The sequence below is a fragment of the Colwellia sp. SU-HH01217 genome, from assembly GCF_057543495.1.
Genome location: NZ_BAAJLX010000003.1, coordinates 57,672 through 173,014, shown reverse-complemented (window position 1 = coordinate 173,014; position 115,343 = coordinate 57,672). Strand labels below are relative to the sequence as shown.

Genomic DNA, 115,343 nt, shown 5'->3' with positions numbered 1-115,343 from the left:
ATTCTAACCCGGTAGTGTCTTCGCCAGTATAACTTGGCGCACGTGAATTAATTGCATTAGCAATAGCAATCATGTTGGCTTCTGAGTAAATTTGCGTCGCATCAGCGCCACTAATGTTATAGATAGGGCTAACATTTTGTGGATGTGTAAGCGCAATACGCTCTACGAGTGCGGTTCCATTTAAACCAATAAAACGTGTTGCATCGGTTGGGAAACCATCGTCTGGTATATCGTTAGATGAACCACCACCCGTTGTTGGAAACAATGATGTGTCAGTAGCCACTAAAAAGCTAACTTCATCAGCATTACTTTGACCAGCGTCTAGATTGACATATAACCAACCTTGATCAGCAGTAAAAGTAACAGATTGATCTGTGCCTGCATTAGTTGAGGCGAATTGATAGTTACTACTATTTGCCCAAGTTTCTTGACTTGTATACAGTGCTAATTCACCAGAACCACCACCTGTCGACATAGTTATTTCTGTATTGTCAGTAGGGACGAAAATGTAATATGAAGACGAACCTGAAATGCTTACACACTCAACTTGGTTAAATGTTAGTTCTTGTTCAATAATCGTATCACTACCACACATCCCAGGATTAGCTGGTAGGGTAGGGACATTAGCATTATCGCCAGAACCATCATCACCGTTACCATCATCTCCTGTATCAGTGCTTACTTTGAAGCTTACTTCATTATTAAGACCAAAAACACTAATGTATAAACGGCCAGCATCAGCGGTTACATTTAGTGTTTTATTCGTACCGTCACTTACAGCAGAAGCAATATTGTCACTTCTTGTTGCCCAATTGCCAGTATTAACATAAATATCTGCTTGGCCTGAACCATTTTTAGTTTCGATCAACAATGGTGTATTGTCATTTTCAATATCAATATAATAATATTGTCCATTGCCTGAAATACACTCTTGTGATTCTAATGTTAACGTATAGCCGGAGAGGGTGTTTGCTCCGCACATCGTTGGTGTTGTGGTGTCACCACCTGTATCAGAGCCACTATCACCGCCGTCGTTATTAACGCCTGTAACGTCTAATGTTACACCTTGATGGATTCCAAAAATACTGACATATAAACGACCCGCATTAGCGGTAACCGATAATGTTTCTTCGGTTCCTGTATTGTTAGTTCTTTGGGTGTAGTTAGCATTTGTCGCCCAAGATGTAGTATCGACAAATATATCAGCTTCCCCAGTGCCACCTGATGTTTGGATGTCGAGTGAAGTATTATCATTTTCAACATCAACATAAAAATATAAACCATTACCTGAAATGCATTCAGTTTGATTTACGGTTAGTTCACCTGTTGTAGTGGTGGTGCTACCACAATCACTCGCGCTCGCATTACCAGATGCTAAAGCACCAAGTACAGCGACTACCGAGAGTAATTTCTTACTGACAATGTGTGTCATAGTAAATTCCCATGTTTTTGGGTTAGCCTATGCAATGACTATCCTCATTTATTATTTTGACTGCTTTTTGAGTGTACTCTTTAGCAGAGAATTAACTCTCTACTTGCCAGAAAAGCACTAGCGTTGCATTTATTAGGCAATAACTTCTGCCCTTACTTTGTTTAAACAGATTCTGCCTAACAAAGCTTAATTTTTATTGTTGGTTCGCTCTCTGTTTTAATTAATAAAACTAGAAATACTTCGTAACAATTTGTATGCAATATATTATAAATAATATCCATTGTATATATCTTGACCTTGCTTATTAACTAAAAATTAACAACCCATTAAGAGTAGAAATAGAAGTGGTTAAATAAAAATTAATTATTTTAGATAGATAAAGAAAATAATTTGAGAAAATAAAACTTAAATTAATTAAAGTTTTTTTTGATGGCAGCTTCAGATAAAAGCCAAAGTTAGACTAATTCGATATTTAATAATAAAACAGAAAGAAAAGGGAACTGAGAGTCATATGATTAAAAAGTGGTTCAATATTAACTTTTATCCAGACTTAGCTGTCTTCCTAAGATTAACAGCTACTGTGTCTACTTTTTAACACTCTAGGATTTGATTTATCAAAAATTTGGTGAGATTTATGATAATTACAAACTCCTCAATATTTGGTTTCATTTAAGGAGTTTGTATCATCGAAGACTATCTTATGGGTATTGTGCTTTTAGTTGCTCTATGACATTACTAGGGACAATTTTTGACAGTTTTGAAAGGCAATTTTTACCTTTAGCAGATTGATGCCTAAGTTGCATGTCACAAAGTGCATACAAATGTTGTGGGTTGCTACTTATGTTATAGGCTTGAAAAAGTGCACGATAAGCAAGTTTAGGCGATTCCAGTTCTAAACTTAAACCGTACACATAGAAATAGTGACTATTTTGTGGAGCTAATTCTGTTGCTTTACCTAAGAATTGCGAAGCTTTTGGTTTATCTTTGGCTCTAATATAGGTTAGACCAAGGTTATAGGGAAGTTCAGCATCTGCTGGATTCGCGTTTATACCTCGCATTAAAGTTGCAATTTCTTTCTTGGTTTCACCAAGTTGACGGTATACACGACTTAAATTTAAGTAACTTGGTGTAAAGTAGGGCTCTATTTCAATACCTTGATTAAACGTAGTAATTGCTTGTTCATACTGACCTTGGTAAACATGAAGAATGGCCAAATTAGCATGAGCAAAACTACGATCACTATTAAAATTTTGCGATTCAATGTATTCATTCAATGCAGGTGTTAACTTCCCTTGTTGCTCTGGCGTTAAATTTCCCCATAAAGCGGCTAAAGTAAAAGCTGCATTTATTCTAACCATTAATACTTTATCGCTTAATAACGGTTTGAGTATACGCCACTTGTGTGGAGCTGATAAATTTTCAGCACCTTCAATTGCGCCTAGACGAATATTTTCATTAGCATTTTTAACAGCTCTAGCAATCGATATAGTTGTATTTGTATTCGCTACATTTGCCATTTTTGATAATGCAGAGGCACGAATAATTGGAGCATAACTACTTGTTTGAGCAATACGTGATAGTTCATTAGCGACGTCCTGTAATTGCTGCTCATTGAGTGATAAGTTACTTGCTGAAAACACAGGTGCAAAATCTTTTTCTGCCTTAACTGTTGAGTCAGGAAACCATGTGTTAACGTGTTTAGCGCTCCATTGACTATTTTTATCTTCATGACAGCTTAAACAAGTATCTGGGGTGCCTAATTGCTTTGCTAAGTCGGGTCGAGGTATATGAAAACCGTGATCTCGTCTGTCATCAATTTCCATATAAGTCGTTTCTGGCATATGACAATTAACACATTGGGCGCCTGTAGAGTTGTTAGGATGTTTATGATGTTGTTCTACCGCATAGTTACTTGCTTGATGGCACTGCAGACATAAGCTTTTAATGGGGAGTTTTAATTTAGCTGAATGAGGATTATGGCAATCGCTGCAAACGACGCCATTTTGATGCATTTTGGATTGCAAAAATGAACCATAAACAAAGTCTTCGTTATTAACTTGTCCATCAGGGTGATAGTTCGTGGTAGAAATAAGGTCGAGCATATAACGCTCACCAAAAGCGTTGTTACTAACATGATCATTATCGCTTATTTGTGTTCTCCTACTATGGCACTGGGCACAAACCAATACTTGTTGGCTGCTTTTTATTTCTTGAGGAGATAAAGTATTTGGTCTTTCATTTTTGTGGACCCACTGTGATACAGCAGGGGTTAGATTGCGATTAAAGCCCAAGTTTGTATTAGGTAATTGGGTTTTAGTCCAAGATATATGTTCACTAGCTGGGCCATGACAACTTTCACAAGCAACATTAATTTCGCTAAAACTTGTCTTATAACTATTGTTTTTTAAGTCAAAATTTTTCATAACATTGGTTGAATGGCAATCGGCGCACATATAATTCCAATTTTGACCGGTATTGGTCCAGAAAAACTCTTGGTACGGTGCTGTCATGTCGGGGTACAGATTAAACCAACGATTACCGCCTTTTGCTTTTGAACGTGAATCCCATGCAAATGGAATAAGTTGGACTCTTCCATCATCAAACTCCACCATGTATTGCTGTAGGGGTTGGTAACCAAAGGTGTACTTTATTTGATAATCATGAAATTTACCATCGGGTCCTTTAATATTAACCCAATACTGTGAGCCTTTTTTATAAAAACGATTGGTCTCTTTATTACTGATGAATTTCACGTCATCAAAGTTACCGAGTACAGAAGTCTTATCGGCATGCTTCATCGACATGTCATGATGAGAACCACGCCATTCGCTCACTTCTTTTTGATGACAAGACTGACAAGCTTTCGCTCCAACAAACTCTGCGGACGAAGATTGAGAATAACTGATAGGGGCGACAAATATAGAACAAAGTAAAAAGCTCAATGATATAAATAGGTAAGTTTTAATTTTGAATTCCAGTTGAATAAGCAAGGAGTTAATCTGCAACAAACTTTATCAAAAATAAAGTCGAAACAACAATGTTCCGGCTTTTATTTATTAAATTTATTTACCTTCAAGTTTCTCTAAGAAGTTCTGTAGGTTACATCAACCGACTTGTACTTAACTGAGTTAACTCAGTGGATAATCTTTATTGGTTTTTAAATAAACATTTCCAGCATAAACATAAGACGCATTATCAATTGCTTAACCGTCATAGGTGTCGGAATATTCGTCTGAACAAGAGCACCAAATAATCCCGATATTTCATCAATGGTTATCTTAAAAGAATCCTGCTAGAATGCGTGAAAATTAAGTATGGGGCTTAATTTTCCCGCTTGTTATGAACATTATTTACATAAAATTCAGTTGTGCAAAGGGATTGTAACGCATTGATTTCATGCATTAAAATTTGGAATGTATACTGTTTTTATGAAAACTCTTAATTCAAATCAAAACTTACTCTCTACATTTAAGTTAAATCGTTTATTCAAAAATATTCAGTTAGCCTCTGTAGCGAGTTTACTCTTTTCTGGTGCTATTTGGGCAAATGAAACGTGTAATGATGCTAATTGCGAAGACGATTTAACGTCTATTTACCGCAATGATATTACTAACTCCATCTGGGAAAACCACACTGTAGAGAAGCAATTTTATGATTCTCCTTACCAAGTTTCATTATTTTCACCTCAACACGGTGAAGACAGCCAGCGTTTATGGTCTCAAACAAAGTCAGTGTTTGGTTATGGTTTTGGTGTTATTGGCTTACTTTACGTTTTACCCGAAAGTTTTACGAACTGGGATAAAGAAAGCGATGACTTTATTAAATGGGGCGAGAATGTAAAAGCGGGTCCTTTATGGGATCGTGACAATATTCCAGTTAACTGGATTGGTCATCCTTATTTTGGCGGCGCTTATTATCAAGTCGCTCGAAAGTCTGGTTACCGTCAATGGGATGCTTTTGTTTATAGCTTTTTAATGTCAACTTTCTATTGGGAATATGGTATTGAAGCGCTTGCTGAAATTCCTTCAGTTCAAGATTTAGTGATTACTCCTGTGTTAGGTTGGGCATGGGGTGAATGGGCTTTTAATCAAGAACAAGAAATTCGGAAAGAAGGGGGGCAAGTGTGGGGTTCTGACTTTCTTGGCAGTACGGCGTTAATTGCTCTAGATCCTATTGATAGTTTAGGGCGAGGAATTAATAACTTATTTGGTCATGAAATTGTAAGAGCAGGAACCGGTTATATATCAATGCAAGATGTTGCTATTAATGGTGGAGAAGAAACCGAATCTTATGTCAAATTAAGTGTTTCTTATACGCTAGGAAGCGGCAAACGTTATTCGAGTGCAAAGGCACCTAGCTATTATAAAAATACCGGGGATCCGATTGATTACGGTATTATTGGTTTATCTACTGGTGTAGGTTATGTTGATCTAGATCCTAGTTGGCATATTGAGAATGGTCAAACAACGGAATTTTCTTTGGGCATGTATTTTTCACGGTCATTTTCAACTCGCTTAAGTTATTCAAAAGCAAGGCTGACTGACTTAAATACACATAATGAAATTAATTACGAAAATTACAGTTTAAATGCTCAATATTATTTCAACGCTAAAGAAAATTTACGCCCTTATGTTACGACTGGTTTTGGTGAAATGTTGCGTGAAAAAGATAATGAAAAAAAGGTGTTTCAAGTCAATTTAGGTGCAGGTCTTCATTATAAAATAACAAATAATATCGCTGTACAATCAGATATTCGTCACTATTATAGCTCACGAGCTAAAACTTCAGAAAACGCTATCGCATTAAATATTGTTTATCGTCTTGGTAAAGGCGAATGGTATTAATATGGGTTATGTATCATTAGTTAAGTAATTATCGTCATAATATTTGGAATTGAATATGCGCCGCAATCATTACTCTGATCAAAAAGTTGATAAATTTAACTGGCAAGTGTTAAAAATAATATGGCCTTACTTACTTGAATTTAAAGTACGAATTGGTTTTGCTCTCGCTTGTTTAATTTTAACAAAAGTGGCTAGTGTCTATCTTCCTTTTATCTTAAAAGACATTGTTGATCGCCTTGATACTCAAACAGAAAATCAAATTTATTTAGTACCCTTTGGTTTAGTTGCAGCTTATGGTTTAGTACGATTAACCATTGTGATATTTGCTGAAATAAGGGATACCTTGTTTGGGCGTGTTACAGAGCGTGCAATTAGGCGAATTGGTTTACAAGTTTTTCGCCACCTCCATCACTTAGATTTAGATTTTCATTTAAATAGACAAACTGGTGGCTTATCTCGGGATATTGATAGAGGTAATTCCGGCGTTAATTTTTTAATGCGTTTTATGGTATTTAATATTGTGCCTACGCTTTTGGAAATATTAATGGTGATCACCATATTGTTTGTCAATTATGGTTTCTGGTTTGCGTTTATCACCTTAATGTCGATTGTTTGTTATGTAAGTTACTCCGTTTACGCAACAGAGTGGCGAACCGGTTATATTCGTGCTGCTAATAAAGCTGATTCGACAAGTAACACACGAGCAATAGACAGTTTATTAAACTACGAAACGGTTAAATACTTTACTAATGAAGCGTATGAAGCCCAAGCTTATGATAAAAATCTAGCGTCGTGGGAAAAAGCTAAGACACAAAACCGTTTATCGTTATTTGCCCTAAATGGTGGGCAGGCACTGATAATCTCTGTATCGATGACTAGTATGTTAGCTTTAGCTGCCTATCAAGTTACTCATCAGCAAATGACTCTGGGAGATTTTGTCTTAATTAATGCCTTTATGATGCAACTTTTTATCCCATTGAATTTTTTAGGTTTTGTTTATCGTGAAATTAAAGGATCGCTAGCGAATATCGAAAATATGTTTGGTTTATTAGATAAAAAAGCCAAAGTTGAAGATACCCCTGGTGCCAAAGAATTAGCTATTAGCCATGGAGAAATAGCATTTAGCAATATTTCTTTTTCTTATCATCATGATCGGCCAATCATTAAAAATTTATCTTTTAATATACACGCCAAACAAAAAGTAGCGGTAGTAGGTGAAAGTGGTTCGGGTAAGTCGACACTGGTTAAATTATTATTTAGATTTTACGATGTCAACGACGGACAAATTTTAATTGATGGTCAACCTATTAAAGAAGTGACACAACATTCATTAAGAAAACACATAGGGATTGTGCCACAAGATACTGTGCTTTTTAATGATACACTTTTTGCTAATGTACATTACGGTAATCCAAATGCTAGTCAGGAAGAAGTCTATAAGGCAATAGAGTTAGCGCATTTATCTCATTTTATTGACTCTTTACCCGATGGTGTTAAAACACAAGTTGGAGAGCGTGGTTTAAAGCTTTCTGGCGGCGAAAAGCAACGTGTTGCTATTGCTAGAACTATTCTTAAGGATCCTGCTGTACTGGTTTTTGATGAGGCGACTTCATCTTTAGATAGCCATTCCGAGCAAGCTATTTTAAAAGCTATAAAAGAAGTTTCTAAGCACCGAACAAGCTTAGTTATTGCTCATCGGTTATCGACCATAATAGATGCGGATCATATTATTGTGATGAAAAATGGTGAAGTAGTTGAAGAGGGTAATCATCAACAGTTGCTTAATCAAAATGGTCATTATAAGAAAATGTGGTATCTACAACAGTAATACAATCGACATTGTAAATATAAATGTTAAGTTAATTTTATATACATAAAAGGCGAGATTCATGGCAAATGAAATAATTCAAACCAAGCAATGGTTAGAGCAAATTATTATTGGATTAAACTTTTGCCCGTTTGCTAAAAAAGAATTTGTTAACGACACTATTGATTATCATTTATCGGCGAAAGTTAAAATTGAACATGCCCTTGAGGAACTCATTAGTCAATGTGAGCAGCTAGTGAAAAACGATAAGATTGAAACTTGTTTAATTATTTATAAGGATGGTTTTAAAAGCTTCGAAAAGTATTTAGACCTTGTTGCCTATGCAGAAGAGTTATTGATTGACTCTGGTTATGAGGGCATTTTTCAGTTAGCTAGTTTCCACCCAGATTACTATTTTGATGGGGAAGATTATGATGATGTAGCTAATTTTACTAACCGATCACCATATCCTGTTCTGCACATTATTCGAGAAGAAAGTATGGCGCGGGTATTAAGTGTTTATAACCGACCAGAAGATATTCCTGATAATAATATTGCTCTTGCTCGTCAAAAGGGTAGTGATTTTTTTACTCAAATACTTCGAAAAATTAAAGACTAATTAATACTAACTATTACATTATTTGACATCTATTGTTGCCGGGATTTTGTACACTTTTTATTACTAAGCGTATGAAGAGTACTTCCCCAAATAATATGAGGTTAAATTATGAGCATAAGTTATCACGGTAAAAGGTATTACTTTGACTCTTTTGACAAATTATGGTGTTTTTACAGTCGTTTATTAAAATCTAAACACATGCAAAAATAGTCTGTCTTGATTTTTTATTCCTATAAAATAATTTATATCGGCTTAGCCAGTTAAGGATAAGTATTTTTGAACTGACTCAGTCTGATAGGTATAATGCTCTGATTATGTAATCTATTGAGATTATGATTTAAAAGAAGGGTTTTATTTTCGTGGAAAAGAAATCAGTTATACAAGTTGGTGGCAATATTGAGCGTGCGGTTAAAGGTGATTTCACCATTGATAGCCAAGCCATTTTAAAAGAAGCTTGGCAAAAAACGTTACAGTCTCGTTTATCTATAAACTTAGGTTTATTATTTATTCTGTCAATAGGAAGCATTGTTTCGTTTGTGGTGAGTGATAATTTAGGCGGAATTGAAGCTGTATTAGCTGATCCAAAATCAAGTATGATCCTCAATGTAATTGTCACCTTATTTATTTGGCCATTTTTAGCGGGTGTTGAAATGATGGGGGTGTTTCATGCTGTCGGCATGAAAACTCAGCCTAAGTTGGTGTTTTCATTTCTAAAAAGAGGAAGTTGGGTGGCACTTTGTGCTTTATTGTCTTCATTGTTTATCAGTATTGGCATACAGTTGTTTATTCTTCCCGGTATTTTTTTAGCCGTCGGTTTGTCGTTAGTTATTCCTTTAGTAGTTGAGAAAAAACTTTCACCGATTAAAGCGATCGTTTTATCAGTTCAATCACTACGCTTTAATTGGTTTAAAATTTTTTCAGTGTATGTAACACTTTTTTCAGCCTTAATAATCAGCTTACTACCTCTATTGTTTCTAGCGCAAACAAGTTTATCTGTTATTGGCGGCGTCATATTCTTTTTCAGCTTATCTTATCTCGCTCCACTTTATTATAATGCTAAAGGTGTTTTATATCGTGAGATCTTTGGTTTACAAATAATTGCTATTGATGGTGCTAATTTACCGCCATCGTCAAAAGCTGATGACACTTTTTCGGCTTAATAAACAAGGACTGTAATGCAAAAAAAACTATTTATAACGATTGTTTTAATCGCTTTAATTATAGGCTTAATCGCTCCATTTACTTTTCAAAAAATCGTGCAGGGAGATATACCAGTTGATGAAAAAACGTCAAAGGTAGTAAAAGCGCCTGTTGTTATCGAAAAGCCACTACATTCTGTAGAACTACCTAAGTTTTCGAAAATTGGTAATGTTAAACAAAAGAAACGCCAGTTTTTTAACTTTATCAGGCCATCAATTACTCATGAAAATCAATTAGTGTTATCTGCCAGAGGCCAAATAAAGACCTGGAGAGAGAAAGTAAGCCTTGAAGAGCCTTTATCTGAACAAGAACAAATGGATTTAGCGGCTTTAGTTAAACGCTACAAAGTGAATAAGCAATTTTCTTTATTACAACAATTAGATGAGTTACTTGTAAGAGTTGATATAGTTCCTGCTCCTTTAATTTTAGTGCAAGCGGCGAATGAATCAGCTTGGGGCACATCTAGATTTGCTAGAATTGGTTTAAATTTCTTTGGTATTTGGTGTTACCGAGAAGGTTGCGGTATGGTGCCTAATGGTCGTAATGAAGGGGCAAAACATGAAGTGGCAGCTTTTGACAGTGTCAATGAAGCCGTTAATCGCTATCTTTATAATATTAATACCAATAATGCTTATAGTGTATTTAGAGCAATTAGAACGCAATTAAGAGAGCAAGGGCAACCATTACAGGCAGAAGTACTGGCAACAGGGTTACTACCATATTCTGAGCGTGGTACCGATTACGTGTTAGAAATTTCTGAAATGTTAAGACATAATCAAGCGTACTTTGTAAAAAGTAAGCCTTAAACGATCCTTATTTGTACTTATGAGAGAAATTGGGTTTAAAGAATCAAATTTGTAAAAGTTCAGTCAGCAAGTGCATCACACATTAAATTTAATTGGGTTATCACTCATTAGCTGGCTGAATAATTTGCTGTAAGTTATCTACTTCACTTCAATAAAGTCTAATTGGTTTTCTTTTAACTTAGGATGAGTTTCAAGGGGTGTGTTGAATGATTCCTGATCAAAAGCAGTATCCCCTCCATCAATCATTTCATTGGTTATACCGTTAGCTGAATCAATATTTTTAAAATCAAATAATTGATTATCGCATAAATGTGAAGGTACTACGTTCCGAATAGCGGTAAACATAGATTCTATCCGACCAGGGAATTGATGTTGCCATTCATTTAGCATTTGCTTGATATTTTGTCTTTGTAAGTTAGGTTGCGAACCACATAAATTACAAGGAATAATTGGGAAGTGCTTTAAGGCAGCATATTGCACAAGTTCGGCTTCTTTACAAAAAGCTAATGGGCGAATAACGATGTGCTCACCATTATCCGAAACAAGCTTCGCAGGCATTGATTTGAGTTTGCCACCGTAGAACATATTCAACATTAAAGTTTCTATCATGTCATCACGGTGATGGCCTAAGGCAACTTTTGTTGCACCAATCTCTGTTGCCGCTTTATATAAGATCGCGCGACGTAATCTTGAACATAAACTACAAGTTGTTTTGCCATCTTCAATTTTATCTTTAACAATGGAGTAAGTGTTTTCTTCAACAATTTTAAATTCTACACCTTTTTGGCTTAGATATTCAGGCAAAACATGTTCAGGGAACCCTGGTTGTTTTTGATCTAAGTTAACAGCAACTATATCAAAGTTTATCGGAGCGGATTTTTTTAATAAAAGTAAAATTTCCAGTAACGCGTAACTATCTTTGCCGCCAGATAAACAGACCATAATTTTATCGCCATCTTCCACCATGTTATATTCAGCAATGGCTTGACCAACGTTACGTCGTAATTTTTTCTCTAATTTTTGTAATTGCGTTTGTTCAATTGATGAAAGCGGTTTTATTTGATTGGTCATGTTATTTACTTCGTTGTTTACTGAGTATTACTGAATGATTAACGAGACAATGTTCGTTTATAAGGTTTAATCGAGCGCATTATACCTTTAGAGTTTATCAAAGCGAAGTGCTTGCGTTAATTTGTGTGCATTATTGAAGAAATAAGGTAATGAGATATTTATATAAAAAAGAGAGTGACAAATAAAAACCGTGATTATTGTTTTTATTTGTCACGTTATTTTATTAGCTATTTTTCAAAAGGTGAAACATAACCTTCTGGTTTTAAGGCAAGAACATCACATTTTAATCTGTCAATGACATGTTCAGCGGTGTTACCGATTAATGCGGCTGAGATACCTGTACGCCCAATAGTGCCTAATACAACAAGTTCAGCATCCAATTGCTCTGATACAGATTCTATAACAGTTTCAGGTAAACCTTCTTGAACAAATGTGTGTTCTTTAGCGATATTATATTTTTTTGCATGTTCATCCATGGATTGTTGATGATGCTGCAGCATAGACTCGTTATATTCACTGGCATCAAATTCGGGGATTTCAATAGCAATATTAACAGGAGTGCCTGGGTAAGAATTAACTAAATGTACATTACCGTTAAGAATTTTAGCTATTCGGCGAGCAGTTGTTGTAATAATATTATTGAGAGACTGGTGCTCTTCTTCATCACTTCCCATATTAAGGGCAGCGACAATATTGCCATTTTCTGGCCAACTATGATCTTTAACTAATAATACTGGGCATGGACATTTACGTAATATATGCCAATCTGTTGGTGTAAAAATAACAGATTTAAGTTTGTCGTGTTGATGGGTGCCTTTGATTACCATATCATGTTTTTTAGCAATAACTTCTTCAATAATGGCTTCAAAAGGGCGGTTATGCCAAATAACCTTGTATTGAATATTAATACCTTGATGTGGCATATTTTTCGCTAAATCAGCTAGCCACTGTTCTCTATCCTTAATAACAGATTGACGCATAGCTTCACGCTCTTCACTAGAAAGCATTGTTGTCATTTCATATGAAAAATCAAAAATACTTAAAAAGGCGGTTAAAGTTGATTGCGTTTTACTGGCTAATTCAATTGCTCTTTTTAATGCCTTTTGATCGTCTGTTGTAGGGTCAATCACAACAAGAATATTTTGAAAATGGTCCATAATATGCCTCTTAAGGTTTTATCGATAAAGATATTATGCCGCAAGAAAATTGATTTTTAATTGTTTAAAATCAATTTATTGTGACTTAACTTCTTTATAGATTAGCATAGTACGAATTGGAGTGTTTGAGAAGTGCTTACTCAGCAACAGATTATGCTGAGTTTGTTTATTAAAGCTTAAGGGGTTAAAAACTGGCGGTATCGTCTAACTTTTTTGCATCTAAAATTTTAATTAATTTACCGTCAACATGAATAATTTGATTTTTATGGAAACGATTTAATAAGCGGCTAATAGTTTCTACAGTTAAGCCAATGTAATTGCCAATATCACTACGAGTCATCGTTAATCTAAATTCTTTTGAAGATAGCCCTCGAGCATGATAACGAGCACTTAATGCTGAAATAAAAGTAGCAACACGCTGTTCTGCATTTTTACGGTTGAGTAGTGTTAACATCTCTTGATCGGTGCGTATCTCATTGCTCATTAAACGTAATACCTGCTTCTTTAACTTCGGCATTGTATTAGATAATTCATCAAGATTTTCATAAGGAATTTCACATACCATAGCTGTTTCAAGTGCTTGAGCGAAACTTGGATGTTCATTGCTAGCAATGGCGTCAAAACCAAGTAAGTCACCGGCTAAATGAAAACCTGTAATTTGCTCTTCACCTTCGGCATTAACAGTATATGTTTTGAATGTACCTGAACGAATAGCAAATAAAGAGTTCATTTCTTGACCGTCATGGAAAAGCTTGTCACCTTTATGGATCGGGCGCTTACGATCGATAATATTATCTAAGGACGTGAGTTCTTGATCATTTAATGAAAATGGTAAGCATAATTCGCTAATACTGCAATTTTGGCAATGAATATGATTTTGATCTGGAGAGTGCTTTTGATGCATAACTTGATATATCCCTAAATTAATCCCTAAGGAGAACAACTATATGGGATTTTATTAGAACATGAGTTGGTATGCAACCACTATAGAGTATAAGCCATAGACTATAATCGCCAAAGCCATCGTTTTTCTAAACATGACATTTTTTAATATTGTTTTAATACTTAGAAGCCCATAAGACATGGTGATTAAGGCTGGGAGTGTACCTAAGCCAAAACTTGCCATTATCATAGCGCCTGATACGGCGCTACCACTGGCTAATGACCAAGTTAAAGTAGAATAAACTAACCCACAAGGTAGCCATCCCCAAATAACGCCTAAGCCTAATGCTTTACTTGGGCTGTCTACGGGGATTACTTTCTTACTCAGTGGTGAGATAAATTGCCATAATGTTTTGCCAATACTTTCTATTCTGCCCAAAATCATTAACCATTGTCCTAGGTATAAGCCAAGAAATACTAAAAAAACACCTGCAACTAATCGTAAGCCGGCAAGGGGCACACCAATGTTTTTGGCAGCCAACGAACCTGTATAACCTATTATAGCGCCTAACAACGCGTATGAGCTAATACGGCCAAGGTTATAACAAAGTACTAATATTAATTTTGAATAAACATTTTTTTTTGCTGATGCGCTTTTAAGCAAGTTATGTTGTAAACGACGATTTTGGCTTTGGTTTGTGACTATTTCATTTGGAAAGCTTGATGAGTTTTGAGCAATAGCAGATGTTAGCATGCTTGTAACTCCACCACACATACCTAAACAATGTCCTGCACTTAATAGGCCAATAACGAACGCTGAAAAAAGATCAATTTCCATTTTCTGGTGTTTTCTCTTTTGATGCCTGCATCGTTGAACTTTCAGAAGAGCTTGACTCAGAAGGTGACTGAGGATCAGTTGTTAGCGACTGGTTATTAGCTTTTTCAGGCTTGTCGTCATCAAATAAAATGCTCATTCCTTGTTTTTCTAAATCATTGAACTGATTATTTTTTACTGCCCAGAAAAAAATATAAATTCCAAGCGCAGTCAACAAAATAGCAACAGGAATTAAAACGTAGATAATACTCATATTTATAATGACTCTGTGTTTGTTAAATTGTTTAAGTGTTTTTTTTCAGTAAACGCAATGAATTAGTGATAACAATTAGTGAGCTTGCTGACATGCCAATTACTGCCATATAAGGTGTAATATACCCCGACATAGCTAATGGTAATACTATGGCATTGTAACCAAAAGCCCAACAATAATTTTGAATGATAATTCGTCGATTTTTATTAGCTACTTTGGCTAGCGTAGCTAACGAACTTAATTGGTTATTTAATAAAATAACATCAGCGCCATTTTTAGCAATATCTGTACCATTACCCATAGCAATAGAAACATGAGCTGCACCAAATACAGGAGCGTCGTTTACACCATCGCCTACCATTACCACGTTATGGTGCTGTTTGGAGTTAGCTACTGTTGTAGTAGACTTGGTTAATAAGCCTTGGAGCTTTTTAATATGATTAACTTTATCGTTAGCGCTTAATCCACTATACACATTATCGAGTGGCAATAATGTGGCAATTTTACGACAACCAGCTTCGTTATCGCCCGATAACATTACAGATTTTATCTTTGCCTTTGTAAACTGATTCAATAGGGTGACTGCATCATCTCTTAATTTATCTTCAAGATAAAAAACAGCAACTAGCTCATTATTGTGCGTTGAAGAAGATCCTGATTCTTCATTTGTTAAAGTAGAACACACCAGTACACATTGCGCATCTAAATACTGCTTTTCTAAGTCGTGATTTGATAAAAGCCATGAAGGCTTACCAATGGTATATTTTTTGTTATTGAAAGTACCAGAAATACCTTTTCCTGGATGCACGATAATATTCGATGCGTTTAAAGTAAAATCCCTATAACATTTAAAGGCTTTAGCTAAAGGGTGTTCTGAATGACTTTCAAGTGCTGCAGCTAAGGATAAAATATCATTTTTGTTATGACCATCTAATAATATAGTTTTAGCGATAACAAACTCACCTGTAGTTAAGGTACCTGTTTTATCAAAGGCATAGCAAGTTGCTTTGGGCATTGTTTCCATAACATGACTTGACTTGATCATAATACCATCACGGTTTAGCCGTGTTGTTGAGCAAGTTAAAGCGGTTGGCGTTGCTAAAGATAAAGCACAAGGGCAGGTAACAACGAGAACAGATAGTGTAATCCAAAAAGCTTCTTCTGGAAGATGTTGTTGCCAATAGATAGCAGTAGCAATGGCGCAAACTAAAATTAATGCGACAAAATACTGCGCTATTTTATCGGATAACAGCGCTAATTTGGGCTTGTGCGCTTGAGATGCTTCACTTAAGCGTATGAGCTGACTTAAAAATGAATGACCAGCAGGGTGCGTTACCTGGATAACTAAATTGCTATCTCCATTTATGGTGCCAGCAAATACTTTATCACCAACAGATTTGGTTATTGGCAACTGTTCACCAGAAAGCATCGCTTCATTTAACTGGCTTTTACCTGTTTGAATTACGCCATCTGCAGGGACGATTTCTCCTGCTTTAATTAAAACTAAATCGCCCATTACTAATTTTTTAGCTGCTATAAAGCTTTCTTTATTCTTTACAAGTTTAGTTGCCGTCATCGGCATTAGTTTTAACAGGTTGGCGGAGACTTCTGCGGCACGTGATCTTGCTCTAAATTCTAGAAATTTGCCAATTAACAAAAGAAAAGTGAACATAGAGACAGACTCAAAATACACTTCTCCTTGTTGACTGATTGTCGCCCAAACACTGGCACTAAATGCAAGTGAAATAGCGATAGCAACAGGAACATCCATTGATAATTTGCGTGCTTTTAATGAACGAATTGCGCCTTGGTAAAATGGAAATGCGCCATAGCTGACGATAGGTAAGGTTAACGCTAAGCTCGCCCAACGTAAGTAAACTATTGTATGCTCAGCCATGCCTGAAAACGCACCGAAATATAAACCAGCAGCTATCATCATCACTTGCATCATTAAAATGCCGGATATCCCTAAACGTTTGATAAAGCTTTTAGCTTGTCGTTGGTTGTTTTCTTCAGATTGACTCGCTTTAAAAGGGAAGGCTTGATAACCAATATGTTCAATTTGGTTAATAATGTCACTTAAATGGATAACGTCGTCATGCCACCTAATTGTGGCACGTTGTGTAGTGGCATTAACAGTGATAGATAATACACCGGCCACTTTTTCCAACTGCATTTCAATAAGCCATGCACAAGCAGAGCAACTAATCCCTTCAATACTTAATATGGTTTCTTTGTAATGATCTGTTTTATAGGTAAATTCATCCTGAAGGCTTTCATCATCAAGTAACTGGTTGCGCTGAAGCTGCTCTGGAATAATCGTTGAGCCTTTATGAGCAGGTTCAGTTCTAAAACGGTAATAGTCAGTTAAATTATTGTCAATAATAGTATTGGCAACTGCTTCACAACCTATACAGCACATTGGTTGTGATTGATTATTGATGATTACCGCTATATTTATGCCTGCAGGGATGGATTCCCCGCAATGAAAGCAATTCTCAGACATGAATTAATTCGCTTGTTTTAAATCAGGCAGCACTTCAATAAATTTAGATTGGGGAAAATATAAGGTGTTTTGAATTTTCCAATGATCTTCAAAAGGACTAATGGTAACGCGCCATTTTCCATCAAGTTGCTTAATGTCTTCTTGAGTTTCAGTATCGTTGATATCAGAAAAGTCGTGACGAAAATAGCCAGAGCCATCGGGAGTTAAAGCTAAATAAAAATCTTTAAAGTCTTGGGTTGGGTGGTAAAAATTAACATTTAAAAGCGGGAAGCTTTTTTCAATGCCTGTAGGCTTGATAACCAATTTATCATTAGCGTATTGTAATTCAAATTTAATACCAAGCTTTTGTGCTAATTTTACTTTAGCTAATTGGACATTAATTGCTTTGCCTTCTTTATAATATTCACCAACAACGAGGGGATCAGGCTCATGATTAGCAATTATATAGGTAGCAATGCCAGCGACTACAGCAGTAAAGGGAAGAATAAATACTAACCAAGCCCACGGCTCTTTGTACCAAGGTGTTATCATGTTGTTTGTCTTTTTCAGTAACGCTAAATTATGGCAATATTGTACTGCTTTTACCTCGTCAATTCTAACACTTAATATAATTTTACTTATTTAATCATAGGACTTTAAAGGGGTACAAATATAGGGGGGTTATGAAGTAATTCAAAAAAGCCAATAGTGTTATTGGCTTTTATACGAGATGAGTGTTGTTATTTTCCACCGTTTGCAATTATTTCTCTGGCCATCGCATCAGCAACTTCACCTGTTGGCTTATTTTGCGCTTTTGCTGTTTCAAATACATGTAAAAGTGTTTGATAAATTTCTTTAACTTTTGCCGTTGAGGTGTCAATGCAGTAATCATTTTCGAAAGAAACATTGATAATTCCTCCTGCATTAATGACATAATCAGGCGCATATAACACGTCTAAATCTTGCAAGCGTTTATCAAGGCTTGTGTTAGCTAATTGGTTATTCGCACAACCAGCGATGATTTTTGCTTTTATACGGTTAATGGTATCGTCATTAACTGTTGCACCGAGCGCACAAGGAGCATATATGTCGGCGTTTTGGTCATATATTTCTTCTAAACCAACAACTTTAGCGCCAAATTCGCTAGCCGCCTTATCTAAAGTGCTAGGATTGATATCCGTGACTATAAGTTGTGCGCCAGCATCATGTAAGTGTCGACATAGTGCGTAGCCAACGCTACCTAAGCCTTGAACAGCTACCGTTAACCCTGTTAAATTATCGATATTAAATTTAAATTTTACAGCGGCTTTAATACCTAAAAATGTACCTAACGCTGTAAATGGAGCAGGGTTACCGCTTTTTCCTTCAGTGCCTGTTACAAAAGGTGTTACCGTATTAGCAATAGCAATATCATCGGTGGTAATGTTGACATCTTCTGCACTTAAATAACGACCATTAATGTTATTTAAGGCCTTGCCAAATGCTTTAAATAACGCAGGAGACTTAAGTTTTTTTGCATCTCCGATGATCACTGATTTACCACCACCCATGGTTAATCCTGCCATGGCGTTTTTATAGGTCATGCCTTTTGATAAACGAAGAACATCGATGAGAGCATCTTCATCGCTTGCATAATCCCACATTCTACACCCTCCAACAGCCGCACCTAACTTTGTGCTGTGAATGGCGATTATCGCTTTTAAGCCTGATGCTTCGTCACTACAAAAAACCACTTGCTCGTGGTTGTCAAAATCTACTAAATCAAAAAGGGCCACGTTATTTTCTCCGTGAAAAAGATGGATGACTATTTCTAGTTTATACTCTAGTTATGTATCGATGCGCACATTACCACCTCACTTATTATCAAGCTACAAAAGCGAAAAATAGCGTCGATTCAAACTGTGAAGTAAAGCGTACATAAATAACGATGAATTTAGGAGGAACAATGTCGGTGGTTTCGCAACAAGCGTGGAAAAAAGCACAGTACTTAATCGCCTTAGAATATTTAGAGAATAAAGGCTATATCATTGAGGATGTTTTAATTAGTGAGAACAAATATTTAATGCCGCTATTCTCTTTATGGAAACTAACATTAGCTAATAAGTCGGCACTTTGGGTGGTCGGTGGAGATTTACCTTTTGATCATGCTAATGCTGAAGTTGCGTTAAAAGCTAGAGACGCTGTTCGTCATTTTTCATTAAAATGGCAATTACAGGCAGAGAATTTATTAGCGGCAAGGGTAGAAAAACAAAATAAATTAGCTCATCGTTTAAATAGTCAAGCCAAAATACTCTTTCAAATGTTTAATGATGAGACACTTTGGTAAAGCAGATAATGAAATCGTTATTAATGACTTAAATAACATTTAGAGAGGCTACTATTGTCTATTGCGTTTTCAACTAAACATGCCATTCGTTGCCTAGGCATACCAGCTTCCATAAAAACAGAACCAACAGTGCTGAAGTCTTGTTTAGTAAAATAATCCACAGTATCTAAAGGGCTGTGAATATATACTTCATTTAAATCAAGCTCTTTCGCAATTTTAAATAGGTTATGCAATACGACTTTATCTATATTGTCATCTCTAAATGGCATTAAAACCGCAATTCGACTAATTTCACCTGTAGATAAAATACGTCCAGTGGCTATAGGCTCTTGGCTAATATCATCACAAATTAATATATGAAAAGCAGTTCGATCATTGTTATCGAACTCAATTTTTCTTGGAATACGCCATTCACAAATAAATACTTTTTCTCTTACTTTTTTTAACAGGGGAGCAGCTTGCTCCCACTCAACCCGACTGATACTGTATGACATTCTAATGCAACCGTTACTCTATGAACCAAAACCCCTTATTTAAAACACTAGTTAACAACTGTCTATTTTTCAAACAATTGGTGAAACTTTTTGCTTGATTTGTTGTCATTGAGTAGCCTTTTGCCAAAACTCTTCCTAATTCTTTAGTGTTTTCATTGAGTTGGAAAGATTCACCACTTATAAATAAAGTTTGCGTATTTTCACCAATAATTAACGCTTTTATGCCTGATACCGGGGTAAACAAGTTATCTTCTTCGGCTAAAATATCGTCTAATTGATCATCAAGAATAGGATTAACTGGAATTAATAATTCTAAAGGGTGGTGAGCTTGCGTTAAAAATGCCCCAATAAACTGGTTAAACAAAGCCTCGTTTTCAAGTGCACCATGCATAAAGCTTTTTAAGTTATCAATATCGTTAACCGATAGCATTTCAGGCGTTTGTGTTACTTTTCTTTTAATATCATCAAAGCGTGCTGTAGCGCTATCATCATCAAGTAACTTATCGGCAAATCCAGAAAATAGTTCTTGATTGTTAGGTGCTTGAAAACCAATGGAAAAGTTAAGTGAATTGTCGATTGCTACGCCGTTATGTGGATGATTAGGAGGAATATAAAGTAAATCTCCAGGCTCAGTCACTTCATTTATAACAGGTGTAAAGTCTGATACTTGTTTTAAATCGGGGTGGGGCAATAGCTCGGTTAAACTTGGATCTGGTGCACCAACTTGCCAATGACGTTTTCCCATGCCTTGAATAATAAATACATCATATTGATCTAGATGCGCGCCAACACCACCATCAGGCGTAGAAAAACTGACCATAACATCATCAACTCGCCAGTTGGGAACAAATTTAAAATTGTCTAACAATGATTGGCTCTGAGGAGAAAAATTATTTACCGCCTGTACAAGTAGTGTCCAACCTGACTCTCCAAATTGATCAAAACTTTCAAAAGGTCCGTGATTAACTTGCCACTTGTATTGATCACCTTCAAATTTTTTAGTGATAATTCTTGATTGAATTTCTTGCTCCATTGCTAAACCCGCTAACTCATCAGCAGAAATAGTATCTTGGAAGTTATTAAATGCTCCTTTAATAATTAAAGGTTTTTTCTGCCAGTATTCGTTCAGGAATTTTTCAGGGGTTAAGTCTCCCCAATGCAAGGTGTTCATAATTATCGTCCTAAAAGTTATATGCTTAAAGAGAAAAAAGAAGGCCGTAGCCTCCTTTTTAATTTAATTTCATTATGAGTAAATAATGGCTTATTTTAGTTCATCAATGAAAGCAACAGCTCGGCCAATGTAACTGGCAGGTGTTAATAAACAAAGTTCAGCTTTAACGCTGTCAGGTAATTCAAGCGTCATAATAAAGTCGCGCATAGATTCACCATTAACACGTTTACCACGTGTAAGCTCTTTTAATTTTTCATAGGGTTTTTCAATACCGTAACGACGCATTACCGTTTGAACTGGCTCAGCTAGAACCTCCCAGTTGTTGTCCAACTCATTTAATAAGTTATCAGCATTTACTTCTAATTTGCTGATCCCTTTTAAGGTTGCTTGATAAGCAATTAACCCATGTGCGAAACCCACACCTAAATTACGTAATACCGTTGAATCGGTTAAGTCACGCTGCCAGCGAGAAATAGGTAACTTCTGTGCTAAATGAGTAAATAACGCATTAGCAATACCTAAGTTTCCTTCTGAGTTTTCAAAATCGATAGGGTTAACTTTATGCGGCATTGTTGATGAACCTATTTCACCCGCAATAGTCTTTTGCTTGAAATGCCCCATGGCAATGTAACCCCATACATCGCGATCAAAATCGATTAAGATCGTGTTAAAACGAGCAATGGCATCAAACAGCTCTGCAATATAGTCATGCGGTTCAATTTGCGTGGTAAATGCATTCCAAGTTAAATCGAGTGAAGTAACAAATTCATCAGCAAATTCATGCCAATTAACTTCTGGGTAAGCAGATATGTGGGCGTTATAATTTCCTACCGCGCCATTAATTTTTCCTAATATTTCAACATTAGCAATTTGCTCACGTTGGCGTTGAAGACGAATGTAAACATTGGCCATTTCTTTACCAAGTGTACTTGGTGAAGCAGGTTGACCATGCGTACGACACATCATTGGAATTGCTTTGTATTCAACAGCAAGGGCTTTGATTGCTGCTAATATTTTATCAATTTCAGGTAATAAAACGGTTTCACGACACTCTTTGAGCATTAAGCCGTGAGAAAGGTTATTAATATCTTCAGAAGTACAAGCAAAGTGAATAAATTCAGTAATAGCATGAAGTTCTGAGTTGTTTGCAATTTTTTCTTTTAAAAAATATTCAACGGCTTTCACATCATGATTAGTTGTTGCTTCAATATCTTTAATTTTTTGAGCGTCAGCTTCACAAAAATCGTTAACAATAGCGTTAAGTAACGCATTGGCTTCATCACTAAATGCAGGCACTTCATTAATTGCTGCTGTTGAAGCAAGCTTTTGTAACCAACGTACTTCAACCGTTACACGGTATTTAATTAAACCAAATTCACTAAAAATAGGGCGTAATGATTTTACTTTGCTGCCATAACGACCGTCTACTGGTGAAATTGCACTTAATGCTGAAAGTTCCATAGTTATTCCTGAGTCAAAATATTATTAAAGATTAAAGATTAAAGTTATTTACTAAATGTTGTCTGATCATTTTATTATCAAGCGAATGATCAATGTATGTCTTTAAGCATTTGCTGCGCGCATGCCACTATTTTTGCGCGACCAAATAGAATTTTACGTCGTTGACCACCAACTTGGCGCCATAATACCGAGGCACGTACTCCTGCGAGTAGTAATGATCTTATTTTATGCTGATTGATGGTTTGCTTGAGTATACTAGGCTCTCCAGCTACTTGAATTCGTGCACCAATTGGGCTAACAATATCACTGTATATACTGGCGAAACTCGCGAGTAAAGTATCACTTGTAATATCATAATGCTCTAATTGTCTATTGGTTTGTTCAATGCGCTCACCCAATGCATTAAGCAGTTTCGGTTTTTTATTTAATTGGCGCTCTAAATTTAACAAACTAACAATGTATCGAGTAAATTCGGGATCTTTTTGCTGAGACTTCCCACCTAAATGGGTAATGAGTAACTCTAAACCCATTTTGATATTCGTTAATTGCCCACCATAAACTTCTAAACTATTTTTAGGAGAGGTAATGGTGATACTACGTAATAAAATAGTTAAATCATGCTCATCTATTTGTCCAGTACGCGAAAGGGTTTGAACTAAGTGAGCCACTTGACAAACTACGGCAAAAGTTAACGTTTGTTCTTTAAGCATTAATACAATTTTCTCAATCTATGGGTTTAAGGTAGCGTCATATAATGAGCGCTATTTCGTATTTATCGAATTAACGTATTGATTATACCGCCGCCTAAACAAACATCGCCTTGGTAAAACACTACTGATTGACCAGGCGTTACAGAGCTTTGTTGTTCGTTGAATAATATCTCATATTCATCATTTAACGAACCTTCGCTGTTTGGCTCGTTCAATGTTAATGGGGTTACAGTGCAAGCAACATCTTGTTGACGATAACGTGTTTTTACCGTGCAAACTAAAGGTTGAGTTAACGCTTTGCGATCAACCCAATGTAATTGGTTTGCCATTAAACCTTTTGAAAATAGGCGAGGGTGATTATGTCCTTGACCAACAATAAGTACATTACGTATTAAATCTTTTTCAACAACATACCATGGTGCTTCTCCTGCATTTGCAAGCCCACCAATTTTCAACCCTTTTCTTTGACCTAACGTGTGATACATCAAGCCATCATGCTGGCCAATTGCCTCACCTTCTGTTGATTCGATAACACCGGGCTGAGCAGGTAAATATTGACCTAAAAAATCTTTGAATTTTCGTTCTCCGATAAAACAAATACCGGTACTGTCTTTTTTGTTATGTGTAATTAAACCCGCTTTTTCAGCAATCGCTCTTACTGCCGGCTTTTCAATATTACCAACCGGAAATAAGGTATGCGCTAGCTGTTTTTCATTTAAAGTATAAAGAAAGTAGCTTTGATCTTTATTTGAATCTAAACCACGGATCATCGTCCAATGTGATTGATTGTCTGTTGATGTACGAAAATCTCTTTGTACGTAATGTCCTGTCGCAATGTAATCAGCACCTAAATCTTCACAAGCAAACTCTAAAAAAGCTTTAAATTTAATTTCTTTATTACACATAATATCGGGATTAGGAGTACGACCTGCTTTATATTCTGCAAGGAAGTATTCAAATACATTATCCCAGTACTCAGTAGCAAAATTAATGGTATGCAACTTGATACCAAGCTTGTCACATATTGCTTGAGCGTCTTCCAAGTCCTGTGCTGCGGCACAATACTCGTCGGTATCGTCTTCTTCCCAGTTTTTCATAAACAAACCTTCTACTTGATAACCTTGCTCGATTAATAGATAGGCAGATACAGAAGAGTCAACGCCGCCTGACATACCTACTATAACTTTGGTATCAGCGGGAGATTTCGCAATATTTTCTATGCTGTCGGTATTTAATAATGTTGTAGAGTCTGTTGTCATCTTGCTTGTTATATGTACATGTTAACTGTAAAAAAGGCGCGAAATTATAGCATGAGCAATAATTAGGTAATAGATTAAAAATCAGTTTTTATTTCTTTTAACGCATTATTTTTTTCTATTTTATATCAATTTGCTTATATTGCCCGGAATCTATGTCGTTGATTGTCCATTCGCCAATGCTATAGCGTATTAATCTTAATGTTGGAAAACCAATATTTGCTGTCATGCGTCTAACTTGACGATTGCGACCTTCATTGATCGTGATAGATAACCAAGTAGTAGGAATATTAGCTCGCTCTCTTATAGGTGGTGTGCGTTGCCAAACTTTTGGCTCAGGCATAATGCTAACTTTTGCCGGTAACGTTAACCCATCTTTAAGGACAACACCCGAGCGCAATTTGGCAATGTCCGCTTCACAGGGTTGCCCCTCAACTTGAACCCAATAAGTTTTATCTGTTTTGTGTTTTGGACTTGCAAGTTTATCTTGTAATTTTCCATCATTAGTTAATAACAAGAGGCCTTCGCTATCTTTGTCTAATCTTCCAGCAGCATAAACCTCTTTTATCGGGATAAAATCTTGCAGGGTTTGCCTATTTTGATCATCAGTAAACTGGCATAAAACATCAAAAGGTTTATTGAATAAGACAACTTTTCTTTCTTTTATAACTGGTTGGACCTTTTTCCTGTATTTTGCGTTACGTCGCGTATTTACTTTGTTTTGGTTAAGTGTCACGTTAACTTACCTTATATAAATCGATAACTGTTTGAGCTTGGCTCTGTCAATACTTGATAAATTCCGCTATTATGCGCGCGAAAAATTAAATATTTCTGATTATAAGTGAATATTAATAGCATATATATGAATATTAATTCACTTGTTTAGGCTAACCTTAAGTAGGAAACTCAATGAGCACTGATTCATCAAAAATTATCTATACCATTACCGACGAAGCGCCTGCTTTAGCTACGCACTCATTATTACCCATCATCCAAGCTTATACTGCATCTTCTGGGATTAATGTAGAAACTCGCGATATCTCTTTAGCAGGGCGAATTATTGCTAATTTTCCTAAATATTTGACTAAAGAGCAACGTATAGATGATGCGTTAGCTGAATTAGGTGTTTTAGCAACTCAACCCGATGCTAATATTATTAAATTACCTAACATTAGTGCGTCAGTTCCACAGCTTCACGCTGCTATTAAAGAATTACAGGCAAAAGGATACGAGTTACCGAACTATCCTGAAGAACCACAAAATGATGCTGAGCAATCAATTAAGTACACTTACGATAAAATTAAAGGTAGTGCAGTAAACCCTGTATTACGTGAAGGTAATTCAGACCGTCGCGCGCCAGCATCAGTTAAAAACTACGTAAGAAGTAACCCTCATTCAATGGGTGAATGGTCTTCAACGTCTAAATCTCATGTTGCTAGTATGCCAAATGGTGATTTCTACTCAAGTGAGCAATCGACTACTTTAGCAAAAGCCACCACAGTAAAAATTCAATTTACTGGCGAAGATGGTTCAAGCAAAGTATTAAAAGAGCATTTAGACATTTTAGCTGATGAAGTTATCGATGCATCTGTGATGAGTAAAGCAGCACTTGTTGACTTTTATCAACAAGAAATCAATAAAGCGAAAGAAGAAGATGTTTTATTGTCTTTGCATTTAAAAGCAACAATGATGAAAGTATCTGATCCGGTTATCTTTGGTTATGCAGTTAAAGTCTATTACAAAGAAGTGTTTGATAAATACGCGGAAACATTCTCTCAGTTAGGAGTTGATGCGGATAATGGTATCGGTGATGTTTACGCTAAGATCCAACGTTTACCACAAGACAAAAAAGAAGCTATTGAAGCTGATTTAGCTGCCGTTTATGCTAGCCGTCCAGCATTAGCTATGGTTGATTCTGATAAAGGAATTACCAATTTACATGTACCAAGTGATGTGATTGTTGATGCTTCAATGCCAGCGACATTACGCTCTTCAGGCATGATGTGGGGACCAGATGGCAAGTTAAAAGATACCAAAGCTATGATCCCAGATCGTTGTTATGCTGGTGTTTTTCAAGCGGTTGTTGATTTTTGTAAAGAAAATGGTGCTTTCGATCCAACGACAATGGGTACCGTTCCAAATGTTGGCTTAATGGCTCAAAAAGCGGAAGAATATGGCTCTCACGATAAAACGTTTGTGATGAGTGGTAAAGGTTCTGTTGCTGTGATTGATGCTGACGGTAACATTTTGTTAGAACATAATGTTGAGCAAGGTGATATTTGGAGAATGTGTCAAGTTAAAGATGCACCTATTCAAGACTGGGTTAAATTAGCCGTTTCTCGTGCTCGTGCAACGAATGTTCCTGCAATTTTCTGGTTAGACAGTAATCGTGCACACGATCGTCAAATTATCGAGAAAGTGAACAAATATTTGCCTAACCACGATACTAATGGTTTAGATATTCAAATTTTAAGCCCTGTTGAAGCATGTAAAGTGTCATTAGCACGTATTGCTAAAGGTGAAGATACAATATCAGTTACTGGTAATGTTTTACGTGACTACTTAACTGATTTATTCCCAATTTTAGAACTAGGTACTAGTGCAAAAATGTTGTCTATCGTACCATTAATGAATGGTGGCGGCTTATTTGAAACAGGGGCAGGTGGCTCAGCACCTAAACATGTTCAACAGTTTGAAAAAGAAAACCATTTACGTTGGGATTCATTAGGTGAATTTTTAGCACTTGCTGCTTCATTAGAGCACTTAAGTGTTACAACAGGTAATGTTAAAGCACAAATATTAGCGGACACATTAGATGCTGCTACAGGTACATTTCTAGAAAATAACAAGTCGCCTTCTCGTAAAGTGGGTGAACTAGATAATCGCGGTAGTCATTTTTATCTGGCTCTTTATTGGGCTCAAGCCTTAGCTGAGCAATCAAAAGACGAAGAGTTAAAGATGAACTTCTTTGCGATTGCTAAAGCACTATCTAAGCATGAAGATAAAATTGTAGCTGAGCTTAATAATGCTCAAGGTGTTGCTGCTGAAGTGTCAGGTTATTATATGCCAGATGATTCGCTTGCATCTCAATTTATGCGTCCTAGCAACACATTTAACTTTATCTTAGATATTTTATTGTAAGTAAAGCTTATGTAAACAATTAATATCTCTGTTAATTATTTACACCTAAAGAGATAAGGCTAAGTTGTGAAACTTAGCCTTTTTTTTAAAAAAATTGTTTATTAATCGTTTACAGACTCTGGTAAATGTTTAATAAAGCAGTACTCATATATTTCAATCTATACCTTGCCTGAAAGCCTTTACACCATGCTAAGTGGAAATAAACTTATTGGAAGTTGTTAATCTCTAGTGTTTTTTTTATAAACATCATTTATATTGTTAATAGTCACTATCACTTTAAAGTGATTAGTGTATTTGCTCTTTATGTTTTATTTTGTGTTATAAATCTGTTGTAAAATAACTATTTGCTAGGAGATGCATATGTCAACGAAGGTTTCTGTTCCAAGTAAAGGCCAAAAAATCACTTGTGAAAATGGCAAGTTATCTGTTCCTAATAACCCGATTATTCCATATATCGAAGGTGATGGTATCGGGATCGATGTGACTCCTGAAATGATCAAGGTCGTTAATGCGGCAGTAAAAAAATCGTATGGTGATACGAAATCTATTGAGTGGCTAGAAGTTTATGCTGGTGAAAAAGCTACTCAAGTATACGATTCAGAAACATGGTTACCTGATGAAACACTAGAGATGTTCAAGGAATACAAAGTTGGCATTAAAGGCCCACTAACGACTCCTGTTGGAGGCGGAATGCGCTCTTTAAATGTTGCGCTAAGACAAATACTTGATTTATACGTTTGCCAACGTCCAGTTCAATGGTTTACTGGTGTTCCAAGTCCGGTGAAGAATCCCGGTGCAGTTGATATGGTAATTTTCCGTGAAAACTCTGAAGATATTTATGCAGGTATTGAATACCAAGCAGGCACAGAGTCAGCCCAAAAAGTTATTAACTTTTTAACCCAAGAGATGGGTGTAACTAAAATTAGGTTTACTGAAAACTGTGGTATTGGTGTTAAACCTGTATCCAAAGAAGGTACGCAACGTTTAGTGCGCAAAGCTATTCAGTATGCTATCGATAATAACCGCGATTCTGTAACCTTAGTCCATAAAGGAAACATAATGAAGTTTACTGAAGGGGCTTTTAAGGATTGGGGTTATGAACTTGCTCGTGATGAGTTTGGCGCTGACTTACTAAATGGTGGCCCTTGGTGTTCAATAAAGAACCCTAATACCGGTAAAGAAATCATAATCAAAGATGTTATTGCCGATGCCATGTTGCAGCAAATTTTATTAAGACCGGCTGAATATAGTGTTATCGCAACGTTAAATTTAAATGGTGACTATTTATCAGATGCATTAGCAGCACAAGTTGGTGGTATTGGTATTGCTCCTGGTGCAAACTTAAATGATGATTTAGCTATTTTTGAAGCAACTCATGGCACAGCACCTAAATATGCAGGCCAAAATAAAGTTAATCCTGGTTCGGTTATTTTATCTGCTGAAATGATGTTACGTCATATGGGATGGACAGAAGCAGCTGATTTAATGTTAAAAGGGATGTCAGGTGCTATCGGTGCTAAAACAGTAACCTATGATTTTGAAAGGTTAATGGATGATGCTACATTAGTCACTTGTTCTGAATTTGGTGATTGTATTATTGATCATATGTAGCAGTTCGCTATTTTTCTAAATAAAACAATAAAAAAACACAGCGAAATTGCTGTGTTTTTTAATTTTAAGGAGAAATTATTTAAAAATTAATCGCCTAATTCATCTTCAGTAGGTTTAATACTCTCTGCATGATGTCCCTTGGGTCCTTCACTTAGCTCATAATTGACATCTTGTCCGGCTTTTAACGTTCGATAACCTTCCATTTGAATCGTTGAGTAGTGAGCGAAAATATCTTCACCACCACTTTCAGGACGAATAAAGCCAAAACCTTTTGCGTTATTAAACCATTTAACTGTACCGTGAGCCATACTTCTACTTCCTTCTATTTCCTTTAGTATTTAGGTATGCTGTAAGCGTATTGCATTCCAATGATAAATTGGGGTTTACAACAAGTTGAGCGGCTAAATTATAACCACTTATTGAATCGTAGATAAATAATAGAAATAGTCAAGTAATTTTATTAAATTTTAATGCATTTTTATTTATTTATTAACGAAAAGTTACAGCAAAATTAATCTGCAGAGTCTACTATAGAAATATGAGCAATTGGAAAGAACAAACAGACAATCAAGAGATCGTTGAAGAAGAAGTAAAAGACAAGTTTGATAAACCTTCTATGTACAATGTGATTTTGCTAAATGATGATTACACCCCGATGGATTTTGTTATAGAAGTATTAAGGCGCTTCTTTAATATGAACGAAGATAAAGCGACAGATATTATGTTAGCAATCCATTATAAAGGGAAAGGTCTTTGTGGCACATATAGTGCAGAGATAGCAGAAACAAAAGTTGATCAGGTGTTACGTTTCGCTAAGGAAAATCAGCATCCGTTAAAATGTACGATGGAACAATCGTAAGGTGTATTTCTTTATGCTTGCAATAACAAGTAAAAGTAACCATAAAGATATTGTTCACAAGGTTTAAAACTGGAGTAACCTATGCTTAATAAAGATTTAGAAATTTCATTAAATTCAGCTTTTCGTCAAGCAAAAGAGTCTAGACATGAATTTATGACCGTAGAGCATTTACTGTTAGCGTTACTCGATAATCCTTCAGCGTTAGAAGTATTATCTGCGTGTGGAGCTAATATGACTAATTTACGTAATAGTCTATTAGAGTTTATTAATGAAACTACACCGGTAATTCCTCAAGAAGAAGGCGAGAGAGAAACACAGCCAACATTAGGCTTTCAACGAGTTTTACAGCGTGCTGTATTTCATGTGCAATCGTCAGGTAAAAGCGAAGTGAGTGGAGCTAATGTATTAGTTGCAATCTTTAGTGAACAAGAATCACAAGCCGCTTATATCTTAAAAAAATCAGATATTAGTCGTCTTGATATTGTTAATTTTATTTCTCACGGCATTGCCAAAGTAGAAAGCACTGAGTCAACCTCATCAATTGAAGATGAAGAGCAACAAGTTGAAGAGCCTCGGACAATTGAAAACTTCTCTGTTAATTTAAACGAAGAAGCTCAAAAAGGAAATATTGACCCACTGATTGGCCGTGATGACGAACTAGAGCGAACCCTCCAAGTACTTAGTCGTCGTCGTAAAAATAATCCATTATTTGTCGGTGAAGCCGGTGTGGGTAAAACGGCTATCGCAGAAGGGTTGGCCAACTTAATTGTTGAAGAAAAAGTGCCGGAGTTTTTAGCTGGAGCCACTATTTACTCGTTAGATATGGGAGCACTATTAGCTGGAACTAAATATCGAGGTGACTTTGAAAAACGTTTTAAAGCGCTTTTAAAAGATTTAGAACAAGATGAAAATGCTATTTTATTTATTGATGAAATCCACACCATAATTGGCGCAGGAGCTGCATCTGGTGGCATGATGGATGCGTCTAATTTAATCAAACCGTTATTATCGGCAGGTAAACTTCGCTGTTTAGGCTCAACGACGTATCAAGAGTATCAATCAATATTTGAAAAAGATCGCGCACTTGCAAGACGTTTTCAAAAAATAGATATTGCAGAGCCAAGTGTTGATGACACCACAAAAATTTTATTGGGCTTGAAAAATAAATATGAATCTCACCATGGCATTCGTTATACCACAAAGGCCATTAAGGCGGCTGCCCAATTATCTGCTAAGTATATTAATGAACGTTTCTTACCTGATAAAGCGATTGATGTTATTGATGAAGCAGGGGCGAAACAACAACTTGTAGCCTCCTCTAAACGTAAAAAAGTTATTAATAATACTGATATTGAAATGATTGTGGCAAAAATGGCCCGCATTCCGGAAAAATCGGTGTCGTCTACGGAAAAAGATAGCCTTAAAACATTAGATCGTAATCTTAAACTTGTTGTATTTGGTCAAGATACTGCTATTGATCAACTCAGCTCCGTTATTCGATTATCTCGAGCTGGTTTAGGTAATGAACAAAAACCGATTGGCTCATTTTTATTTGCAGGACCAACAGGGGTTGGTAAAACAGAAATAACCCAGCAGCTTGCAAATATTTTAGGTGTTGAGTTATTACGTTACGATATGTCTGAGTACATGGAAAAACATGCTGTTAGCCGTTTAATTGGTGCTCCGCCAGGTTACGTAGGGTATGAGCAAGGTGGGTTGTTAACTGATGCTGTTATTAAACATCCACATGCTGTTGTTTTGCTTGATGAAATAGAAAAGGCGCATGAAGATGTTTATAACATTTTATTGCAAGTGATGGATCATGGCACCTTAACTGATAATAACGGTAGAAAAGCTGACTTTAGAAATATTATCTTAGTATTAACAACTAATGCGGGTGTTAAAGAAACAACACGTCAGTCTATTGGTTTTAAACAACAAGATCATAGTTTTGATGCCATGAAAGAAATTAACAATGTCTTTTCCCCCGAGTTTCGAAACCGCTTAGATAATATTGTTTGGTTTAATCATTTAGACAATGTTGTTATTGAGCAAGTTATCGATAAATTTATCGTTGAACTGCAAGCGCAATTAGATGAGAAGGGAGTGTCGTTAGAATTAACGAAAGAAGCTAAAAAATGGTTGGCTGAACATGGTTACGATAAAACGATGGGAGCTAGACCTATGTCTCGTTTGATTCAAGAGCACCTTAAAAAACCATTGGCTAATGAGCTACTCTTTGGTGAGTTAACTCAAGGCGGAACAGCTAAGGTGAGTGTTCGTAAAGGGGATATTGTCATCAATTATGAAAGTAAAAAAGAGTTAATTGAACATTAACCTTATTACATTGCCAATAAAAAAGCCTTTAACGAAAGTTAAAGGCTTTTTAAATTATGTTAATTTAATAATTAAATAACTTAACTAATGATATCTTTATCTCGCACGGAAGATAATACGACCTTTTGATAAATCGTAAGGCGTTAATTCAACCGTTACTTTATCACCCGTTAATATACGGATGTAATTTTTACGCATTTTGCCAGAAATGTGGGCAGTTACAACATGACCATTTTCTAATTCAACACGGAACATAGTATTAGGTAAGGTATCTAAAACTGTACCTTGCATTTCAATATTTTCTTCTTTCGCCATTGGGCGCTAAACCTCTAAGTTGTGCATATATTCAAGTGAAACGATAGAACGTTTCAACCTTTTTAGAATATATAAAAAAAAGCTGCGCAGATGATGCCCAATTAGCGCCCGAATGTAAAGGCTTAGGAGGATTTATTTACGATTATCCATCGATTATTGATTAGCCTTTGGTAGGGGAAATATCGATTTTTATAATTCATTTTTTGACAATCATCTATTTGATAACCTAGATAGAGAAAAGGTTTATGCCATTCTTTTGTGATTCTAAGTTGGTTAAGGATAGAGAAAACCCCTAAACTGGCGTGTTGGTAGTTAGGATGATAAAAAGTATAAACGGCAGAAAGGGCATTTTCTAAGCAATCTGTCACGGCCACGCATATCAGCTTGTCTTTATCCCAAGTTTCAATAAATAACTGTTTGGTAATATTATTGGTAAGGAAGTTTCGGTATTGTTCTTTTGTTGCTGGGAACATACTACCGTCTCGATGTATGGTATTAATATAGGCTTCATAAAGAGGATAGTAATCGTCTTTAATTGCAAAAGATTGCGTTATTTTAAATGCGGCATTTTTTTTCATAATGCGCTTTTGACTTTTGGATAAAGCAAAGTCATCTGCCATTACTCTAATCGATTGACATTGCGAACATGCAGGGCAGTGCGGTCGATAAATTTGTTCACCACTTCGGCGAAAGCCTTGTTCCATTAACCAAGTATAACTCGTATTAGTTTGTAATCGTTCATCAACGGCAATTAATAATTGTTCTTGTTGATCTGCTAAGTAATTGCAGTCGAATGTTTTTGTTAAACCTAATTTAAAGTTTTGCTCGGTCATATTGCTAGATTTCTACTTTGCCAAAAATTAACAGGAACTTCTGTAGATAGTGCACTTTTTTGTAATGTATTAAATTGTGTTCTCTCAAGTTCAATGCATCCCATAGTCGCTAGGAAAGGGTTGGTCATTTGGCAATCGATAAAATTAACACCAATTGATTTTAGTAATTTAGCCAAGGCGATTAAGGCAATTTTTGATGCATTACTTTTTATATAAAACATGGACTCACCAGAGAAAAAGCCATTAATAGCTACACCATATAATCCTCCAACAAGTGTTTGATCCTGCCAAATTTCAATCGAGTGGGCAAAGCCTAATTCATGAAGCCTCATGTAGGCAGTCTTCATTTCATCAATAATCCATGTGCCTTCTTTTCGAAATGGTGCATCGGCACAATAGGCTAACACTTGGCCAAAGTCTTTATTGAGTGTAATGGAATAAGGGTTTTTCTTTATAAATTTACTTAAGGAGCGATTAATATTAATAAGTTCTACTGGGATAATCGCTCTTGGGGTAGGCGACCACCACATTATAGGCTCACCTTGATTAAACCAGGGAAAAATAGCTTGTTGGTAAGCTGCTATTAACCTTTGCGGTGATAAATCTCCACCGATAGCGAGTAAGCCATTTGGATCTTTTAATGCTAACTGAGGAGATGGGAAAGCCAAACTTTCACTATTTAAATAATGAATAGTTTGGCTCATTTACTGTTACTCCAAGAATCATTTCGTATTAATGACTCGTTATTAAGATTTAACATTAATATTTGCTGTTGATGTGGTAAATATTAGCCTTTAGCGTCTAAATAACGTTCTGCATCAAGGGCTGCCATACAACCGGCACCAGCAGATGTGATTGCTTGACGGTAGATGTGATCAGCAACATCACCGGCAGCAAATACGCCTTCAACACTTGTTTGCGTTGCATTGCCTTGCGTACCACTTTCAATGGTAAGGTAACCGTCTTTCATATCTAATTGATCAATAAATATATCGGTATTGGGTTTATGACCAATAGCAATAAAGACACCCGAGACCTCTAGCTCTTCTGTTGCATCAGATTTCATATCTTTTAAACGTAGGCCGGTTACGCCCATGTTATCACCTAGCACTTCATCTAAAGTGCGATCTAAATGAAGGACGATATTACCATTAGCAACTTTATCCATGAGCCTTGCCGTTAATATTTTTTCAGAGCGAAACTCATCACGTCGGTGTATTAAGTGAACTTCTGAAGCTATGTTTGATAAGTATAGTGCTTCTTCAACAGCGGTATTACCGCCACCAACTACTGCTACCTTTTGATTACGATAGAAAAAGCCATCACAAGTTGCACAAGCCGATACACCGCGGCCCATAAATGCTTCTTCAGAAGGAAGACCTAGGTACTGAGCAGAAGCACCTGTACAAATAATTAACGCATCACAAGTGTAAGATCCACTATCACCTTTTAATTTAAAAGGGCGAGTGTTTACATCCACTTCATTAATATGATCAAAAATTATTTCTGTATCAAATTTCTCAGCATGCTTTTGCATACGCTCCATTAATGCAGGGCCTGTTAAATCATCAGCATCGCCCGGCCAGTTTTCAACTTCTGTAGTGGTGGTTAATTGGCCACCTTGTTGTAAGCCAGTAATCATCACTGGTTTTAAATTTGCACGTGCTGCGTAAACTGCGGCTGTATAACCTGCAGGGCCCGAACCTAAAATAAGTAAAGGGCAATGTCTCGTGTCGCTCATGATCACTCCAAAATGTTTAACTAAAATTATATTAATGCTTATTTTATTGGGATTTTAAGTCAATAATGCAAGAGGCTATGTGAGTTTTTTGTTTATTATACAAAAAAACCACTAACAAAGGGTGTTAGTGGTTTTAAATAGTTCATATTAATATTCTATATGAAATAATTATAACATTGCTAAAGCCAATTCTGGTGCAACGTATTCATAACCTAAATCATCAGCGACTGGTTTATATGTAATTTTACCACCTAATACGTTCAATCCTGCCATTAAATGAGTATCATCTAGTAATGCTTGTTTAGCTCCTTTGTTTGCAAGTGTTACTGCAAATGGCATGGTTGCATTAGTAAGTGCCATGGTAGAAGTACGTGCAACGCCACCTGGCATATTAGCTACACAATAATGCACTACATCGTCTACAACATAAGTAGGCTCTTGATGAGTTGTTGCTTTTGATGTTTCAAAACAGCCACCTTGGTCAATTGCAACATCAACAATAACCGCTCCTTTTTTCATCATTTTGATATGTTCTTTAGTCACTAATTTAGGTGCAGCTGCACCAGGAATTAATACCGCACCAATAACTAAGTCAGCTTCAACAATTAATTGATCCATCGCATCAGCAGTAGAGTAAACTGTTTTTAAGCGGCCATCGAATTCAGTATCTAATTGACGTAAACGCGGTAAAGAACGGTCTAAAATGGTAACGTCAGCGCCCATACCAACAGCCATACGAGCAGCTTGAGTACCTACAACACCACCACCAACGATTAATACTTTTGCGGGAGCAACACCGGGAACACCACCTAATAATGCACCTAAACCACCTTGTGCTTTTTCTAACGCATGAGCGCCAGCTTGAATTGACATACGTCCAGCCACTTCAGACATAGGCGCTAGTAAAGGTAAACCGCCACCTGCTGCTGTTACTGTTTCGTAAGCGATACAAGTTGCGCCAGAAGCAACTAGCAGCTCAGTTTGTTGAGGATCTGGAGCTAAATGTAAGTAAGTAAATAAAATTTGACCCGGACGAAGCATTTTACACTCAACAGGTTGTGGCTCTTTTACTTTAATGATCATATCTGCAGTAGCAAAAATTTCTATAGCTGAATCAATAATTTTTGCACCTGCAGCAATGTATTGCTCATTATCAAAACCTATTGAAGCACCACCATTATTTTCAACAATCACTTCATGACCATTTACTGCTAATTCTTTAACTCCTGCTGGGGTTAAACCAATACGGTACTCGTGGTTTTTAATTTCTTTAGGTACACCAATAATCATAAATCGCTCTCTTGTTTCTAGTTATGTTTGCTTTAATTATTACTCATCAATTAAGTAATAATTTGCTTGTAATATTTAACGCTAGTATATTGGTATTTTGGCGGAGTAACCTGTCGTAATATTAAAAGTTACGATATATAATCCTGTAAAAGTTAAAATAAATGGTTAAATATAAAATATGATACCTTATCCTGAGAAAAAAATTGATCGCATCGATAGAAACATTTTAGTTGAGCTTCAAAAGAATGGACGTTTATCGAATGTCGAATTATCTAAAAGAGTAGGGCTTAGTCCAACCCCCTGTTTAGAAAGGGTTAAGCGTTTAGAGAAAGATAATGTAATACTCGGATATCACGCTAAATTAAACCCCTATAAAGTTGATGCTGCATTACTTGTATTAGTTGAGATTACACTCACTAAAACGAGCCCTGATGTATTTGATGAATTTTCTAAAGCTGTTCATCAACTCGATGTGATTCAAGAGTGTCACTTAGTGTCAGGAAATTTTGATTTTCTTTTAAAGACACGAGTAAAAGATATGTTGGCTTATCGAAAGCTTTTAGGAGAAACTTTACTTAAATTACCTTCAGTAAGTGAAAGTAGAAGCTATATGGTAATGGAAGAAGTTAAATCTGCCAATTTATTACCCGTAAAACGATGAACTATTAATATTAAGCGTTTTAACTAGGGCAAAATTTTGGTATTTTAGCTACTACAACAATTATAATTTTTGAATATCTTCCGATGGTTACAATTTAATATGACTGAGACATCTCAATCTTCAAAATTAAGTGGCGTTCAGCGTCTGTTAGAAGCAGGGCTGCTTTTTTCCTGTGTATTTGCCATGTTTGTTATGTTGGCACTTTTTAGCTTTGATCCAGCTGATCCGGGTTGGTCTCAAACCGGTTATCAAACTCCCGTTAGAAATTTAGGAGGAGCCGTCGGTGCATATTTTTCAGACTTATTACTGAATCTATTTGGTTTTGTTGCCTACAGTTTGCCTTTTGTCGTAGCCATTAGCGGTTGGTTACTGTTTCAAAAATATCATAAGTTAATGCAATTAGACTATTTAACTCTGGGGTTGAAATTTATTGGATTTATTATGTTTTATATTGGTGTAACTTCGCTTGCCAGTATGAATTTTGATGATGTTTTTTATTTTTCTGCGGGTGGAATTTTAGGGGACATCCTTAGTAATAGTTTCCTGCCTTATTTTTCGTTTGTCGGTAGTACCTTATTATTTTTGATGTTTGCTTGTGCCGGATTTGTTTTACTTACTGGTTTTTCTTGGCTTAAATTTATTGATAGTATTGGCCAATATACCATAGTGGCAAGCCAATATTTAATTGCTTTACCTGCATTATTAAAAGAAAAGTTTTCATCATCAATGGATGAAGACTTTCCAAAGCATGACGAATCACTTAGCAATGAGCCTTCAAACTCTTCCTCAAAAAAGCTAACCTCCAAACAATTGAAAGATATAAAAGGTAAACAACTTGCCTTAGAAAAAGAAAAGAAAGCTCTTGAAAATCAAGTCCAAGATACACATACACATCAAGAACCAAGTTTTTCGCTTCCTGACGAGCTTAAAGATGAATTTTTTCTTAATGAAGAAGACAAACAAGATGAAATTGAAGATGACATTGAACCGTTTGTAGGTATTGATGAGCTAATGAATGGACCGTTAGAATTTAATGTCCAAGAAAAAGTAAACGAGGATGAAATTTCTGCCGCCTTTGAACAAGTGGAAAAAATTGAAGTAGAAGATGCAGCACCCTCTGTAAATCCAGTAGTGACCAACCAAATAGATAAATATCAGGGCATGCCTGCACTTGAGTTATTAGACCGTCCTGATAAAGCTGATAACCCGATTGATCAAGAAGTATTAGATCAAGTCAGCCGTTTAGTGGAAGCAAAGCTTAAAGAATTTGGTGTAGATGTTAATGTTGTTGCTGTTTACCCAGGTCCGGTTATTACTCGATTTGAATTAGATTTAGCTCCAGGAGTTAAAGTTAATAAAATTTCTAATCTATCAAAAGATTTAGCACGTTCGTTATCAGCAAAAAGTGTACGTGTTGTCGAAGTTATTCCTGGAAAGTCGGTTATTGGTATTGAAATCCCTAATAAACACCGTGAAATCGTTAACTTAATTGAAATAATAGAATGTGACGACTTTAAAAATTCACCCTCAGCACTGACCATGGCCATTGGTAAAGATATTGCTGGTGATCCGGTTGTTGTTGATTTAGGCAAAATGCCTCATTTACTTGTAGCAGGTACAACTGGCTCGGGTAAATCTGTAGCGGTAAATACCATGATTTTAAGTTTGTTATATAAATCGACACCTGACGATGTCCGTTTAATTATGATTGATCCTAAAATGCTAGAGCTATCAGTGTATGAAGGTATCCCTCATTTATTATCCGAAGTGGTTACCGACATGAAAGATGCCGCTAATGCACTGCGCTGGTGTGTTGGTGAAATGGAACGTCGTTATAAGTTGATGTCTGCTCTTGGGGTAAGAAATCTAAAAGGCTACAACGTAAAAATTGCTAAAGCTATAGAAGACGGCGAACCGTTAATTGATCCAATTTGGCAACCTAGCGATGGCTTAGATCAAACACCTCCTATTTTAGAAAAATTACCGAGTATTGTTGTTGTTGTCGATGAGTTTGCCGATATGATAATGATTGTTGGTAAAAAAGTTGAAGAATTAATTGCACGTATTGCACAAAAGGCCCGTGCGGCAGGTATTCATTTAATCCTTGCCACACAACGTCCTTCAGTTGATGTTATAACTGGTTTAATAAAAGCTAACATTCCAACTCGTATGGCATTGCAAGTATCTTCACGTATAGATTCAAGAACCATTTTAGATCAACAAGGCGCTGAGCAACTACTAGGTTGGGGTGATATGTTTTACCTTCCACCAGGTACCGCCGTACCGACACGTGTTCATGGTGCATTTGTAGATGATCACGAAGTTCATGCCGTTGTAAAAGACTGGAAAGCCCGTGGTAAACCTCAATATATTGAAGAAATTTTAACGGGAGCATCGGATCAAGAAATCTTATTACCGGGTGAACAAGCAGAAGGTGAGCAAGGTGAAGAGCTTGATACCTTATATGATGAAGCGATTGCTTTTGTTACCGAAACGAGACGCGTTTCAATTTCAAGTGTACAACGTAAGTTCCGTATTGGTTATAATCGCGCGGCAAGAATAGTTGAACAAATGGAAGCACAACAAATCGTCTCGACACCCGGCCATAATGGAGCACGCGAAGTGCTAGCTCCACCGCCAATCAAGGATTAAAATGAACAGTATTTATTTTCCCCGACAAATAGCTAAATTAACACCGCTATTATTTTCGCTAAGCTTTATTCCCGTTTCATATGCTGATTTAACTAAAGTGCAGACAGTAAGCAATAAGCAAGCAACCGCTATACATTCTCACGACAGTAAAGCGGCATTAATTGCTAAATTAAGTGAGATTAATTATATCAATGCACAATTTTCTCAAATCGTAGTTAATGATGCCGGAGATGTTATTCAAGAAGGCAAGGGGCAGATTGCAATAAGTAAACCTGATTTTGTTAATTGGCATACTAAAGAGCCTGACGAGACGCTTATTGTGTCTGACGGAAAAGACTTATGGTTTTATGACCCATTTATCGAACAAGCGAGTGTTTATTCTTTTGATAAATCAATCGCTAATACGCCTGTTTTACTTTTAACAAATGAAGATCCTGCTTTATGGGATTCTTATCAAGTGAGTCAGCATCAAAATAACAGTTATATTATTCATTCTCTTGATACAGAAAGCCAAGTCAAGTCGCTGGAATTAACATTTGAAGAAGATCAATTAAGCCAGCTGTCAATTTTAGACAGTACAGGGCAGTTGAGTCACATTCGGTTACTCAATGTAGATTTTACCACTGTACCCGATCCTTCATTATTTGAATTTGTTGCGCCTGAAGGTGTTGTGATTGATGACCAACGTTAACGGTTCACTTGATTTAGGCTTGAATCATGATGAATGTGATTTATCTCATTCATCAGTTAATGCGACTAAATCCGTAAACTCTGCCAAACAAAACAAGGCTAACGAATTGGCGATGGCAAGTCCCTTAGCCGCTAAAATGCGTCCTGAAAATATTGATGAATACGTTGGACAACAGCACATTTTAAGTCAAGGTATGCCGCTTCGTGTATCTATTGAACAAGGGCAATGCCACTCTGTTATTTTTTGGGGCCCACCTGGCACTGGTAAAACTACGTTAGCAGAAATTATTGCCAATCAAGCTGATGCTGAAATAGAAAGAGTTTCAGCAGTAACATCAGGCATTAAAGAAATAAGACTAGCAATTGATAATGCCAAACAACGGGCTAAATTAAATAAACGCCGTACCGTTTTATTTGTTGATGAAGTACATCGTTTTAATAAAAGCCAACAAGATGCATTTTTACCGCATATTGAAGATGGTACTATTATTTTTATTGGTGCAACAACTGAAAATCCCGCTTTTGAATTAAATAAAGCATTGTTATCAAGAGCCCGTGTTTACACCTTAAAAAAGTTAACTATCAAAGATTTAACTCAAGTATTACAGCGCGCTGTTGAACAACAAAGTGTGGCTGAGCAAATGAGTCTTAACATTGAAAAAGATGCACAACAAAGTTTGCTTAAAAGAGCCAATGGCGATGCAAGGCGCTTACTTAATTTATTAGAAAACTGCATTGATATTGTACCGCCAATTGATCAAGTTAAAACCATTACATTAGCGCTTGTTACACAAGTTGCAGGTAATAAAATAGCCTTGTATGACAAAGGTGGTGATGCTTTTTATGATATGATCAGTGCTTTTCATAAATCAGTTCGTGGCTCAGATCCAGATGCTGCATTATATTGGTATGCTCGTATTATTACCTCTGGTGGAGATGCTTTGTATGTTGCAAGACGACTATTAGCTATTGCAAGTGAAGATATTGGTAATGCAGATCCAAGAGCAATGCAGCTGGCTATAAATGCTTGGGATACTTTCCAACGCGTTGGTCCTAGTGAAGGGGAAAGAGCAATAGCACAGGCTTGTGTGTACATGGCATTAGCACCGAAAAGTAATGCAGTTTATAGTGCATTTAATCAAGCTAAAGCATTAGCAAGAGACACCAGTGAGCTTGATGTACCAAGTCATTTAAAAAATGCGACCAGTGAAATAACTAAAGGTTTAGGCCATGGTAGTAGTTATCGTTATGCCCATGACGAAATTAACGCCTTTGCTGCAGGTGAAAATTATTTTCCCGAGGAAATAGCTCACACACAACTGTATCAACCAACAGACAGAGGGTTAGAAAAACAATTACGAGATAAGCTTAATTACTTAAACGATTTAAACAGGAAAAGTAATGACCAACGGTATTAATACCTTTACTTTGTATGCTTTTGTGGCAATTGGCGGAGCAACAGGTGCAAGCTTACGCTTTTTTATTTCACAATTAATTTTAAATTGGTTAGGAAAAGGTTTCCCTTTTGCTACTTTGGTCGTTAATATTTCCGGCTCGCTGATAATGGGTTTTTTATACGGGTTAATTGAACAAGGTAATATAGAAGTTCATGTCTACCGAACCTTAATTGGAATTGGTTTTTTAGGAGCATTTACCACTTTTTCAACTTTTTCCTTAGATACTTTATTGTTATTTCAACAAGGTGAGTTATTTAAAGCGATGATTAATATTTTACTTAATGTCACATTGTGTGTATTAGCTGCGGCATTAGGGTTATTTTTTGCTTCTTTACTGAGTAAATAACGCTTGGTAGAGTGCACAATTAATATGTAATGTTAACGAGTAATCAGCCAAAACATTTATAACTTTTAATAAGTCGAACACTTATTATTTTAACTAAACTAGAACGTGAACCAACATGCTTGATCCAAAATTACTTAGAACAGATTTAGAAAACATTGCCGCACAACTAGCTAGACGTGGCTTTACACTTGATACAGCAGCACTATCTGCATTAGAAGAACAGCGTAAAGTTATTCAAGTAAAAACCCAAGAACTACAAGGTCAACGTAATACACGTTCAAAGTCAATTGGCCAAGCCAAAGCAAGAGGTGAGGACATTGCACCATTACTTGCTGAAGTCAGTCAACTAGGCGATGAATTAGAAGCGGCAAAGGTAGAACAAAATCAAGTACTAGAACAGATAGACAAAATAGCGTCTTCTATCCCTAATTTATTAGCAGATTCTGTACCTGATGGTGAAAGTGAAGATGATAATGTTGAAATAAAGACGTGGGGTACACCTAGAACATTCGATTTTGAAGTTAAAGATCATGTCGATGTTGGTGCTGGAATTGATAAAGGTTTAGATTTTGAAAGCGGCGCTAAATTAGCAGGCACACGTTTTGTTGTTATGCGCGGTCAAATCGCTAAGTTACACCGAGCTTTAGCACAATTTATGCTTGATGTGCATACTGAAGAGCATGGTTACACTGAGATGTATGTTCCATACCTAGTTAATCAAGACTCTTTATACGGAACAGGGCAATTGCCTAAATTTGGGGAAGATTTATTCCATACAGATTTATCTAATAAAAAGTTTTCATTAATCCCGACATCAGAAGTGCCGTTAACAAATCTAGTTCGCGATGAAATTATCGACGAAGCCGATTTACCTATTAAAATGACGGCGCATACTCCTTGTTTTCGAAGTGAAGCTGGCTCAGGCGGACGTGATATACGCGGATTAATTCGTCAACATCAATTCGATAAAGTTGAAATGGTTCAATTAGTTAAACCTGAAGATTCTATGGCTGCCCTTGATGAACTAACGGGTCATGCTGAACGGATTTTAGAAAAACTAGAGTTACCTTACCGTACAGTAATTTTATGTACTGGAGATGTTGGCTTTAGCTCGTCAAAAACGTTCGATTTAGAAGTATGGTTACCTGCCCAAAATACCTACCGTGAAATTTCTTCATGTTCAAGCATGGGCGATTTCCAAGCACGTAGAATGCAAGCACGCTTTAGAAACAGTGAAACCAACAAACCAGAGTTATTACACACGCTTAATGGGTCTGGTTTAGCTGTAGGGCGCACACTTGTTGCTATTTTAGAAAATTATCAACAAGCAGATGGCAGCGTTAATATTCCAACTGTTTTACAACCTTATATGAAAGGACAAACTAACATTCGTTAGTTGAAGCACATTTAAAGTAGAAAAGCCGTAATGTTTGTAGCAATAATTTTGTAGCAACTTACGGCTTTTTTTATTGCCAAATGAAATAAACGGATAGATCACAGGTCTATTAAACTATTATTGTTAATTTAGTGGAGGATCATTTGTTACGGAATATTCTTACTCAGGTAGTTATTTTTTTTATTATTTTTCAGGTGATTTCTTTCTTTAGAGAAACCAGTATGTTGTCTACCTCTACGACACTTAGTAGTGACTCTATTAAATTGCCGACCCTAATGGGGGAGCAGATACTCGTTAAGTCTGCTGAAAAAACGACCATACTGTATTTTTTTGCGCCTTGGTGTCAAATTTGTCATGCAAGTATTGGTAATCTTCAAAAAATTTATGAAAAAAATGAACAAATTGATGTTATTGCTATTGCAATGGACTTTACCTCAAGTGATGAAGTCGCAAAGTTTACTCAACGACATCAATTAACTTTTCCCGTTGCTTTAGGTAATGAGCTTATTAAAAAGCGCTTTAAAATTACAGGATATCCTAGTTATTACATTTTAGATGAACAAAATACCATTACAGGGCGATCAATTGGATATTCGTCGGAACTTGGCTTGTATTTACGTTCTCTTTAATGCTTTTGATCTGTTCCTTGTTTGTGTACACTAAGTCATTCGAAAATGCCTAACGTCCCATATAAGGTGTAAATTATGCAAATCTCATCAAACTTTGATAGCGGTAATATCCGCGTTATCGATGCTTCACAGCCCAATAATATTCAATTAGAAATTGTTAAAGACAATGGCTCTGATTTCTATCAATGGTTCCATTTTAAACTGCAACAAGATATTACAGATAATGAACCTGTCGAACATGTTATTCATTTAACAAATGCAGGTAATTCGGCGTACGTTGAAGGATGGGAAGATTATCAAGCTGTAGCATCTTACGATCGCGAACATTGGTTTCGTGTACCGACAGAGTATGACGGTAAACAGTTAACTATTTCCTTAACGCCTGAATTTAATTCTGTTTATTTTGCTTATTTTGCTCCTTATAGTTATGAGCGTCATCAAGATCTCATTCATGGTGCTCAGTTACATATGGATTGTCAGTTACAAGTTTTAGGGCAAACCCTTGATGGTCGAGACATGACTTTACTAAAAGTAGGCGAAGAGGGCGAAGGTAAGAAAGTTATTTGGTTAACTGCGCGTCAGCATCCTGGTGAAACTATGGCTGAATGGTTTATGGAAGGTCTAATTGATCGGCTATTAGATGAAGATGATGGCGTTGCCCGTGCATTACTTAATAAAGCCGTTTTTTACATTGTGCCAAATATGAATCCTGACGGCAGTGTACGAGGACATTTAAGAACCAACGCGTGTGGTGCAAATTTAAATCGTGAATGGCAAACCCCAACGATGGAGCGCAGCCCAGAAGTTTATTTAGTGCGTGAAATGATGAAAAAAACAGGTGTTGATTTATTCCTTGATGTTCATGGTGATGAAGCGCTACCTTATAATTTTGTTGCTGGATGTGAAGGTAATCCGTCGTATAACGAACGAAATAAAGCATTAGAAGATGCGTTTAAATCATTCTTAATTTCTGTTACTCCCGAATTTCAAGACGATAAAGGCTATGAAAAGGATGAACCAGGAAAAGCAAATCTAACGGTAGCAACTAACTGGGTTGGCGAGCAATTTGATTGCTTAGCGTTTACCATTGAAATGCCATTTAAAGATAACGCGTTACTTCCTGACTATAGTGTTGGCTGGTCAGATGAACGAAGTAGCTTACTAGGTCGTGATGTATTAACTACTGTATATCATGTGGTAGATAGTTTAAGATAAACCTAACATTAAAGAGCTGATTACAGCTCTTTTTTTTATCCCCTTATCTGCTTTTTTTCAGCAATATAAAAAGGTAGATGAGGGGAATAAACAATCATTATAAAATTTCAACAATAATAAAATTCTAACAATATTAGGAGAGTTGCGTGCAAGAAATCATCAATACGCTTAATGGCTTAATTTGGAGTCCTGCTTTAATTTATTTATGTTTGGGGGCTGGGTTATTTTTTACTGTGCTCACACGTTTTGTCCAACTAAGACAATTTAAAGAGATGATCCGGTTATTACTTTCTGGTAAAAGCTCACAAAAAGGGATTTCTTCATTTCAAGCGTTAGCGGTGTCTTTATCTGGCCGAGTTGGTACTGGTAACATCGCCGGTGTTGCTGCTGCTATTGGTTTTGGTGGTCCAGGAGCAGTTTTTTGGATGTGGATTGTTGCGTTTTTTGGTGCTGCAACGGCTTATATCGAATCAACGAATGCGCAAATATATAAAGAAGAAGAAAACGGTGTCTACCGTGGTGGTCCAGCTTATTACATTGAAAAAGCAATGGGACAAAAATGGTACGCTTGGATGTTTGCTATCTCAACTATTCTTGCTTGTGGTGTATTACTACCAGTGGTTCAGTCAAACGGTATTGGTGACTCATTAGTTAACGTCTTCGGAAATGGTGGTACGGTGCCGTCATTTATAGGTAACCTTGCGTTAACGAAAGTCTATGCTGCTACCTTTATCGTTTTAATTTTAGGTTTTATTATATTTGGCGGTGTCAAACGAATCGCTAACTTCACTCAAATTGTTGTGCCATTTATGGCACTTGCTTATATCATTATTGCTTGTGTGATCATTTCTTTACATATTAATTTACTACCGTCTATTTTTATGTCAATTATTACAGATGCCTTCACACCAATGGCAGGTTTTGGCGCTGCTATTGGTTGGGGAGTAAAACGAGGAGTTTATTCTAATGAAGCAGGTCAGGGAACAGGCCCACATGCTGCAGCTGCTGCTGAAGTAGATCATCCTGCACAGCAAGGATTAGTGCAGTCGTTTTCTGTTTACATTGATACTTTGTTTGTGTGTTCTGCTACTGCTTTTATGATTTTAATTACCCAATCTTATAATGTACTGCCAGAAGGTAGCACTGCCTTTATTGTTCAAAATTTAGCAGGTGATGTTGTTATTAGTGGCCCAGCGTTTACTCAAATTGCAGTCGACAGTGTATTAAGTGGATTTGGTAAGCCGTTCATTGCTATAGCCTTATTCTTCTTTGCCTTTACTACTATTTTGGCTTATTACTTTATTGCAGAAAACAATGTTTCTTATATCAATAGAACAATAAAAATACCGGCACTAAGATTTGTTTTAAAATTAATTATAATGTTTGCGGTATTTTATGGCACCGTTGCTCAGCCAAGCGCCGCTTGGACCTTAGGCGATATTGGTGTTGGTTTAATGGCGTGGTTGAACATTATCGGTATTATCATTATATTTTTTATGGCAAAACCGGCAATAAAAGCCCTGAACGATTATGAGCGTCAACAAAAAGATGGTGTGAAAAATTATACCTTTGACCCTGTTAAGCTTGGAATTAAAAACGCTGACTTTTGGGAGCGACGCTTTGCAAAGCATCAACCAAAAACTCATGAGACTGATTTATCTCAAAGTAAACCCGAAAATAATTAATTTTTTTTAATTTTGTTCAATAAAAACGCCCACAAGGGCGTTTTTTTTTGTAAAATATCCACCAACTTAAAGTAACTGAGAATGGATAAATTCATGGCTGTCATAAACTGTCCAAGTTGTAATAAAAAAATATCCGATAAAGCCCAATCTTGTAGCCATTGCCAATTAGATCTAGCTAATTTAGATAGTGAAAAAAAGAAATCATTATCCACCGTCAGTTATGTACAAAAACATCAACGTTTAATGAATCATTCCTTTATTGCTATGTTGTTATTCTGTGGTGGTTTCTTATTTTTGTTTTGGCAAGATGCAATTCCCGGAACATGGCAATACACAGCATCAATTACCAGTACGGTTGTTGGTTTCGTTTTTTACCTGGTGACTCGTGTCAGATTACTATTTTTAAAAAGAAGTAAATAAATATGGAATTATTATCCTTAGTCGAAACAATGACAGAAGAAATGTATTTACGGCTCAAGTGTGCAGCTGAAACTGGTAAATGGCCAGAAGGTACGCTTGTTGCTAAAGAGCAAAAAGAGTCTGCTTTACAAATAATCATGGCTTATCAAGCAAAGCATTTAAATTCAGATGATATTTTATCTATCGGTGCAGACGGTGAAATAGTCACAAAAACAAAATCGGTTTTAAGAAGCCAATTCAAAGAAGCTGCAAAACAAACTTCTGAACAATCAACAGATACAAGTACCATCGCTAGGTTTTCTAATTTATGATTTTTTCAAAATTCTTTAAAGCAAAATGGCAACACAAAGAAAGTAATGTAAGAATAACAGCAATTACGGATGAACTAGATCCTAATAATCTGCAAGATCTTACTATTTTAAAGCAACTATTGGTAAGTGATGACAGCGAATTAGTCCGCCGCGCCGTTTTATTAAAAGTAAACACTTTTGAGTTATGGCTTTCAACGAGTAGTGAAAACTCAAATGCAAAAATTAAAGAGTACGCTCGCCAACAAATTGTAAAAATGCTAAATGGCGAGCACGAAGTTGTGTTAACCCATCAACAAAAACAATTATTTTTAACCGATAATAAATATAAATCATTACTTGAGCCATGGTTACACAATGAAACTGACAGTGATGTAATCATCTCTTTAATTGAAAAAATTGATAAGCCACATCTAATCGCTAACTTTTTCAATCAAAAACAGGATGAGCGGGTCCAATGCTTTTTAATTGACCAAACTGACGATCAAGCTTCGTTAGAAAAGTTTGTAAAAAAAGCGGTTAACGATAATGTATTAAACAAAATTACGAATAAGTTAACTTTAATTAAAGAGAAAAAAGACCAACCTGAAAAGCTTGGTAAAAAGGTTCAATTAATACTATCTAAGTTACTCGCATTAAAAGAGCAGCCTGAATACGGTATTTATATTGATAAGCATTCAGCACTTGAACAAGAGTGGCAAGAGGCTTATCTCGAGTTTGCTTGTTTAACTTCAGAAGAAGCTGCTAATTTCAATGAAAAATATCAACGCATCAATGAGCAGCTAACCAAAACGTTTGTCGTTAAAGCAGAAGCTTATCAGCAAAAATTGATCAAACAACAACTTGATGCTGAGAAACAACAAGCAACCACAAGCTTTGATAAACAATTAGCTGAACTTGGTCAAACTTTGACGACCAGTATTTTTGAAACGAACGAAGTCAATGAAAATGAATTTAATCAACAATTAATTACTTTAGCTGAGAACATCAAAGCTTCAGTATTAAATGCAGACGAGAAGTCAGCATATGCAAAATCAATTAAACAATTAGCGACTCGCTTAACACAATTACCCGAAATTGCTCAATCGGTATCACAAGCGACAGCGTTAATATCAAAAATATCTCAACTCGCTATTCCAAATACATTAGAACAATACAATGAAAAGTATCCCATTTTTAACGAGTGGAATAATCAATGGCGGGAAATTCAAAAACAAACTCAAGGCATTTTACCGTCTTCAATTAAAGAGGCACATCAAGAAATTCAAAGTGCTTGGCAACAAGGCTTAAAACCCTTTGCCGCCGAGCAAAAAAGTTTATTCACACAAACACAGAAAAAAATGAATGACTTAAAACGTTTGCTTGCCTCTGGTAAATATAATGCCTCTTTTGGCTTGTTCAAAGGGGTGTCTAAAAATTATCAACAATTATCTTCTAGCCAGCAACAACGACTTGAACGTGATTATGAAAATGTGAGTAAAAAAATTGCTGAATTAAGCGATTGGGAACATTACATTGCAACGCCAAGAAAACAGCAGTTACTTGATGAGATCAATCAAATAGTTGCTTGCCCACTCGACAATCCGAATGAACAAGCTAATAAAGTCAAACAATTTAGAAAATCGTGGAATTTATTAGGCCATGCCGATGATGAAGTTGACGCGCAATTGAACGAAGCTTTTAATTTAGCTTGTGAGAAAGCGTTTGCCCCTTGTCGTTTATTTTTTGGTGAACAAGAAAAGCTTCGTGAGCAACACTTTATTATTCGCCAAGATATTATTGCACAGGCTAAAACAATAATACCGCCGGCAGATAACGACATTAACTTTGATTTTAAAGCGTTAGACGGGCAACTTAATAAGCTTCAACAAGCGTGGTCTGAAGCAGGAGAGGTCGATCGTGAAAAATATAAAGCACTACAAAATCAATACACCGCAATTGTACAACCATTAAAAGCGGCAGTAAGAGGTTTTCATGATGATAATGCGACTCGCAAACAAGGACTTATTGATAAAGTTACCCTTGAGCTGCAAAACGAAGATATCTATAAAGCCATCGATAACACGAAAAAGTTACAAGAAAAATGGCGTGAAATTGGCTTTGCCGGCCCCAGACAAGATAATAAGTTGTGGCAAAACTTTCGCGCAGTAAATGATCAATTATTTAAAAAGCGTGATGCACTTAAAACGGAAGAAAAAGAGCAACAATCGGCACAGAAAGTCGCTTTTGAACAGCAACTTCAAACCATAAAATCTCAATTATCTGACATTATTGCTGCAGATCCAGATAAAGGTCAGTTGCAGAGTGTTAAACAGCAGCTTGCAAGTTTACATCAAAGTGTTATTGACGAAAAACCTGTTATTAAATCAGTCGTTAATAATATTGAACGTGTTATGAGTGATGTTGATAATCACATTGCTCATATAACTGCTTTAAACGAGCAAAAAGGCTGGGCAAGTTTATTTACTGTTTTAGCTGATATCGCAGCCAGTAAAATAACAGCAGACTCTTTAGAAGATTCTAAAGACTTTTCAAGTTTATCGCCTGTTTGGCAAAAACGCTTAACAGAAAACTTTGCAAACAAAGGGAGCGATACATCTCTTGCTCGTCTAGATAAAACCGTTGAATTAGAAATTATTGCAGGGATTGAATCGCCAGAAGAATTCGCACAGCAACGTATGGCAATACAAATTCAATTAATGCAAGAAAAGATGACTTCTGGGCAAGATATTAATCTTGAACATTGTTTTAGCGAATGGCTGCAACAAGGTCAATTATCAGCAGAAGATATGCCATTAATTTCAAGGATAAAACCTATTTTTTGTTCATAAACATAAAGTTAGTAGCTGATACTTTCCTAAAGACAATAAAAAAGGAGCTATACTCATAGGGTTTAGCTCCTTTTATTTTTACTCTTCTAGCGGCTAGTGAAGTCTTTGGTAAGTCGAGCTCTGGATAGTTATCAACAGAGTAACAATTAAAGACTTAATTCACCTCGTAAGTTTTTCTGCATTAACTCTCTTATCGTTTCACTTGTTAACGATTGACTAAGTAAATAATGTAATTTGGTTAACGTCGCTTCTAAAGTCATATCTTTTGCGCCAATAACACCGCAATCACTTAACGCGGATCCAGTTGCATATCCGCCCATGTTAACCGTACCTTTTAAACACTGGCTGCTATTAATTACCACAATACCTTGTTGATGCGCTTTTTGTAAACATGATAATAATTGAGGATCTTGAGGAGCGTTACCCACGCCATAACTTCTAATAATTAAAGCTTTTACCGGTTGTCTGATCACATTATTAATTAACTCACTGCTAATACCTGGATACAAATGGACCACACCAATCGGTTGAGGTGTAATTTTTGATAAGCTAATTTCATTGTCAGGTTTAACTTCTATGCAACCTGCAACTAAACGGATATTAATTCCCGCTTCAAGTAAGGGTTGCATGTTTGGAGAGTCAAACGCATCAAAGCCATCAGCGTAAACTTTACTGCTGCGATTACCACGATAAAGCCTGTTGTTAAAGAATAGACCGACTTCACAAATAGGGTAGTTAGCCGCAATATAAAGTGAATTAAGTAAATTAACTTGTCCGTCCGATCGTAACTGACTCAACGGTATTTGCGAGCCAGTTACAATAATAGGCTTTGATAAGTTCTCAAACATAAACGACAACGCAGAGCTTGTATATGCCATGGTGTCGGTGCCATGTAGAACAACAAAACCATCATATTTGTCATAGTTTTTCATAATATCATCAGCAATACGTTGCCAATCACTTGGCGCCATATTTGCTGAGTCAATTAAGGGTGAATATTCATTAATAGTGAATTCTGGCATTTCACTGCGATGAAAATCAGGGATATTATTTATCGCACTGGTTAAATGCCCTTTAACAGGGATATAACCTTGTGTACTTGCTTTCATCCCGATTGTACCGCCTGTGTAGGCCACATAAATTCTTTTTTTCATAACACCTAGTTCATTAATTGTAAGTTAACTTATTTTATTACTGATGATTTAATTCAGTTCACAAGCCATACAAAATACATAGATACCTTGAGGATCATCAAAACTTTTCAGCAAGGTAAGCTCTTTATTCATGGAGTGAATAAATTGAGAAATGTAATCTTTTGAGTAATCCTTTTCATCAAGGGTAGGTTTACCAAATAATTGTGAAGTTTTACCAAACATTGATTGGAGTAATTTATCTTTGGCCGAGATTTCTTTTTCAATCAATAAGGTATCGTAGTTATTTAAATTTGCTAATTGGGAAGCCATAACAATTGCGTCGTTAATGTCACCCAGTTCATCAACCAAGCCTAGTTCTTTGGCTTTTATACCAGACCATACTCGGCCTTGTGCAATTGCGTCAACTTCTTCTAAACTCATCTCTCTGTTTTTTGCAACTAACGAAATAAAGTCTTGATAACCGCGTTCCACATTTAACTGGTATAAACTCGACATGCCTTTTGATAATGGTCTAGTAGAGCCAAAGCCACCAATATCAGTTGTTGAAACACCATCGGTATGAACGCCTAATTTTTTTAATGAATTTTCAAATGTCATCATTAAGCCGAAAATACCAATTGACCCGGTAATGGTTGTCGGTGAGGCGATAATTTTATCTGCAGGAGCAGAAATCCAATAGCCGCCTGATGCAGCATAAGTTCCCATTGAAGCAACAACAGGTTTACCTGATTCTTTTAATAAATCAATTTCGCGGCGGATAACTTCAGAAGCATAGGCACTGCCACCCGGACTGTCGACACGAAACACAACCGCTTTAACTTGATTGTTTTCTCTTGCTTTACGTAAAAGTTTAGCTGTACTTGCACCACCAATGGTGCCAGCTTTTTGCGTGCCGTTTAAAATGGTCCCTTTAGCGACAACAATAGCGACTTTATCTGTACTTGGATCTACAATTGGGAAGGGCGTTTTTGTCGCCGATAAATAATTGTTAAAGCTAATATGACTATAGGTTTTATCCGTTTTATCTTTACCCACCAATTCAATTAAAGCCGCTTGCATTTCGCCATGTGTTTTTAACTGATCAACCCATTGATTATCAAAAGCATATTGAGCAAAACTACTGTCTGCTGCTTTAAACTTTTTAATGAGAGTTGATGCATTTTCATCGAAGTTTTCAATACCAAATCCGCGTTGTTCAGCAACATCAGATTTATATTTGCTCCATAAGTCATTTAACCAAACATTATTAGCTTCTTTAGCTGCTGTTGACATATCATCACGCATGTAAGGTTCAACCGCTGACTTATAAGTGCCAACTCTAAAGATATGTTGGCTAACTTCTAATTTATCTAAAGCAGATTTAAAGTACAGCTGATAAAGACCGTATCCATCAAGCATTAACCAGCCTTTAGGATCTAACCAAACCGTGTCAGCATAACTTGCTAGATAATATTGATCTTGACTATATTGCTCACCCAGTGCAATAACTTGCTTACCCGAGGTTTTAAAATCAGTTATCGCATTGGCAATGTAGCTTAACTTGGTGATACCCGAGTTGTTTAAGCCTTGTAACTGCAATACTAATAATGAAATCCGATCATCAGATTTTGCTTTTGTTATTACATCTAAGATATCACTAAGTAATATTTCTGGTTGTTCTTCTTCTTTACTTAACGCTTCTGTTAATAAGGCATCGAGAGGATCAACTTCTTGTTTTTGTTCAACGATGTCTCCTTTAAAGTTTAATACTAGTGCTGCCTTTTTCGGTACAGTAACTGTATTTTCATCATTAGAGATGGCGAAAATAAAAAGAATAAGCAATGTAAAAAATATCAAATTAATAATAATTTTTCTGGTGGTGTTTAAAGCAGAAAATAGCTTACTCGTGATCCGTCTGAATAAATTAGGTGTGCTGTTCATAAAGTAGTCAAATACATGTTTTATAATTAGATGATGCTATGCTACTAAACTTTCATTGGTAAAGTAGGAAAATTTGTAAATATTTACGTATTTCTTTAGTGTTATTAACGTTAATCGTTTTAAAATAACATTAGCATCAAATGAAATGGGATCACTGTCATTAATATGAAATTATCAGATAAAACTACTATTACCAGTACAGAGTTGTTATTAACTCGCCAGTCTAATGCTAATTTAACTTTGCCACCGCCTAACGAGGTGGATTTAGATATTATTTTACGCGCGGGCATGAGGGTACCTGATCATGCGGGTTTAATGCCGTGGCAATTTTTGATTGCTGTTGATGAAGGGTTACAGCGATTAAGTAATATATTTGTCGACACCCTAGACAAAAATGAACGTGCTGATCCTATAAAATTAGCTAAAACAACAAAAATGCCATTTCGTGCTCCTATGATAATTATAGTAACCACTGATTATCAAACACACGAAAAAGTCCCTCAAAAAGAACAATTAATTACTGCGGGTTGTTGTGTTCATGCAATGCAAATGGCAGCATTTTCATTGGGTTATGGAGCAATGTGGCGTACAGGTAACTTAGCAACCAACGAGCAAGTTAAACAAGCGATGTCGATAGATACATCAGAAGATATTGTCGGTTTTTTATATGTTGGTACACAAAGTAAGAGTTTAAATGTTAAGTCCGAAAAGGCTTATCAAAGTAAAGTGCGTTATTTATAGCTGTGTCTATAGTTGTCTGTGGATAACTTTTAGAAGTGATGTAAAAAGTTACCAGTAAGAGGCCTTACTGGTAACTGACGCATTATTTAGAATGCTGCGTTATTTGGTGTTCTTGGGAATGGAATAACGTCACGAACATTTTGCATACCCGTTGCGTAAGCAACTAAACGTTCAAAGCCTAAACCAAAACCTGAATGTGGCACTGTGCCATAACGACGTAAATCACGATACCAACCGTAATCCGATACATCTAAATTCATTTCTTCTAAACGAGAATCTAGTACATCTAATCGTTCTTCACGTTGACTTCCACCAATAATTTCACCGATACCTGGGGCTAAAATATCCATAGCGGCAACAGTTTTACCGTCGTCATTTAAACGCATGTAGAAAGACTTAATGTCTTTAGGATAGTTTTGTAAAACAACTGGACCATTAAAATGCTCTTCGGCAAGGTAGCGTTCGTGTTCAGAGTTTAAATCTACCCCCCATGAAACTGGGTTTTCAAAGGTTTTATCACAATTTTCTAAAATCGTAATTGCATCAGTATAATCAAGACGGATGAAGTCATTGTTAATTACAGAATTTAAACGGTCAATAACCGTTTTATCGACACGCTGTTGGAAAAATGCCATATCATCAGCACGCTCTTCTAAAACAGCGGCGAAAACGTATTTTAACATTTCTTCAGCAAGATCCGCGGCATCGCTAAGATCAGCAAAAGCAATCTCAGGCTCTATCATCCAAAACTCGGCTAAATGGCGGCTAGTGTTAGAATTTTCAGCGCGGAAAGTAGGGCCAAATGTATAAACTTTAGATAAAGCGCTACAGTAAGTTTCAACGTTTAATTGTCCTGAAACGGTTAAAAATGTCTCTTTGCCAAAAAAATCTTTACTGTAATCAACACTGCCTTTATCGTCTCTTGGAATGTTTTCCATATCTAATGTACTAACACGGAACATTTCGCCAGCACCTTCACAATCACTACCTGTAATGAGTGGAGTGCTGATCCAAAAGTAACCTTTACTGTGTAAAAAGCGATGAACAGCTTGTGCGAGTGAATTTCTTACACGAGTAACAGCACCACCAATATTAGTACGAGGGCGTAAATGCGCATGTTCACGCAAATATTCAATACTATGACGCTTTGCTGCCATAGGGTAGGTATCAGGATCTTCAACTAAACCAAGTACTTCTACTTCTGTTGCTTGAATTTCAAACGATTGACCTTGTCCTGGAGATTCAACCAAAACACCTGTAACTTTAACCGCACTACCAGTGGTAAGTTTTAACACTTCATTTTGATAATTATCGAGATCACTGTTAACAATGGCTTGAATAGCATCAAAACATGAACCGTCATGAATTGCTAAAAATGAAATACCCGCTTTAGAATCACGGCGAGTGCGGATCCAACCATGAACGGTGATTGGCTCGTTTACAGGGTATTGTCCTGCTAATACATCAGTAATTGCTAACACTGACATTGATGACCTCTTTGATTAATCAAAAATAATGCAATTTGCTATTATATGGAAATGGGTTGCCATGTTACAGTGACTATAAAGCCAATTCAACAAAGTTTCCTACCAAACAATAACTTTTCAGGGCTTAGTGGTAAAAAACGTAATAATAATCCATTTATCTTATATTAAAGGTTATAAATATGGACAATCTCCCCCAAGAGCGTAGGCATTCTAAAGATATTTGGGTGTATTTAATGCGCATACTAGCAGTTACTGGCTGGTTATTATTTATATTGGCTTTTGCTTTTGCTTACTATGCAGCACCGGAAGCGGAATACGGTATGTATCGTTATCACGGCATAGAAGTAAGAAAGTTTTGGTTAACACCTTTAACTGGTTATTTATATGTTGTGTTATGGGTGAGCGCACTAAGTAGCTATTTATGTATGATTATTGACAGATATCGCAGTAGAAGACGTTCTGATAGTAAACATTTTAACTTAGTTTTGTTGATGCTCATTTCTATCGCTTGGATCAGTTACATTTTAATTGAAGTAAAAAGTTAAATTTATAATAAATGCTTTATTTTTCTTTGCTTTATTGAACTTGAATGTAAAAAATTTACAGTATAAAATTGCTAAATAGGTATAAGTGTTTAATTTTACGCTACCTATAAATTCATTGTGTTAAAGACTTTTTACCTTATTAAATTGACATTAAAAAAGAATTAACGTCATTTCCCACACGAAAACTTAATAACAGCCTCCACTATATAAACATAGCAATAAGGCTAATATAGGATACTCCATGAAAAAAATCATAACGATAACAGCAGTATTGTTGTCTCAAGCTTGCACAACGTTTGATCCCTACACAGGCGAAAGTAAAACGAGTAAAACGGCGATTGGTGCAACAACAGGAGCAAGTATAGCTGCGGTGATTGCTTATTTAGATAATAAAGATAAGGATAGTAATACACGTAATAAACGTATATTAGCGGCTGCCACTGGTGGGGCGGCTATCGGCGGTGGAATTGGTTACTATATGGATACCCAAGAAGCAAAATTACGTAAACAGTTACGCGATAGTGGAGTGAGTATACAACGCGACGGTGATAAAATTAATCTTATCATGCCTGGCAATATTACTTTTGCTACAAATAGCTCTATCATCAACAGTAACTTTAACAATGTATTAAACTCAGTAGCCTTAGTACTCGAAGAATATAACAAAACACTTATTGTTGTTTCAGGTCATACTGACTCTAGAGGCTCTACTCAGTATAATCAAAGATTATCAGAAGAACGTGCAGCATCTGTAGCTAATTACTTACGTGGACAAAAAATTCTTAATGATCGCATTGAGACAATAGGTTTTGGCGAGAGGCAACCGATTGCAAGCAATCAGACTATTCAAGGGCGTGAACTCAATCGTCGTGTTGAGATAACATTAATACCTATTAAAGCAGCATAAAATATTTATTCTAAATAAATTTAAGCGTTGTTGAGGTTACATAAGCAAGTACAAACAAGGCAATAATTTTGTTTGTACTTTACTTTAATGAGATCTCGGTATTTAGCGAACGAAAAATTCAACCGTTAAAGATCAACAGCTGCTAAAGCACTCGTCTTCATCAAGCACTGTTTGAATGGCGTAAACTAATTTTTTTAGTTGGTCATTACTAGTGATAAAAGGCGGCATTATGTAGATAAGCTTACCAAACGGACGGATCCAGACTCCTAATTCAACAAAGCGTTGTTGAATTTTGGCCAAATTTACATTTTGAATAGCTTCAATAGCGCCAATAGCTCCTAAAATTCTTACATCGCTAACTCTTGAGTGATTAAGTAAAGGCGTTAAGTTCTCTTGTAAACACTGCTCAATTCTACTGACATTTTCTTGCCACTCATTTTGTGCCAATAAATCTAAGCTGGCATTTGCAACCGCGCAAGCAAGTGGATTACCCATAAAGGTAGGTCCATGCATAAAGCAACCAGCTTCGCCTTCACTAATGGTATGAGCGACTTCAACAGAACATAAAGTCGCTGCTAGTGATAAATATCCACCTGTTAATGCTTTACCTACACACATAATATCTGGCGAAATCTCTGCCCATTCACAAGCAAACAGTTTTCCTGTACGACCAAAACCAGTTGCTATTTCGTCAGCGATAAATAACACATCATATTTTTTACACAGTTGGTGACATGCTTTTAAATATTCAGGATGATAAATACGAATTCCGCCAGTACCTTGTACAATAGGCTCTATTATAAACGCAGCTATTGATTGATGATGTTGCAAAAACATAGCTTCTAACTCGGCAATGTCAATTTTTCCGCGATCGCCTTCATACCAATCTTCTTGAAATTTTACTTTAGGTGCTGGGGCAAAGTGATTTTTGAACAGGACTTCTTCAAATATTTGGTGCATACCATTAACAGGATCACATACCGACATGGCCGCAAAGGTATCACCATGGTAACCATTTCTAACCGTTAGTAATTTATGTTTACTTTTTTGCCCTTTACTTGCCCAAAATTGAATGGCCATTTTAATGGCAACTTCTACAGCAACTGAGCCACTGTCCGATATAAATACTCGCTCTAAAGTGACAGGAGTTATATCGATTAGCTTTTTAGCTAAATTAATTGCAGGTTCATGGGTTAAACCACCAAACATAACATGAGAAAAATCTTTACTTTGCTCAACAAGCGCATTGTTTAATTTAGGATGATTGTAGCCATGGATTACAGACCACCAAGAAGACATTCCATCGATAAGGTTTTCACCACTGGCAAGGGTGACGTTAACACCTTTCGCAGATTTAACTAAATAAGAAGGTAAAGGAGACGACATAGAAGTATAAGGATGCCAAATATTTTGGCGATCAAAACTCAGTAGTTCTTCTTGATTTATTGTTGAATTATTAATCATATGTAAACCAGTTGGTATTTTAAATGTTGACATCAAGCGATAGGTGGCTAGACTACCCGTTTAATTATTTAGATGCAATTGAGATTTTTATGTCAGTAAACCCGTCACCTGCTGTTGTTAGTCAATCATCACAGACTAATTCTGAAATTCGTCATAACTGGAATGTTAGTGAAGTACAGGCACTTTTCGATTTGCCGTTTAATGATTTAATGTTTCAAGCGCAAACGGTGCATCGCCAAAATTTCAACGCTAATGAAGTACAAGTAAGTACGTTATTATCTATAAAAACAGGAGCTTGTCCTGAAGATTGTAAGTATTGTTCTCAAAGCGCTCGTAATAAAACTGATTTAGAAACAGAAAAATTATTAGAAGTTGAAAATGTATTAGCAACAGCAAAAGCGGCAAAAGAACAAGGTTCTACACGTTTTTGTATGGGGGCAGCATGGAGAAACCCCAAAGCGCGTGATATGCCTTATGTTGTTGAAATGGTTAAAGGTGTAAAAGCATTAGGCTTAGAAACATGTATGACATTAGGTATGTTATCTGCTGATCAAGCTGACGAACTTCAAGATGCAGGTTTAGATTACTACAATCATAATTTAGATACCTCTCCAGAGCATTACAATCAAATTATTACAACACGTACTTATCAAGATCGATTAGATACTATTGATAACGTAAGAAGTGCAGGAATGAAAGTGTGTAGTGGTGGTATTGTTGGTTTGGGCGAAGAATCAAAAGATAGAGCTTCTTTACTAGCTCAACTTGCTAATTTATCACCTCAACCTGAAAGTGTACCTATTAACATGTTGGTAAAAGTTGAAGGCACACCACTTTCAGATGTTGATGATCTGGAAAGCTTTGACTTTATTCGCTGTATTGCTGTTGCTCGTATAATGATGCCTAAAAGTCATGTGCGTCTATCAGCAGGGCGCTCTGCTATGAACGAGCAAATGCAAGCTATGTGCTTTTTAGCGGGAGCAAACTCAGTATTTTATGGTTGCAAGTTATTAACAACAGAAAATCCTGAAACGAATAAAGACATCGCTTTATTTAAAAAATTAGGTATTAATACTGAAGTGTACGATTCAGCTAATGAACAACAACAAGCAAATGATCTACGAACTGCTTTAGTCAATGACGATAATAAAGACTTATTTTATAACGCCTCTGCTTAGCTGATAAATAGCATTTGTAATGTCATTCGACTTTATCCAACAACAAGTTAACAAACAGCATGAACAAGCACGTTTTCGACAGCGTGTTTGTCATACTGGTTTAGGTGTTGGTGAACAAAATAATCAAATAACCCTTGATGGAAAATCTTATATTAATTTTTCATCAAACGATTACCTTGGTTTAAATCACCATCCTTTAATCAATAAAGCGATGCAAGAGGGCATTGACAAATTTGGTCTTAGTGCAAGCGCATCTAGTCTAGTTACAGGTCATAATTATGCGCACCAATCACTAGAGAATGAAATTTGTCAGTGGCTAAACAAACCGCGTTGTTTGTTATTTAGCAGCGGATTTTCTGCTAATTTAGGTGTTTTACAAGCACTAGGGCAATCTTCTGCTAATATCTGGTTAGATAAACTTAGTCATGCTTCGTTAATTGAAGGAGCTTTTGCCAGTCAAGCTAAAGCCAAACGTTTTGCGCATAATGATACCGAGCAATTAGCGAGCTTAATTGAACGCTCTAATCGAACATTGAGCTCGAGTTCATCTGAAAAAAACCACCTTATCGTCTCAGAAGGTGTTTTCAGTATGGATGGTGATCAAGCACCCGTTGAACAATTACGTTTGATTGCAGATAAAAGCAAAGCAAAATTATATATCGATGACGCACACAGTATTGGCGTTATAGGTAATAACGGTCAAGGCAGTAGCCAATTAGCCAATATAGATATTGTTATGGCAACTTTTGGCAAAGCCATTGCAAGTAGTGGAGCATTTGTTACTTGTGAAGAAGATGTTTTTGAGTATTTTATTAATTTTTCTAAACATTATATTTACTCAACGGCAATTTCTCCTGCACTTGCATGGGCCACAAAGCAGAGTATCGCACTGGTTCAACAAGAAAATTGGCGAAGAGAAAAAATTACAGAATTGAGTCAATATTTTACAGAATTATTATCTAAAAAAATTACTGTGGTTCCCACTCAGTCATCTATTCATGGGCTAATTATTGGTGATGAACAAAAAGCGTTAATCGTTAGCCAACAGTTAAAAGAAAAAGGCCTGTGGGTAACAGCAATTAGGCCACCAACGGTTCCTATAGGTAGTTCAAGGTTACGCGTTACAATATGTGCAAATCATAACCGTAATAATATTAAGTACTTAGCAAATAGCATTAATGAGATATTAGCTTAATGGCCCAAACAGCAATTAAAAGAAAAACACGTGTGAATATCGCAAAATCGTTCGGTTCTGCGAGTAATTCATATGATATATCAGCAAGATTACAGCGCTTTAGTGGAAAGAATTTAATGCCTTGGCTGCCAAATCGCAATGATCTAACTGTATTAGATTTAGGTTGTGGTACTGGCTTTTTTACTCACATTTTAGCGGGCTCTTTTCACAAAGTTATTGGTTTCGATATCTCAAAAGAGATGCTTAACTATGCAAAAGAAAAAAGATCTGACGACATTTTTTGGTTAGAGGGTGATGCACACAAAATTCCTCTACAAAATGACAGTATTGACTTAGTTTATTCAAATTTAGTGATTCAGTGGTGCGAACCTTTAGAAGTGGTTATTCAAGAAATTTTAAGAGTATTAAAACCTGGCGGCCTATTTATTTTTACTACGTTAGTCGATGGTACACTGCATGAACTAAAATCATCTTGGGCACAAGTCGATGACGATACTCATGTCATCGATTTTATGAATGAAAGTAAACTTAATTCATTATTTAATACATCCACGTCAGTAATGCTGGAGCACAACTGCCAAGATGTTGTACTTGAATACGAAAACGTTCTGCATTTAGCTAAAGAATTAAAAGGGTTAGGGGCTAATCATGTACCTACTCAGAAAAACAAAGGGCTTGCTGGCAAAGAAAAATGGTTCAAAATGACAGAAGCTTACCAAGACTTTATCGAGCCTAATGAAATTTATCCGGCAACTTATCGTGTATATTCAGGACAGGTGGTAAAACTGAGTGATTAATTATTTTATTACAGCAACAGATACGGATGCTGGCAAAACCTATGTTGCTTGTGCATTAGTTCACGCATTAAAAAATCAACAAAACAATTCTAGTAAAGAAAATCGTGTCGCTGTTTATAAACCAATTTCTGCTGGTTGTACTTTAATTAATAATCAATTAGTAAATGAAGACGCTAAATTACTTGCTCTGCAGGCAAATTGTCAGCAAAGTATTCAAGATATTAATCCGATTGCTTTTGAAAAACCGATAGCGCCACATATTGCAGGCCAACAATTATCCACTGAGATATCAATAAATCAAATTGTTACAGGCTTTAAAAAGGTACAATCGTTAAATGCAGATTACAATCTTGTAGAAGGAGCTGGTGGTTGGCGACTGCCTTTAGGCAATAAACGATACCTTTCTGATTTTGTTAAACAAGTAAATCTGGATGTTATTTTAGTCGTTAACATGAAATTAGGCTGTTTAAATCATGCGATACTTACGTATGAAAGCATTGTAAATGATGGGTTAAACTGTGTTGCATGGGTGGCAAACTGTCAAACTGATATGCCATTTTTAGAAGAAAACATTGATGAGTTAACACACTTGTTGCCCATTCCTCATCTTGCCACTTTACCATTTACCAATAATATTAACGATGCCGCGTCGACATTTAATTTATCAGTGTTAACTCGTTAAATATATAAACAGTAATAATTACGCCAATATAAACACCAGATAAGTTTCTTAAACTTACTGGTGTTTTTTAATTCTTAAAATCTTTTCGTACAAGTTCACTATTTACTATTCTTTAGACTTTCTAAAAACCTTGATTGATAACACAACACTGTTTGTTTTTATTTCGCTAGTTCAACTAAACATGCTTGAGCAATAAAACCAGATCGTGTTTTGTAGCTTTCTGATTTATTCACCCGATCGTCAATCTGTTTAATTAACAGTTCAGGTAAAGTCACATTTATTTTCTGACTTTTCCCTAAGTAGGGGGTGATATCTATATTCACAATAGCCCAAATACCGTTACTCCATGTTTTTTCATGATGAGTAATCGACGTTGCATGGGGAATGCTTTCACTATATTCGGTAAGAATGGTTAAGTGTTCTGTGATCGATTTTTCAATTTTTTCAATGGCCAAATCGATAGTCGTTGCACGTGTTTCACATCCCGGTAAATCCGGAACCTTTACTTGAAAATCATTTTGTTCATCTGAGCGTATTAAAACAATTGGGTAGTTCATTTTACTTTCATTTTAACTAAAAATAGATAAATGAAAGTATAACCCCGACAACTCTAAATGACAATATCATTATAACCCCGATAACCCTGAGCTTATATGTATTAATAACTCTGGTAACTCTTATTTATCATGTGTGTGAATGTTTACTTATGCCTTTAACCTTTATTTATGCGCAGTTGATTTTTTTGATCATAATAAGGATCGTTTATGAGGTTATGAAATGATCTAAATGAAAAGTTTTAATAAACTAAGGAAAACAAGGGGGAGTGAACGAATATTCGCTATGTTTTTAATTATAAATATTGAACTAAAATTGTTTAAAAAAATAAAAAAAACGATCAAAACATATGGTTTGATCGTTCTAAATTGATAAATACTAGCCAAACAACTAGGTAAATAATTAAGTAAACTATTTACGATGGTTCAGCATTTTCTTGAGGGCCTACATTGGTAGTTTCAATTTCATCGACTTTCTCATCACTGTGCTTTTCATTATTAGGTGTGCTCGTTGGCCAGTCAGAAAATGGAAATGGATAAGCTTCTGTGTTCACCGTTAAAAATTGATTGATGTCGTATAAATAAGTATTTAGTGTTTGTCCAAATTTTATTAATGGCTCATTGGGTTTTTCTGTAAACAATAGTGAAATAAATTGAAATAAACTGATCATCGTTATAATGAACCGACCAAAACCTGCAATAAAACCAAAAAATAACATAGCAATACCTCGTTTCCAGATATTTGTTTTTTGCCAAGATTTTTCAGTTTCTTTGTTGTTTGTTTCAATGTTGTCGCTTGTCATAATGCTACTTCCTTTAATGGTTAATATTAGATTTGTAATGTGACTATTACTTTCACGTTTTAAACTTCATACTAATCATTAAAGCAAAATTGAATCCAAAGTTGTATCTTTCTGAATTTGTTATGTTTATTGTCTTCTATACTTTATTTTAGTTTTTGTCATTCTCACAAAATGCCATTTTTAACCAAATAGTAATCAAATTGATTAAAATAATTATTTTTTGTTTAGCTCTAAATTAGTATTACACTGTAAGTTAAATTCTTTTAGAGTAACTTTTATGACATTTTCATTAACTAAATTTATACCATTAGCCGCATTATTTTTTAGCCTTACTGTGACAGCAACAGATTTAAAAGTTGGTGACACAGCACCAAACTTTAATTTACAAGCGACAAATGGCAAATTCTATCAGTTAAGCGACTATCTCGATAAACAGGCTGTTGTTGTAGCCTGGTATCCTATGGCGAATACACGAGGTTGTACCTTTGAATGTAAATCACTTGTCGAGAAAGGCCACTTAATTAGAGAATACAACGTTAGCTATTTTATGGTAAGTGTTGATCCCCTCGACGATAACAGAAAATTTGCCAAAGAAACCGGTGCAGACTTTCCCATGTTGAGTGATCCTACTAAAGAAACAGCAATTTCTTACGACGTACTGAATTTATTCAACGTAGCAAGTAGAGTGACTTTTTATATTTCCAAAGAAGGTAAAATATTAAAAATAGATGAAGATATTACGCCTAAAACTGCCGCAGAAGATATCGCTGCCAATTTAAAAGCGCTATCAGTCGAAGTACTTTAAGTTAATTATAAAGTATGGCGAAACCGAATAAAAAAGGCCCTAGTAGAACCGTTAACATCTTTTGTTCTAATTGTAATAGTCAACTGTATAAGTATCGTAAAGGGGGCAAGGGGGCTTTAGTAAAATGCTTTAAAGAGCGTATTAACCAAGACTTTACTGTTATTGATTGTACATGCCCTAATTGCGAAAAAGTCTTTGCTAGAGAAGCAATAATAAGAGGTGCACCTGCTTTTAAAATGATTGGCGGCAAAGTTTGGTTTAAATAACTTAATGTTGTACAAATTGAAATGGTCAATACAAAAAAGCCACTTGAATGATTTTTTCAAGTGGCTTTTTAAATAGACTTAATATGGTCGGAGTAGCAAGATTCGAACTTGCGACCTCACGTCCCCCAGACGCACGCGCTACCAAGCTGCGCTATACCCCGAATTGCAAGCTGGGGAATTCAATTGCTTGCGATGTGTATAATAATGATTTATTTGGTCAATGCAACGAAAAAGACAGGATCTAATTCTTTTTGTTGTTTAAATAAGCATTTATAAATAAATTACACTACTTCTCGTCTATGTTGCTATAACGCTTAATAAAATTAACGCCATCGATCATTAATGGGAAATCAGAACTTTCAATAATAGGTGCGGCTAATTGTCGAGAGTAACTTTGAAAATTACCATTTTGATCTACAAATACCGATTTATCTTTATTAAAAACCATAATGCCATCTTTCATGCTGTTCGCGATAACTCTATCCTTATTAAGCATTAATAAGTCAGTACCATTTGCATAGGCATATGCTGAGTTATTTAAAGAACAACCTAACCAGTTTTTCATTAATGTAGGCTGTAAATCCATATGACTGGTTAAACTATCAATTTTATTACTTTTAGCGTCTGGCATAATCAGCAAGGCGGGTTTAATTGTTAAACTTTTATCAAAACTGTCATTTCCAATTGAGCTCACCCAAACGATATCCTGACTCGATTTTTGCTTTTGGGCTAAAAGTAGGGCATCCATAAACAATTCAAACTGGTATTGATTGTTTTGAGGAAAGTAAATTAAATGAACCCCTTGTTTAATATTATTAAGCTTATCAGCAAAAACTAAGCTCGATATATCGGTGAGTTCTGTTTTTTGAGTAAATAAATAGTCAAACCAAAGTTCAGACGAATGCTCACCAACTTGCTCACCAATAATTGTTAAGCTTGTTGCTAATGCTTGCTTATCTAGTTGCTGAAAAAGTAACGGCTTAACTTTTTGCTGCTTTATTTCTTTTTGATAAATAGAAGGCAAGCTAAAAAACAAGTTAAACCAAGAGTCTTTATTTAAAGCACTATCAATATGATGATTAAGCTTTAAAGTGGCCCCATGTGCCCGGTTAGCAAATTGTTCTTGGTGCTTTTTAGTTAATAAGTCATTGGTAAGTACAATAAACACAGACTGCTGATTGTTTGCTTTGCTTTGGCACTGATTCTTTTCAATTGTTGGATATAGAGGTACGTCACCGGTAAATGATAACGGGCTAGTTATCCGCTCGTTATAATCTTTAATGTCAAACATTTGGTATTTAGTTAATAACGTTTTTGCGGTAAGAGGGTACGACAAAGGTAATACCGTATCTTGACGAAGAATGTCATAGTCTAATTTCGCGTCTGCCCATATATGGGTTATATGACTGAAAAAGAACGCAACCACAAGGCCCATACTTACGTTTCGAGCAAATACAGTTTTTTGTAATTGCTTTAAATGTTTCCAAGCATAATTACTAATGGCTAATTCAAAAGTTAAAATAACCATAAATAAAATTAAAGACACTATACCAAAAAGTTGAGTATCTCCTTTAATCTCACTGGTAATTAAATCAATAATTTGAGAGCTAGATGAAGCATTTAAATGATAACCTAAACGGCTATAAATAAAGGCATCGAGCACTAAAAGCAGTAAACCTAAGGTAAATATGACAGAGGCGGTGGTACGAATAAATCGAGTATTTGGAAATAATAAGGTGATCGGGAATACTATTAATACAAAACTAATAAAAGTAAGAAAAGCCATATGGCTTGTCCAAGTCGTTAATAAATAGAAATAACCGATTAATGAATCGGGACTTGATTCATTAAAAAAATATAAAGAAGATAAGGTTATTGCCGCAACAATATTAAAGAAGGTAAACCAATGACTCCAGCTAATTAAAGGCAGAAGTTTTTTACTGTATTTTTTAGAATCGAAAGCGACCATTAATAAATATTCTTAAAATTATAATTAATATTAAAGCGATAATAGCTATTATCGCTTTGTGTAAAAGCAAAACCTCTATTTTTCAATAGATTGTTTTAAAGCGGCAGAAAAGTTATCTACAATTTCTTGGCGCTTATTTTCTGGTATTTTACTGTTTATAACTTCCGTAATGGTATTTCCTAAACACATTAAGGCTAAATCGGGTGTGGCTTGTTCTTTAACTAAAACATCAAACAGTTCTTGAATGATTTTTTCTACACGTTCGTTAGAATATTTTGAAACTATAGGCATAAGGAGTTCTTATATAATCAATAAGTTAATAACGCAGTATAATAACACAAGGACATTAGCGCTTCATCTGCAAATATACATTTTCATTGCAGTGCTTTCACTGGACTGAACAGGGAAGTATTCGCTACAATAAGCGACAAATTTATCGCGCTTAAAAAGACGCTTTTCTATTACTAAGCAAAATAAGGCCACATAAAAATTCTATGAGCTTAATCATTTCAAATATTGCCCTGCATTTTCTTTCTAAACAAGAAGAAACAAACGAAGCTATTATTAAACTAGGACCTGAATCACTCACGGTTGGCCCAAAAATACAAAATTTTATTGATTCATTGCATACCATATATAATGCAAAGGGTAGTAAAGCATACGGCCAATTTTCAGACATGCCAAGTGAAGGTGATTCGGCACGTTTTGTTGATATAATGGAAAGTTATTTAGGCGATTCGCAGCCGTTTTATGACTTTAGTTGTCAAGCAGCTAATTTATTGAAAAATGAAGTGAGTAAATACGACTTAGGTGAAATGGGCTATTTAGTGGTTTGTCACTATGAATACTTGGGAGGCAGGTATCTGCTTATTGCAATTATTCCAATCTCAGAGCATTACTCTGTAGACGGTGAATTGAATATTTCTGCTGACCAACACCTTGACACTAACCGTTTACAACTTGCTGCAAGAATCGATTTATTTGATTACCAACAAAACCCTGAAAGTAATCGTTATATTTCTTTTATAAAAGGTAGAGCTGGTCGTCAGGTTTCTGATTTCTTTTTAGATTTTTTAGGTTGTGAAGAAGGTTTAAATGCTAAAGCTCAAACCCAAACTTTAGTGCAAGCCGTTGAAGATTTTGTTAGCGTTACGCAACTAGACAGTAATGAAAAGCAAGAAACTCGTAAAGAGTTGCTCAGTTACTGTAAAGAGCAAAAGTCTACGTCTCAAGATGTATCACTACAAGAGTTAGGAAAAGTTATCTCTAAAGAAGATAGTGGACAAGACTTTTATAAATTTTGCCAAGAACAAGCTTATCAAATCGAGGAAACTTTTCCTCATGATCAAACGGTAGTTAATAAAATTACTAAGTATTCAGGATACGGTGGAGGTATTAGTTTAAGTTTTGAACGAAGTCATTTCGGTCAGGATGTGGTTTATAATGCTTCAAACGAAAGTATTACAATTTATAAAGTCCCACCTAACTTAAAAGACCAATTATTAGCATTGATTCAAAGTGAAGCAAAAGAACAACAAGCTCCTCAAACATCGCAGATAAGCCAAGAACATAATCCAGCGACTGCGTTAAATACTGAAGCAGATACTATTGACTCAAATACGGATTCAGAACAAAGCGAATAAGCGTGTAAATGATCATTTTAATGACACGTTGTGGTAACGCGATACCACAAAAATTAATACAAAGCTCAATATAATACTTAATTAACAGTGACATAGAAAAAAGTGATTTGCTATGTCTAGGAAGATAAAAAATGACAACTTTAACGATAAAACGACCCGATGATTGGCATGTACACCTTAGAGATGGTGCGGCTTTAGCAACAACAGTTAACGATATTTCACGTTATTTTGGTCGTGCCATTGTCATGCCTAATTTAGTGCCGCCTGTTACCAATGCTAAATTGGCGACAGAATATCACCAACGGATTATGACAGCGAAAACCACAGAAACAAATTTTCAGCCACTCATGGTTTTATATTTAACAGACCAAACGAGCGAACAAGATATTGTTGAAGCAAAAGAATCAGGCTTAGTGTTTGCTGCAAAACTCTATCCTGCTGGAGCCACAACAAACTCAACGTCGGGGGTAACTAATATTGCAAATATTTACGCTGTATTAGATAAAATGGAAGAAGTAGGCATGCCACTACTTATTCATGGTGAAGTTACCGATAACGATATTGATATTTTTGATCGCGAACAATTATTTATCGAAACTATCTTAACGCCATTAGTGGCTAAATATACCAAACTAAAAATAATTTTAGAGCACATCACCACAAAAAATGCGGTTGATTTTGTTAAGCAAGCGGGTAGTAATGTTGCAGCAACAATAACCGCCCATCATTTATTGTTTAATAGAAATCATATGTTAGTGGGAAATATTCGTCCTCATTATTATTGTTTACCTATTTTAAAACGTAATATTCATCAACAATCGTTAATTGAAGCGGCAACAAGTGGTAGTGCTAAATTTTTCTTAGGTACTGACTCTGCACCACATGCAATTCATGCTAAAGAATCAGCTTGTGGTTGTGCGGGCTCTTATACTGCTCATGCGGCAATTGAATTATATGCTGAAGTTTTTGAACAAGCTAACGCCCTCGATAAGCTAGAAGCGTTTGCCAGTTTAAATGGCCCAAATTTTTATCAGTTACCCGTTAATGAAGAGACGATTACCTTAGTTAAAACGTCTTGGCTTGCTCCTGAATCAATTAATTTTGGAGAAAGTGTTGTTGTACCTATTCGCGCCAACGAAGAAATTATGTGGCAAGTAAAATAAGGGATATTTAAGTGATGCAAATGTTTGTTAACGATTTAACCGTGATCGACTTTTCTTATCTATGCAAAAATAGAGGCATAGTCGGAGAAAGCTGGATTGTAGATGTGCTACTTGAAGGTAATTTAAATGAAATGTCGATGGTGTTAGATTTTGGTGTTGTTAAAAAGCAAATTAAGTCGATTATAGATGAAGCGGTTGATCATAAGTTATTATTGCCGAGCTTAGAGTCGGCGTTAACCGTATCAGATTCTTCTGTTAATCTTGGTCACGAGTTTGTCGACTTCACCTCAAACGTGGGTAGCTATCATTTACAATCTCCAGCATGTGCATTTGCAAAAGTGGATAGTGTAATAATTGATATACCATCAGTGACCAAGCATTTAACTACAATTATTCTCCAACAATTACCAAGTAATGTGCAAGGACTAACGATAAAGCTTAGGCCTGAGAATATAAACAGCGATTACTATCATTATACTCATGGTTTGAAATTACATGATGGTAATTGTCAGCGTATTGCCCATGGTCACCGTTCTACTATTCAAATATTTGAAAACGAAAAACGCTCATCAAGTCTAGAGCAACAATGGTGTAAACGATGGCAAGATATATATATTGCTAGTGAGTGCGATCGAATTGAGCAGGATCAAATACAACTTTCTGCTTTAGCAATGGATAATTTGAAACCCGATCACCATTTTTTTTCTTATCTTGCTCCTCAAGGACGCTTTGATATAGCAGTTCCCGCCAATATTTTAGAAGTCGTTGACTGCGATTCAACTGTAGAATTACTGGCTGATTGGATAGCAAGACAACTGAAAATTCAACAGCCTCAAAGCACATTTAAAGTTGTCGCTTTTGAAGGCGTAGGTAAAGGAGCAATTGCACATGCCTAACTATTTACATGCAAAAACGCTCACTAAGCATGCATTAATACTGACTTCATTACTTTTAGCACCAACACTCAGCGCTGAAATCTTATTGTCGGGTGAAATAAAGCAGGGTGGTTTGGTGGTCGGCAAAACCAGTGCAGATAACGCCGTATATCTAAACGATAAAAAATTAGCCTTATCTTCAAATGGTGACTACGTTTTTGGTTTTGGTCGAGATGATGAAAAACAATACACTTTAGTGATTACTGAGCCTGATGGTTCAAAAGAACAACGTAAATTTACCCCTGAAAAACGTGTATATCAAGAGCAAAGCATTACGGGTATCGCTAAAGCGATCATGAAACCAAATCCAGAAGCAGTCGCTCGTTCACAAAAAGACAACAGCCAAATAAGAGCCGCTAGAAAAATATCCAGCGAATTAACCGATTTTTCTAAAGGGTTTATTGCCCCAATTGAAGGCGTTATCACTGGAGTTTATGGTAGTCGTCGAATTTACAATGGGGTGAAAAAAAGGCCGCATTTTGGTTTAGATTATGCGGGAGATGTGGGTGATCCAGTGAAAGCTCCAGCGGCAGGTAAAATAACGCTTTATGTGCCTGATATGTTTTATTCTGGTGGCACTATGATAATTGACCATGGTAAAGGTATCAGCTCTACTTTTTTGCATTTAAGTGATGCTTATGTCAAGGTAGGAGATAATGTAAAACAAGGTCAAGTTGTTGCTGCTGTTGGTAAAAGTGGTAGGGCTACTGGACCTCATCTCGATTGGCGAATTAATTGGTTTAGCACTCGCATAGATCCTGCTTTAGTGCTTAAAATCAAACCTATTAATAAATAAAAGTACAATACCTACTCTAATTAATTAGCTGAACAATTTAACTGATCCATAAGTGATATATGAAAAAATGTTTATTATTAACGCTTTTATTGGCGTTTAACAGTTCAGCTTATAATATCCCTAAAAAAATGGATTCTTATACTTATTCTGTAGGCTGGGAACTATGGTATCCATATCAATATCATAATAAAAATCAGGTACTTGTAGGGTTAGATTTTGATGTTTTTAATGCAATTGTTGAAGAAGCTAATATAGATGTTACTTTCACTGAACTCCCATGGAAACGGCATTTACAATACATAAAAACAGGCGAAATGGACATTGCTATGGGCGCTTCGCATACAGCTGAAAGAGAAGAAACCGCCTATTTTTCTATTCCTTACCGACTTGAAACCGTGAACCTTTTTGTTAGAAAAGGCACATCAGATAAAATTAAGCTTAAGAATTTAAGTGAGCTTTCGCATTCGGATTATTTAATTGGCGTTGAAGGTGGTTATTTTTACGGTAAAGAATATCAACAACTAATCACAACAAAAGAGTTTTATACCCATATAAACGATGTAATAGATTTAGAGCAAAATGTTTCATTATTGCTAAAAGGTCATATCGATGGCTTTTTAGTAGATCCAGTAACAATGAAAGCTTTTGCACAAAAGTATTCACTCCAAGAAGCGTTTGAAGTTCATCCCTTAAAAATCTATCAAGCAAATATTCATATCATGTTAAGTCGTAAATCATGTAATCCTGAAATATTGAACCGCATTAATAACGCTATCACCAAATTAAAAGAAAATGGCGAAATGGCTAAAATCATTAACCGTTGGACAGTGACACATCAATAACATGATATGTGCATTATTTACTTTTCACTTTTGCTAGAACATTTACGGCGTACTATGAAGTTAACTAAATTATTTTTTATATCACTTGTTTTTTTATCATCAAAAGCAGTTTCTTCTGATATTTATGAATGTAAAATTAAGGAAACCTATGTGCCTGGAGAAAATGCAGAGATTAACAAGTATCCATCCGATGAATTCAAAGGTAAGACTATCGTTTTCAATAAAGTCGATTATACCATAGATGTTAATGGCGAGGGCGATTTGCTCCCCATACAATCTGATAATAGTATTATTGCAAGCTCTATGAAAGATAAGGTGTTAAATACGCTAGTTTTCTTAACTCCTCAGGATGGAAAAAAGGCCTATGAGATTTCTTATGTATATGAATTTAAGTATCTGTCTGAAACTAGAAAAGGTATCGCTAATCTCTCAATTTATGAATTTTATAGAAAAAGTGGAAGTCTGCATGAAGGGAACGATCACACTAATACCGCACCATTTTGGTATAAGTCTAATGGGCTTTTGCATACAGGGTTATGCTCTGACTTAAATCCATCTAGGTAATGATATAAACAAAAGATAAAATTTGATTAGTATTAAATGCTGATTTACTTAATAAACTAAGTTTATATTCTACGAGTGTTAATCCAAGTTAAGAAGTAGATCTTGTGCTTTTTAGTTTCAAGGACTTACGAAGATTTTGCAAAGATCCTTTTCTACTATTTCCAAACTAACAGTTAGATCTTCATAGCGTTTGCAAGTTAACGACTAGAACTTCAATGCCAAACTAAGAAATACTACACATAGCAAGGGCTGCGAGAAATCGCAGGTATATAAATACAATATATACAAATGCTAATAATGTCTAGGTTAAATAGCTAAGTTTGAAAGGGGAAATTAGTTGGGGGTTGTCGAAGGGAGGTTTAATCTACTAACGGCTCTAAAGGGGGAGATCTACATTGAAGACGAAATTGTAGTAGTTTTCGGTATGTAATTGTACTAGCTCTACAAAGCAGATATTCGTTAACATATCTTTGCCTCAACATTAGTCAGAAGAGTATGTGATACTTAATCTATTTCTCTCAATACGAATGCTCCAGTGTATAAGTACCTCTTACCTTTAAAACACATCAAATACAGAGGGTTAGCTTATTTTTTCAAGGTGCTTCTAAACAGCAAATATTTTTTTGAAAACATAATCAACCGATTTACTCAAGTATTCTAGCTATCAAAAAGTAACTTCATAGCCCAGCGCTTTATAACCTTTTTCTCTTTTTGAAAACATGCGTTTAAGTGTAGGGAAATTATCTAAATAATCATAAACTTGAACAGAGTGTTTATTGCTCCACTCTCGACCTATACGCCCAGCATATTGAGCAAGTATTCCTTTCCAAGCAATAGGTAAAGTAATAAACAAAGTATCTAAATAAGGCATATCAAAGCCTTCACCAACATATTTACCCGTTGCTAGAATAACTTGCTTATCATTCGCTAGATCTTTGTTATCTTCAAGTTGTGCTATGCGTTCTTTACGCTGTTTAGAGGATATGGAGCCATGTAGTTCTACAACTGACAAACCAGCATTCGTAAGCATTTCTGATAACAATTCAATATGTTCTTTTCTTTCAGTCAAAACCATCACTGCGCGTTTATCTGTAACAGCAGCAATTATATCATTTACTATATGTTGATTTCGTTCTTGGCATTGTACTAAGTGTTTATAAACCTGAGAAATATGAGGTTTAGATTCAGGTTCAAGCCATTTTTCAGGAAAATTTGTCGGTGTTTCAGTAACGATAACTTGCTGGTTTAACATTACGCTAGATTTAATGCCTTTATATACAATATTACCTAATTGAAAGATCATCAATTTTTCTAAGCCATCTTGTCGTTTTGGTGTTGCGGTAAACCCGTGAATAAATTTAGCATGACAAGATTTGATTAAGCTTTCATAATTTGATGCTGGTAAATGGTGGCATTCATCAATGATGATCTGACCGTATTTTTCAATATATGGCTTGATATCTATGCCATTACGGCTAACCATGCTTTGATAAGTAGCAACATCAATCTGATAAGTTAGTTTCTCTTTACCACCGAGTAACGAACCAACTTCAACATCTTTTATAAATACTTTGATACGCTCTAGCCATTGATCTGCCAACTGACGACTATGCACCAAAATTAGTGTATTAACTTTGCGTTTAGCAATCAACGCGAGTGCGGTTACAGTTTTTCCAAACCCAGTAGACGCTTCAAGAATACCGACCGTTGAACCTAATAATGCATTAACAGCTTTATTTTGCTGGCTCTTTAACTTACCTGTAAATTTGACTTTGATCAGTTTGTCACCTACAAAACGTTTATCATCTTGAGTTACTAAGATATTTTGTTCTGACAATTTAGATTCCACATCTTGCAAGCAACCACGAGGAAGAATTAAGAACTTCCCTTCAATGTGAGCCGGACAGATATACCTAGGTATGCCAATCGTTGATAATCTTAACGCTTGTCGTTTGAAAAATTCGGGGTTAGAGAATACAGCTAAATGCTTCAATCTTGATGTTAATTTTCCGGGAAGTTTGTCAATTGGAATATAAAGTTGATCAGCAATGACTAGTGTTATTTCTTCAGGGCAATTAGTAATGGAGTCACTATTTATGTGAGGCAGTTTCTTCCATGGTGCGTCTGTTAATTCGTCGCTTATTTTGTCATCAAACAATGACACTTTATCAAGTAAGTCATCTAATTGTTTGCTATCGATTTTCTTTATTGAAGCAAGCTTTGCCCATTGATCTTTATACGCTGTTCCTGAGCTATCAATGAAAATACTATTTCCTTGCTTTCTTGGTATTAGTTGCAACGGTAAAGCAATCAAATTACCAAAACCTCCTTCTGGCATCACATCTTGATTTGGAAATAAACGATCAAAACAGGTGAACGACAAAGCAGGATACATTTCCATTGCTTTAGTTAATAAGACGTTACCTAGCTTTCTTGCTTTTGATGCTTCAACAGGTTGAGCAAAGAAAATCCATACATGGCCGCCATTACCACTTCTAGACCTTTCAACGATATGGTGTACTTTATAAAACTCGCAAGCTTCAGCGAAAGCATGGACTGATTCAATCCAATCTTCTTTATCAAAATCTGCTGCCAGTATGTGAGTTGTATTATCTTCTAGAAGTGGATAGATACCAATTGTTTGATTCCCTTTAAGGTGGTCAAATATTGACTGTTGATCATATTGCTTAAAATTTTGATTCGAACATTCAGTGCAACTTACGCGCGGCTTATTACAGATCTTAGGTTTCCATTCATTCCAACAGGCCGGTGAATAACCGCTTCTGCCATTTTTAGACTCCCACCTAAATGGATAGACATCAATTCTACCTTTAAAATATGAAATGAATAAATCGATTTTCGCTTCTGGTGAGACATGTTGGTTGAAGTGTTTAGCAAGCTCAATTTCTTCCTCAGCCAAGATCTTATTTCGCTCATTTATCAGTAGCTCTTTCTCTTCAACAAGTTGTCGAAGTCTACTATCTATTTGCGATAATCTTTTTTTCTGTGAGCTAGACAAATTGATTACTCAAAAGCTGTTGCTAAGTTTTCAGATCTTAATATTCGCATAATATCGACACAGTCGTTTGAAATCATGTAGTAAACGGTATGTTTGCCATAAACACTGCGCCGATACCCTGAACGTATATAGTCCACAGCTTGATAATGAAGTGGATTTTCAGCAATGGACTGAAATTTAATAATTAAACCATCAACATATGATTTGGCTTTTGATAAACCAAAGTTATCAATACCATATTCGAAAAGCTGTTCGAAATCCTTATCCGCAGCACTACTTAATTTATAGTTCGCCATTAGCTTGCTTTCGTGCAATTACTGCATTAACAATATCTTCTGCTGAACGAGAGCTAAAGCCACTTTGTTCGGCCTTAATAAGCTCTTTTTTAATAATATCAATTTCATTAGAGCGTGCTTGTTCTTTTCTAATCAAATCACGTAACAACTCACTATCGCTTGCATAGTTTCCTGTAGCAAGTTGCGATTGCAACCACAACTCTTGTTGATCAGTTACAGTGATACTTTTCTTTACCATAGCCATAATAGACACCTCGTAAGTATATATTCCTACTTTATACTACCACATATAAGTTCAGTACGGAATATTGAAGGTTAGACTTAAAAGTTACTATTCAAAGACAAAGTGATAAGAAAATGAGTAAGGTATTGGCCTTGACCAATAATCCATCTAGATGGTTATTATGATTGGCGAAACAGCCCCGCTAAAGTTATCACCGAATCAGAGCTAATGTTATATCGACGAACTAAGGCTTTGTTTACTTAAGTAACCATTAGTGGACTAAAAGAAGAGCATCAGAAAACGCACCCGTTTGCTCAAAACAATTAAGATGATTTAAACCCTTGTAATTTATAAATCAAAATAATGAGTCTGGTGATTTATAAAATATGGACTATTAAATTAGAATTAGAGGTTTTAGTGGCTATTACCGTTGATAAAATCCATATTTAATGAAAAGATTAACTTATATAGAAATACAGTGTTCATGGAAGAGTAGTAAATGGTAGTTTCTTCTGCCCAGTACGCCTATGCGAATGATTGCTCAGGTGTGTTGACCCACATATCAAATGTTATAAAGCATAACTCATATACTTGTCCTGGTTGTCGTGAAGAAATGGTCGCGGTCAAAGGTAAAGTTAACGTTCATCATTTTCGTCATAATAATGCGACTTGTAGTTACGAAAGCTACCTTCACAATGCAGCCAAAACTGCTTTTTATAATAGATTTAATGATTTAAAAGAGCCTATAGCCCTTATTCTGAAAAGAGCTATAACTTGCCAGAGTAAAAAGAAGTCGTTTTTACAGGATGACAGTATTAGTTGTACTAACTTGGTAGAAGCCAAGTTCAACCTTCGAAGTTTATTTAATGAAGCGAATCTAGAGCTATACGATAAGAGCACAGGCTTCACCCCAGATGTCATGTTGGTTAATACTGATAATGACAGCAAATGTTATATCGAAATTTTTGTTACGCATGAATGCACGGAAGAAAAGATTGCTTCTGGTATTCCAATCATTGAAATATCAGTGAATGATGAAAATGATATTAAGTATATTCAAGAGTCTGACTTTTCTATCAACGATATTAACATCTCCTTATATAACTTCAGCGCAAAAGAAAAATCAGTTCAAGAGTGTCATCAAAACTGTAGTTTAACCTCTCACAAGTTTGAAACTTGGACTCTAAGTGCCAGTGGTCGTTTAAACAAAATCGAAAAATCGTTTAACCATCTATCAGAAGACGAGCTTTCGCTTAACAATTGTTGGCCGGTTACTCTAGATAAGCGTATTAAGACGGAAAGCATAATCAATTTAGTAAAAGAAATGGATCCAGGAAACATCTATTCAAATTGTTTAAAATGTACTAATGCTTCAGCTTGGGACGATGGACAAGTTAGTTGCACAATAAAACACAGTAGCGTGCCTTATACAGAAGCTAAGGTCTGTAAGCATTATAAAGTAGTAGAAGTATGAGTAAGAAATTAACAAAAGAACAAAGAAAGATAGCAGAACATATCCATGGTCATGCACTAGTTAAAGCCGTACCTGGTAGTGGTAAAACAACTACATTGATAATGCGTGTTACTAACTTGCTGACGAAAGGCATTCCCCCTCAAAGCATACTTATCCTAATGTATAACAAGGCAGCACAAATAAGTTTTCAAGAAAAGCTTAACATTGCAATTAGCAAACATAACTTAGCCTACTATCCAGAAGTAAAAACATTCAACAGCTATGCTCTTAAGTTAATTAACGAAGCGCAAAAAATAAATTTAATAAGACGAAAAACGCTTATCACGCCCGAAGATTATAAATACCAAGGTTTATTAAGAGAGTGCTACTTATTCGGAAACCAAATCGAAGGTAGTTACGTTGATAACAATGATATCGAGAAGTTAGAGTTAAACATTTCAAACTGGCGCTTAGAAGAATTGACGCCTAATGATTTAGAAAATGATCCTAATTACAAAGATGTGGATACAAACAATAAACGCTCATACCGAAAGTATTGTGAGTTATTGGAGCAATATAACCTTAGAACCTTTGATGATTCATTGATTGAGGCGGTTCAATTACTTCGTTCTAATCAATTCCCAACTCCAATTTTTAGTCAAGTAATTGTTGATGAATATCAAGATGTTAATTACATACAGAATGAATTAATAAAAGGAATAACTCAGCAAAGTACAAGCGTAATGGTTGTCGGAGATGTTAACCAGTGCATATATGAGTGGCGAGGCAGTCGCCCCGACTTTATTGAAGGAATATTTGAAAGAGACTTTAAACAAAGCACAGTTTACAACCTGTCATATACCTTTAGATATGGCCACCAATTAGCGTATGTCGCTAACTCTGTTATTAGTAAAAACAAGGTTGATAATAACTATTCAGATGATAGTTTTTGCATAAGCCATCCTAACAATGCTGATACTGAAGTTTCAATTCACCAAGGCGGGAATCTCCTAAAAATCCTACAGTATTGTGAAAAAAACTCTACAACCGACTCTACTGCAATTATTGCAAGGTCTAATGCAGATCTTATAGAGCCCGAAATTGTTCTTCAACTACTAAACTTGCCTTATAGCGTAAAGACATCTAAACAAAAACTTGTTTCCCGACCTGAAATTACACTACTTGCGTTATTAATGTGTTTAGCCATAGATGGTGACTTTCATCGAGTAACCCCAATTAAAAGTTTTAAGCCATTAATAAAGAATTTTCTCAAACAGCTTGGATTCAGGTTGCCAAAAGGTATGCTCAATGAGTTAACTGAGGCCATTACAAAGGATCAAACGCAATTTTATAAAGTCATTAAAGATTCTGTCGATTTAAAACATAGACTTAACCACAAGATATTTAATTCACTTAAAGATATACAGAATTCATTTAAAGCTGAAGATGATGCCTCAGAGGTGTACAAATTCATCAATGAGAAGGACCTATTTTCAAATATTAGTGAATCATCAATTCTGCGTAGAGAATCAAACGATCAACTACGCGGTATTAGCTTTATGCAGCAACTTTTGAATACCTTCCAAATTACGATTACTGATTTATTAACTATCCTGATTACACCAAAAGAATATCAAGAAGATAATGTGAAATACCATTTAACTACTATGCACGGCTCTAAAGGCTTGGAGTGGGATAACGTTATTATCATCGGCTTAGAAGATAACGCTTATCCAGGGATAAGCAATGAACCATCAGTACCAAAAGAATTAGCGTCTTTGCAAGCGAAAGCTCATGATGAACTTAAAGAGGAAAGGCGGTTATTTTATGTAGCAATAACAAGAGCAATAAAACATTTACACCTAATTGTCCCTAAAGACAGAGTCCTAGATGATTGGAACCGAAAAGGCTGGTCTTCAACGCCAAAAAAGGAAATTGAAGCTACACGATTTGTCTTTGAGATGGATACGGTTATCGCTAATGACTTAATAACTAAAATAAAAGAGCCTAAAGCTCAACTAAACCTTTCTCCTCGCTCTAGGCTATATCTAGCAAAACTATCTAGTGCCTCTTAGGTTTTTAGTGCTGTATATATTTACAGTTCACGTGGTTTGACCTATGATTAGTTAACTCCAATTAATCATAGGGTTCCTCATGAATAACAAACTGACAAGCCAAGTCAAAGAGATTAAAGGAAAGTTGCTCCTAGAGTTGCCATCACAAGTGATTGAAAAGCTGTCCGTTTCTCAAGGCGATAACGTAGAGTTTGGTATAGGCAAGCAGGTTAATTTATTGAAAAGTCATAACACTGATGTGCCCGATGATATTTATGAACGCGTATTAGATACCGTCAAAACAGATGAGTTAGTTTATCAATGGCTAAACGTTAAAAGACAGTTTTTTCTGGGAAAAGCGGCAATTGAGCTGATTTCAACTGACGAAGGAAAGGATAAAGTATTTGAGCTATTGGATAGATTGGCTATGGGAGATATCTCATAAATGATTACAAATACTGCAAACAAATATTCACCAAGTATCAATCATAGCGCTGCTTTTAACCTGGGTCTGAATATTCTTAAAAAGTGGGGTTGCTCTGAGTCACAAAAACAAGCTATTTTAGGTGTTTCAAAAGACACTTTTACTCTGTTTTACACTGACCCTGTTAATGTTGAGCTGACTAACGACCAACTTGAACGCATTAGTTATCTTGCTAACATTCATAGCTCGCTTCGAGCGCTGTTCTCAAACCCTAAAAACGTATATGGCTTTATGAGCATGGTAAATAATAATCCATATTTTAATGGTAGAAGCCCATTGTCTTTAATATGCAGTGGAAATTTCGGTATTTTGTATGAGGTTTATAAACGAATTGATAGCATGAAGAGTGCGATGTAAAACCAGTGTTCGTTTCCACCAGTTATTTTAAAAACTGAAGCTTTTCATGTGTATCAAGTGTTTTAACCAAGTCAGGTTGCATGTATTGATAAACATCTTCGATAGTTAAATTCTCAACTTTGTCTAGATAATATTTGCCGGCATACTCTTCAATCCTTTGTAAATGCATAGTCTCCATTGCGAACACCTTATCAGCCCAATCTAAAAGTTCTGTAGTACAAACTGTTGTTCCGTGCTGCTTGCAATACTTTTCACTAAGCCCAGCTGATTTATAGCTGTGCTCTGGGTAATTTTCACGAAAGTGGTCCTCAGTAGTTCTAGAGCGCTGGATGTTAGCAGTGCATAGGAATAAAATTTTCATAAGGTAATTGCATAAAAGCGTAAGGTTTATATCAATGATACTACCAAGTTCGAATATTAAAACCTATAACACCTATAACACCAAACAGTTTCCGTGCTGCATTTACAGCAATAGAATTTATCCTTAAGATGACTAACAAATAGAAGCAGTAATCTTTATTAAGCAAACGAGAACAGCCAGTGGAAGAGCTTAACAATAACATCTCGTTTTATAGTGATAATGCAACAGCATTATTTGACCAATACCAGTCACTTTCATTTGATGTCGTTCATCAATCTTGGCTCAGTTCTATAAACTTATCAAAATACAAAACAGCGTTAGATATCGGGGCTGGAAGTGGGCGAGATGCATTAGCTCTGCACGATATAGGGTTATGCGTTACCGCAATCGAGCCAGCACAACCCCTTATGGATAAAGGGATAGCTCTAACTGGCGATAAAGTCAGCTGGAAAAGTGATACTTTGCCCGAGTTACCTTCTTTAAATGAAAATACCTACGATGTAATTCTAATAAGTGCTGTTTGGATGCACTTATCCAAAGAACAACAGCGCCAAAGTTTAAAGCGATTAAGTACATTATTAAATGATGAAGGCATACTCGTTATTACCTTAAGACACGGTGAGTTCAATGATGGAAGAAAGGCATTTGATGTAAATAGCACACGTTTAATCGAAGGAGCAAAAGCGTTAAATTTAACCGTGCTACACACAGATAACGACACAGACCAACTTAATCGTCCTGATGTTTGTTGGGAAACTGTAGTTTTTACACGTAAGTCTTAGATTTTACTATTGTTCCTTGGTACTATTTCATCATTAAAGATGAAACAAGGATTGTGATGTACCGAGGTCAGTTAACGAAATGGGATAATGCCAAAGGATTTGGCTTTATAAAGTGTTCTGAATTAAAGCAAGACACCTTCATTCATATCTCTGCGATCAAGCATATGAGCAGAAAGCCTAAGCAAGGCGACTTCATTCATTTTGATGTTGAGCAGCATAAAGGGAAGTCTAGAGCGACCGATGCTCGTATCGAAGGCGTAAAAGCGAATTCATCCTTTAAGGTTTCCAAAAGTTATAAACCTCGCTCAGGCAATAAATTTATCTATGCTGCCGTCATTGTCGCAATCGCAGCATTCACGTTTCAGCACCTTGATTTAGGTAAAAGCAACCAAACACCCCAAACACAATTTACACCAACGCCAATACCAACAAAGATTACTCCAACACAGCACTTTACCTGTGATGGACGACAGCATTGTAGCCAAATGACATCTCGTGCAGAAGCAGAGTTTTTTACCAAACATTGTCCTAATACAAAAATGGATGGAGATAATGATGGTATACCTTGTGAAAACGATTCAAGGTTTTAACTAATGACACTGGCATTCTATAACGACAAACTTCAGAGTATTAGACCTGATAAATCATCTGGCAGAGCCAAGCCTCATAAGGTTTGTATGATGTTTGCTGTTATGGACTTAATCGAACAAGGTCATATTCAAGATAACCGTATTTACTATGATGAAACACTGAAGAAGCGCTTTAGCTGACACTTTTTAAGATTAAAACAGGGCAATGATGCAGATAGCCCGTTCTTACCGTTTTATCATTTAAAGTCCTCTGGGCTTTGGCACTTAGATGTATCACATGAGAATAAACCTGCGTTTGATTCAATCAAATCAGCAACAGATGCCAATATGCGCAAGCTTGTTAACTTCGCACACCTTGATGATGCATTATTTGAATACCTCAAAAGCCCAAGCACTGCGCCAATACTTAGAAATGCGCTAACAGCAAACCTCGATACACTTGAAGACCAATATGGACGCTGGGCTAAATCTATTGGTAAATCAGATAAAACCATTAAAAACTATGTTGGTGCGCTTAAAAACTCAACCCCTAATTGGTTAAACGATGCCGGTGTAACTAAACAAAGCTTACTTAGCGTTGGCTCGTTTGTAGAATACGAGAATATCGTCAGTAAAACCTATGAAGTACGAGAGTTTGTTGAAAAGGATAAACGTGGCAATGGCATGTATAGCGCAGCCATTAAAAGCTATAGAGCCTTTTTATCAGACATCACACAAGCCGAAGTACAACATGATATTGATGAAATCATCCTAGATAAGACCATTCCTGATACGCAAAAAGCCGTCATGGTAAATACTCGTGTAGGGCAAGGTCGATTTAGAGAAGATTTGATTAACCATTGGCAGGGCTGTGCGGTTACTAAATTTCAACACTACTCGTTTTTAATCGCATCACATATTAAACCATGGTCTAAATCAGACAATGAAGAGCGCTTAGATCCATTCAATGGATTATTGCTCCTGGCCAATATCGATAAAGCGTTTGATTTGGGTTATATCAGTTTCGATGATCGGGGTCGTATATTGATATCCGATCACCTAGAGGAATATCAAGCGCTTGGTATTAAAACTGATATGAATGTGTTGCTTGCTAAACAGCATCAGGATTATTTGGCGTATCATCGTGAAAAGCAATTTAAGCAGTAAATTTAATGTGCAGTAGTTGATACATAACCTGTCACTTTTCAATTTTGTATTCGAACTATTCTTACAGTTTATCAGGTCAGCAAAGAGCTTACACCAGCCCCTCAAACATGTAGTGATTTTTAGTTAAAACTGTTCCTGATATGTTTATGATTTTACAAAAGCTAACGTCAGCTAATGGCTAGCTGAAGAAGTTTTTAATTATCAGCCTTATGGCAACAAAGATATGATAGTGGACATTAGCCTTGGCTAACGTAACGACAAGTGATCCGACAAAACGGTCATTAGTATCAATGAATACCTTATGACTTCATTTAACCAAATATAGTCATTCAACCCTAATTATTTATTTTTAAATTGTTTAGTTTATGTGCATCTTGTTTACGAATATCTAACCAATAATACTTGATGCTATCGACCTAAATAGCGCGGTTTAGCAAGATAAATTTCGACAAGCATTACACCTAAAACAAATAAAGATACTTGAAGATACAATGAAATTTCATTAACGGTGAAAGGGGTAACATTTTCATTTAATTCGAACGCCCAAAGGCCGTCTGCATATCGCGTTTTTTCGCCAGCGTAAGCCTGTATCAAATTGACTCCTGCGTGAAAACCGATAGGTACGGCGAGACCTTTTGACCAATATGCAAGGACTCCATACAAAAGCCCCCAAACTGCCGGTCCTGTGATGCTATCAAAGGCTAACCCATGATAAAGCCCAAAAGCTAGCGAAGATACATAGATGGCTGCTCTTATTCCAATGGCAGTCTCTAATTTCTTGAGGAAATATCCCCTAAATGCAATTTCTTCCATCACCGCAAGTAACAAAAACGATAAGAAAGCGAGAAGGGTAATTGACATAATATCCACATCGTCAACACGTACAACTTCCAAAGGTGTAAGACACAGATACAGAAGATAGATACAGCCAAAAAAGGTCATTCCGGCAGCAAGACTAACGATAAACCGAATGGATGAACCAGCTTTAAAGGTCATACCCAAATCTGAAAAGGTCAACCTATCATATTTAAGAAATAGATAAGTTATTCCAACCATTGCAATGCTCACAATGCCAGCAACGCTCGATCCATGCAGCCAATTAGGAGTGCGAGGCATGAAGGCTCCAAGGCCATTCATCACAAGCTCAAATAGTACCCAAAACAAAAAGGCCGTAACAATGATAGCAATTCTGGGTTTTGTCATATCATTGTCCCTTCTGAATGCTGAATCAAAACGATTACTTAGACCAGTTAAAGTTAAACGAGCTTGCTATAGAATAGACAAAGTTAAACGAGCTTGCTATAGAATAGGCAAAATAAACCTTGCTCATCTTTCATTTTGTTGGAGTCGTGGTCGCCTTTTGCGAATAATGAGCCTTTATTCTATTCAGCACTGAGCCGATAGACAGAAGCGAGCACAAACGCGTATGATAAAAATATTCTTAGGTATGGGGACTATTTTTCAAATACACCCTTTAGATTCTTAGGGCTAATGAATCTAATGTCGGATTTCTTGTCATAAACATAAGGAAAAAAAATGTCCGGTTATCGCTCTGAGTTGCCGTTGGTATCCCAAAAACTAAGGTCAGCTTATGGCTAGTTGAAGCATTCCTCACTTACATACGCATAATGTTTGCTATCAATAATTTTTTTGTTTCCAGCCATACTTATAGTCCCTTCAAGAAAGGAGAACTATTATGTATAACAGCAAGTCAACTTCACGAAAACCCTGCTGGAATAAAGGCAAACTAGTTGGTCAAAAACTTCCCCTAAAACTCGAAGAAATATGGTCAATTAGAATAAGGTTAGAGCTGGCAAATAATCTGCGAGAATTAACGATGTTTAATTTGGCATTAGACTGTAAGTTACGTGCCTGTGATTTTATTAAACTAAAAGTTTTGGATGTTGCTCATGGCTCTACTATACAGTCCAGAGCTATGCTTATTCAGCAGAAAACAGGTAGTTCAGTTCAATTTGAATTAACCGAGAAAACTAGAAAATCACTGCAAGAATGGATAGCACAAAAATCGCTTAGTTCTGGTGATTATTTGTTTGGCAGTAGAGTAAAAAAAGGCTTTCATCTAACTACTCGACAATACGCAAGGATCGTTAAAAAATGGATTTCAAGTATAGGTTTAGATTTCACTCTGTATGGTACTCATTCCATGAGACGAACCAAAGCTTCTTTAATCTACAAGAAAACAAAAAATTTGAGAGCGGTTCAAATACTACTGGGGCATACAAAACTAGAGAGCACGGTTCGTTATCTTGGTGTTGAAGTAGATGATGCGCTTGAGCTTTCGGAAACCACTGATATTTAAATCAAACTGAAGGCATGGACGCCTTCTTCAATGATACGAATGCGGAAATTTCACTAATTCGTTTTTATGACTTATGTGTGCTCAAAGCGGAATAAAATTTTTGATATTGAGAGTGTTTGTCGAGGTAAACTGAGCACCCGTTAGTTGACCTTAGACATTCGACAGCAGAATTGAAGATCATTAGGAAAGCGGACGTTCCCCAAATCGACTTTGATGCTAATTTCATGATCAAAAAAGTAAAATAAAGTTATAGAACAAGAACAATCTCTATGACTGCTGAAAGCTCAAAGCTGCCGTTGTAATTTCATCTCAGAACACTAACTGATATGAAAAAAATTATAAACTTTGACAGCTAATAAACTAAACTAAACCGCAATCCCTTTTTTAGTAAGCATTTCTAGTACCATTCCAGAGTATTCACTAGCTTTATTTGCTAACTCAATAAGTTGTTTTTCCAGTAGCTTTTTTAATACTGAATTTTGTTGACTTTCATATCGTTCAACAAGATTGTTAACTTCCTCAATTCTTTCGATTTTGTTAAAAATAAGAGGGAGACGCTCTTTCGAATTAAGTTGTAATATTCTGACACTAATTTCAGCCCTTTCATTTCCAGCTTTCCATGCTGTAATTGTGTGACTGGTCCTAATTCATGAGATTTTTCCATCAAGAGAGCTTTACGGATCTAACTTGTAGAATGATTGATATTTTTATATTTCGAAATTTCAGTCGTATTAACTAGGATTCAGTCAGCAAACTTAATGATCACTTGTAGGGGTTTTGTGCCCATCCCCTCGAAATTAACCTTAGCCTGAGTTTTTAAGCTTTTTTCTAACTCTAATTACCGTGCTTCGACTTACGCCAACAGCTTCTGCCGTTTTGTTAATGCTAAAACCAACTTCTGTAAATGAAGCTATTCGTTCATGTACTTCTAAATCTGGTTGACGACCGTGATAAAGTCCTTTTTGTTGTGCTTTCACGATACCTTCTTTTTGTTTACGTTCTCGCTCGCGGTATTCTTTATACGCACTGGCCGCTAAAATTTCTAGCAACATGTTATTAATAGCGCTAAGTATTGACCTCATAAAATCATCACTTGGAAAACTCCCAAATGTTAAATGACTTGTTGGTAGATCTAAACTAACAATATTTATTCCTTTTTCATTTATTGATGCTACCAACGTTTTCCAATCTTCAGGACTTAACCTTGTTAAGCGATCAATAGATTCGACTAACAGAACGTTACCAGACTCAGATTCATCTAGTAAACGAATGAGTTCAGGTCTATCAAGAGAACTCCCAGATTTATTTTCTATATAAAAAGAAGCTATTCGTTTGCTGAAGCCAGAAGCGAACTTTTTCAATGAGCTTTTTGCTCTATTGGCATCTTGTTCGGTTGTCGATGCTCTTAAATATGCTCTTATGAACATTTATACCTAAGTAGGTTTATTTAGATGGTGTCACATCATATAGGTTTATTTAAGTAGTGTCATTAGGTAATTGCTTATGATAAATTGATAGCGCCTTATGGGTACACTTAAATAAACCATAGTTCAAAGAGTTTTATGTAAGCTATTTTTTACAGTAGATCAGTATTTAGCTCTGATACTGTTTTAGTCACACTCTCTGCTCCCACTTTTATTTCAGACATGATTCCAGCAATAGTTTCCACTTGATTTAGCCCCGCACTCGTCACATTAGCTACCTCTACCATAGTGTTTGATGCTTCTTCTGTTAATTTTTGGTTATTAGTAACAACCATTCCTATTTCTTCTGTCGAAGCACTTGTGCGTGCTGCAAGCGTCCTCACTTCATCTGCCACTACAGCAAAGCCCCTACCTTGCTCTCCAGCCCTTGCTGCCTCTATTGCTGCATTTAGTGCGAGTAAGTTAGTCTGTTCAGCGATAGAGCTAATAGTAGATACAATATTAGCGATATTCTTAGACTGCTCATTTAGTGTACCAATCACCTTCATTGCTTTATCTACATGCTGAGAAATCTGATTTGACGTTGCAACCGTTTGCTCAAGTTCTCGCACACCTTCTGACGCAACTTGCTCGGTTTCTACCGCTGTTGATTGTGCAATTTCTGTTACATGCATTACTAGTTGTTCTCTTTCTACTTGCTTAGATACATCACTCGCAAATTTGATAATCCTATGAACATTACCCTCTGAATCAAAAATGGGGTTATAGGTCGCTTCTATCCATATTGATGCACCCGATTTAGCTTTACGTTCAAAGCGCCCTGAAACAAAATTACCAGCAGCAAGGTTTTGCCAAAAATTTGGGTTTTCATCATAAAAACGTTGATCGCAGAAAATTCGATGGTGCTTGCCCTTAATTTCAGGTAACTGATATTCAAGCGCTGTAAGAAAATTATCATTAGCCGTCACGATATTTCCATAGCAATCAAACTCAATAACCGCTTGCGACCGATTTAAGGCATCAACTATGGACAATTTGTCTTCAACTTCAATTTTTTCAGCTGTAATATCTGAGGCAATCTTTACCACCTTAACTACTTCACCATTCTGGAGCACAGGGAAATACGAAGCACTAAGCCAAAGCTTATCTCCCTCCTTGTTATACCTTAAAAACTGCCCTGTTTGTCCTTTTCCAGATGACAAAGACAGCCAAAATTCGCGATATTCAGTTGTTCGTATTAACTCATCAGAACAAAAAATCTGATGATGCTTACCGATTACTTCACATCTAGAATAGCCAACTAACTCTAAAAAAATATCATTAACATCAATAATTTCACCTTTGGGTGTAAATTCTATCTTCGCAACAGAACTTTCAATAGCTGTTATTAGTGACGTTAATTTCAATACCTGCTCTTCAAGCTCTGAAATCTTCAATTTAGACTTACCAAACATTATAGTTCCCATGTTTATTTATATGAAAAAACGTTTAAACAACATTTTATTTAGAATTACTGTTTTAGCATAGCATAGCATAAGTATTTTTATATCATGTATATAAATAGTATGACCGCTTTGGTGGCTTAGTTCACACTCGAACTTAGCTGCTTATTGGTAAAAAGTTATTATCAAACGAGACCTGTATTCAACTAAGGGGAACGTCAGCTATCTGGAAACTCCTAGCGTAGAGTGGTTGTTCATCCATGTCCGCTGTAGATCAAAACATACAAAAATTTTCAGTATTAACTCTAAAATGCTAAGGTCACCAAAGTGGCATGACCTGAACTGTGTTGATGATTGATCTACTTCCGCTTCTGGCTAGCAGTTGTCGTAAGACCTGTCGTTTGTATCGCTCTAACAAAGGATAGAAGTCTTGAACCTTTGAGAGTGGCATATCCACTAAAAACTCTGGAAAGCCTGTTTCATCGTAGCCAAGAATTTGAATTTCTAAAAATTCGTCACCAATGAGTCTAGCTCTTAATGTATTGATAAGAGCGTTGATAATAAAAACGTATTTATCATCAACCGTAATGTTATCTAGTAACCTAACATTGAGATAACACTCATGAATTCTTCGTGTAAGAGCCTCATGCTGGGCACTAGGTTTCATCAAGGTTGTTTCGTTCGATATAACTAAGGAAGCTATCACCATCAATAAACTCACCTCGGCGCTGATGTTTACCCCAACGAAGCTCACCGTCATAGACAAGAGACTTAATGCTATCCTCATCAACGGCTAAGGCTAACGCCGCACTGGCTATTGTTATCGCATAACAACATTGCTCTTCTTGGTGGTGACTAAGCCAGGAGAAAATCATAGCTTTATCCACAAGAACTTCACTTAAATCAAACGCATCATTGAAATAACCCTGAACCTCTTTATTTAAAACGGCATTTACAACATCTCCGTACTGACACAAATACCGGGGAAGAAGCTTGGACCCTGCGGTTAATTCAATATATGAAGTGTTAGGTTTAGGGCTTTTAGCGAAACGCTTAACCTTTTTGATAATGTCTTTGATATTAAATATCTTGGATTTCATCATTTTGTGATTACCCACAAAAGATTTGTTCACCATTGGAAACGTTTTAGATTCAAACAAAATGGTCGCATCACTAAGACTTAGGTTAATAGCTTTCGCTAATAAGAAGATATCGACATGGTAGATTGGCTGGTCTTTGTCCTTATCCTTAACATACTGTACTCTTGCTTTTTGAATATATTCAGGTCTTTCTTTAAAAACCGTTGCTTGTACTTGTGGCTCAGTTGCTATCAATTGAACATTATTTAAAAACAAGTGAACTGGGTTGATATACGTAGGATAGCTTTTCCAATAACGCTGACAGGATTTTTCCCAGTTATTACGAGTATCCTCATTAGTGAGTAGGCTTAATCCATTAAGGACAAGCAGATAATGATTTTGACTAAAAGGAATGCGACCATATCGCTGTATCATCACATCAAATGGGCGAGCCGCCATATACATCGCGTAGGTCAAATCTTGCAGTTGTTTTTCAGTCACATTAATAGTGCCATCAATGGCTGGCCATAAATCCTTTTCTAATTGAGATAAAGGCTCAACTACTTCAGTGTCAGTTATATCCCAAGACTTTTTGCACTTTGGACAATACTCTAAAATATTGGCATCCCAGATAAGGGGCTTATCGCAATGAGGACAGCTATCAATTAAAGGCGTTAAATGTTTTGAGCATCTGGCTAACGTGCCAATCGCCCAGCGCCAGTCCATGGCTTTTTCTTCGCTAACGCAGTTAACACATATTCTTGGAAAATCGACAATCAGTTCGGCTAACGTTCTGTCATAACCAAACAACCATTTCTCGGTATCATTACGACTTTGAAGCGCAATAACATCATCACAAGTCCTGCCAAGTGCTTTAGTAAGCACTTCATTAAGCGCTTTGAGATGATGCTGAGCCCATTGGCCCATTTGTGCTTGCTTTATTGGGCGCATACCTAAAACACTTAAAAGCTCAGATAATTTAAAAAAGCCATTTACATAGGAAAGCCTTATGAGATATTCGTTTAGGCGTTCAGTGGGCTTTGGGTAAGGGCGTAAAGTTAGCATGTTAACTACCTTGTCGAGAGCCAAGTTTATGTTTAGCCAGTCTTTCTTCACGTCTTTCTTGATACGCGATTCGTCTAACGTACTTTGAGACTTCTTCCCTTGTAGCAGTAAACAATGGAAAACCATTCATTTGATTAAACCCAACCGAGTCAAACGCACTTTGCAGTATCTCAGGCGTAATATGCTTTTCATTTCGACAATACTTAGTGGCTCGCGTAAACAAAATGCCTATATTTCGAAGAATACCGTCAGTAGCAATATGAATTCGTTTAACCATGTCTTCCTCTCCAATAGGAAAAATAGTGGGTCCGTAATGATTAAAGGTAGATTCAATGCTCGCTATATAATTACCAAACTCTTCAAAATTTCCTGGGCCATTAGCGCCCAAATGAAATGGTTGTAATTTAACTTTGATGTAACTAACTCGTTGCTTAAGTTCAGGGTGTTCATCGAGTAATTGCTGTGCTTCAGGTAAGCCAGCAAAAACAACGGTCAGTCCGTGCTCATCCATTAATAGCTTTATTAAAGCCAGTACATCTGCTGTTGATATCAATGCTTCTTTTCGAAGAAGGTGTTGAAACTCATCAAAAATAATCATCTTGACTTGCAAGGCGTCTAGCATCCGGCTGACTCTTGTGTAAGGAGAGTGACTACTTTTGGACGCAGGTGTGTATATACCCTGAGTGCGTCTTAATATTTGCTCACATAACTTGGGGATTGTTGGCTTGCCTGGCACTGGAACATAGATTACTGGAACAGGAGTGAATTCATCTGTGGCTTGGTACTCTGTGCGAGAATATATTTCACAAAGAAAGTAACGTAACAGACGACTTTTTCCTACACCCGGAGGACCGAATAGGCAGCAACCAGACGGTTCAATACCATAATTATCGAATGTATCTAATATGCCATTAAATGCCTTCTTAAATGAAGGATGTTTATGTGTACTAAACCTAATTGCCTGAATGTTCGGCTGTATATGGGCCAATGTTTCTTTCTGGCGTAATTCTGTACGAGAATCAACAGGTGTTGTATTTAAAATTTTGAACATAACACTCTCCTTAGTCAGATTCATAGGCTGTAAAACCTCGTGAGGAGTTGTTATCAATGTCGTATGGGCACTCATCAGTTATTTGTGGTTCTTTCGTATTCATTTCATCCATGAGACGCTGAGTTTCTTCAGGAGATGCAGCTCTGGTTTTAGATGATTTACGGGTGTTAATGGTGCTATTTACTGCTTTTTGACCGGCTTGAACTTCAGGATGTTTAGCCATTGAGTTCACTTTTTTAGCCCCCTTATTTTTGTATAACGAAGGGTTTTTAACTGCAAACTCCTTAGTAGACATACCGGGCGTAACACTGTTACTTATCGCTTCAACTCTAAATTCATCTCCATTAATTGGGCAAACAACGGTAATAGCTGACAAATCATCCTCAGAGTGAAGGCAGGTGACTTTGGCTTTTTTTCTGCGGCTTTTGAGCCAAAGTCCAATTTCTTTCAATCTTCCTTCATCATCGTTGTAGCGTACTCGGTTTACGGTCACACCAAGATGAAAAACATCTCCTGAAATCGTTGCTTCTTTTCTATTTCCTCCAGGAAGCTTGACGTTATCCATATCAACCGGCACTGTTGGGGCCCAGCCATTATCGAGTGCTTTTTGCCACTTTTGTGCTGGTGTTAGACCATTCAATCCGCTATGTGGCGTGTGGTGATAATCATCGACAATCCACATTTCAATGAACCGTCTCACTTCCTCTATGGTATGCGTTGCTCTGTCTTTAATTTTATATTCGAGCTTCTTTTGATCTTTTTGTTTACCAACATGCCCGCCAATCATTGATGCGCATTGTCCACGAAACGTACCAATAAACCTTTCGACAAAGGGTTTAAGCCATGGGCTGTATGATGAAAGTACTTCAATTTCTGAGCCGGTTGTTTTTAACACATAAGCGTGTGTTTCTCTTGAAATGAATCCTGAACCACCATCAACGACTAGCAATTCTGGTACGCCATAGCAAAACCAAGTATTACCAAACTGACTGTAATAGCTTCCTTGAGTTTTAGGGCATATTGAATGACGGTAAGCACTGATAACAGTTGAAGCAGGCTCGCCACTGCCTATGTGTAACTCATATCCAAGTATGCAACGAGTATGAACATCAAGCATGAAAATGATGGTAAAGCTACCAAGGTAATTTCCTTCATCATCGATTAAGCCTATCGAAATACTGGCTCCATCGGCTTCAACTCTCTCTAGTGGACGTGAGACTTTAAACTTTTGTAATGCATTGCGCTGTAGCTTTTTACGTTCACTTTGAGATAAACCTTTTTTTAGCATTTCTGGATCAATAAGGTCATCCATCCAGTCACTATAAGTTTGCCGGCAAGGTAATTCATCGAACTCATCTTTGTATTCTTCGATAAAGTCATTGTATAAGCTCTGAAGACTTACTGATTTACCTAAATAATGTTGAATGGTAAATTCAATAGCTAAAAGTCTTATTTCAACTGAAAACTTGCTTTCACGTTTAAGTTTAAAAGCTCCAGCGATATGAGCTCTTAAACCACCCACGTGCAATTCATCTAATTTGACCCAATCGCTCAGCGTTTTAGGACAAGGAGGGTTTTCATCCCCGAGACGTTTAGCTGCTATATCAATTGCCTTAATTCTAGCTTTTAAACCACCAACAAAATATTTCCTACCGCCTATTTCATAAAGGGTTTTTAGGTAGGTTTCTTTTCGCTTTATTTCAAGGTTTTTTTTAGGTGTTAAATTAAAGTGTGCCTTTGAAGACTCTTTACCAGAAGTAATAAATAAAGAGGTATTAAAAGACTGCTCTAACTCTTCATTTGTCATTGTTAAAGGATCGAGAGCATCGCTTTTGAAAACGAGTGTTACATAGTTTTGGCCAGCTAAATGAACGGTTGCAGGTAAGCTCTCATAAACGACTGATAAGTTATCTTTTCTCAGCGCTGTAACGTTTGTATAAATTCCCATAATATTTCCTCAAATTACCAAGTAAAAACCAACTCGTTCCACGCTTTAGTTAGATCTGTTTTTAAAAGTTTGTGTGCCACTGCATTTTTAATTACACTTCGATTAATTCGTTTGTTATCTGCTAAGGTGTATAGCTCCCAAAGAGAGAGCTGTGGCTGTTTCACTTTACTAAGCAGCGCTTCCATTACTTTTACAGGCGCAGGGTGATGAAGGCAGGGTTTTAACATCTTGTAGTTTTCAGCTCGTTCACCTAAACGAATATCTTGCTCAGTTAGTACGCGAAATGTTGTTTTTTCATCTTCTTCCAAAAGCCCCTTCAACACTCCGTGCTTGTGTAAAACCGCTGGTTCAATTGAATCTTCGTAATATTTAACTTCATCAATCCAAATTTTCTCGCAAGGAAAGGTTATGTGCCCATCACTGGTGTACCATGTGGGCTTTCCGTTTAACTCGTAGTAAAACTTTTTCGGCTGCATGATAAATACGGCATCATGTGGCAATGTGAACAACATCCAATTGTAGTAATCACGCTCTAAAGTGCTTTCTTTGATGGTCACGTTGTCAAACTGTTTGGTGTACCCGATAAAAGTGCTTCTTACACCACTTTGTTTTGCTAATAATCGTCTTGTCATTTCGTTATTGCTCATTAATTATTCAAATTTAGGCGAATTATAGGCACAACAAATTGAGAGTCAAACCGTAACCCCTTGAAAGTATGAGGTTAATTAATTATTGATATAATATGTCTGAGCCTTTGCAACTAATTGATTTAGATACAGATGATTTTTTGAAATTGGATAAAAGCTACAAAACCAGCTTAAAAGTGAAATAACGATTGATGTAGAAAAATTCATCGTTGATTCAGCGGTTTAACAGCTGAGTTGTAAAATAATTGAAAATAGTTGAAAAAAATAATGTCAATAGAACTTGGAAAGCTTATTAAAAATAGAGGATTACAGCACTTTTCTTAACGCCATTTTACTTACTTATTGGCATAGTAAGTTTAACTAAAACAAAGTAGGGCAGTCATAACCCGATATAAATCAAACAAGTGTGTTTAATTATCAGACAAATAACCAATATTGACATTTTATCTATTGAGGTGTGATTCATTATGAGACATACTGAATTTGACTATTTGAATAATAAAAAGAAATTTCTGAGATATGGACAATCAATTGGAAAAGTTAAGCTACGCTCAACAGCAGCGTCTCACCTATATTGACTTTAAGTTGTTTTTCACCGGTAGCGTTACACGCTCCGAAATTGTCCAGCACTTCAAATTAGGTGTTTCTGCCGCTACACGTGATATAAATCTCTATAAAGAGCATGCGCCTAAAAACATGGCGTATGACAATACACAAAAGAAATACTTTCTAACCAACAGCTTTAAACCACTCTTTACACATGATGCTAAACGCACGCTGGTTAAGCTTGCCCATCAGATATCTGATGGCTTTGATGCCATTGGTGATGTCGAATTTCCGGTAGAGCAACCAAGCCAGTTAAACGTACCTGATATCAATGTTATCGCTAAACTGACTCAGGCGATGATTAATGGCAAAGCGGTAAGTGTTATTTATACCTCACTTTCAAGTGGCTCTGGCGCTCGTGAATTAGTACCACATACCATTGTTGATAATGGCCTTCGTTGGCATGTACGTGCCTATGACAGAAAGAGCAATGCCTTTAGAGATTTTGTATTAACACGCCTTGCCAAAGTAACGGTGATTAATAACGAACCTGAAGTAAATGAAATCAAGGTTCAAGATGAGCAGTGGAATACCATCATGCCACTAGAAATCGTTCCGCACCCTAAGAACGTTGAATACCCAACCGCCATAAAAATGGATTACGGTATGGAAAATGGTGTGCTCAAGTTAGACGTTAGAGCCGCAATGGCAGGATATTTATTAAGACGTTGGAACGTGGATTGTTCTGAAAGTGGCTCACTTTCTGGCCCGGAATATCAGCTTTATTTACAAAACATTCAAACATTATATGGTGCAGAAAATCTCGCTATCGCACCGGGTTATCAGCAAAGTTAAAAACGAATTTAAACTTAAATAAATTTTGGGAAGAAATCATGGCAGAAATAGATATATCGGACGTATTAAACTTAGCCTTTGAAAATTTACCAAGCAAAGACATACAACAGGCGATGCTCGATGAAGTGAAACAACGTATGGAAAGTGGCGAGAGTGAAGAACTCGCTATCCACAACGTTTTTAGCAATAACTCACCGCTTAACAAAGCACATTAGTGCTAATCAAATATTATTGGAATACAAATGGATCACAGCGCACATAACAAACTAATTTCTTTTATCTGGTCAATTGCTGACGACTGCCTGCGTGATGTATACGTGCGTGGTAAATACCGTGACGTAATTTTACCTATGGTGGTGTTACGCCGTTTAGATACCTTACTAGAGCCCACTAAAAAAGCGGTGCTTGATGAAGTTAAGTTTCAAGTTGAGGAAATGGAAGCAACAGAGCTTGATGATACGCCGTTAATTGATGCCGCAGGTTATGTGTTTTACAACACCTCGAAATGGACATTAACCAGCATTAAAGAAACCGCAACCAATAACCGCCAAATTATTCTGGCAAATATTGAAGAATACCTAAACGGTTTTAGTGCCAACGTTAAAGAAATTATCGAATGTTTTAACCTTAAATCTCAATTTCAACACATGGCAGGTAAAGACGTATTGCTTGATGTATTAGAGAAATTTGTTTCTCCGTATATCAATTTAACACCTGATGAAGTTGAAGACCCAGAAGGCAACAAACTACCCGCCTTAAGTAATTTAGGTATGGGTTACGTGTTTGAAGAGCTGATCCGTAAATTTAATGAAGACAACAACGAAGAAGCTGGTGAACACTTTACCCCACGTGAAGTTATCGAGTTAATGACTCACCTTGTATTCGACCCAATTAAATCAGACTTACCGCTAACATTAACGTGTTATGACCCTGCTTGTGGTAGTGGCGGTATGCTTACCGAAACACAAAACTTTATTAATGAAAAATACCCAGTAGAGAATACTACCCGCGATATTAATTTATACGGTAAAGAGATCAACGACGAAACCTACGCCATTTGTAAGTCTGACATGATGATCAAAGGCAACGATCCAAAAAATATCAAAGTAGGTTCAACACTTTCTACCGATGAATTTGCCGGTCAGCGCTTTGATTTTTGTTTGTCTAACCCGCCATACGGTAAAAGCTGGGCAAGTGAGCAAAAGCATATTAAAGAAGGCTCAGACGTTATCGACTCACGCTTTCAAGTCGTATTAAAAGATTACTGGGGTAACTTACCGAAAGAAGGCTTTGTTGATGCCACACCACGTTCATCAGACGGCCAATTGTTGTTTTTGATGGAAATGGTCAGCAAAATGAAATCAACAGCTACCAGCCCATTAGGCTCTCGTATTGCATCTGTTCATAACGGCTCAAGTTTATTTACTGGTGATGCAGGCTCAGGCGAAAGTAATATCCGCCGCTACATTATCGAAAACGATATGCTTGATGCGATAGTGCAACTACCAAACAACTTGTTCTACAACACAGGCATCACTACTTATATTTGGCTACTTAACAATAACAAACCACAAGAGCGCCAAGGTAAGGTACAGCTTATTGATGCCAGCTTGTTATTTAGAAAGCTACGCAAAAATTTAGGTAATAAAAACTGTGAGTTTTCACCCGAGCATATCAGTGAAATTACCCAAACCTATCTCGATGCAGCTAGTGTTGAGCGCCAGTTAAAGGAAAGTAATGACCCAACAGGCATTGCCGCTAAAGTATTTAATAATGATGATTTTGGTTATTACAAAGTAAATATTGAACGCCCAGACAGACGTAGCGCCCAATTTAAAGACGAACTTATTGCGCCGCTACGTTTTGATAAAACCCTTCGTGAACCAATGGAACACCTTTTTGCAGAATATGGCGACAAGGTTTACCAAGCGGATTTTTTCAGCGCTAACGATAAAGCAAAAGAGAAAGAATCAGTAAAAGAGATAGTTGCTTGGTGTGAAGACAACGATATTAACCTAAACGCTAAGGCAAAAGCAAAGCTACTTTCACCCGATACTTGGCTAAATGGTAAGTTGCTTGTTGAACTTGCCAACAAACTCGCTGAAACCATCACCAAAGAGTATAACGATTACAACCTATTTAAAGCCGATGTTGAAACTCAATTTAAACAGGTTGCGGCTGATGTTTTAGCAGACATTAAACCAAATAAACGTAAAGCCTTTTACACCACTATTGTTAATGCCATGAGCTGGTACGACGAAAATGCTGAAAAAGTGATTAAAAAAGTCGTTAAGTTTAAGCAAGATAAACTTGATGAATTATTACATCACTTAGGCTGTGAAGCATCTGATTTAGCTGATTTTGGTTACTTCCCTACAACAGAGAGTGCAACAGGCACTAAAAATGAGTTCACAACATACGAGTCAAATTCTGATTTACGCGATGCTGAATCAATCCCACTAACTTATAACGAAGAACGTGATACTAATAACAGCGAAATTCACCAATACTTCCTTGATGAAGTGCAACCTCATGTTTCTGAAGCGTGGATAAACCTGGATAGCACCAAAATTGGTTACGAAATTAGCTTTAACAAATATTTTTACCAGCACAAACCATTACGAGCAATGGATGAGGTAGCAACCGACATCATTAACCTTGAGCAAAAAGCAGAAGGGTTAATAGCTGACATCCTTGGGGTTGATTTAGCTAGGGTACAGGGAGAGTAACCATGACAAATTTGAACAACGACACCAACGTTGGCTCGAAGAGTGAGGGCATGGATAGCCCAAATAACGAAATAGCAATAATGGCTAAATATGAGTCATATAAAGACACTGGAATAGATTGGCTTGGTCAGCTACCTAGTAATTGGGAAGCCATTAAAATGAAGTTTCTTTTTAAGGATACTTCTATAAAAAACAAAGCAAAAGAAACTTTATTATCGGTTACTCAAAATCAAGGTGTAGTTCCAAGAGATTGGGTTGCAAACAGAATGGTCATGCCTTCAGGGAACTTAGAAAGCTTTAAGTTTATTGAAAAAGGCGATTTTGCTATTAGCTTGAGATCTTTTGAAGGCGGCTTAGAATACTGTCACCATGATGGAATTATAAGCCCTGCTTATACAGTTTTAAAAACCAAAAGAGCTGATTTAATTGAAGGATTTTATAAATACTTATTTAAAAGCCAGGCTTTTATTTCTGAGTTGCAAACCTCTGTTGTTGGTATCCGAGAGGGAAAAAACATTAGTTATGAAGAATTACAATATTCTTTATTGCCTATACCAAGTGAGCAAGAACAAACCGCCATAGCTAACTTCCTCGATAAAAAAACAGCACAAATTGATGAAGCGATTGCCATTAAAGAAAAGCAAATTGAGCTGTTAAAAGAGCGCAAGCAAATCATCATCCAACAAGCTGTAACTCAAGGCTTAAATCCAGCCGCACCAATGAAAGACTCTGGCGTCGATTCGATTGGTGAAATTCCAGAGCATTGGGAAGTAAAAAAACTAAAATATGGTGTAAAGATTCAAGGTGGATACGCTTTTCAATCCAGTAATTTCAAGGATGAAGGTATACAATTACTTAAGATTGCCAATTTGTATCAAAATAGATTAGCACTCGAAAGGCAGCCAACATTTATAAGAGCTGAGTTCACGAAAAAATATACCCAGTGGTTAGTAGGTGAAGGGGATATTCTTATGTCTCTAACTGGAACATTGGGTAAGAAAGATTACGGGTTCGCTATATTGCTTGAGGGTAATGAAAAATACTTTTTAAACCAGCGTGTTGCTAAATTAACAGTTGAAAACCTGTTTGATACAAAATACTTAATGAACACGCTACAAAGTGAATGTTACTTGGATCAAATATACCAGCAACCATCAGGAACAAAGCAAGCAAACTTAAGTAATGATAATGTTGTTAATGCGTATGTTCCTGTGCCACCTAAAAATGAACAAGTTTCAATTTCTAATTACGTAGAGAATTTTAAAAGTAAAGTTGGAGTATCTATAGAAACCCAGCAGCAACAAATCGAAAAACTCAAAGAATACAAAACCACACTGATCAACAGTGCGGTAACAGGCAAAATTAAAGTACCTGAATTGGACTCAGAAATTAACTAACAAGGAAGTGGTATGTCGGTTGAAGTGGCAAGTTGTACCTTAGCGCAGTTATTCAGTAAACAAAGTATTGTTAGCGCCAATAACACAGAAATTCATGGCGAGTTAGCCATACCTGAATATCAGCGCCCATATCGTTGGGGCGAAGTGCAAATAAAAAAATTATTGAGTGATTATCAGCTTTTTTTAAGTGATTTAGCACAAAGCGCTATAACACAAAGCAATAGTGCCTATGGGTATTACTTAGGCAGTGTTATTTTGCATCAGTCAGCTGAAAATGGTCAGTTAAATATTATTGATGGTCAGCAACGCTTAACCACTTTAGCATTAATTGCCTATGTACAATATTTAGCTAACACGCCTAATGGGCAAGTTGAGCTTAGCCCTTTTGAATTATCGCTTAGCTACGACTCACCAGAGTCACAACAACAAATTGTCAAAAACCTCGCGTGGTTACAGGACTACTCAACAAGTAGTAATGCTAGCCAAATAGCAGCATTTGATGCCAATAGAATCAATTTAACGCTCGTTGTTACTCGTAGTGAAGACGATGCCTATCGTTTTTTTGAAACCCAAAATACTGGCGGTGTTAGGCTAAGTGGCCCAGACATTATTAAAGCACATCACCTTAGAGCCATTGCACGACAAAACCAAAATGAGTTTGCTGCTAAATGGGAAGCATTAGGCGATTTAAGCCCCGTTGTTGGCTCTTTAGTTAAAGGGCGCTACTGGCAAAAACTGTATAACCGTAATGTACCTTCTCATCGTCAACCACATTTAGTGAGAAGCGCTGTAGTGAATGAACTTGGTGAAAGTACAGGTAAAGGTGATGATGTTGCTTTTGGTCGCTTTGAGCGAGCATATTTACCTGATGGTGGTCAAATAGATAAGCAAGCACAACAAGGTTATGAACTAAGGCAGCCTTTAAATAGTGGTATTAATACCATTCATTATTTAAGCTATTTTGAACAATTAAGAAGCAAGTACTTAACCGACCCATTTAAAAACAACAAGGTCAAAAATAAGCAGCTAACTGTAAAAACTCCCGTTCAAGCGGTAAATCAAGGAGAAAATACCCTTGCACGCTTTTCTCACTTTTATCAAAACCTGATCTGTCAACTTGACGGTTGTAGCTATGTTAAAGGATTATACGATACGGCATTGCTTATTTACATTAGCCAATTTGGCGAACAGCAATTAGACCTAGCCGCGAAAAAACTATTTCGTGTTATTTACTCGCCTCGCGTAAGCAATCAAAAAGCGGTGAGAGAAAATTCAATTTCAGCGTTTGTTCGTGATAACCCCGTACTTGACTGGATTTCAGCCAGTTATACACCAAACATGTGTTTCGATTATTTAGATCGTTTTAGCTTTAAAACAGACCCTGCCAATTTAGCCGTTGATAAAAATAGTGTTAAAAAACGCTTCATATTTAAAGTATTAAAGCATTTTGGAATAAAGGTAATTGAAGGCGGCTCAGCCCAAGCACTTGCTAACACTTATACCGCTGAGTTGGATGCTTATATCCTTCCTTTAGGCACTGAAAGAGTGGCTACTAATCAAGTGAGCATGCGCAAAAATAATGGAGAGCAACATGGGTAATGTATTTACAGATGAAGCTAATACAAAAGGGAGTCAGGTCACACAGCATCACGTGGAAACGCAAGTGCTCACGTTAAATTACATTCAAACGAATGAATATCAATTTAGTATACCGAGTTATCAACGCCCTTATGTTTGGCCAGATGAAGCCGTATTAAAGCTCTTTAAAGATATTAATGATGCTCGTGTGGCAAAAGAGCCTAATTACTTTATTGGTACAGTGCTTACCTCAATTGAGCAAGATGAAGATGGTAATGGTATTTATGAGCTAATTGATGGGCAGCAACGCACCACCACGTTAATGCTAATTGCGCTTGCTTTTAAAATGGCAAAAGTTGATTCAGCCATTGCCGATATAGCGGCTTTTAAAAAGCAACCGAGACTGCAATTTACTATTCGAGACCAAGTACAGCATTTGTTAGGTAGTTTAGCTGGACTAGATGATTATGTATTTCCAGGGCTAGAAGCGATTGGTGAAAACCCATACTTAAAGCGCATATATGCAGCGCTACAAGTATTAGAGCAACAAGTAAAATCACTCAAATATGAAGACCGTATTTTATTAGGTGATTATATTTTTAAAAATGTGCAATGGGTGAATAATATTGTACCTAAGCAAATGGATTTAAACCGTTTATTTGCCACGATGAATACCGCTGGTATACAGCTTGAACAGGCTGATATATTAAAATCAAAGCTGCTTAAACAGGTTTCTACCGATAAGCCTTTATTCGATGCGATGTGGTTAGCATGCGAACACATGGAAAACTACTTCGAACGTAATGTACGTAAAATTTTTCCTAACGCACCGTGGAATGACATTAAATCAGAGCATTTAGCTTGTTTTGATGAAGCTTTATTTGTGAAAAATGCTTGCAGCACTTCGCATAAACAAGGCTTGACCATTATGCAACTAGCTGGTCAATTGAAAGCAAGTGTAGTGGATACAGATAAAAATAATGATACCAGTACAATCACAGATAATGAAAGCGAGAAGGATTCTGGCACCTACGATTTAGAAACCGAAACCGTTTATTGTCGCCCAATTATTAGCTTCCCATTATTACTTATTCACGCCTATCGAATTTACTTAGCAAACCGAGCTGTCGAGTTAGTTGATGGTACTGATGATGTTATCCCTCGTGTGCATGCTGACAAGTTACTAGAAACATTTGAGCCACTGACCAAAGCAAGTGAAAATGAAGTTAAAGAATTCATCAAAACGTTGTGGCAAGTGCGTTATCAGTTTGATCGCTGGGTGGTTAAATGGGTTGAGCGTGACGATAGTGATGATGAACAATTACGTTTAACCTATCTGACAAGAAGCGAATCAAGTGGAAAACAATACATTAACCGTACTCAAAAAGAGTTAAACGAATTAGTTATGCTGCAAAGCGTGCGTAACTTTACTGGTGAACGCAGTGCTCAGTATTGGCTCACACCATTTATTGCAGGCTTAATCGAAGACAATATTACTGAAGATGCACTAGCAATAGCGTTACTTGAAAAAATCGATAACGATTTATCATTGGCTAGTGATTCTGAAACTCAAAAAACAGCCAGCTTCAAGCAAGCCAAACAACAGCAACCAGCAGTAACTTCTTGGCAAGCAAGCGTAGACTACTTTGCCCAAGCGAGAGGAACTAGTTTTGAACATTATTGGTTCCAAAAACTAGAATATGTTTTGTGGAAAGAAGAGCCGGATAGGCAGCTAGAGCAGTTTAAAAAATACCGTATAACTGCTAAGAACTCTGTTGAGCACGTATATCCTCAGCATGAAGAACACCAGAATATGTTAGAACGAGACTTTTTAGATGCATTTGGTAATTTAGTTCTATTAAGCCCTGGTGAAAACTCGTCATACAGTAACCAAGCGGTTAAGAAAAAACTGGTCGATTTTGAAGCAAAGCCACAATATGACTCTTTAAAATTAAAAGCCATGTTCAAATTATTAAAAGAACAAAACGATTGGCAAGAAGATCAAATAAAACAACATCAGAAAGAAATGTTGAGTACATTAGCAATGCATTACGGTAACAAGGAATAATTATGGTTAGCCAAACAAATGAACAAGCTTTAGAAGCAGCAATTGAAAAGCACTTAACAGGTACGTGTTTAGAGGATTTAAAAGCCGGTGTGAAGGAAGCGGCACCTGCCTATAACAATGCTCTGTATAAGCTTGGCTATCCTGCTGACTTTGATATGCATTACGCTATAGATACCAACTACTTTTGGCAGTTTCTACAAAACACCCAAGAGCAAGAGCTAGAAAAGCTTAAGAAAAATAGTCCCAATGATTGGGAGCGTAAAGTGCTTGAGCGTTTTGATAGACTGATCAAAAAACATGGTATTTTGCATTTGCTTAAAAAAGGCTTAAGTGTAGAAGATGCGCATTTAAACCTGATGTACCCAGCACCACTCGCAAGCAGTAGCGATTCTGTTAAGCAAAATTTTAATGCCAATATTTTCAGCTCAACGCGTCAATTAAGGTATTCAAAAACTAATCCGTTACAAGAAATTGATATGGTGCTGTTTATTAACGGTATTCCGCTGATAACACTAGAGCTGAAAAATGCATGGACCGGCCAAAATGCTCGTTATCATGGTCAAAAGCAGTATCGCAATGATAGAGATACTTCTCAGTCATTATTGCAGTTTGGTCGTTGCTTAGTGCATATGGCGGTTGATACTGACGAAGTGTATATGACCACAAAGTTGGCCGGGAAAAGCACCTTTTTTTTACCGTTTAACAAAGGTAATAATCATGGTCAGGGTAATCCACCTAACATGTATGGTCACAAGACAAGTTACCTGTGGGAAGAGGTTTTCAGCAAAGCTAGTCTAGCCAATATTATTCAGCACTTTGTGCGTTTAGATGGTAGTAGTAAAGATGATTTGAAGAAACGCACCTTATTCTTTCCTCGTTATCATCAAATGAACGTTGTTCGTAATTTAATTAATCACGCTGCAACTAATGGTGTTGGCCACACTTATTTAATTCAGCACTCTGCTGGTTCTGGTAAGTCAAACTCTATCACTTGGGCTGCCTATCAGTTAATAGAAACGTATCCAGTTAGTCCTGATATTCAAGGTAGCAAAGGTATAGAGCAACCGTTATTTGACTCAGTTATTGTAGTTACTGATAGACGATTACTTGATAAACAACTTAGGGATAACATTAAAGAGTTCTCTGAAGTTAAGAATATTGTTGCCCCTGCATTTAAATCATCTGAGCTTAAATCAGCCTTGGAAAATGGTAAGAAAATTATCATTACCACTATTCAAAAGTTCCCATTCATTATTGATGGCATTAGTGATTTAAGTGATAAACGTTTTGCGGTAATTATTGATGAAGCGCATAGCTCTCAGTCAGGCTCTGCACACGACAATATGAACAGAGCCATGGGTAAAACTGAAGTAGAAGAAGCTGAAGATGCGCAAGATAAAGTACTGCAAGCGATGCGCTCACGCAAGATGCGAGGTAATGCTTCATATTTAGCTTTTACTGCAACGCCTAAAAACAGCACTTTAGAAAAGTTTGGTCAAAAACAAGAAGACGGTAGTTTTAAGCCATTTCATTTATATTCAATGAAACAAGCCATTGAAGAAGGCTTTATTCTTGATGTTATTGCCAATTACACCACCTATAAAAGTTATTACGAGATAGAAAAGTCGATTCAAGACAATCCTGAATTTGATACTAAGAAGGCACAAAAACGCTTACGTGCTTACGTTGAAACCAGCCAACAGACCATAGACACCAAAGCTGAAATTATGCTTGAGCATTTTATTCCGCATGTGGTTAACGCCAAAAAGCTACGTGGTAAAGGCAAAGGTATGGTTGTTACGCAAAATATTGTTACTGCTATTCGCTATTACAAAGCATTAAAGCGAGTGATAGAAGCACAAGGTAGCCCATTTAAAATAGCGATAGCATTTTCTGGCACCAAAGAAGTTGATGGTATTGAATATACTGAAGCCGAAATGAACGGCTTTGCAGAGAGTGAAACTAAAGATAAGTTTGACACTGATGAGTACCGTTTGTTGGTTGTTGCTAATAAATACCTAACGGGCTTTGATCAGCCAAAACTCTGTTCTATGTACGTAGATAAAAAGTTAGCGAGCGTGCTTTGTGTGCAAACATTATCTCGCTTAAACCGTTCAGCACCTAAGCTAGGGAAAAAGACTGAGGATTTATTTGTACTTGATTTCTTTAATAGTGTAGATGAAATAAAAACGGCATTTGACCCATTTTATACTTCAACTACTTTATCTGAAGCAACTGATGTAAATGTATTACATGAGCTAAAAGATGCGATGGATGATATTGGCGTTTATGAATGGTACGAAGTTGACGATTTTGTTAAGCGCTACTTTGATAATGAAGATGCACAAACCTTAAGCCCAATAATTGATACTGCGGCAAATCGATTTAATTTTGAATTAGAACTAGAAGATGACGATAAAGTCGATTTTAAGATCAAAGCTAAACAATTTGTGAAAATTTATGGGCAAATGGCTTCAATCATGCCTTATGAAATTGTTGCGTGGGAAAAACTATTTTGGTTCCTTAAGTTCTTAATTCCAAAGTTAATCGTTAAAGATCCTGATTCAGAAAAGCTTGATGCATTATTAGATTCCGTTGATTTAAGCTCTTACGGCTTACAGCGTGTAAAACTAAACTACGGCATTGGCTTAAATGATGATGAAACTGAATTAGATCCACAAAACCCGAATCCTCGCGGTGCTCATGGCGGTGATGATGAAAAAGATCCATTAGACGAGATAATCAAAAATTTTAACGAAAGATGGTTTCAAGGCTGGAGTGCAACACCTGAAGAGCAAAAAGTTAAGTTTATAAACATTGCCGAAAGTGTGAAAAGTCACCCTGATTTTGAAGCGAAATACCAAAACAACCCTGATCCCCATAACCGAGAGCTAGCATTTGAAAAAATGCTTAAAGAAGTGATGCTAGCAAGACGTAAAGATGAACTAGAGCTGTATAAGTTATTCGCTGGAGACAGTGCTTTTAAAGCTTCGTGGACGCAAAGTATGCAGCGTTCGGTTGGTTTATAAAGCAGAGCGGTTAATAATATTTCGACATTTAACAGACTGGAAAAACACCACCAACGGTGAACGTGAAGAACAAAGTTCATGGAACAAAGAATCACTTAAATAGAAATTACATAAAGACCAAGTGCTGCTCGACATGGCGTATGGTTATATCAAGGATATTATTAATGCAGTATTCAGAAAAAGAGTTAGAAATAGCTAGAGTTCAAGCTAAAGAAATTTGGAAGCTTATTGATTACATCAGAGGGGCGTCACCTATTGCTGATTTTAGATCATTAGCATATTCATTATTATTTATAAGGTATATGCAAGCAAAAACAGGCCAGCATTTTGATGCACCTAGATTTTATGGTTTCTCTGAGATAGCTAGTTACATCTCTATGTTGACAGACGCATGTGTAGATCTTGAATTATTTGATGCTCAATTAGCAGGGCAGTTGAGTAGCCATATTGAAAGAGTTTTACTCTACAATCAAAATATAGAGGAAGAAAACGTTAGATGGGCAGTTAATGGTGGCTTTAATAATGATAATCATGCAATAGTAGATTTAACGCTTTCTGTTTTAAATAACTTATTTTCAGAAAATGAAACTAAATCAGGAAGTGAGTTTTATACACCTAATGATATTAACAAGCTTGTGGCTACGTTAGCTTTAGATTTTTCGCCATTTTCTGTTTGTGATCCCTTTGCTGGAAGTGGTAATACCGTCTTTTCTTTCTATGACAATTTACCTCAAAGTTATCAAAATGACGTATCAATTGATACGCAAGAAATGAATCAAGATGCTCATTTTCAGGTACAAATAACACGTATTATAAAAGGTATTCGTGGCTTCGATTTTCTTGGCGACTCTTTATCAAAACCTGAGTATTCGGCTAATAAATATGACTTAATAGCTTCTTTTCCGCCTTTTGGATTAAAAATACCTAAAGATATTAGAAACGATATAATTCATAAAGAATCACATCCGTTTCTCTACTTAGCTGACATCCTTCCTAATAGCAGAAGTGATTGGTTTGTGACCCTTTCCATGCTTTCTTCTTTAAAACTAGAGGGTAAATTAATTTGTGGTATGACTTTAGGTGCATTTACTAGAGGGGGGGCTGAATCATCGGTTCGAGAGTCTCTAATAACGAAAAATATGATTGAAACTGTTATTTTGCTACCTAAAGGAATTCATTACTCAACAACAGCATCCACAGTTATTGTTGTTATGAATACAGGAGGACAACCTAGCATTGATACAAAATCAATTCGCTTTGTTGATGCTTCTTTATTTTATGAACCAAAGCGTGGAAGAAATTTACTTTCCCAAGATAATATTAAGGGCATTGTTGATTCCTGTAGACAAGATGGACGATTTAGTCATTCTGCTAGTTTTGAGGAAATTAAAGAAAAAGACTTCAACTTAGATCCAACCCTTTATGTAAATAAAACAATAAAGATAAATAAGCTAACTCTGAGAAACTTTAGAGGTTACAAAGAATTTAACCTATCAATTAATAATAAATTAACTGTGCTAGTTGGTGAAAATGGTGCTGGTAAAACAAGCCTACTTGAAGCCATAGCTTGTGGTTTAGGGCCATTTTTAACAGCAATGCCCGATGCAAAAGGTAAGCTCATTCGTAGCACTGATATTCATGTCAGTTCAAAAGGTGTTGCTGATTCAGCACAAGTTTCTATAGACACAGCATCAAGTTTAAGTTGGGACTTAGCTACAAAAGGAGCGAATAAAAATAGTATTGCGAAGGTTGGTACAGCGGCACTTTCTGATTATGCTAGACAGATAGTAGAGCTAGATGAAGAATATCCTCTAATTGCTTATTACGGAACAAATAGGACACTATCTGCCAATACAGGGAAAGTACTTATAAATCCATTTGAAAAAGAAGCTCGTGGTGACGGCTATGACTCTGCTTTAGACGCTAAAATTAATTACAACGTTATAAAAAATTGGTTCTCCAAGATTGAAGTTGATGAACTAAAATTGCGTGATGAACAAAAGAATCACAAGTTAATTCATCCAGCTAAACAATTAATTCAGACTACTGTTAAAGCAATTGTAGAGAGAACCGAAAACGTTTCTTTTAATAAAAACACAAATGATGTTGTTGTATCTTGGAAAAATGAAGAAGACAAAACGATTTCACTGAGTTTAGAGCAGTTGAGTGAAGGCTATAGAAATATGGTGGCTTTGACCATTGATCTAGTTAGAAGAGCATACTTGCTTAATCCGAAAAGTGAAAATCCACTAAATGTTAGCGGTATAGTTTTGATAGATGAAATTGAACTACATCTTCATCCAAGGTGGCAACAAAAAGTACTCACCGATTTAACTAACTTATTTAAAAATATACAATTCATTGTCACAACACACAGTCCACAAATATTAACAACAGTAAAAGGTGAAGCAATTCGTGTTGTTTCAAGCACATTTGAACAGGCTGAACTTGTATCTTCTCCTTTTGGTGGTGAAAGTAACAGAGTTCTCTTACAAGTGTTAGGTGTTGAAGCTAGACCAAAAACTATAGTTTCTGAGCTACTAGCTAGATACTTTGCCTTAATTGAAGATGGTAAAGGCGAGGGCGAAGATGCCCTAGAATTAAGGAAACGGCTCAATGAACTAACAGATTCTACTGAGCCAAAACTCGATGAAGCAGATCTTGCGATTAAGCGAGTTAAATGGATGAAATCAAGAAATAAGCAATAAAATATGCCTTTATATAATGTAGATGAACCTAGGGAGCTCATTGATTTCACCTCTGAAACCCCTTTAGCAACTTGGAACGAGTTGAAAGCTAATAGTGATGTTAATAACTCAGTTAAACGGGCCGCTTTTATAAAAACAGGTGGCTTATGTATTTATTGTGAACATAAACTGATACCAAAACTAGACTACCAAATTGAACATTTTCATCCTAAATTAGGTAATGACAACTCAGAATTTGGTGATGGTGTTCCTAACAGAGCAATTGAATGGCTGAACCTTTTTCCAGGCTGTTTAGGTGGTACAGCGAGAAAAAGTGATTTTACATCAGAGGTTGATCATTTAGAAAGAACAGGTGCTAATAAAAAAAACAAATCTGCATTAACCTGTGGTCAACGTAAAAAAGATAAGCCCGTAGAAAATAATTTTATTTCTCCAGAGCTATTATCTAATGACCGTTCTATATTTAAATTTAATGGTTCAGATGGTTCTATATCAGTTGACGAACAAGCATGCGAAGCTTTAGGAATTGATGTTGAGCTAGCAGGTAAACATACCCAGGAACTGAATTTAGATAGCAAACGTCTTAGAGGCATACGAGAAAAGTTCAGTTCCATTTTGGAATCAGAATTTAATAAGGCTTTCGAATTTGATCAAGGTGATATAGAAACTTTAATTAAGGAGTGGTTAGCCCTAGATGATCAAGGTATTCATCAGCATCCTTTTTATTCTTTGATTGTTTCAAAGTATTCATAATCTCAAGTAACGCTACGTGAAAACTGCGAGTAAAAATATATACAAAAATAAATTTCATGCACGTAGCGTTACGAAAAATAGGATCTAGTTGTTAACTTGCAAACAGTAAGATGTCAGTAAGCTAAAACACAAAATAGACCAATTAATTCAATAAGATAATTTCCCAGTGAAAGCTGGATCCGATCTAGTTCTTAATTTGGATTAACAGTAATCACAGGAACAACATCCCTATAATTCACATAGCTCACTATGTCCAATACTGTTAAGTATTGGACATAGTGTAATTGGCGTTATACACTAGCTTAACTGTATCTATATTGGTTTAATTTGAAATGTCCTTAACTACACCTGTTCCTTTATATCCGTCATATCTCGACTTGCTAGAGTTTGACTTTGAAGACTATCCAGAGCTTGAGCGCTTATTTGAATCAAATCCTAATTGGTGGCTTGAACACTTTCACTGGGGAAAATCTTTTCTTGAATATACAGGAAGAAATAAATCTGTTCATACCTATGATAGATTCAGAAATGAAATTGAACGATTTCTACTTTGGTCGTTTATTGAAAAGCAAACGCCTATTAACCAATTACGTAAAACTGATATTTTAGAATACGCTGACTTTTGCTGGCAACCACCAATCACTTGGATCGGTACATCTAATCAAGAGCGCTTTAAATTGTCTAATGGTTACTCGTCAGCAAACGAATTTTGGGCTCCTTATAAAATCCAAATACCAAAAAGTCAAAAACTCGAAGGAAGTATTGATAAGAAAAAATATCGTCCTTCACAGCAAACATTAAAATCTACTTTTACCGCGCTTTCTGTATTTTATAACTACTTAATGGCTGATGAACTTTGTCTTGGTAATCCCGCTACTATTGCCAGAAAAGATTGTCGCCATTTTATAACCGATTCACAGGTTAAAGAAATAAAACGATTAACCTCCGCACAATGGCAATATGTATTAGATACAGCGGTTGATATGGCAGACGAAAATTCAAATCATGAACGTAATTTATTCGTGATTGCTATTTTAAAGACATTGTTTTTAAGGATTTCAGAGCTTTCAGAGCGGTCAAATTGGTCACCCATTATGGGACATTTCTGGCAAGATGAAGATGAAAATTGGTGGTTAAAAGTCTTTGGTAAAGGCAGAAAATTGCGAGATATTACAGTACCCATCGATTTTTTACCTTTTCTAGAGCGCTATCGTTTATCTCGTGGCTTATCTGGTCTGCCTTTAACCAGTGAGAACACTGTATTAGTAGAAAAAATACGAGGTCAAGGCGGTATGACCTCAAGAAACTTGAGACGTTTAGTACAAACGGTCTTCGATCAAGCTTATGAAAACATGAGAAATAGAGAAACAGCTAACAAAGCATTAAAACTTAAAGAAGCTTCTTCTCACTGGTTGCGTCATACTGGTGCGAGTATGGAGATTGAGCGTGGCCGAGCGCTTAAAGATGTATCTGAAGATCTCGGGCATGCGAGTATGGCAACAACTGATACGGTTTACGTACAAAGTGAGAATAAACAACGTGCGGCAAGTGGTAGAAACAGAAAGGTAGATTAAGATTAATTACACACTTTTAATTTCATAAATAAAAAGGGCTTGTAATAACATACAAGCCCCCTATTCATTGTTCTATTGCTATTTTTTAGCGAGTAAGTATTTCACTAAATCAAAATAGTCACCATGAGATTTAGTTATTAAGTATTTACCATTTACAACAATACCCGGCACGCTTGTCATTTTGTTGTCTGCCATTTCTTTTAGGTTTTCTTTTAACTGAGCTAAAATACTTTCACTACTACCTGCTACTTCAAGAAAAGCACCTTTATCGATATTGTTCTTTTTGAAAAATTGATTAAACTTTTCTTCTGTCATGCCTTGCATATATAAGCCAAAGAATTCATCAAAGTGTTGGCTGTTGTTAGTTTCTTCTAACGCATAATAAAGCCTAGCATCCATTACCCATCTTTCACCAAGCACAGCATGTTTGCGTATAAAGCCTACTTCAGGATTGTTTGCTTTAAACTCGTTTAACGGCTTTTCTAATTTTTGACAATGGCCGCAACTTAACCAAAAGTACTCAACTAAAAATGGCGGCTCTAGATCACCAACATTAATGTTACTAACAACACGGTAATCGACACCCTCTTTATAGTTTGTTTGATTATCGATTTGGCTTACTACTTCTTTAACATCCTCTGAAGGTGAAGGCGATTTTACTTCTTTTATAGAATCATTACTTTCAGAACAACCTAGGGTTGTTAACATAAGGATTGCGATAGAAAGGCGAGAAATTTTTATCATTAGAACTCAACATTTGAAATAATTTAAATCAAAGGCTTATATAACATGTAATATTTAGATAGTCACGTTATCTAGGCGTTTTAACTAGCTGAGTGCATTAAGAGAGATGAAAAAGCAAAAGTGTATTCAGTTATAAATGGTTTAGGCCTTAATAATTCATGGTAAGATCTCACCAGTTATCGATTATTAAGGCCTTATAATTTTTTAAAACTATAGTGCGACCACGTTAGTTGCACAAGGCCCCTTTTGACCTTGACCTTCTTCGAATTGAACTTTTTGTCCATCTTCTAAAGTCGCATAACCTGATGTTTGAATTTCTGAATGGTGTACAAATAGGTCTTTGCCACCACTATCAGGTGTTATAAAGCCAAAACCTTTGTCTGCGTTAAACCATTTTACTGTACCTGTAGTCATTTTAATTCCTTCATTATTAAGTGTTTAGTGCAAAAAATATTCTAAATGGCGAAAAGGCAATGTGCAATAACTTTTTTAATTACACTTTATTCAAGTAAACGCTCAGTTTGATTGAGCTTTTAACATTTCTAATTCGTGTTTGGCTAAATAGGTATCCATGGTTGAACGTAAAAGCTTATACAGTAAAATTGAGCCATTAATTTCTTCTTTACGGTTAGTTAAGCTTTCAATGTTTAAGCCCAAAGGCAAGTTATAGCTGACCACCGCATCAAGAATTTGATTTAAACTATTACAACAAATACGAATCGATTCATGTAAAGGGTTACTTGCGTTTAAAATTCTTAAACTAGTTGCTTCGGGTACACTAACGCCTAACCATTCGATAAAGTTAAGTGTTTTATCACTCCCACAAGGTGAAAATGTTAGAATAATACGTTGGGGTTTTAGTGAGCGTTTTTGGCATTCTATCGCATAACGCGTTAATATATCGATAGTTTCTTGAGGGTTATAAATAGCTTGAGAGATAAAGAAATTACAACCTTGTTCGTGTTTTTCAATTAAACGTTCGTGCTCATTACCTTTTTTAGCGTGTCGCTCTGCGATAGTAACGCCGCCAATAAAGAAATTATTTTCGTTTTCAACTGTCGTTTTATAAGCATCTGCTAAAGGCAATTTAACTTGGTTTTTAATAGAGGGACTGCCAACTAATACTAATTCTTTTACACCGTAATCATGCCACGCTTCGTTCAACCATTGATCAAATGAGCTAGCATCAGTTTGACCTACACTTTTATATGTAATAACCGGACGCGATGTTTTTTTATTTAATAAGGCAGAATAATGACGAGGATCGTGTGTCGATTTAAAAGGAAATGGCCTTGGTACACTGGTTCGAGAGTCTTCATTTTGAATATCGTAAACAATTAAGCCATCAATGGCGATATCTTTGATTCTATCGACTAACTTATCAGCAATTAATTCTACATCTTCGAGCGAAGTGTCAACTTTAGGCGGTGTTGTGCCTATAAAATAAACACCACGGGTATTATCGTTATATCGAGCTCTTAATTCAGATTCAGTTTTCATTATTCTTACGCGTATTGAGTTATTTTTACAGTTTACCTTAAATTTTACCTTAAGTTATAGGCAATACATAAAATGATATCGCCTAATACATAATAATTTAATTTAACCGCTTTTTTAATTCAACAGCTCGGTACACCAATGACTTGCAGAAACAAATTCTTGTTGTAAAACACCCGCATCTAGAGAAAAACTATCAATACGATGAGTTAAATTATCTCCTCTGCCCGTGATGTATTTGGTGGTTAGATCGAGCAAGTCTCCTAATAAACCGTCATGACTGACTAAAGCATTTTGAATCGGCATTGCTAATGGCATAGTTTTCATGATTTCTTCCATCGGCATATTCAGCATAACTTCTATGGCACTTAATAAACCGGTAATAAAAGCAAAGCTATGAACTTCTTTAAATACTTGTTCCTTAGATAACTCTGCCATTAATTTACCAGTAATGAGTGCTTGTTTTGAAAGCTCGTCGGTACTTTCAG

General features: G+C 36.2%; 102 protein-coding genes and 1 tRNA gene (2 of these 103 cut by a window edge). 56 read left to right on the top strand and 47 right to left on the bottom strand.

The annotated features are described in order from the left end of the window. Nucleotides 1–1,432, bottom strand: partial view of a collagenase gene (locus tag AC27G3_RS05715; protein ID WP_487119629.1) — the 5' portion only. Its footprint begins 1,850 nt before the window's first position; 1,432 of the gene's 3,282 nt are visible here — the first part of the coding sequence; it begins with the start codon at nt 1,430–1,432; its stop codon lies off the left edge, out of view. A 698-nt stretch (nt 1,433–2,130) separates the two neighbouring features. Continuing rightward, nucleotides 2,131–4,374 carry a multiheme c-type cytochrome gene (locus AC27G3_RS05710; RefSeq protein ID WP_487119628.1) on the bottom strand — a complete coding sequence of 748 codons (2,244 nt, stop codon included), beginning with the start codon at nt 4,372–4,374 and terminating at the stop codon, nt 2,131–2,133. A 486-nt stretch (nt 4,375–4,860) separates the two neighbouring features. Here AC27G3_RS05710 and AC27G3_RS05705 point away from each other — a divergent pair, with 486 nt between their 5' ends. The 5 genes from AC27G3_RS05705 (at nt 4,861) to AC27G3_RS05685 (ending at nt 10,708) form a co-directional block, all read left to right on the top strand. Then, on the top strand, nt 4,861–6,276 hold the full coding sequence (locus AC27G3_RS05705) for a DUF3943 domain-containing protein (protein WP_487119626.1): 1,416 nt from the start codon (nt 4,861–4,863) through the stop codon (nt 6,274–6,276). Nucleotides 6,277–6,331: 55 nt separating this feature from the next. Further along, on the top strand, nt 6,332–8,104 hold the full coding sequence (locus AC27G3_RS05700; protein WP_487119624.1) for an ABCB family ABC transporter ATP-binding protein/permease: 1,773 nt from the start codon (nt 6,332–6,334) through the stop codon (nt 8,102–8,104). A 61-nt stretch (nt 8,105–8,165) separates the two neighbouring features. Further along, nucleotides 8,166–8,702 carry a DUF1415 domain-containing protein gene (locus AC27G3_RS05695; RefSeq protein ID WP_487119622.1) on the top strand — a complete coding sequence of 179 codons (537 nt, stop codon included), beginning with the start codon at nt 8,166–8,168 and terminating at the stop codon, nt 8,700–8,702. A 359-nt stretch (nt 8,703–9,061) separates the two neighbouring features. Next, nucleotides 9,062–9,862: a hypothetical protein gene (locus tag AC27G3_RS05690; RefSeq protein WP_487119620.1), complete on the top strand. Its 801-nt coding sequence runs from the start codon at nt 9,062–9,064 to the stop codon at nt 9,860–9,862. A gap of 15 nt (nt 9,863–9,877) precedes the next feature. Then, nucleotides 9,878–10,708 carry a glucosaminidase domain-containing protein gene (locus AC27G3_RS05685; protein ID WP_487119618.1) on the top strand — a complete coding sequence of 277 codons (831 nt, stop codon included), beginning with the start codon at nt 9,878–9,880 and terminating at the stop codon, nt 10,706–10,708. Between the two features lie 138 nt (nt 10,709–10,846). On the opposite strand, the gene ttcA is transcribed toward AC27G3_RS05685, so the two are convergent. The 8 genes from ttcA to AC27G3_RS05645 all read right to left on the bottom strand — a co-directional run bounded on the left by ttcA (nt 10,847) and on the right by AC27G3_RS05645 (nt 19,166). After that, nucleotides 10,847–11,779, bottom strand: a complete 933-nt coding sequence (gene ttcA, locus AC27G3_RS05680) for a tRNA 2-thiocytidine(32) synthetase TtcA (RefSeq protein WP_487119617.1) — start codon at nt 11,777–11,779, stop codon at nt 10,847–10,849. Between the two features lie 227 nt (nt 11,780–12,006). Next, on the bottom strand, nt 12,007–12,936 hold the full coding sequence (uspE, locus tag AC27G3_RS05675) for a universal stress protein UspE (protein WP_487119615.1): 930 nt from the start codon (nt 12,934–12,936) through the stop codon (nt 12,007–12,009). Between the two features lie 184 nt (nt 12,937–13,120). Further along, entirely contained in the window at nt 13,121–13,840 is a 720-nt protein-coding gene (gene fnr, locus AC27G3_RS05670; RefSeq protein ID WP_487119614.1) for a fumarate/nitrate reduction transcriptional regulator Fnr, read from the bottom strand. Nucleotides 13,841–13,894: 54 nt separating this feature from the next. Beyond that, nucleotides 13,895–14,656: a sulfite exporter TauE/SafE family protein gene (locus tag AC27G3_RS05665; protein ID WP_487119612.1), complete on the bottom strand. Its 762-nt coding sequence runs from the start codon at nt 14,654–14,656 to the stop codon at nt 13,895–13,897. Next, nucleotides 14,646–14,906 (bottom strand): cbb3-type cytochrome oxidase assembly protein CcoS, encoded by a 261-nt coding sequence (gene ccoS, locus AC27G3_RS05660; RefSeq protein ID WP_487119610.1) that lies wholly within the window; start codon nt 14,904–14,906, stop codon nt 14,646–14,648. The genes AC27G3_RS05665 and ccoS overlap by 11 nt, the downstream gene beginning before the upstream one ends. Before the next feature lie 31 nt (nt 14,907–14,937). Further along, nucleotides 14,938–17,412 (bottom strand): heavy metal translocating P-type ATPase, encoded by a 2,475-nt coding sequence (locus AC27G3_RS05655; protein WP_487119609.1) that lies wholly within the window; start codon nt 17,410–17,412, stop codon nt 14,938–14,940. A 3-nt stretch (nt 17,413–17,415) separates the two neighbouring features. Continuing rightward, a complete protein-coding gene (locus AC27G3_RS05650; RefSeq protein ID WP_487119608.1) occupies nt 17,416–17,943 on the bottom strand; it encodes a FixH family protein in 528 nt (175 codons plus the stop codon). A gap of 188 nt (nt 17,944–18,131) precedes the next feature. Continuing rightward, nucleotides 18,132–19,166: a Leu/Phe/Val dehydrogenase gene (locus AC27G3_RS05645; protein WP_487119606.1), complete on the bottom strand. Its 1,035-nt coding sequence runs from the start codon at nt 19,164–19,166 to the stop codon at nt 18,132–18,134. A 170-nt stretch (nt 19,167–19,336) separates the two neighbouring features. On the opposite strand from AC27G3_RS05645, the gene AC27G3_RS05640 reads away from it, so the two are divergent. Next, a complete protein-coding gene (locus tag AC27G3_RS05640) occupies nt 19,337–19,717 on the top strand; it encodes a DUF4826 family protein (RefSeq protein WP_487119604.1) in 381 nt (126 codons plus the stop codon). Nucleotides 19,718–19,737: 20 nt separating this feature from the next. On the opposite strand, the gene AC27G3_RS05635 is transcribed toward AC27G3_RS05640, so the two are convergent. From AC27G3_RS05635 to AC27G3_RS05610, 6 genes are all read right to left on the bottom strand, one after another. Continuing rightward, nucleotides 19,738–20,211, bottom strand: a complete 474-nt coding sequence (locus AC27G3_RS05635; protein ID WP_487119602.1) for a GNAT family N-acetyltransferase — start codon at nt 20,209–20,211, stop codon at nt 19,738–19,740. 13 nt (nt 20,212–20,224) lie between these two features. Beyond that, nucleotides 20,225–21,382 carry a JmjC domain-containing protein gene (locus AC27G3_RS05630; protein WP_487119601.1) on the bottom strand — a complete coding sequence of 386 codons (1,158 nt, stop codon included), beginning with the start codon at nt 21,380–21,382 and terminating at the stop codon, nt 20,225–20,227. A 90-nt stretch (nt 21,383–21,472) separates the two neighbouring features. After that, entirely contained in the window at nt 21,473–22,843 is a 1,371-nt protein-coding gene (purB, locus tag AC27G3_RS05625; RefSeq protein ID WP_487119599.1) for an adenylosuccinate lyase, read from the bottom strand. 89 nt (nt 22,844–22,932) lie between these two features. Then, on the bottom strand, nt 22,933–23,553 hold the full coding sequence (gene hflD, locus AC27G3_RS05620) for a high frequency lysogenization protein HflD (protein WP_487119597.1): 621 nt from the start codon (nt 23,551–23,553) through the stop codon (nt 22,933–22,935). Between the two features lie 62 nt (nt 23,554–23,615). After that, complete coding sequence (gene mnmA, locus AC27G3_RS05615; RefSeq protein WP_487119595.1) at nt 23,616–24,812, bottom strand: tRNA 2-thiouridine(34) synthase MnmA; 1,197 nt, start codon at nt 24,810–24,812, stop codon at nt 23,616–23,618. 115 nt (nt 24,813–24,927) lie between these two features. Beyond that, on the bottom strand, nt 24,928–25,545 hold the full coding sequence (locus AC27G3_RS05610) for a pseudouridine synthase (RefSeq protein ID WP_487119593.1): 618 nt from the start codon (nt 25,543–25,545) through the stop codon (nt 24,928–24,930). Nucleotides 25,546–25,718: 173 nt separating this feature from the next. Between AC27G3_RS05610 and AC27G3_RS05605 the strand changes: the two genes are divergently transcribed. Both AC27G3_RS05605 and icd read left to right on the top strand, forming a co-directional pair. Beyond that, the gene (locus AC27G3_RS05605; protein ID WP_487119591.1) at nt 25,719–27,950 is read left to right on the top strand and encodes an NADP-dependent isocitrate dehydrogenase; all 2,232 of its coding nucleotides are present in this window, start codon (nt 25,719–25,721) and stop codon (nt 27,948–27,950) included. A gap of 360 nt (nt 27,951–28,310) precedes the next feature. Next, on the top strand, nt 28,311–29,561 hold the full coding sequence (icd, locus tag AC27G3_RS05600; RefSeq protein ID WP_487119590.1) for an NADP-dependent isocitrate dehydrogenase: 1,251 nt from the start codon (nt 28,311–28,313) through the stop codon (nt 29,559–29,561). Nucleotides 29,562–29,647: 86 nt separating this feature from the next. Here icd and cspD read toward each other — a convergent pair whose 3' ends face one another. Beyond that, on the bottom strand, nt 29,648–29,869 hold the full coding sequence (gene cspD / locus AC27G3_RS05595) for a cold shock domain-containing protein CspD (RefSeq protein WP_487119589.1): 222 nt from the start codon (nt 29,867–29,869) through the stop codon (nt 29,648–29,650). 230 nt (nt 29,870–30,099) lie between these two features. Between cspD and clpS the strand changes: the two genes are divergently transcribed. Then, nucleotides 30,100–30,420, top strand: a complete 321-nt coding sequence (gene clpS / locus AC27G3_RS05590) for an ATP-dependent Clp protease adapter ClpS (protein WP_487119587.1) — start codon at nt 30,100–30,102, stop codon at nt 30,418–30,420. An 81-nt stretch (nt 30,421–30,501) separates the two neighbouring features. Then, nucleotides 30,502–32,757, top strand: coding sequence for an ATP-dependent Clp protease ATP-binding subunit ClpA (clpA, locus tag AC27G3_RS05585; RefSeq protein ID WP_487119585.1), 2,256 nt, complete (start codon nt 30,502–30,504; stop codon nt 32,755–32,757). 96 nt (nt 32,758–32,853) lie between these two features. On the opposite strand, the gene infA is transcribed toward clpA, so the two are convergent. The 5 genes from infA to ald form a co-directional block, all read right to left on the bottom strand. After that, nucleotides 32,854–33,072 (bottom strand): translation initiation factor IF-1, encoded by a 219-nt coding sequence (infA, locus tag AC27G3_RS05580; RefSeq protein WP_011043571.1) that lies wholly within the window; start codon nt 33,070–33,072, stop codon nt 32,854–32,856. A gap of 122 nt (nt 33,073–33,194) precedes the next feature. Next, complete coding sequence (locus tag AC27G3_RS05575) at nt 33,195–33,905, bottom strand: arginyltransferase (protein WP_487119583.1); 711 nt, start codon at nt 33,903–33,905, stop codon at nt 33,195–33,197. After that, complete coding sequence (gene aat, locus AC27G3_RS05570) at nt 33,902–34,609, bottom strand: leucyl/phenylalanyl-tRNA--protein transferase (RefSeq protein ID WP_487119581.1); 708 nt, start codon at nt 34,607–34,609, stop codon at nt 33,902–33,904. The genes AC27G3_RS05575 and aat overlap by 4 nt, the downstream gene beginning before the upstream one ends. Before the next feature lie 83 nt (nt 34,610–34,692). Beyond that, nucleotides 34,693–35,646, bottom strand: a complete 954-nt coding sequence (gene trxB / locus AC27G3_RS05565) for a thioredoxin-disulfide reductase (RefSeq protein ID WP_487119579.1) — start codon at nt 35,644–35,646, stop codon at nt 34,693–34,695. Between the two features lie 168 nt (nt 35,647–35,814). Continuing rightward, nucleotides 35,815–36,936, bottom strand: a complete 1,122-nt coding sequence (gene ald / locus AC27G3_RS05560) for an alanine dehydrogenase (protein WP_487119577.1) — start codon at nt 36,934–36,936, stop codon at nt 35,815–35,817. A gap of 178 nt (nt 36,937–37,114) precedes the next feature. Here ald and lrp point away from each other — a divergent pair, with 178 nt between their 5' ends. The 12 genes from lrp to AC27G3_RS05500 all read left to right on the top strand — a co-directional run bounded on the left by lrp (nt 37,115) and on the right by AC27G3_RS05500 (nt 51,226). After that, nucleotides 37,115–37,597 carry a leucine-responsive transcriptional regulator Lrp gene (gene lrp, locus AC27G3_RS05555; RefSeq protein WP_487119576.1) on the top strand — a complete coding sequence of 161 codons (483 nt, stop codon included), beginning with the start codon at nt 37,115–37,117 and terminating at the stop codon, nt 37,595–37,597. Nucleotides 37,598–37,696: 99 nt separating this feature from the next. After that, the gene (locus AC27G3_RS05550; protein WP_487119575.1) at nt 37,697–40,249 is read left to right on the top strand and encodes a DNA translocase FtsK; all 2,553 of its coding nucleotides are present in this window, start codon (nt 37,697–37,699) and stop codon (nt 40,247–40,249) included. Nucleotide 40,250: 1 nt separating this feature from the next. Next, on the top strand, nt 40,251–40,940 hold the full coding sequence (gene lolA, locus AC27G3_RS05545; RefSeq protein WP_487119573.1) for an outer membrane lipoprotein periplasmic chaperone LolA: 690 nt from the start codon (nt 40,251–40,253) through the stop codon (nt 40,938–40,940). A gap of 112 nt (nt 40,941–41,052) precedes the next feature. Next, nucleotides 41,053–42,357, top strand: coding sequence for a replication-associated recombination protein A (locus tag AC27G3_RS05540; protein ID WP_487119966.1), 1,305 nt, complete (start codon nt 41,053–41,055; stop codon nt 42,355–42,357). Further along, nucleotides 42,341–42,742, top strand: coding sequence for a fluoride efflux transporter CrcB (crcB, locus tag AC27G3_RS05535; protein WP_487119572.1), 402 nt, complete (start codon nt 42,341–42,343; stop codon nt 42,740–42,742). Before AC27G3_RS05540 ends, crcB begins: the two co-directional genes overlap by 17 nt. A gap of 115 nt (nt 42,743–42,857) precedes the next feature. Continuing rightward, nucleotides 42,858–44,138, top strand: coding sequence for a serine--tRNA ligase (gene serS / locus AC27G3_RS05530; RefSeq protein WP_487119571.1), 1,281 nt, complete (start codon nt 42,858–42,860; stop codon nt 44,136–44,138). 143 nt (nt 44,139–44,281) lie between these two features. Continuing rightward, a complete protein-coding gene (locus tag AC27G3_RS05525) occupies nt 44,282–44,767 on the top strand; it encodes a TlpA family protein disulfide reductase (RefSeq protein WP_487119570.1) in 486 nt (161 codons plus the stop codon). 75 nt (nt 44,768–44,842) lie between these two features. Beyond that, entirely contained in the window at nt 44,843–45,982 is a 1,140-nt protein-coding gene (locus AC27G3_RS05520) for a M14 family metallopeptidase (RefSeq protein WP_487119569.1), read from the top strand. Between the two features lie 146 nt (nt 45,983–46,128). After that, the gene (locus tag AC27G3_RS05515; protein ID WP_487119567.1) at nt 46,129–47,667 is read left to right on the top strand and encodes an alanine/glycine:cation symporter family protein; all 1,539 of its coding nucleotides are present in this window, start codon (nt 46,129–46,131) and stop codon (nt 47,665–47,667) included. 93 nt (nt 47,668–47,760) lie between these two features. Beyond that, the gene (locus AC27G3_RS05510) at nt 47,761–48,087 is read left to right on the top strand and encodes a hypothetical protein (RefSeq protein ID WP_487119565.1); all 327 of its coding nucleotides are present in this window, start codon (nt 47,761–47,763) and stop codon (nt 48,085–48,087) included. A 2-nt stretch (nt 48,088–48,089) separates the two neighbouring features. Further along, complete coding sequence (locus tag AC27G3_RS05505; protein WP_487119563.1) at nt 48,090–48,398, top strand: YeaC family protein; 309 nt, start codon at nt 48,090–48,092, stop codon at nt 48,396–48,398. Then, a complete protein-coding gene (locus tag AC27G3_RS05500) occupies nt 48,395–51,226 on the top strand; it encodes a DUF349 domain-containing protein (RefSeq protein ID WP_487119562.1) in 2,832 nt (943 codons plus the stop codon). The genes AC27G3_RS05505 and AC27G3_RS05500 overlap by 4 nt, the downstream gene beginning before the upstream one ends. Before the next feature lie 146 nt (nt 51,227–51,372). Here the strand turns inward: AC27G3_RS05500 and ansA are convergent, their stop codons facing one another. Next, the gene (gene ansA / locus AC27G3_RS05495) at nt 51,373–52,380 is read right to left on the bottom strand and encodes an asparaginase (RefSeq protein WP_487119560.1); all 1,008 of its coding nucleotides are present in this window, start codon (nt 52,378–52,380) and stop codon (nt 51,373–51,375) included. A gap of 48 nt (nt 52,381–52,428) precedes the next feature. Continuing rightward, a complete protein-coding gene (sppA, locus tag AC27G3_RS05490; RefSeq protein ID WP_487119558.1) occupies nt 52,429–54,300 on the bottom strand; it encodes a signal peptide peptidase SppA in 1,872 nt (623 codons plus the stop codon). A gap of 165 nt (nt 54,301–54,465) precedes the next feature. Between sppA and AC27G3_RS05485 the strand changes: the two genes are divergently transcribed. Beyond that, complete coding sequence (locus AC27G3_RS05485; RefSeq protein WP_487119557.1) at nt 54,466–55,041, top strand: nitroreductase family protein; 576 nt, start codon at nt 54,466–54,468, stop codon at nt 55,039–55,041. Nucleotides 55,042–55,127: 86 nt separating this feature from the next. On the opposite strand, the gene asnS is transcribed toward AC27G3_RS05485, so the two are convergent. Then, complete coding sequence (gene asnS, locus AC27G3_RS05480; RefSeq protein WP_487119555.1) at nt 55,128–56,528, bottom strand: asparagine--tRNA ligase; 1,401 nt, start codon at nt 56,526–56,528, stop codon at nt 55,128–55,130. A 179-nt stretch (nt 56,529–56,707) separates the two neighbouring features. Here asnS and AC27G3_RS05475 point away from each other — a divergent pair, with 179 nt between their 5' ends. Together AC27G3_RS05475 and AC27G3_RS05470 are read left to right on the top strand one after the other, a co-directional pair. Then, complete coding sequence (locus AC27G3_RS05475; protein WP_487119553.1) at nt 56,708–57,073, top strand: hypothetical protein; 366 nt, start codon at nt 56,708–56,710, stop codon at nt 57,071–57,073. A 241-nt stretch (nt 57,074–57,314) separates the two neighbouring features. Beyond that, entirely contained in the window at nt 57,315–57,980 is a 666-nt protein-coding gene (locus AC27G3_RS05470) for a YiaD family glycine zipper/OmpA-like lipoprotein (RefSeq protein ID WP_487119552.1), read from the top strand. Nucleotides 57,981–58,112: 132 nt separating this feature from the next. On the opposite strand, the gene bioA is transcribed toward AC27G3_RS05470, so the two are convergent. Next, the gene (gene bioA / locus AC27G3_RS05465; protein ID WP_487119550.1) at nt 58,113–59,444 is read right to left on the bottom strand and encodes an adenosylmethionine--8-amino-7-oxononanoate transaminase; all 1,332 of its coding nucleotides are present in this window, start codon (nt 59,442–59,444) and stop codon (nt 58,113–58,115) included. A gap of 89 nt (nt 59,445–59,533) precedes the next feature. On the opposite strand from bioA, the gene bioB reads away from it, so the two are divergent. Genes bioB through bioD form a run of 4 tightly spaced genes read left to right on the top strand, consistent with a single transcriptional unit; the run spans nt 59,534 to nt 63,296 of the window. Next, nucleotides 59,534–60,622, top strand: a complete 1,089-nt coding sequence (gene bioB / locus AC27G3_RS05460; RefSeq protein WP_487119964.1) for a biotin synthase BioB — start codon at nt 59,534–59,536, stop codon at nt 60,620–60,622. Nucleotides 60,623–60,641: 19 nt separating this feature from the next. Then, nucleotides 60,642–61,817 (top strand): aminotransferase class I/II-fold pyridoxal phosphate-dependent enzyme, encoded by a 1,176-nt coding sequence (locus AC27G3_RS05455; RefSeq protein WP_487119548.1) that lies wholly within the window; start codon nt 60,642–60,644, stop codon nt 61,815–61,817. Beyond that, complete coding sequence (gene bioC / locus AC27G3_RS05450; RefSeq protein WP_487119546.1) at nt 61,817–62,614, top strand: malonyl-ACP O-methyltransferase BioC; 798 nt, start codon at nt 61,817–61,819, stop codon at nt 62,612–62,614. Before AC27G3_RS05455 ends, bioC begins: the two co-directional genes overlap by 1 nt. After that, the gene (gene bioD, locus AC27G3_RS05445; RefSeq protein ID WP_487119544.1) at nt 62,607–63,296 is read left to right on the top strand and encodes a dethiobiotin synthase; all 690 of its coding nucleotides are present in this window, start codon (nt 62,607–62,609) and stop codon (nt 63,294–63,296) included. The genes bioC and bioD overlap by 8 nt, the downstream gene beginning before the upstream one ends. Nucleotides 63,297–63,454: 158 nt before the next feature. On the opposite strand, the gene AC27G3_RS05440 is transcribed toward bioD, so the two are convergent. Together AC27G3_RS05440 and AC27G3_RS05435 are read right to left on the bottom strand one after the other, a co-directional pair. Further along, nucleotides 63,455–63,853 carry a type II toxin-antitoxin system HicB family antitoxin gene (locus AC27G3_RS05440; RefSeq protein ID WP_487119543.1) on the bottom strand — a complete coding sequence of 133 codons (399 nt, stop codon included), beginning with the start codon at nt 63,851–63,853 and terminating at the stop codon, nt 63,455–63,457. 413 nt (nt 63,854–64,266) lie between these two features. Continuing rightward, a complete protein-coding gene (locus tag AC27G3_RS05435; protein ID WP_487119542.1) occupies nt 64,267–64,653 on the bottom strand; it encodes a DUF4389 domain-containing protein in 387 nt (128 codons plus the stop codon). A gap of 277 nt (nt 64,654–64,930) precedes the next feature. Here AC27G3_RS05435 and AC27G3_RS05430 point away from each other — a divergent pair, with 277 nt between their 5' ends. Together AC27G3_RS05430 and AC27G3_RS05425 are read left to right on the top strand one after the other, a co-directional pair. Continuing rightward, on the top strand, nt 64,931–65,458 hold the full coding sequence (locus tag AC27G3_RS05430) for a peroxiredoxin family protein (RefSeq protein ID WP_487119540.1): 528 nt from the start codon (nt 64,931–64,933) through the stop codon (nt 65,456–65,458). A 14-nt stretch (nt 65,459–65,472) separates the two neighbouring features. Continuing rightward, nucleotides 65,473–65,724, top strand: coding sequence for a hypothetical protein (locus AC27G3_RS05425; protein ID WP_487119538.1), 252 nt, complete (start codon nt 65,473–65,475; stop codon nt 65,722–65,724). A gap of 84 nt (nt 65,725–65,808) precedes the next feature. On the opposite strand, the gene AC27G3_RS05420 is transcribed toward AC27G3_RS05425, so the two are convergent. The 3 genes from AC27G3_RS05420 to AC27G3_RS05410 all read right to left on the bottom strand — a co-directional run bounded on the left by AC27G3_RS05420 (nt 65,809) and on the right by AC27G3_RS05410 (nt 67,984). Beyond that, nucleotides 65,809–65,885, bottom strand: a tRNA-Pro gene (locus tag AC27G3_RS05420). A 125-nt stretch (nt 65,886–66,010) separates the two neighbouring features. Next, nucleotides 66,011–67,693 carry a DUF3413 domain-containing protein gene (locus tag AC27G3_RS05415; RefSeq protein ID WP_487119536.1) on the bottom strand — a complete coding sequence of 561 codons (1,683 nt, stop codon included), beginning with the start codon at nt 67,691–67,693 and terminating at the stop codon, nt 66,011–66,013. Between the two features lie 75 nt (nt 67,694–67,768). Further along, the gene (locus AC27G3_RS05410; protein WP_487119535.1) at nt 67,769–67,984 is read right to left on the bottom strand and encodes a YejL family protein; all 216 of its coding nucleotides are present in this window, start codon (nt 67,982–67,984) and stop codon (nt 67,769–67,771) included. A 203-nt stretch (nt 67,985–68,187) separates the two neighbouring features. On the opposite strand from AC27G3_RS05410, the gene yejK reads away from it, so the two are divergent. The 6 genes from yejK (at nt 68,188) to AC27G3_RS05380 (ending at nt 73,636) form a co-directional block, all read left to right on the top strand. After that, the gene (gene yejK / locus AC27G3_RS05405) at nt 68,188–69,336 is read left to right on the top strand and encodes a nucleoid-associated protein YejK (RefSeq protein ID WP_487119534.1); all 1,149 of its coding nucleotides are present in this window, start codon (nt 68,188–68,190) and stop codon (nt 69,334–69,336) included. A 131-nt stretch (nt 69,337–69,467) separates the two neighbouring features. Then, nucleotides 69,468–70,499 carry a dihydroorotase gene (gene pyrC, locus AC27G3_RS05400; RefSeq protein WP_487119533.1) on the top strand — a complete coding sequence of 344 codons (1,032 nt, stop codon included), beginning with the start codon at nt 69,468–69,470 and terminating at the stop codon, nt 70,497–70,499. A 14-nt stretch (nt 70,500–70,513) separates the two neighbouring features. Continuing rightward, on the top strand, nt 70,514–71,395 hold the full coding sequence (locus AC27G3_RS05395; protein WP_487119962.1) for a 6-pyruvoyl trahydropterin synthase family protein: 882 nt from the start codon (nt 70,514–70,516) through the stop codon (nt 71,393–71,395). Then, a complete protein-coding gene (locus AC27G3_RS05390; RefSeq protein ID WP_487119531.1) occupies nt 71,388–72,230 on the top strand; it encodes a M23 family metallopeptidase in 843 nt (280 codons plus the stop codon). The genes AC27G3_RS05395 and AC27G3_RS05390 overlap by 8 nt, the downstream gene beginning before the upstream one ends. A 59-nt stretch (nt 72,231–72,289) precedes the next feature. After that, complete coding sequence (locus tag AC27G3_RS05385) at nt 72,290–73,072, top strand: substrate-binding periplasmic protein (protein ID WP_487119529.1); 783 nt, start codon at nt 72,290–72,292, stop codon at nt 73,070–73,072. A gap of 54 nt (nt 73,073–73,126) precedes the next feature. Next, complete coding sequence (locus tag AC27G3_RS05380) at nt 73,127–73,636, top strand: hypothetical protein (RefSeq protein WP_487119528.1); 510 nt, start codon at nt 73,127–73,129, stop codon at nt 73,634–73,636. Nucleotides 73,637–74,300: 664 nt separating this feature from the next. Here AC27G3_RS05380 and AC27G3_RS05375 read toward each other — a convergent pair. Genes AC27G3_RS05375 through AC27G3_RS05365 form a run of 3 tightly spaced genes read right to left on the bottom strand, consistent with a single transcriptional unit; the run spans nt 74,301 to nt 77,195 of the window. Continuing rightward, the gene (locus tag AC27G3_RS05375; RefSeq protein ID WP_487119526.1) at nt 74,301–76,655 is read right to left on the bottom strand and encodes a TOTE conflict system archaeo-eukaryotic primase domain-containing protein; all 2,355 of its coding nucleotides are present in this window, start codon (nt 76,653–76,655) and stop codon (nt 74,301–74,303) included. A gap of 5 nt (nt 76,656–76,660) precedes the next feature. Then, entirely contained in the window at nt 76,661–76,951 is a 291-nt protein-coding gene (locus AC27G3_RS05370) for a type II toxin-antitoxin system RelE/ParE family toxin (RefSeq protein WP_448893208.1), read from the bottom strand. Continuing rightward, nucleotides 76,938–77,195, bottom strand: a complete 258-nt coding sequence (locus tag AC27G3_RS05365) for a ribbon-helix-helix domain-containing protein (protein ID WP_487119524.1) — start codon at nt 77,193–77,195, stop codon at nt 76,938–76,940. The genes AC27G3_RS05370 and AC27G3_RS05365 overlap by 14 nt, the downstream gene beginning before the upstream one ends. Nucleotides 77,196–77,673: 478 nt before the next feature. Here AC27G3_RS05365 and AC27G3_RS05360 point away from each other — a divergent pair, with 478 nt between their 5' ends. The 4 genes from AC27G3_RS05360 (at nt 77,674) to AC27G3_RS05345 (ending at nt 81,522) form a co-directional block, all read left to right on the top strand. Further along, entirely contained in the window at nt 77,674–78,648 is a 975-nt protein-coding gene (locus AC27G3_RS05360; RefSeq protein WP_487119522.1) for a competence protein CoiA family protein, read from the top strand. Beyond that, nucleotides 78,645–80,702, top strand: a complete 2,058-nt coding sequence (locus AC27G3_RS05355) for an ATP-dependent helicase (RefSeq protein ID WP_487119521.1) — start codon at nt 78,645–78,647, stop codon at nt 80,700–80,702. Before AC27G3_RS05360 ends, AC27G3_RS05355 begins: the two co-directional genes overlap by 4 nt. Nucleotides 80,703–80,781: 79 nt before the next feature. Beyond that, the gene (locus AC27G3_RS05350; protein ID WP_487119520.1) at nt 80,782–81,126 is read left to right on the top strand and encodes a hypothetical protein; all 345 of its coding nucleotides are present in this window, start codon (nt 80,782–80,784) and stop codon (nt 81,124–81,126) included. Then, entirely contained in the window at nt 81,127–81,522 is a 396-nt protein-coding gene (locus AC27G3_RS05345) for a hypothetical protein (protein WP_487119518.1), read from the top strand. 22 nt (nt 81,523–81,544) lie between these two features. Here the strand turns inward: AC27G3_RS05345 and AC27G3_RS05340 are convergent, their stop codons facing one another. Then, the gene (locus tag AC27G3_RS05340; RefSeq protein WP_487119517.1) at nt 81,545–81,700 is read right to left on the bottom strand and encodes a hypothetical protein; all 156 of its coding nucleotides are present in this window, start codon (nt 81,698–81,700) and stop codon (nt 81,545–81,547) included. Nucleotides 81,701–82,062: 362 nt separating this feature from the next. On the opposite strand from AC27G3_RS05340, the gene AC27G3_RS05335 reads away from it, so the two are divergent. From AC27G3_RS05335 to AC27G3_RS05320, 4 genes are all read left to right on the top strand, one after another. Next, nucleotides 82,063–82,665, top strand: coding sequence for a class I SAM-dependent methyltransferase (locus AC27G3_RS05335; protein WP_487119516.1), 603 nt, complete (start codon nt 82,063–82,065; stop codon nt 82,663–82,665). Nucleotides 82,666–82,721: 56 nt separating this feature from the next. Then, a complete protein-coding gene (locus tag AC27G3_RS05330; protein ID WP_487119515.1) occupies nt 82,722–83,255 on the top strand; it encodes a cold shock domain-containing protein in 534 nt (177 codons plus the stop codon). A gap of 3 nt (nt 83,256–83,258) precedes the next feature. Then, on the top strand, nt 83,259–83,435 hold the full coding sequence (locus tag AC27G3_RS05325; RefSeq protein ID WP_487119513.1) for a hypothetical protein: 177 nt from the start codon (nt 83,259–83,261) through the stop codon (nt 83,433–83,435). Between the two features lie 147 nt (nt 83,436–83,582). Further along, nucleotides 83,583–84,401 carry an HNH endonuclease gene (locus tag AC27G3_RS05320; RefSeq protein ID WP_487119512.1) on the top strand — a complete coding sequence of 273 codons (819 nt, stop codon included), beginning with the start codon at nt 83,583–83,585 and terminating at the stop codon, nt 84,399–84,401. Nucleotides 84,402–84,809: 408 nt separating this feature from the next. Here the strand turns inward: AC27G3_RS05320 and AC27G3_RS05315 are convergent, their stop codons facing one another. Continuing rightward, nucleotides 84,810–85,604: a CPBP family intramembrane glutamic endopeptidase gene (locus tag AC27G3_RS05315; RefSeq protein ID WP_487119511.1), complete on the bottom strand. Its 795-nt coding sequence runs from the start codon at nt 85,602–85,604 to the stop codon at nt 84,810–84,812. Between the two features lie 493 nt (nt 85,605–86,097). On the opposite strand from AC27G3_RS05315, the gene AC27G3_RS05310 reads away from it, so the two are divergent. Beyond that, nucleotides 86,098–86,721, top strand: a complete 624-nt coding sequence (locus AC27G3_RS05310; protein WP_487119509.1) for a tyrosine-type recombinase/integrase — start codon at nt 86,098–86,100, stop codon at nt 86,719–86,721. 803 nt (nt 86,722–87,524) lie between these two features. On the opposite strand, the gene AC27G3_RS05305 is transcribed toward AC27G3_RS05310, so the two are convergent. The 7 genes from AC27G3_RS05305 to AC27G3_RS05275 all read right to left on the bottom strand — a co-directional run bounded on the left by AC27G3_RS05305 (nt 87,525) and on the right by AC27G3_RS05275 (nt 95,377). Continuing rightward, on the bottom strand, nt 87,525–88,148 hold the full coding sequence (locus AC27G3_RS05305; RefSeq protein ID WP_487119508.1) for a recombinase family protein: 624 nt from the start codon (nt 88,146–88,148) through the stop codon (nt 87,525–87,527). 149 nt (nt 88,149–88,297) lie between these two features. Continuing rightward, the gene (locus AC27G3_RS05300; protein ID WP_487119506.1) at nt 88,298–89,599 is read right to left on the bottom strand and encodes a methyl-accepting chemotaxis protein; all 1,302 of its coding nucleotides are present in this window, start codon (nt 89,597–89,599) and stop codon (nt 88,298–88,300) included. Between the two features lie 307 nt (nt 89,600–89,906). Beyond that, complete coding sequence (locus AC27G3_RS05295) at nt 89,907–90,296, bottom strand: hypothetical protein (protein ID WP_487119504.1); 390 nt, start codon at nt 90,294–90,296, stop codon at nt 89,907–89,909. Next, the gene (locus AC27G3_RS05290; RefSeq protein WP_487119502.1) at nt 90,244–91,731 is read right to left on the bottom strand and encodes a TniQ family protein; all 1,488 of its coding nucleotides are present in this window, start codon (nt 91,729–91,731) and stop codon (nt 90,244–90,246) included. The genes AC27G3_RS05295 and AC27G3_RS05290 overlap by 53 nt, the downstream gene beginning before the upstream one ends. Nucleotide 91,732: 1 nt before the next feature. Then, on the bottom strand, nt 91,733–92,782 hold the full coding sequence (locus tag AC27G3_RS05285) for a TniB family NTP-binding protein (protein WP_487119500.1): 1,050 nt from the start codon (nt 92,780–92,782) through the stop codon (nt 91,733–91,735). Between the two features lie 10 nt (nt 92,783–92,792). After that, nucleotides 92,793–94,730, bottom strand: a complete 1,938-nt coding sequence (locus tag AC27G3_RS05280; RefSeq protein WP_487119498.1) for a hypothetical protein — start codon at nt 94,728–94,730, stop codon at nt 92,793–92,795. A 14-nt stretch (nt 94,731–94,744) separates the two neighbouring features. After that, nucleotides 94,745–95,377 carry a hypothetical protein gene (locus tag AC27G3_RS05275; RefSeq protein WP_487119496.1) on the bottom strand — a complete coding sequence of 211 codons (633 nt, stop codon included), beginning with the start codon at nt 95,375–95,377 and terminating at the stop codon, nt 94,745–94,747. Between the two features lie 519 nt (nt 95,378–95,896). Here AC27G3_RS05275 and AC27G3_RS05270 point away from each other — a divergent pair. The 10 genes from AC27G3_RS05270 (at nt 95,897) to AC27G3_RS05225 (ending at nt 112,614) form a co-directional block, all read left to right on the top strand. Further along, complete coding sequence (locus tag AC27G3_RS05270; RefSeq protein ID WP_487119495.1) at nt 95,897–96,778, top strand: BrxR family transcriptional regulator; 882 nt, start codon at nt 95,897–95,899, stop codon at nt 96,776–96,778. 38 nt (nt 96,779–96,816) lie between these two features. Continuing rightward, nucleotides 96,817–96,993: a hypothetical protein gene (locus AC27G3_RS05265; protein ID WP_487119493.1), complete on the top strand. Its 177-nt coding sequence runs from the start codon at nt 96,817–96,819 to the stop codon at nt 96,991–96,993. Nucleotides 96,994–97,020: 27 nt separating this feature from the next. Then, a complete protein-coding gene (locus AC27G3_RS05260; RefSeq protein WP_487119491.1) occupies nt 97,021–99,507 on the top strand; it encodes a type I restriction-modification system subunit M in 2,487 nt (828 codons plus the stop codon). A 2-nt stretch (nt 99,508–99,509) separates the two neighbouring features. Continuing rightward, nucleotides 99,510–100,904 carry a restriction endonuclease subunit S gene (locus tag AC27G3_RS05255; RefSeq protein ID WP_487119489.1) on the top strand — a complete coding sequence of 465 codons (1,395 nt, stop codon included), beginning with the start codon at nt 99,510–99,512 and terminating at the stop codon, nt 100,902–100,904. Nucleotides 100,905–100,916: 12 nt separating this feature from the next. Beyond that, nucleotides 100,917–102,503, top strand: a complete 1,587-nt coding sequence (locus AC27G3_RS05250) for a DUF262 domain-containing protein (RefSeq protein WP_487119488.1) — start codon at nt 100,917–100,919, stop codon at nt 102,501–102,503. After that, entirely contained in the window at nt 102,496–104,550 is a 2,055-nt protein-coding gene (locus AC27G3_RS05245) for a DUF262 domain-containing protein (RefSeq protein ID WP_487119486.1), read from the top strand. Before AC27G3_RS05250 ends, AC27G3_RS05245 begins: the two co-directional genes overlap by 8 nt. Nucleotides 104,551–104,552: 2 nt before the next feature. Next, complete coding sequence (locus AC27G3_RS05240; protein WP_487119484.1) at nt 104,553–107,579, top strand: type I restriction endonuclease subunit R; 3,027 nt, start codon at nt 104,553–104,555, stop codon at nt 107,577–107,579. 164 nt (nt 107,580–107,743) lie between these two features. Next, on the top strand, nt 107,744–110,287 hold the full coding sequence (locus tag AC27G3_RS05235) for an N-6 DNA methylase (protein WP_487119482.1): 2,544 nt from the start codon (nt 107,744–107,746) through the stop codon (nt 110,285–110,287). 3 nt (nt 110,288–110,290) lie between these two features. Further along, entirely contained in the window at nt 110,291–111,040 is a 750-nt protein-coding gene (locus AC27G3_RS05230; RefSeq protein ID WP_487119480.1) for an HNH endonuclease family protein, read from the top strand. Nucleotides 111,041–111,372: 332 nt separating this feature from the next. Beyond that, complete coding sequence (locus AC27G3_RS05225; RefSeq protein WP_487119478.1) at nt 111,373–112,614, top strand: tyrosine-type recombinase/integrase; 1,242 nt, start codon at nt 111,373–111,375, stop codon at nt 112,612–112,614. 78 nt (nt 112,615–112,692) lie between these two features. Here the strand turns inward: AC27G3_RS05225 and AC27G3_RS05220 are convergent, their stop codons facing one another. The 4 genes from AC27G3_RS05220 to AC27G3_RS05205 form a co-directional block, all read right to left on the bottom strand. Next, complete coding sequence (locus AC27G3_RS05220) at nt 112,693–113,358, bottom strand: thioredoxin domain-containing protein (protein WP_487119476.1); 666 nt, start codon at nt 113,356–113,358, stop codon at nt 112,693–112,695. Nucleotides 113,359–113,568: 210 nt separating this feature from the next. Further along, complete coding sequence (locus AC27G3_RS05215; RefSeq protein WP_487119474.1) at nt 113,569–113,772, bottom strand: cold-shock protein; 204 nt, start codon at nt 113,770–113,772, stop codon at nt 113,569–113,571. A gap of 102 nt (nt 113,773–113,874) precedes the next feature. After that, a complete protein-coding gene (locus AC27G3_RS05210; protein ID WP_487119472.1) occupies nt 113,875–114,858 on the bottom strand; it encodes a methylenetetrahydrofolate reductase in 984 nt (327 codons plus the stop codon). Nucleotides 114,859–114,972: 114 nt separating this feature from the next. After that, a protein-coding gene (locus tag AC27G3_RS05205; RefSeq protein WP_487119471.1) for an EAL and HDOD domain-containing protein crosses the window boundary here: on the bottom strand, nt 114,973–115,343 show its 3' portion. Its footprint extends 841 nt past the window's final position; the window shows 371 of its 1,212 coding nt (coding positions 842–1,212); the start codon falls outside the window, past its right edge — the gene reads right to left on this strand; its stop codon occupies nt 114,973–114,975.

Bases quoted from the DNA above. Each gene is read 5' to 3' on its own strand.
- AC27G3_RS05705 (WP_487119626.1), top strand. From the start codon at position 4,861: ATGAAAACTCTTAATTCAAATCAAAACTTACTCTCTACATTTAAGTTA.
- AC27G3_RS05700 (WP_487119624.1), top strand. From the start codon at position 6,332: ATGCGCCGCAATCATTACTCTGATCAAAAAGTTGATAAATTTAACTGG.
- AC27G3_RS05695 (WP_487119622.1), top strand. From the start codon at position 8,166: ATGGCAAATGAAATAATTCAAACCAAGCAATGGTTAGAGCAAATTATT.
- AC27G3_RS05685 (WP_487119618.1), top strand. From the start codon at position 9,878: ATGCAAAAAAAACTATTTATAACGATTGTTTTAATCGCTTTAATTATA.
- ttcA (WP_487119617.1), bottom strand. From the start codon at position 11,779: ATGACCAATCAAATAAAACCGCTTTCATCAATTGAACAAACGCAATTA.
- uspE (WP_487119615.1), bottom strand. From the start codon at position 12,936: ATGGACCATTTTCAAAATATTCTTGTTGTGATTGACCCTACAACAGAC.
- fnr (WP_487119614.1), bottom strand. From the start codon at position 13,840: ATGCATCAAAAGCACTCTCCAGATCAAAATCATATTCATTGCCAAAAT.
- AC27G3_RS05665 (WP_487119612.1), bottom strand. From the start codon at position 14,656: ATGGAAATTGATCTTTTTTCAGCGTTCGTTATTGGCCTATTAAGTGCA.
- ccoS (WP_487119610.1), bottom strand. From the start codon at position 14,906: ATGAGTATTATCTACGTTTTAATTCCTGTTGCTATTTTGTTGACTGCG.
- AC27G3_RS05655 (WP_487119609.1), bottom strand. From the start codon at position 17,412: ATGTCTGAGAATTGCTTTCATTGCGGGGAATCCATCCCTGCAGGCATA.
- AC27G3_RS05650 (WP_487119608.1), bottom strand. From the start codon at position 17,943: ATGATAACACCTTGGTACAAAGAGCCGTGGGCTTGGTTAGTATTTATT.
- AC27G3_RS05640 (WP_487119604.1), top strand. From the start codon at position 19,337: ATGTCGGTGGTTTCGCAACAAGCGTGGAAAAAAGCACAGTACTTAATC.
- AC27G3_RS05635 (WP_487119602.1), bottom strand. From the start codon at position 20,211: ATGTCATACAGTATCAGTCGGGTTGAGTGGGAGCAAGCTGCTCCCCTG.
- AC27G3_RS05630 (WP_487119601.1), bottom strand. From the start codon at position 21,382: ATGAACACCTTGCATTGGGGAGACTTAACCCCTGAAAAATTCCTGAAC.
- purB (WP_487119599.1), bottom strand. From the start codon at position 22,843: ATGGAACTTTCAGCATTAAGTGCAATTTCACCAGTAGACGGTCGTTAT.
- hflD (WP_487119597.1), bottom strand. From the start codon at position 23,553: ATGCTTAAAGAACAAACGTTAACTTTTGCCGTAGTTTGTCAAGTGGCT.
- mnmA (WP_487119595.1), bottom strand. From the start codon at position 24,812: ATGACAACAGACTCTACAACATTATTAAATACCGACAGCATAGAAAAT.
- AC27G3_RS05605 (WP_487119591.1), top strand. From the start codon at position 25,719: ATGAGCACTGATTCATCAAAAATTATCTATACCATTACCGACGAAGCG.
- icd (WP_487119590.1), top strand. From the start codon at position 28,311: ATGTCAACGAAGGTTTCTGTTCCAAGTAAAGGCCAAAAAATCACTTGT.
- cspD (WP_487119589.1), bottom strand. From the start codon at position 29,869: ATGGCTCACGGTACAGTTAAATGGTTTAATAACGCAAAAGGTTTTGGC.
- clpS (WP_487119587.1), top strand. From the start codon at position 30,100: ATGAGCAATTGGAAAGAACAAACAGACAATCAAGAGATCGTTGAAGAA.
- clpA (WP_487119585.1), top strand. From the start codon at position 30,502: ATGCTTAATAAAGATTTAGAAATTTCATTAAATTCAGCTTTTCGTCAA.
- infA (WP_011043571.1), bottom strand. From the start codon at position 33,072: ATGGCGAAAGAAGAAAATATTGAAATGCAAGGTACAGTTTTAGATACC.
- AC27G3_RS05575 (WP_487119583.1), bottom strand. From the start codon at position 33,905: ATGACCGAGCAAAACTTTAAATTAGGTTTAACAAAAACATTCGACTGC.
- aat (WP_487119581.1), bottom strand. From the start codon at position 34,609: ATGAGCCAAACTATTCATTATTTAAATAGTGAAAGTTTGGCTTTCCCA.
- trxB (WP_487119579.1), bottom strand. From the start codon at position 35,646: ATGAGCGACACGAGACATTGCCCTTTACTTATTTTAGGTTCGGGCCCT.
- ald (WP_487119577.1), bottom strand. From the start codon at position 36,936: ATGATTATTGGTGTACCTAAAGAAATTAAAAACCACGAGTACCGTATT.
- lrp (WP_487119576.1), top strand. From the start codon at position 37,115: ATGATACCTTATCCTGAGAAAAAAATTGATCGCATCGATAGAAACATT.
- AC27G3_RS05550 (WP_487119575.1), top strand. From the start codon at position 37,697: ATGACTGAGACATCTCAATCTTCAAAATTAAGTGGCGTTCAGCGTCTG.
- lolA (WP_487119573.1), top strand. From the start codon at position 40,251: ATGAACAGTATTTATTTTCCCCGACAAATAGCTAAATTAACACCGCTA.
- AC27G3_RS05540 (WP_487119966.1), top strand. From the start codon at position 41,053: ATGGCAAGTCCCTTAGCCGCTAAAATGCGTCCTGAAAATATTGATGAA.
- crcB (WP_487119572.1), top strand. From the start codon at position 42,341: ATGACCAACGGTATTAATACCTTTACTTTGTATGCTTTTGTGGCAATT.
- serS (WP_487119571.1), top strand. From the start codon at position 42,858: ATGCTTGATCCAAAATTACTTAGAACAGATTTAGAAAACATTGCCGCA.
- AC27G3_RS05520 (WP_487119569.1), top strand. From the start codon at position 44,843: ATGCAAATCTCATCAAACTTTGATAGCGGTAATATCCGCGTTATCGAT.
- AC27G3_RS05510 (WP_487119565.1), top strand. From the start codon at position 47,761: ATGGCTGTCATAAACTGTCCAAGTTGTAATAAAAAAATATCCGATAAA.
- AC27G3_RS05505 (WP_487119563.1), top strand. From the start codon at position 48,090: ATGGAATTATTATCCTTAGTCGAAACAATGACAGAAGAAATGTATTTA.
- AC27G3_RS05500 (WP_487119562.1), top strand. From the start codon at position 48,395: ATGATTTTTTCAAAATTCTTTAAAGCAAAATGGCAACACAAAGAAAGT.
- ansA (WP_487119560.1), bottom strand. From the start codon at position 52,380: ATGAAAAAAAGAATTTATGTGGCCTACACAGGCGGTACAATCGGGATG.
- sppA (WP_487119558.1), bottom strand. From the start codon at position 54,300: ATGAACAGCACACCTAATTTATTCAGACGGATCACGAGTAAGCTATTT.
- AC27G3_RS05485 (WP_487119557.1), top strand. From the start codon at position 54,466: ATGAAATTATCAGATAAAACTACTATTACCAGTACAGAGTTGTTATTA.
- asnS (WP_487119555.1), bottom strand. From the start codon at position 56,528: ATGTCAGTGTTAGCAATTACTGATGTATTAGCAGGACAATACCCTGTA.
- AC27G3_RS05475 (WP_487119553.1), top strand. From the start codon at position 56,708: ATGGACAATCTCCCCCAAGAGCGTAGGCATTCTAAAGATATTTGGGTG.
- AC27G3_RS05470 (WP_487119552.1), top strand. From the start codon at position 57,315: ATGAAAAAAATCATAACGATAACAGCAGTATTGTTGTCTCAAGCTTGC.
- bioA (WP_487119550.1), bottom strand. From the start codon at position 59,444: ATGATTAATAATTCAACAATAAATCAAGAAGAACTACTGAGTTTTGAT.
- bioB (WP_487119964.1), top strand. From the start codon at position 59,534: ATGTCAGTAAACCCGTCACCTGCTGTTGTTAGTCAATCATCACAGACT.
- AC27G3_RS05455 (WP_487119548.1), top strand. From the start codon at position 60,642: ATGTCATTCGACTTTATCCAACAACAAGTTAACAAACAGCATGAACAA.
- bioC (WP_487119546.1), top strand. From the start codon at position 61,817: ATGGCCCAAACAGCAATTAAAAGAAAAACACGTGTGAATATCGCAAAA.
- AC27G3_RS05440 (WP_487119543.1), bottom strand. From the start codon at position 63,853: ATGAACTACCCAATTGTTTTAATACGCTCAGATGAACAAAATGATTTT.
- AC27G3_RS05435 (WP_487119542.1), bottom strand. From the start codon at position 64,653: ATGACAAGCGACAACATTGAAACAAACAACAAAGAAACTGAAAAATCT.
- AC27G3_RS05430 (WP_487119540.1), top strand. From the start codon at position 64,931: ATGACATTTTCATTAACTAAATTTATACCATTAGCCGCATTATTTTTT.
- AC27G3_RS05425 (WP_487119538.1), top strand. From the start codon at position 65,473: ATGGCGAAACCGAATAAAAAAGGCCCTAGTAGAACCGTTAACATCTTT.
- AC27G3_RS05415 (WP_487119536.1), bottom strand. From the start codon at position 67,693: ATGGTCGCTTTCGATTCTAAAAAATACAGTAAAAAACTTCTGCCTTTA.
- AC27G3_RS05410 (WP_487119535.1), bottom strand. From the start codon at position 67,984: ATGCCTATAGTTTCAAAATATTCTAACGAACGTGTAGAAAAAATCATT.
- yejK (WP_487119534.1), top strand. From the start codon at position 68,188: ATGAGCTTAATCATTTCAAATATTGCCCTGCATTTTCTTTCTAAACAA.
- pyrC (WP_487119533.1), top strand. From the start codon at position 69,468: ATGACAACTTTAACGATAAAACGACCCGATGATTGGCATGTACACCTT.
- AC27G3_RS05395 (WP_487119962.1), top strand. From the start codon at position 70,514: ATGCAAATGTTTGTTAACGATTTAACCGTGATCGACTTTTCTTATCTA.
- AC27G3_RS05390 (WP_487119531.1), top strand. From the start codon at position 71,388: ATGCCTAACTATTTACATGCAAAAACGCTCACTAAGCATGCATTAATA.
- AC27G3_RS05385 (WP_487119529.1), top strand. From the start codon at position 72,290: ATGAAAAAATGTTTATTATTAACGCTTTTATTGGCGTTTAACAGTTCA.
- AC27G3_RS05380 (WP_487119528.1), top strand. From the start codon at position 73,127: ATGAAGTTAACTAAATTATTTTTTATATCACTTGTTTTTTTATCATCA.
- AC27G3_RS05370 (WP_448893208.1), bottom strand. From the start codon at position 76,951: ATGGCGAACTATAAATTAAGTAGTGCTGCGGATAAGGATTTCGAACAG.
- AC27G3_RS05365 (WP_487119524.1), bottom strand. From the start codon at position 77,195: ATGGCTATGGTAAAGAAAAGTATCACTGTAACTGATCAACAAGAGTTG.
- AC27G3_RS05360 (WP_487119522.1), top strand. From the start codon at position 77,674: ATGGTAGTTTCTTCTGCCCAGTACGCCTATGCGAATGATTGCTCAGGT.
- AC27G3_RS05355 (WP_487119521.1), top strand. From the start codon at position 78,645: ATGAGTAAGAAATTAACAAAAGAACAAAGAAAGATAGCAGAACATATC.
- AC27G3_RS05350 (WP_487119520.1), top strand. From the start codon at position 80,782: ATGAATAACAAACTGACAAGCCAAGTCAAAGAGATTAAAGGAAAGTTG.
- AC27G3_RS05345 (WP_487119518.1), top strand. From the start codon at position 81,127: ATGATTACAAATACTGCAAACAAATATTCACCAAGTATCAATCATAGC.
- AC27G3_RS05340 (WP_487119517.1), bottom strand. From the start codon at position 81,700: ATGGAGACTATGCATTTACAAAGGATTGAAGAGTATGCCGGCAAATAT.
- AC27G3_RS05330 (WP_487119515.1), top strand. From the start codon at position 82,722: ATGTACCGAGGTCAGTTAACGAAATGGGATAATGCCAAAGGATTTGGC.
- AC27G3_RS05325 (WP_487119513.1), top strand. From the start codon at position 83,259: ATGACACTGGCATTCTATAACGACAAACTTCAGAGTATTAGACCTGAT.
- AC27G3_RS05320 (WP_487119512.1), top strand. From the start codon at position 83,583: ATGCGCAAGCTTGTTAACTTCGCACACCTTGATGATGCATTATTTGAA.
- AC27G3_RS05315 (WP_487119511.1), bottom strand. From the start codon at position 85,604: ATGACAAAACCCAGAATTGCTATCATTGTTACGGCCTTTTTGTTTTGG.
- AC27G3_RS05310 (WP_487119509.1), top strand. From the start codon at position 86,098: ATGTATAACAGCAAGTCAACTTCACGAAAACCCTGCTGGAATAAAGGC.
- AC27G3_RS05305 (WP_487119508.1), bottom strand. From the start codon at position 88,148: ATGTTCATAAGAGCATATTTAAGAGCATCGACAACCGAACAAGATGCC.
- AC27G3_RS05300 (WP_487119506.1), bottom strand. From the start codon at position 89,599: ATGTTTGGTAAGTCTAAATTGAAGATTTCAGAGCTTGAAGAGCAGGTA.
- AC27G3_RS05295 (WP_487119504.1), bottom strand. From the start codon at position 90,296: ATGGTGATAGCTTCCTTAGTTATATCGAACGAAACAACCTTGATGAAA.
- AC27G3_RS05290 (WP_487119502.1), bottom strand. From the start codon at position 91,731: ATGCTAACTTTACGCCCTTACCCAAAGCCCACTGAACGCCTAAACGAA.
- AC27G3_RS05285 (WP_487119500.1), bottom strand. From the start codon at position 92,782: ATGTTCAAAATTTTAAATACAACACCTGTTGATTCTCGTACAGAATTA.
- AC27G3_RS05280 (WP_487119498.1), bottom strand. From the start codon at position 94,730: ATGGGAATTTATACAAACGTTACAGCGCTGAGAAAAGATAACTTATCA.
- AC27G3_RS05275 (WP_487119496.1), bottom strand. From the start codon at position 95,377: ATGAGCAATAACGAAATGACAAGACGATTATTAGCAAAACAAAGTGGT.
- AC27G3_RS05270 (WP_487119495.1), top strand. From the start codon at position 95,897: ATGGACAATCAATTGGAAAAGTTAAGCTACGCTCAACAGCAGCGTCTC.
- AC27G3_RS05265 (WP_487119493.1), top strand. From the start codon at position 96,817: ATGGCAGAAATAGATATATCGGACGTATTAAACTTAGCCTTTGAAAAT.
- AC27G3_RS05260 (WP_487119491.1), top strand. From the start codon at position 97,021: ATGGATCACAGCGCACATAACAAACTAATTTCTTTTATCTGGTCAATT.
- AC27G3_RS05255 (WP_487119489.1), top strand. From the start codon at position 99,510: ATGACAAATTTGAACAACGACACCAACGTTGGCTCGAAGAGTGAGGGC.
- AC27G3_RS05250 (WP_487119488.1), top strand. From the start codon at position 100,917: ATGTCGGTTGAAGTGGCAAGTTGTACCTTAGCGCAGTTATTCAGTAAA.
- AC27G3_RS05245 (WP_487119486.1), top strand. From the start codon at position 102,496: ATGGGTAATGTATTTACAGATGAAGCTAATACAAAAGGGAGTCAGGTC.
- AC27G3_RS05240 (WP_487119484.1), top strand. From the start codon at position 104,553: ATGGTTAGCCAAACAAATGAACAAGCTTTAGAAGCAGCAATTGAAAAG.
- AC27G3_RS05235 (WP_487119482.1), top strand. From the start codon at position 107,744: ATGCAGTATTCAGAAAAAGAGTTAGAAATAGCTAGAGTTCAAGCTAAA.
- AC27G3_RS05230 (WP_487119480.1), top strand. From the start codon at position 110,291: ATGCCTTTATATAATGTAGATGAACCTAGGGAGCTCATTGATTTCACC.
- AC27G3_RS05225 (WP_487119478.1), top strand. From the start codon at position 111,373: ATGTCCTTAACTACACCTGTTCCTTTATATCCGTCATATCTCGACTTG.
- AC27G3_RS05220 (WP_487119476.1), bottom strand. From the start codon at position 113,358: ATGATAAAAATTTCTCGCCTTTCTATCGCAATCCTTATGTTAACAACC.
- AC27G3_RS05215 (WP_487119474.1), bottom strand. From the start codon at position 113,772: ATGACTACAGGTACAGTAAAATGGTTTAACGCAGACAAAGGTTTTGGC.
- AC27G3_RS05210 (WP_487119472.1), bottom strand. From the start codon at position 114,858: ATGAAAACTGAATCTGAATTAAGAGCTCGATATAACGATAATACCCGT.